The sequence below is a fragment of the Methylorubrum extorquens genome (assembly GCF_024169925.1).
Lineage (GTDB): Bacteria > Pseudomonadota > Alphaproteobacteria > Rhizobiales > Beijerinckiaceae > Methylobacterium > Methylobacterium extorquens_A.
The window spans coordinates 4862655-4975393 of sequence record NZ_JALJXF010000001.1 but is presented as its reverse complement, the minus strand read 5'-3'; the positions used below and the strand labels follow the sequence as shown (position 1 = coordinate 4975393).

Annotated in this window: 101 protein-coding genes, 1 tRNA gene, 2 pseudogenes and 1 riboswitch (2 of these 105 cut by a window edge); of the genes and pseudogenes, 48 read left to right on the top strand and 56 right to left on the bottom strand. The window is 68.3% G+C overall.

Annotation, left to right across the window (positions count from 1 at the left end):
- Positions 1 to 1790, top strand: partial view of a DNA topoisomerase IV subunit A gene (gene parC / locus J2W78_RS23165; protein ID WP_253373900.1) — the 3' portion only. 457 nt of this gene lie to the left of the window's left edge; 1790 of the gene's 2247 nt are visible here — the last part of the coding sequence; the start codon falls outside the window, past its left edge; it ends in the stop codon at positions 1788 to 1790.
- Between the two features lie 64 nt (positions 1791 to 1854).
- On the opposite strand, the gene infA is transcribed toward parC, so the two are convergent.
- Both infA and J2W78_RS23155 read right to left on the bottom strand, forming a co-directional pair.
- Positions 1855 to 2130, bottom strand: coding sequence for a translation initiation factor IF-1 (gene infA / locus J2W78_RS23160; protein WP_003600463.1), 276 nt, complete (start codon positions 2128 to 2130; stop codon positions 1855 to 1857).
- 327 nt (positions 2131 to 2457) lie between these two features.
- Positions 2458 to 3570 (bottom strand): branched-chain amino acid ABC transporter substrate-binding protein, encoded by a 1113-nt coding sequence (locus J2W78_RS23155; protein WP_253373899.1) that lies wholly within the window; start codon positions 3568 to 3570, stop codon positions 2458 to 2460.
- Between the two features lie 168 nt (positions 3571 to 3738).
- Between J2W78_RS23155 and J2W78_RS23150 the strand changes: the two genes are divergently transcribed.
- The 4 genes from J2W78_RS23150 to J2W78_RS23135 all read left to right on the top strand — a co-directional run bounded on the left by J2W78_RS23150 (position 3739) and on the right by J2W78_RS23135 (position 6441).
- Entirely contained in the window at positions 3739 to 4062 is a 324-nt protein-coding gene (locus tag J2W78_RS23150) for an XdhC family protein (protein ID WP_253373898.1), read from the top strand.
- 67 nt (positions 4063 to 4129) lie between these two features.
- A complete protein-coding gene (locus J2W78_RS23145; RefSeq protein WP_253373897.1) occupies positions 4130 to 4846 on the top strand; it encodes an XdhC family protein in 717 nt (238 codons plus the stop codon).
- A 4-nt stretch (positions 4847 to 4850) separates the two neighbouring features.
- Entirely contained in the window at positions 4851 to 5861 is a 1011-nt protein-coding gene (locus J2W78_RS23140; RefSeq protein ID WP_253373896.1) for a molybdopterin-binding protein, read from the top strand.
- Entirely contained in the window at positions 5848 to 6441 is a 594-nt protein-coding gene (locus J2W78_RS23135) for a nucleotidyltransferase family protein (RefSeq protein ID WP_253373895.1), read from the top strand. Before J2W78_RS23140 ends, J2W78_RS23135 begins: the two co-directional genes overlap by 14 nt.
- Here J2W78_RS23135 and J2W78_RS23130 read toward each other — a convergent pair.
- Positions 6438 to 6608, bottom strand: a complete 171-nt coding sequence (locus J2W78_RS23130) for a DUF2256 domain-containing protein (protein WP_253373894.1) — start codon at positions 6606 to 6608, stop codon at positions 6438 to 6440. The two genes, J2W78_RS23135 and J2W78_RS23130, sit on opposite strands and share 4 nt — an antisense overlap.
- Positions 6609 to 6820: 212 nt before the next feature.
- Between J2W78_RS23130 and J2W78_RS23125 the strand changes: the two genes are divergently transcribed.
- Positions 6821 to 8257 carry an IS1182 family transposase gene (locus J2W78_RS23125; protein ID WP_253370468.1) on the top strand — a complete coding sequence of 479 codons (1437 nt, stop codon included), beginning with the start codon at positions 6821 to 6823 and terminating at the stop codon, positions 8255 to 8257.
- A 501-nt stretch (positions 8258 to 8758) separates the two neighbouring features.
- Here the strand turns inward: J2W78_RS23125 and J2W78_RS23120 are convergent.
- On the bottom strand, positions 8759 to 10111 hold the full coding sequence (locus J2W78_RS23120) for a transposase (RefSeq protein WP_253368010.1): 1353 nt from the start codon (positions 10109 to 10111) through the stop codon (positions 8759 to 8761).
- Between the two features lie 125 nt (positions 10112 to 10236).
- The gene (locus tag J2W78_RS23115; RefSeq protein ID WP_253373893.1) at positions 10237 to 11103 is read right to left on the bottom strand and encodes a methionyl-tRNA formyltransferase; all 867 of its coding nucleotides are present in this window, start codon (positions 11101 to 11103) and stop codon (positions 10237 to 10239) included.
- 166 nt (positions 11104 to 11269) lie between these two features.
- Between J2W78_RS23115 and J2W78_RS23110 the strand changes: the two genes are divergently transcribed.
- Positions 11270 to 12004, top strand: coding sequence for an SDR family NAD(P)-dependent oxidoreductase (locus J2W78_RS23110; RefSeq protein WP_253374123.1), 735 nt, complete (start codon positions 11270 to 11272; stop codon positions 12002 to 12004).
- Between the two features lie 53 nt (positions 12005 to 12057).
- Here J2W78_RS23110 and bcsS read toward each other — a convergent pair whose 3' ends face one another.
- Positions 12058 to 12819, bottom strand: a complete 762-nt coding sequence (gene bcsS / locus J2W78_RS23105) for a cellulose biosynthesis protein BcsS (protein WP_301290546.1) — start codon at positions 12817 to 12819, stop codon at positions 12058 to 12060.
- A gap of 251 nt (positions 12820 to 13070) precedes the next feature.
- Between bcsS and J2W78_RS23100 the strand changes: the two genes are divergently transcribed.
- Entirely contained in the window at positions 13071 to 13703 is a 633-nt protein-coding gene (locus J2W78_RS23100) for an exopolysaccharide biosynthesis protein (RefSeq protein WP_301288639.1), read from the top strand.
- A gap of 209 nt (positions 13704 to 13912) precedes the next feature.
- On the opposite strand, the gene J2W78_RS23095 is transcribed toward J2W78_RS23100, so the two are convergent.
- From J2W78_RS23095 to J2W78_RS22995, 21 genes are all read right to left on the bottom strand, one after another.
- A complete protein-coding gene (locus J2W78_RS23095; protein ID WP_253373890.1) occupies positions 13913 to 14623 on the bottom strand; it encodes an ABC transporter ATP-binding protein in 711 nt (236 codons plus the stop codon).
- A 15-nt stretch (positions 14624 to 14638) separates the two neighbouring features.
- Positions 14639 to 15958 (bottom strand): lipoprotein-releasing ABC transporter permease subunit, encoded by a 1320-nt coding sequence (locus J2W78_RS23090; RefSeq protein ID WP_253373889.1) that lies wholly within the window; start codon positions 15956 to 15958, stop codon positions 14639 to 14641.
- A gap of 12 nt (positions 15959 to 15970) precedes the next feature.
- Positions 15971 to 17296: a proline--tRNA ligase gene (proS, locus tag J2W78_RS23085; RefSeq protein WP_253373888.1), complete on the bottom strand. Its 1326-nt coding sequence runs from the start codon at positions 17294 to 17296 to the stop codon at positions 15971 to 15973.
- A gap of 475 nt (positions 17297 to 17771) precedes the next feature.
- Positions 17772 to 18113: a DUF1467 family protein gene (locus J2W78_RS23080; protein WP_015821650.1), complete on the bottom strand. Its 342-nt coding sequence runs from the start codon at positions 18111 to 18113 to the stop codon at positions 17772 to 17774.
- Positions 18114 to 18175: 62 nt separating this feature from the next.
- Positions 18176 to 18580, bottom strand: coding sequence for a methylmalonyl-CoA epimerase (gene mce / locus J2W78_RS23075; protein ID WP_003598176.1), 405 nt, complete (start codon positions 18578 to 18580; stop codon positions 18176 to 18178).
- 146 nt (positions 18581 to 18726) lie between these two features.
- Positions 18727 to 20400, bottom strand: a complete 1674-nt coding sequence (locus J2W78_RS23070; protein WP_253373887.1) for a ribonuclease J — start codon at positions 20398 to 20400, stop codon at positions 18727 to 18729.
- A gap of 19 nt (positions 20401 to 20419) precedes the next feature.
- Positions 20420 to 21310: a biotin--[acetyl-CoA-carboxylase] ligase gene (locus J2W78_RS23065; protein ID WP_253373886.1), complete on the bottom strand. Its 891-nt coding sequence runs from the start codon at positions 21308 to 21310 to the stop codon at positions 20420 to 20422.
- A gap of 19 nt (positions 21311 to 21329) precedes the next feature.
- The gene (gene nuoN / locus J2W78_RS23060; protein ID WP_253373885.1) at positions 21330 to 22769 is read right to left on the bottom strand and encodes an NADH-quinone oxidoreductase subunit NuoN; all 1440 of its coding nucleotides are present in this window, start codon (positions 22767 to 22769) and stop codon (positions 21330 to 21332) included.
- Positions 22766 to 24349, bottom strand: coding sequence for an NADH-quinone oxidoreductase subunit M (locus tag J2W78_RS23055; RefSeq protein WP_253373884.1), 1584 nt, complete (start codon positions 24347 to 24349; stop codon positions 22766 to 22768). The genes nuoN and J2W78_RS23055 overlap by 4 nt, the downstream gene beginning before the upstream one ends.
- On the bottom strand, positions 24349 to 26424 hold the full coding sequence (gene nuoL / locus J2W78_RS23050; RefSeq protein WP_253373883.1) for an NADH-quinone oxidoreductase subunit L: 2076 nt from the start codon (positions 26422 to 26424) through the stop codon (positions 24349 to 24351). The genes J2W78_RS23055 and nuoL overlap by 1 nt, the downstream gene beginning before the upstream one ends.
- 62 nt (positions 26425 to 26486) lie before the next feature.
- Positions 26487 to 26792 carry an NADH-quinone oxidoreductase subunit NuoK gene (nuoK, locus tag J2W78_RS23045; RefSeq protein WP_003598182.1) on the bottom strand — a complete coding sequence of 102 codons (306 nt, stop codon included), beginning with the start codon at positions 26790 to 26792 and terminating at the stop codon, positions 26487 to 26489.
- 5 nt (positions 26793 to 26797) lie between these two features.
- A complete protein-coding gene (locus J2W78_RS23040; protein WP_003598184.1) occupies positions 26798 to 27418 on the bottom strand; it encodes an NADH-quinone oxidoreductase subunit J in 621 nt (206 codons plus the stop codon).
- Positions 27419 to 27627: 209 nt separating this feature from the next.
- The gene (gene nuoI / locus J2W78_RS23035; protein WP_056205043.1) at positions 27628 to 28116 is read right to left on the bottom strand and encodes an NADH-quinone oxidoreductase subunit NuoI; all 489 of its coding nucleotides are present in this window, start codon (positions 28114 to 28116) and stop codon (positions 27628 to 27630) included.
- Between the two features lie 25 nt (positions 28117 to 28141).
- Entirely contained in the window at positions 28142 to 29164 is a 1023-nt protein-coding gene (nuoH, locus tag J2W78_RS23030; RefSeq protein ID WP_253373882.1) for an NADH-quinone oxidoreductase subunit NuoH, read from the bottom strand.
- A 13-nt stretch (positions 29165 to 29177) separates the two neighbouring features.
- Positions 29178 to 31244, bottom strand: a complete 2067-nt coding sequence (gene nuoG, locus J2W78_RS23025; RefSeq protein ID WP_253373881.1) for an NADH-quinone oxidoreductase subunit NuoG — start codon at positions 31242 to 31244, stop codon at positions 29178 to 29180.
- Between the two features lie 34 nt (positions 31245 to 31278).
- On the bottom strand, positions 31279 to 32580 hold the full coding sequence (gene nuoF, locus J2W78_RS23020) for an NADH-quinone oxidoreductase subunit NuoF (protein ID WP_060768783.1): 1302 nt from the start codon (positions 32578 to 32580) through the stop codon (positions 31279 to 31281).
- 10 nt (positions 32581 to 32590) lie between these two features.
- On the bottom strand, positions 32591 to 33823 hold the full coding sequence (nuoE, locus tag J2W78_RS23015; RefSeq protein WP_253373880.1) for an NADH-quinone oxidoreductase subunit NuoE: 1233 nt from the start codon (positions 33821 to 33823) through the stop codon (positions 32591 to 32593).
- Positions 33824 to 33841: 18 nt separating this feature from the next.
- Complete coding sequence (locus J2W78_RS23010; protein ID WP_253373879.1) at positions 33842 to 35032, bottom strand: NADH-quinone oxidoreductase subunit D; 1191 nt, start codon at positions 35030 to 35032, stop codon at positions 33842 to 33844.
- Between the two features lie 11 nt (positions 35033 to 35043).
- Positions 35044 to 35703, bottom strand: a complete 660-nt coding sequence (locus J2W78_RS23005) for an NADH-quinone oxidoreductase subunit C (protein WP_253373878.1) — start codon at positions 35701 to 35703, stop codon at positions 35044 to 35046.
- An 11-nt stretch (positions 35704 to 35714) separates the two neighbouring features.
- A complete protein-coding gene (locus J2W78_RS23000; protein ID WP_003598199.1) occupies positions 35715 to 36302 on the bottom strand; it encodes a NuoB/complex I 20 kDa subunit family protein in 588 nt (195 codons plus the stop codon).
- Positions 36303 to 36354: 52 nt separating this feature from the next.
- Positions 36355 to 36720: an NADH-quinone oxidoreductase subunit A gene (locus J2W78_RS22995; RefSeq protein ID WP_015821657.1), complete on the bottom strand. Its 366-nt coding sequence runs from the start codon at positions 36718 to 36720 to the stop codon at positions 36355 to 36357.
- Between the two features lie 606 nt (positions 36721 to 37326).
- Between J2W78_RS22995 and J2W78_RS22990 the strand changes: the two genes are divergently transcribed.
- Both J2W78_RS22990 and J2W78_RS22985 read left to right on the top strand, forming a co-directional pair.
- Positions 37327 to 37403, top strand: a tRNA-Asp gene (locus J2W78_RS22990).
- Positions 37404 to 37628: 225 nt separating this feature from the next.
- Complete coding sequence (locus tag J2W78_RS22985) at positions 37629 to 38132, top strand: CAP domain-containing protein (RefSeq protein ID WP_253373877.1); 504 nt, start codon at positions 37629 to 37631, stop codon at positions 38130 to 38132.
- Positions 38133 to 38176: 44 nt separating this feature from the next.
- Here the strand turns inward: J2W78_RS22985 and J2W78_RS22980 are convergent, their stop codons facing one another.
- The gene (locus J2W78_RS22980) at positions 38177 to 38611 is read right to left on the bottom strand and encodes a pseudoazurin (protein WP_253373876.1); all 435 of its coding nucleotides are present in this window, start codon (positions 38609 to 38611) and stop codon (positions 38177 to 38179) included.
- A gap of 294 nt (positions 38612 to 38905) precedes the next feature.
- Here J2W78_RS22980 and carB point away from each other — a divergent pair, with 294 nt between their 5' ends.
- The 10 genes from carB to aat all read left to right on the top strand — a co-directional run bounded on the left by carB (position 38906) and on the right by aat (position 50404).
- Positions 38906 to 42379 carry a carbamoyl-phosphate synthase large subunit gene (gene carB / locus J2W78_RS22975; RefSeq protein WP_253373875.1) on the top strand — a complete coding sequence of 1158 codons (3474 nt, stop codon included), beginning with the start codon at positions 38906 to 38908 and terminating at the stop codon, positions 42377 to 42379.
- A 137-nt stretch (positions 42380 to 42516) separates the two neighbouring features.
- Positions 42517 to 42993 carry a transcription elongation factor GreA gene (greA, locus tag J2W78_RS22970; RefSeq protein WP_253374122.1) on the top strand — a complete coding sequence of 159 codons (477 nt, stop codon included), beginning with the start codon at positions 42517 to 42519 and terminating at the stop codon, positions 42991 to 42993.
- Positions 42994 to 42998: 5 nt separating this feature from the next.
- On the top strand, positions 42999 to 43523 hold the full coding sequence (locus J2W78_RS22965) for a hypothetical protein (protein ID WP_253373874.1): 525 nt from the start codon (positions 42999 to 43001) through the stop codon (positions 43521 to 43523).
- Between the two features lie 70 nt (positions 43524 to 43593).
- Positions 43594 to 44646 carry a mitochondrial fission ELM1 family protein gene (locus J2W78_RS22960; protein WP_253374121.1) on the top strand — a complete coding sequence of 351 codons (1053 nt, stop codon included), beginning with the start codon at positions 43594 to 43596 and terminating at the stop codon, positions 44644 to 44646.
- Between the two features lie 153 nt (positions 44647 to 44799).
- The gene (trxB, locus tag J2W78_RS22955; protein ID WP_253373873.1) at positions 44800 to 45774 is read left to right on the top strand and encodes a thioredoxin-disulfide reductase; all 975 of its coding nucleotides are present in this window, start codon (positions 44800 to 44802) and stop codon (positions 45772 to 45774) included.
- A 341-nt stretch (positions 45775 to 46115) separates the two neighbouring features.
- Positions 46116 to 47006 carry a LysR family transcriptional regulator gene (locus J2W78_RS22950; RefSeq protein ID WP_003598214.1) on the top strand — a complete coding sequence of 297 codons (891 nt, stop codon included), beginning with the start codon at positions 46116 to 46118 and terminating at the stop codon, positions 47004 to 47006.
- A gap of 116 nt (positions 47007 to 47122) precedes the next feature.
- Complete coding sequence (aroQ, locus tag J2W78_RS22945; RefSeq protein WP_056205087.1) at positions 47123 to 47578, top strand: type II 3-dehydroquinate dehydratase; 456 nt, start codon at positions 47123 to 47125, stop codon at positions 47576 to 47578.
- A gap of 18 nt (positions 47579 to 47596) precedes the next feature.
- Entirely contained in the window at positions 47597 to 48067 is a 471-nt protein-coding gene (gene accB, locus J2W78_RS22940; protein WP_253373872.1) for an acetyl-CoA carboxylase biotin carboxyl carrier protein, read from the top strand.
- A gap of 10 nt (positions 48068 to 48077) precedes the next feature.
- Positions 48078 to 49445: an acetyl-CoA carboxylase biotin carboxylase subunit gene (gene accC / locus J2W78_RS22935; protein WP_253373871.1), complete on the top strand. Its 1368-nt coding sequence runs from the start codon at positions 48078 to 48080 to the stop codon at positions 49443 to 49445.
- Between the two features lie 284 nt (positions 49446 to 49729).
- The gene (aat, locus tag J2W78_RS22930; RefSeq protein ID WP_253374120.1) at positions 49730 to 50404 is read left to right on the top strand and encodes a leucyl/phenylalanyl-tRNA--protein transferase; all 675 of its coding nucleotides are present in this window, start codon (positions 49730 to 49732) and stop codon (positions 50402 to 50404) included.
- Between the two features lie 115 nt (positions 50405 to 50519).
- On the opposite strand, the gene J2W78_RS22925 is transcribed toward aat, so the two are convergent.
- Entirely contained in the window at positions 50520 to 51140 is a 621-nt protein-coding gene (locus J2W78_RS22925) for a TetR/AcrR family transcriptional regulator (RefSeq protein WP_253373870.1), read from the bottom strand.
- Positions 51141 to 51186: 46 nt separating this feature from the next.
- Between J2W78_RS22925 and J2W78_RS22920 the strand changes: the two genes are divergently transcribed.
- A complete protein-coding gene (locus J2W78_RS22920; RefSeq protein ID WP_253373869.1) occupies positions 51187 to 51666 on the top strand; it encodes a DUF4188 domain-containing protein in 480 nt (159 codons plus the stop codon).
- Between the two features lie 6 nt (positions 51667 to 51672).
- Here the strand turns inward: J2W78_RS22920 and J2W78_RS22915 are convergent, their stop codons facing one another.
- Both J2W78_RS22915 and J2W78_RS22910 read right to left on the bottom strand, forming a co-directional pair.
- Positions 51673 to 52332 (bottom strand): DUF2155 domain-containing protein, encoded by a 660-nt coding sequence (locus tag J2W78_RS22915; protein WP_253373868.1) that lies wholly within the window; start codon positions 52330 to 52332, stop codon positions 51673 to 51675.
- Positions 52333 to 52506: 174 nt separating this feature from the next.
- A complete protein-coding gene (locus tag J2W78_RS22910) occupies positions 52507 to 52923 on the bottom strand; it encodes an NADH:ubiquinone oxidoreductase subunit NDUFA12 (protein ID WP_253373867.1) in 417 nt (138 codons plus the stop codon).
- A gap of 519 nt (positions 52924 to 53442) precedes the next feature.
- Between J2W78_RS22910 and J2W78_RS22905 the strand changes: the two genes are divergently transcribed.
- Positions 53443 to 57174: a vitamin B12-dependent ribonucleotide reductase gene (locus J2W78_RS22905; protein WP_253373866.1), complete on the top strand. Its 3732-nt coding sequence runs from the start codon at positions 53443 to 53445 to the stop codon at positions 57172 to 57174.
- Positions 57175 to 57362: 188 nt separating this feature from the next.
- Here J2W78_RS22905 and rsgA read toward each other — a convergent pair whose 3' ends face one another.
- The 4 genes from rsgA to J2W78_RS22885 all read right to left on the bottom strand — a co-directional run bounded on the left by rsgA (position 57363) and on the right by J2W78_RS22885 (position 61890).
- Positions 57363 to 58397 (bottom strand): ribosome small subunit-dependent GTPase A, encoded by a 1035-nt coding sequence (rsgA, locus tag J2W78_RS22900; protein ID WP_253373865.1) that lies wholly within the window; start codon positions 58395 to 58397, stop codon positions 57363 to 57365.
- 510 nt (positions 58398 to 58907) lie between these two features.
- On the bottom strand, positions 58908 to 60167 hold the full coding sequence (locus J2W78_RS22895; RefSeq protein WP_253373864.1) for an extracellular catalytic domain type 1 short-chain-length polyhydroxyalkanoate depolymerase: 1260 nt from the start codon (positions 60165 to 60167) through the stop codon (positions 58908 to 58910).
- 74 nt (positions 60168 to 60241) lie between these two features.
- Positions 60242 to 60661, bottom strand: coding sequence for a CopG family transcriptional regulator (locus J2W78_RS22890; RefSeq protein ID WP_253373863.1), 420 nt, complete (start codon positions 60659 to 60661; stop codon positions 60242 to 60244).
- A gap of 497 nt (positions 60662 to 61158) precedes the next feature.
- Positions 61159 to 61890, bottom strand: coding sequence for a DUF4198 domain-containing protein (locus J2W78_RS22885; protein WP_253373862.1), 732 nt, complete (start codon positions 61888 to 61890; stop codon positions 61159 to 61161).
- Positions 61891 to 61924: 34 nt separating this feature from the next.
- Between J2W78_RS22885 and J2W78_RS22880 the strand changes: the two genes are divergently transcribed.
- A complete protein-coding gene (locus J2W78_RS22880) occupies positions 61925 to 62089 on the top strand; it encodes a hypothetical protein (RefSeq protein ID WP_253373861.1) in 165 nt (54 codons plus the stop codon).
- 305 nt (positions 62090 to 62394) lie between these two features.
- Here J2W78_RS22880 and J2W78_RS22875 read toward each other — a convergent pair whose 3' ends face one another.
- Entirely contained in the window at positions 62395 to 65391 is a 2997-nt protein-coding gene (locus tag J2W78_RS22875) for a PAS domain-containing protein (RefSeq protein WP_253373860.1), read from the bottom strand.
- 293 nt (positions 65392 to 65684) lie between these two features.
- A pseudogene (locus tag J2W78_RS22870) lies at positions 65685 to 65915 on the bottom strand (DUF1269 domain-containing protein); the annotation flags it as partial.
- 3 nt (positions 65916 to 65918) lie between these two features.
- On the opposite strand from J2W78_RS22870, the pseudogene J2W78_RS22865 reads away from it, so the two are divergent.
- The 9 genes and pseudogenes from J2W78_RS22865 to urtA all read left to right on the top strand — a co-directional run.
- Positions 65919 to 66277, top strand: a pseudogene (locus J2W78_RS22865) (oleate hydratase); the annotation flags it as partial.
- 376 nt (positions 66278 to 66653) lie between these two features.
- Entirely contained in the window at positions 66654 to 67721 is a 1068-nt protein-coding gene (locus J2W78_RS22860; RefSeq protein WP_253373859.1) for a DUF2778 domain-containing protein, read from the top strand.
- A 183-nt stretch (positions 67722 to 67904) separates the two neighbouring features.
- On the top strand, positions 67905 to 68369 hold the full coding sequence (gene ureE / locus J2W78_RS22855; RefSeq protein ID WP_253373858.1) for an urease accessory protein UreE: 465 nt from the start codon (positions 67905 to 67907) through the stop codon (positions 68367 to 68369).
- A gap of 4 nt (positions 68370 to 68373) precedes the next feature.
- A complete protein-coding gene (locus tag J2W78_RS22850) occupies positions 68374 to 69054 on the top strand; it encodes an urease accessory protein UreF (protein ID WP_253373857.1) in 681 nt (226 codons plus the stop codon).
- 13 nt (positions 69055 to 69067) lie between these two features.
- Complete coding sequence (locus J2W78_RS22845) at positions 69068 to 69763, top strand: urease subunit beta (RefSeq protein WP_253373856.1); 696 nt, start codon at positions 69068 to 69070, stop codon at positions 69761 to 69763.
- 14 nt (positions 69764 to 69777) lie between these two features.
- A complete protein-coding gene (ureC, locus tag J2W78_RS22840) occupies positions 69778 to 71490 on the top strand; it encodes an urease subunit alpha (protein ID WP_253373855.1) in 1713 nt (570 codons plus the stop codon).
- Complete coding sequence (gene ureG / locus J2W78_RS22835; protein ID WP_253373854.1) at positions 71487 to 72137, top strand: urease accessory protein UreG; 651 nt, start codon at positions 71487 to 71489, stop codon at positions 72135 to 72137. The genes ureC and ureG overlap by 4 nt, the downstream gene beginning before the upstream one ends.
- The gene (locus J2W78_RS22830; protein WP_253373853.1) at positions 72137 to 73021 is read left to right on the top strand and encodes an urease accessory protein UreD; all 885 of its coding nucleotides are present in this window, start codon (positions 72137 to 72139) and stop codon (positions 73019 to 73021) included. Before ureG ends, J2W78_RS22830 begins: the two co-directional genes overlap by 1 nt.
- A 189-nt stretch (positions 73022 to 73210) precedes the next feature.
- The gene (gene urtA, locus J2W78_RS22825) at positions 73211 to 74452 is read left to right on the top strand and encodes an urea ABC transporter substrate-binding protein (RefSeq protein WP_253373852.1); all 1242 of its coding nucleotides are present in this window, start codon (positions 73211 to 73213) and stop codon (positions 74450 to 74452) included.
- Positions 74453 to 74468: 16 nt separating this feature from the next.
- Here the strand turns inward: urtA and J2W78_RS22820 are convergent, their stop codons facing one another.
- Both J2W78_RS22820 and J2W78_RS22815 read right to left on the bottom strand, forming a co-directional pair.
- Complete coding sequence (locus tag J2W78_RS22820; protein ID WP_253373851.1) at positions 74469 to 75656, bottom strand: DUF1624 domain-containing protein; 1188 nt, start codon at positions 75654 to 75656, stop codon at positions 74469 to 74471.
- A complete protein-coding gene (locus tag J2W78_RS22815) occupies positions 75656 to 77803 on the bottom strand; it encodes a TonB-dependent siderophore receptor (protein ID WP_301288948.1) in 2148 nt (715 codons plus the stop codon). Before J2W78_RS22815 ends, J2W78_RS22820 begins: the two co-directional genes overlap by 1 nt.
- A 161-nt stretch (positions 77804 to 77964) precedes the next feature.
- Positions 77965 to 78173, bottom strand: a riboswitch (cobalamin riboswitch).
- A gap of 444 nt (positions 78174 to 78617) precedes the next feature.
- Between J2W78_RS22815 and J2W78_RS22810 the strand changes: the two genes are divergently transcribed.
- The gene (locus J2W78_RS22810; protein ID WP_253373849.1) at positions 78618 to 79799 is read left to right on the top strand and encodes a tlde1 domain-containing protein; all 1182 of its coding nucleotides are present in this window, start codon (positions 78618 to 78620) and stop codon (positions 79797 to 79799) included.
- Between the two features lie 136 nt (positions 79800 to 79935).
- On the opposite strand, the gene J2W78_RS22805 is transcribed toward J2W78_RS22810, so the two are convergent.
- Complete coding sequence (locus J2W78_RS22805) at positions 79936 to 80319, bottom strand: YybH family protein (RefSeq protein WP_253373848.1); 384 nt, start codon at positions 80317 to 80319, stop codon at positions 79936 to 79938.
- 32 nt (positions 80320 to 80351) lie between these two features.
- The gene (locus J2W78_RS22800; protein WP_253373847.1) at positions 80352 to 80795 is read right to left on the bottom strand and encodes an OsmC family protein; all 444 of its coding nucleotides are present in this window, start codon (positions 80793 to 80795) and stop codon (positions 80352 to 80354) included.
- Between the two features lie 265 nt (positions 80796 to 81060).
- Here J2W78_RS22800 and J2W78_RS22795 point away from each other — a divergent pair, with 265 nt between their 5' ends.
- Complete coding sequence (locus J2W78_RS22795) at positions 81061 to 81510, top strand: PAS domain-containing protein (protein ID WP_056197308.1); 450 nt, start codon at positions 81061 to 81063, stop codon at positions 81508 to 81510.
- Between the two features lie 99 nt (positions 81511 to 81609).
- Positions 81610 to 82860, top strand: coding sequence for a formyl-CoA transferase (gene frc, locus J2W78_RS22790; protein WP_253373846.1), 1251 nt, complete (start codon positions 81610 to 81612; stop codon positions 82858 to 82860).
- A 192-nt stretch (positions 82861 to 83052) separates the two neighbouring features.
- On the opposite strand, the gene J2W78_RS22785 is transcribed toward frc (J2W78_RS22790), so the two are convergent.
- The 4 genes from J2W78_RS22785 to oxlT (J2W78_RS22770) form a co-directional block, all read right to left on the bottom strand.
- Entirely contained in the window at positions 83053 to 83772 is a 720-nt protein-coding gene (locus J2W78_RS22785) for an alpha/beta hydrolase (RefSeq protein ID WP_253373845.1), read from the bottom strand.
- Positions 83773 to 84061: 289 nt separating this feature from the next.
- Entirely contained in the window at positions 84062 to 85819 is a 1758-nt protein-coding gene (gene oxc / locus J2W78_RS22780) for an oxalyl-CoA decarboxylase (protein ID WP_253373844.1), read from the bottom strand.
- A gap of 434 nt (positions 85820 to 86253) precedes the next feature.
- Positions 86254 to 87564, bottom strand: coding sequence for an oxalate/formate MFS antiporter (gene oxlT, locus J2W78_RS22775; protein ID WP_253373843.1), 1311 nt, complete (start codon positions 87562 to 87564; stop codon positions 86254 to 86256).
- 257 nt (positions 87565 to 87821) lie between these two features.
- Positions 87822 to 89117 carry an oxalate/formate MFS antiporter gene (gene oxlT / locus J2W78_RS22770; protein WP_253373842.1) on the bottom strand — a complete coding sequence of 432 codons (1296 nt, stop codon included), beginning with the start codon at positions 89115 to 89117 and terminating at the stop codon, positions 87822 to 87824.
- A 413-nt stretch (positions 89118 to 89530) separates the two neighbouring features.
- Between oxlT (J2W78_RS22770) and J2W78_RS22765 the strand changes: the two genes are divergently transcribed.
- The 4 genes from J2W78_RS22765 (at position 89531) to J2W78_RS22750 (ending at position 92664) form a co-directional block, all read left to right on the top strand.
- Positions 89531 to 89950 carry a CBS domain-containing protein gene (locus J2W78_RS22765; RefSeq protein WP_253373841.1) on the top strand — a complete coding sequence of 140 codons (420 nt, stop codon included), beginning with the start codon at positions 89531 to 89533 and terminating at the stop codon, positions 89948 to 89950.
- A 154-nt stretch (positions 89951 to 90104) separates the two neighbouring features.
- A complete protein-coding gene (locus J2W78_RS22760) occupies positions 90105 to 90398 on the top strand; it encodes a hypothetical protein (protein ID WP_253373840.1) in 294 nt (97 codons plus the stop codon).
- A gap of 22 nt (positions 90399 to 90420) precedes the next feature.
- Positions 90421 to 92277, top strand: coding sequence for a zeta toxin family protein (locus J2W78_RS22755; protein WP_253373839.1), 1857 nt, complete (start codon positions 90421 to 90423; stop codon positions 92275 to 92277).
- Positions 92278 to 92496: 219 nt separating this feature from the next.
- On the top strand, positions 92497 to 92664 hold the full coding sequence (locus J2W78_RS22750) for a hypothetical protein (RefSeq protein ID WP_253373838.1): 168 nt from the start codon (positions 92497 to 92499) through the stop codon (positions 92662 to 92664).
- A gap of 351 nt (positions 92665 to 93015) precedes the next feature.
- Here the strand turns inward: J2W78_RS22750 and frc (J2W78_RS22745) are convergent, their stop codons facing one another.
- Positions 93016 to 94305, bottom strand: a complete 1290-nt coding sequence (gene frc / locus J2W78_RS22745; RefSeq protein WP_253373837.1) for a formyl-CoA transferase — start codon at positions 94303 to 94305, stop codon at positions 93016 to 93018.
- 403 nt (positions 94306 to 94708) lie between these two features.
- On the opposite strand from frc (J2W78_RS22745), the gene J2W78_RS22740 reads away from it, so the two are divergent.
- Positions 94709 to 95392, top strand: a complete 684-nt coding sequence (locus J2W78_RS22740) for a GntR family transcriptional regulator (protein WP_060768881.1) — start codon at positions 94709 to 94711, stop codon at positions 95390 to 95392.
- A 191-nt stretch (positions 95393 to 95583) separates the two neighbouring features.
- Here the strand turns inward: J2W78_RS22740 and J2W78_RS22735 are convergent, their stop codons facing one another.
- Positions 95584 to 96684, bottom strand: coding sequence for a CobW family GTP-binding protein (locus J2W78_RS22735; protein WP_253373836.1), 1101 nt, complete (start codon positions 96682 to 96684; stop codon positions 95584 to 95586).
- Between the two features lie 129 nt (positions 96685 to 96813).
- The gene (locus tag J2W78_RS22730) at positions 96814 to 98313 is read right to left on the bottom strand and encodes a D-alanyl-D-alanine carboxypeptidase family protein (protein ID WP_253373835.1); all 1500 of its coding nucleotides are present in this window, start codon (positions 98311 to 98313) and stop codon (positions 96814 to 96816) included.
- Positions 98314 to 98583: 270 nt separating this feature from the next.
- On the opposite strand from J2W78_RS22730, the gene queE reads away from it, so the two are divergent.
- The 6 genes from queE to J2W78_RS22700 all read left to right on the top strand — a co-directional run bounded on the left by queE (position 98584) and on the right by J2W78_RS22700 (position 102949).
- The gene (queE, locus tag J2W78_RS22725; RefSeq protein WP_253373834.1) at positions 98584 to 99222 is read left to right on the top strand and encodes a 7-carboxy-7-deazaguanine synthase; all 639 of its coding nucleotides are present in this window, start codon (positions 98584 to 98586) and stop codon (positions 99220 to 99222) included.
- A 156-nt stretch (positions 99223 to 99378) separates the two neighbouring features.
- A complete protein-coding gene (locus tag J2W78_RS22720; protein ID WP_253373833.1) occupies positions 99379 to 99807 on the top strand; it encodes an ABC transporter ATP-binding protein in 429 nt (142 codons plus the stop codon).
- Positions 99808 to 100083: 276 nt separating this feature from the next.
- Positions 100084 to 100440: a 6-carboxytetrahydropterin synthase QueD gene (gene queD / locus J2W78_RS22715; protein WP_253373832.1), complete on the top strand. Its 357-nt coding sequence runs from the start codon at positions 100084 to 100086 to the stop codon at positions 100438 to 100440.
- A 2-nt stretch (positions 100441 to 100442) separates the two neighbouring features.
- Complete coding sequence (gene queC, locus J2W78_RS22710) at positions 100443 to 101171, top strand: 7-cyano-7-deazaguanine synthase QueC (RefSeq protein ID WP_253373831.1); 729 nt, start codon at positions 100443 to 100445, stop codon at positions 101169 to 101171.
- 112 nt (positions 101172 to 101283) lie between these two features.
- A complete protein-coding gene (locus J2W78_RS22705; RefSeq protein ID WP_253373830.1) occupies positions 101284 to 102021 on the top strand; it encodes a PIG-L deacetylase family protein in 738 nt (245 codons plus the stop codon).
- A gap of 76 nt (positions 102022 to 102097) precedes the next feature.
- Positions 102098 to 102949, top strand: coding sequence for a glycosyltransferase family 2 protein (locus J2W78_RS22700; protein ID WP_253373829.1), 852 nt, complete (start codon positions 102098 to 102100; stop codon positions 102947 to 102949).
- A 179-nt stretch (positions 102950 to 103128) separates the two neighbouring features.
- Here the strand turns inward: J2W78_RS22700 and J2W78_RS22695 are convergent, their stop codons facing one another.
- The 8 genes from J2W78_RS22695 to J2W78_RS22660 form a co-directional block, all read right to left on the bottom strand.
- Positions 103129 to 104178: a glycosyltransferase gene (locus J2W78_RS22695; protein WP_253373828.1), complete on the bottom strand. Its 1050-nt coding sequence runs from the start codon at positions 104176 to 104178 to the stop codon at positions 103129 to 103131.
- 53 nt (positions 104179 to 104231) lie between these two features.
- Positions 104232 to 105320: a glycosyltransferase gene (locus tag J2W78_RS22690; RefSeq protein WP_253373827.1), complete on the bottom strand. Its 1089-nt coding sequence runs from the start codon at positions 105318 to 105320 to the stop codon at positions 104232 to 104234.
- Positions 105321 to 105324: 4 nt separating this feature from the next.
- Complete coding sequence (locus J2W78_RS22685) at positions 105325 to 106419, bottom strand: glycosyltransferase family 4 protein (RefSeq protein ID WP_367399381.1); 1095 nt, start codon at positions 106417 to 106419, stop codon at positions 105325 to 105327.
- 608 nt (positions 106420 to 107027) lie between these two features.
- Complete coding sequence (locus J2W78_RS22680) at positions 107028 to 107351, bottom strand: HPr family phosphocarrier protein (protein WP_253373825.1); 324 nt, start codon at positions 107349 to 107351, stop codon at positions 107028 to 107030.
- Between the two features lie 149 nt (positions 107352 to 107500).
- The gene (locus tag J2W78_RS22675; RefSeq protein ID WP_003606016.1) at positions 107501 to 107902 is read right to left on the bottom strand and encodes a PTS sugar transporter subunit IIA; all 402 of its coding nucleotides are present in this window, start codon (positions 107900 to 107902) and stop codon (positions 107501 to 107503) included.
- Between the two features lie 125 nt (positions 107903 to 108027).
- The gene (locus tag J2W78_RS22670; protein WP_253373824.1) at positions 108028 to 108543 is read right to left on the bottom strand and encodes an HPr kinase/phosphorylase; all 516 of its coding nucleotides are present in this window, start codon (positions 108541 to 108543) and stop codon (positions 108028 to 108030) included.
- Positions 108540 to 110390 (bottom strand): stimulus-sensing domain-containing protein, encoded by a 1851-nt coding sequence (locus J2W78_RS22665; protein ID WP_253373823.1) that lies wholly within the window; start codon positions 110388 to 110390, stop codon positions 108540 to 108542. The genes J2W78_RS22670 and J2W78_RS22665 overlap by 4 nt, the downstream gene beginning before the upstream one ends.
- 28 nt (positions 110391 to 110418) lie before the next feature.
- Positions 110419 to 111132 carry a response regulator transcription factor gene (locus J2W78_RS22660; protein ID WP_003606011.1) on the bottom strand — a complete coding sequence of 238 codons (714 nt, stop codon included), beginning with the start codon at positions 111130 to 111132 and terminating at the stop codon, positions 110419 to 110421.
- A 307-nt stretch (positions 111133 to 111439) separates the two neighbouring features.
- Here J2W78_RS22660 and J2W78_RS22655 point away from each other — a divergent pair, with 307 nt between their 5' ends.
- On the top strand, positions 111440 to 112243 hold the full coding sequence (locus J2W78_RS22655) for a HugZ family protein (protein ID WP_253373822.1): 804 nt from the start codon (positions 111440 to 111442) through the stop codon (positions 112241 to 112243).
- Between the two features lie 161 nt (positions 112244 to 112404).
- On the top strand, positions 112405 to 112739 hold the 5' portion of the coding sequence (gene lepA, locus J2W78_RS22650; protein ID WP_253373821.1) for a translation elongation factor 4. Its footprint extends 1471 nt past the window's final position; 335 of the gene's 1806 nt are visible here — the first part of the coding sequence; its start codon is at positions 112405 to 112407; its stop codon lies beyond the right edge, outside the window.

Below are 112739 nucleotides of genomic sequence, written 5' to 3'. Positions count from 1 at the left end.
CCTACAACGGCGAGAAGGAGGAGCCGATCGTCCTGCCGGCGGCCTTCCCGAACCTGCTCGCCAACGGCAGCCAGGGCATCGCGGTCGGCATGGCGACCTCGATCCCGCCGCACAACGCCGCCGAACTCTGCGACGCGGCGCTCTACCTGATCCAGAACCGCGAGGCGACCTCCGAGCAGCTCTGCACCTTCGTGCAGGGGCCGGACTTCCCCACCGGCGGCATCCTGATCGATACGCCTGAGACCATCCGCGAGGCCTACCGCACCGGTCGCGGGGGTTTTCGCGTGCGGGCCCGCTGGGCCAAGGAGGATCTCGGCCGCGGCACTTGGAACATCGTCGTCACCGAGATTCCCTACGGCGTGCCGAAGGCGCGGCTGATCGAAAAGCTCGCCGACCTGCTTCAGGAGAAGAAACTGCCGCTGCTCGCCGACGTGCGCGACGAATCGGCGGAGGATGTGCGCGTGGTGCTGGAGCCGCGCTCGCGCTCGGTCGATCCGGTGATGCTGATGGAGTCGCTGTTCCGGCTCTCCGAGCTGGAATCGCGGATTCCCCTGAACCTCAACGTGCTCGTCGGCGGCGTCGTGCCCCGCGTCATCGGTCTCGCCGAGTGCCTGCGCGAGTGGGTCGATCACCGCCGCGTCGTGCTCCAGCGCCGTTCGAGCTACCGCCTCGGCCAGATCGAGCGCCGCCTCGAAATCCTCGGCGGCCTGCTCATCGTCTATCTCGACCTCGACGAGGTGATCCGCATCATCCGCGAGGAGGATGAGCCGAAGGCCGCGCTGATGGCGCGGTTTGAACTCACCGAGGTCCAGGCCAACGCGATCCTCGACACCCGCCTGCGCTCCCTGCGCAAGCTCGAAGAGATGGAGCTGAAGCGCGAGTTCGAGGCGCTGACCGCGGAGAAGGAGGGAATCGAGGGATTGCTGGCCTCCGAGAAGCTCCAGTGGACGGAGATCACCAAGCAGATCCGCGCGGTGAAGAAGACGTTCGGGCCCGAGACCAAGCTGGGCCGCCGCCGCACCACCCTGGAAAATCCGCCCGATACCGCCGGGATCGACTTCACCGCCGCCATGGTCGAGCGCGAGCCGATCACGGTGATCCTGTCCGAGAAGGGCTGGATCCGCGCGCTGAAGGGGCACGTTGCCGACCTGTCGGCAGTGACCTTCAAAGGCGACGACAGCCTGAAGGTCTCTTTCCTCAGTGAGACCACAGCGAAAATCCTGCTGCTCGCCTCGAACGGCAAGGTCTTCACCCTGGAAGCCTCGAAGCTGCCCGGCGGGCGCGGCTTCGGCGATCCGGTGCGGCTGATGGTCGATCTCGACGACGGCACCGAGATCGTCGCGGCCTTGCCCTACAAGCCGGAGAGCAAGCTGCTCGTCGCCGGCTCGGACGGGCGCGGCTTCATCGCCCCCTCCGACGCGCTGGTCGCCAACACCCGCAAGGGCAAGGCGATCCTCGGCCTCGACGAGGGGACGCGCGCGGTGCTGCTGGTGCCGGCCGAGGGCGACCACATCGCCGTCTGCTCGTCCGACAAGCTGATGTTGGTTTTCCCGGCCTCCGAAGTGACGGAACTCGGCCGCGGCAAAGGCGTGCGCCTGCAGCGCTGCCGCCAGAGCCAGCTCGCGGATGCCTGCGTCTTCACCCTGGCGGAAGGCCTGCCCTGGCGCGACGGCTCGGGACAAGCGCGGATCGCTCAAAGCGCGATGCTGGAGAAGTGGATGGGCCACCGGTCCGATGCCGGCACGCTGATGACCCGCAGCTTCCCGAAATTCGAGCGGTTCGGGAAGTAGGTTTTCGGGACTCTCGGGCGGTGCCCTGTGGGGCGCCGCTCGGCAGCTTGGTGGTCCGGCGCCTTTAACGGCGACGGAACTGCTGGCCGCCGCGCTGGGGCGGACGCGGACCGGAGCGCTCGTCCTTGTGACGGAACACGAGGCGGCCCTTCTCCAGATCATAGGGGGACATCTCGACGGTGACGCGGTCGCCGGCCAGAGTCTTGATGCGGTTCTTCTTCATCTTGCCGGCCGTGTAGGCGACGATCTCGTGCCCCTGGTCGAGCTGCACGCGGTAGCGCGCGTCCGGCAGGATCTCGACGACCAAGCCGTCGAACTGCATCAATTCCTCTTTTGCCATACATCTATCTCCAGCCGGGCTGCCTGCACGGGGCGCTCCGGCAAAATCAAAAATCGGTCTGTCGTGCGAAACGCGCGGCGCTGCGGGTCCGATCCGCTCGGGACGAGAGGCGTCAGCGCTGCCGGGCGTCGGGTGCCTTTCGCGAAACTCCCGGATCGGGGAGTCCTCCCTCCGGCCGGACGAGCGGCACGACGGGTGTTTCGCGAAGGGCACCAATCCTGCGACTTAAGCGTCGGAGGCGCTTTGTGCAAGAATATCCGCCACGCGATGAGCGCTGAACCTCGACGCCGGGCGGAATTTCGTAGCCTCCGCCGCCTCGTGACGGTCTCACGGCGAGACTTCGTTGCCGGCGAAGTCGAGCCGCCCGTCGGGAAGCCGGCGCCACACGGTGACCGAGAACGGCGGCTTCACGAGATCGCCGCCCGCGTCGAACGCCACCTCGCCGAGCACCGTGCGCAGAGAGGCGCCGCCATGGAGGTGAGCCGCGACCTTGGCCGGCTCGACCGAGCGCGCACCCTCGATCCCCTGCCGCACGACCTCGACCGCTGCGTAGGCCGGGCCGGCGAACATCTCGGCCTCCGGATTTCGCGGCGATCTCGTGCCCCTCGGCTCGGGCAGGCGGGGCGGGGCGGACGCCACCGTCATCAGCGTGCCTTCGGCGCCGGGGACCTGCGAAAAGTCCCGGTCGAGCAGCCCGTCGCTGCCGATCACGGTGGTCGTGAGACCGGCCTCGCGCATCGCCCGGATCAGCGCTCCGGCCGGCGCAGACAGGCCGCCGAAATAGATCGCCTCGATCCCGAGTGCCCGCAGCTTGGCCACGAGCGCCGCGATCTCGCGGTCGTCGCGGGAGACGCCCTCGAACAGGCGCTCCCCCCCGCCGCGGGTCTTGAGGGCGCGAACAGCCTCGTCGGCGAGCCCGCGGCCGAAGCTGGTCTTGTCGTGGACGATGGCGACCGGCTTGCCGCGGAACCGCTCGGCCAGCAGCGTGCCGCCGAGCGCACCCTGCTGCGCGTCGCTGCCCGAAAGCCGGAACAGCAGGCTGGCGCCCCGGCGCGTCAGCGGAGCCCAGGTCGCGCCGGGCGTGACCGTGACGATGCCGGCCTCCTCGTAGACCGAACTCGCCGCGGCGGCCGCGCCCGAGGTGAGCGGGCCGATGACGAAGCGCACGCCGCTGCCGGCGAACTTGCGGGCGACCGCCACCGCCTGTTTCGGATCGGCGGCGTCGTCCTGCACCACGAGCTGGAGCTTGCGCCCCAGCACCCCGCCGGCGCGGTTGATCTCGGCGACCGCCTGCTCGGCGCCGAGCCGCGCCCCCTGGCCGAAGCCGGCATCCGGCCCACTCAACGGCGCGGCGAGCCCGATCTTCAGCGGCTCGGCGGCGCTGGCGGGACCTGCGAGGATGAGGGCGAGAAGGGTTGCCAACGCGCTCCGCTTCGTCACACCAAGCTCCCGTCCGGCCGCCGGAAAATCCGCCGACCTTGATGAAGTCCGCCCGATGGCGTTGCAAGCGCCACCGTTGGCCGCATTGCGGAACGGGCCGGCACGCCTACCTCTCTCGTGACGGGACGGTCGGGGGCGGCGGAACCGGCATATCAGGACGTGAACCCCATGCTCTCCACCGAGGACGACATCCTGCGCGCCGCCGAGGGCTGGCGGCGCGAGGGGCGCGCGGTCGCGCTCGCCACCGTGATCCAGACCTGGGGCTCGGCGCCCCGCCCGGTCGGCAGCCATCTCGTCATCGACGGCGACAGCCGCTTCCTCGGCTCGGTCTCCGGCGGCTGTGTCGAGGGCGAGGTCATCACCGAGGCCCTCGATGTGATCGAGGACGGGCGCGCCCGCACCCTGGAATTCGGCGTCGCCGACGAGACCGCGTGGCGGGCCGGCCTCTCCTGCGGCGGCCGCATCCGCGTCTTCGTCGAACGCATCGACTGATTTTTTGTCAAACCTCCGCCGCTCCCATCGCGGGCGGCGGCCCGTCTCGCATCGAGCGACCCATTCCATGCGCCTCGACACCCTGTCGGCCCTCAACGCGGAGCGCGCGGCGCGCCGCCCGGTCCTGATCGTCACCGATCCCGAGGACGGCGGCCAGCGCCTCGTGCGCGCCGCCGAGATCGACGCCGACCCGCTTGGGCCCCTCCTGCGCGAACGCCTGCGCAGCGGGCGCAGCGGCCTCGGCGAGGGGCCGGACGGGCGCCCGGTCTTCGTCGCCGTCCACGCGCCGCCGGTGCGCTTCGTCGTCGTCGGCGCCGTGCACATCTCCCAGGCGCTGGTACCGCTTGCGAGCCAGCTCGGCCTCGATCTCACGGTGATTGATCCGCGCACGGCCTTCGCCAGCCCGGAGCGGTTTCCCGGCGTGCGGCTGATCGCCGAATGGCCGGACAAGGCACTCGAAGAGATCGGGCCGCTCGACGCCTACACGGCGTTGGCCGCGCTGACCCACGATCCCAAGATCGACGATCCCGCCCTCGTCGCGGCCCTGCGGGCGGACTGCGCCTATATCGGCGCGCTGGGCTCGCGAAAGACCCATGCCCGGCGCATCGAGAGGTTGAAGGAAGCGGGGTTCGACGCGGCGGTAATCGGCCGGATCCACGCGCCGATCGGGCTCGACATCGGCGCCGTCTCGCCCGCCGAGATCGCGCTGTCGATCCTCGCCCAGGTCGTCGCGACCCTGCGCCAGGATCGCATCAAAGCCCCCGACGCGGCGGCGGGACGCTGAACCCATGCAGTTCGGACCCGTCGCGACCCGCGACAGCGCGGGGCTCATCGCCGCCCATACCGTGCGCGCCGAGGGCGCCAGCCTGAAGAAGGGCCGGCCGATCCTCGCCGAGGAGGCCCTGCGCCTTGCCGAATCCGGAATCCCCGAGATTCTGGCGGTCCGGCTCGATCCCGGCGATGTCGGCGAGGATGCTGCGGCGGCCCGCCTCGCCGGGCATCTCGCCGGGGAGGGCCTGCGCGCCGAGCCGCCGTTCACCGGGCGCTGCAACCTGTTCGCGCAAGCCGCAGGCCTGTTCGTGGTCGAGCCGGCCGGGATCGACGCCGTCAACGCCGTGGACGAGGCGATTACGGTGGCCACCCTGCCGGCCTTCCGGCCGGTCGCCGCAGGCGAGATGGTCGCCACGGTGAAGATCATCCCCTACGCCGTCGCCGCCGCCCCGCTGGAGCGTGCGCTCGCCGCCGCCGCTGCGCCGCCGATGCGGCTCGCGCCCTATCGTCTCGCGCGGGTCGGGGTCGTTTCGACGCTGCTGCCCGGCCTGAAGGCGGCAACCGTCGCCAAGACCTTGCGCGTGCTGGCCGAGCGACTGGCCCCGACGGGTGCGCGAATCGTCGCCGAGGCCCGCGTGCGGCATGAGGCCGGCGCGGTCGCGGGCGCCATCGCCGGGGCGGTGGCGGAGGGAGCGGAGTTGGTCGTGGTGTTCGGTGCCTCGGCCATCGCCGACCGGCGCGACGTGATCCCCGCCGGGCTGGAGGCGGCGGGCGGCCGGGTCGAGCAGTTCGGCATGCCGGTCGATCCCGGCAACCTGCTGCTGCTCGGCGCTCTCGGCGCCGTGCCGGTGATCGGTGCGCCGGGCTGCGCCCGCTCGCCGAAGGAGAACGGCTTCGACTTCGTCCTGCACCGCCTGCTCGCGGGCCTCGCGGTGACGCGGGCCGACATCGTGCGCCTCGGCGTCGGCGGCCTGCTCACCGAGATACCGCTGCGCGGCCAGCCGAGGTCGGGCGGTGACGGGGTTTGAGCCGCGCATCGGCGCGGTGATCCTCGCCGCCGGCCTCGGCTCCCGCTTCGGGGGGGGCGCAAAGATGCTCGCGCCCTATGCCGGCCGCCCGATGGTGCGCCGCGCCGCCGAAGCCGCCCTGGCCTCGCGCGCCGGCCCCGTCGTCGCGGTGCTCGGCGCGCATGCCGCGGCGGTGAGGGCTGCGCTCGCCGGCCTGGACCTGAGGCTCATCGAGAACCCTGCCCCCGCCGCCGGCCTCTCGACCTCGCTGCGGCTCGGGCTGGCCGCCCTGCCGCCGGACACCGAGGCGGCGGTGGTGGTGCTCGGCGACATGCCGCGGATCGGGCCGGCGCATATCGATGCGCTGATCGCGGCCTATGCCGGCGCGACGCCGCGTCCCTCCGCCGTGGTGCCGGTGAGCGAGGGGCGCCGGGGCAACCCGGTTCTGCTCGACCTTGACCGCCTCGGTGCCGACCTCGCCGCACTGACCGGCGACAACGGTGCCGGGCCGATCCTGAAGCGGCGCAGCGACGTGCTGGAACTGCCGGCCGATCCGGCGGTGATCTTCGACGTCGACACCCCGGAGGCCCTGGGGGACTAAGTCTTCGGCTCTTTGCGCGCCTCGCGCTTCGCCTCCGTCCGGCAGCGGTCGGAGCAGTAGCGCACCTCGTCCCAGACCCGCTCCCACTTCTTGCGCCACGCGAAGGGGCGGCCGCACTGGGCGCAGATCTTTTGAGGGAGATCGCCCTTACGGCGCATCGGCGGCATTGGCTGGAGCATCGTCCCGAAAGGTGGCCACCGGCTTTCTGAAGAAGATGATGCAAAAACAAAAGGCGAGAGCATCGTCCTGGATCCGATATCTAGGACGATGCTCTCGGGGCAAAACCCAATCAGGTTGACCGTGGGAAGGGCAGCTGAGGGTGGAGGCTGTGTGAAAACGCTGCTGTTCTGATAGTCTCTGCGGGACGGCGGAGGCGGCTATGGCGCGTTTTGTTTGTGGTGCTGATCGCCATCAAGTCACGCTTCTGCCGAACCGGCTGGACGATTACGTATCCGAGGACAATCCGGTGCGCGTCGTCGATGCATTCGTCGACGAACTCGATCTCGCGGCTCTGGGTTTTGACGGCGTGGTGCCGGCCACGACGGGCCGGCCCGGCTACCATCCCGCGACACTGCTGAAGATCTACCTCTACGGCTATCTCCACCAAGTCGCCTCCAGCCGCCGCCTGGAGCGCGAGGCCGGCCGCAACGTCGAGCTGATGTGGCTGACCGGCCGCCTCGCCCCAGACTTCAAGACCATCGCCGACTTCCGGCGCGACAACGGTCCTGCGATCCAAGCCGCCTGCCGCCAGTTCGTGGTGCTGTGTCGCCAACTCGGCCTCCTGGCCGGTGGTGTCGTGGCGCTGGACGGCAGCCGCTTCAAAGCGGTGAACGCCCGTGATCGCAACTTCACCCCAGCCGCGGTCCGGCGCCGCATCGAGCAGGTCGAGGCGAGCATCGCACGCTATCTCGCCGCCCTCGACACCGCCGACCGCCAGGAAGACGAGGTCGCGCGCGTGCGCAAGGTGCGCATCGCCGAGCGTCTGGACGCCCTGCGGACGCGAATGCGCGAGTTGCAGGCGATGGAGACGCTCGTCGAGGCTGCCCCCGACCGGCAGATCTCGCTGACAGACCCGGACGCGCGGGCGATGGCCACGAGCGGTAAGGGCACGGGGATGGTCGGCTATAACGTGCAGGCGGTCGTCGACACCGAGCATCATCTGATCGTCGCGCATGAGGTGACCAACGTCGGGCACGACCGCACCCAGCTGGCGCACATGAGCCGCCAGGGCCAGGTGGCGACCGGGCATGAAGGGCTCAGCGTGCTGGCCGACCGGGGCTACTTCTCGGGCGAGGAGATCCTGGCCTGCGAGCAGGCCGGCATCGCGGTGACGCTGCCCAAGCCGCTGACCTCGGGCGCCAAGGCGGAGGGGCGCTTCGGCAAACAAGACTTCGTCTACGAGCCAGAGGCGGACGCCTACCGGTGTCCGGCCGGCGAGCGGCTCTCGTACCGTTACACGAACGTGGAGGGCGGACTGACGCTACGCCGCTACTGGACGACGGCCTGCCACGACTGCGCGATCAAGGCACGCTGCACGCCGGCCAAGGAGCGGCGGGTGACGCGGTGGGAGCACGAGGCTGTCTTGGAAGCCGTACAGCGCCGGCTCGACGCGGATCCTCATGCGATGCGCACGCGGCGCCAGACGGTCGAGCACGTGTTCGGGACGCTCAAAGGCTGGATGGGGGCGACGCACTTCCGGATGCGACGGTTGAGAAACGTGGCCACCGAGATGAGCCTGCAGGTCCTGGCCTACAATCTGAAGCGGGTCATGGCGATCCTCGGAACCGGGCCTCTCCTCACCGCCCTGCGGGCGTGAGGGCACGCGGCACCTCGCACCCCGTCACCAATCCGCGCCGACACACCCAACCGCGTTCTCACACAGCCTCGGTGGAAAGCAGACCCTGAAAAGTAGCATCAATCGCGAGTTCGGTGGGCCGCCCATGAAATCTGGGCTTCACGTTCTGCGTCTTGAGCATTGGAAAATAGTCCGGACTCAAAGTTGCATTGCCAAAAGCCGTTCGGCCAGAAACCATCATCTTCACTTGCTGGAACATAATACTGTTCTAGCGAATATCTAAAAATCTTCGGTTCCTCCCTCGTCTCGATAAGCAAGCGAGATTGAGAGGCTTCGTCGTGTATGGTTTTTATGATAGTCCAGACATTGCTATCGTCAATCCGTGGTGCCTCTGACATCTGATCGTCTCTGGGTGCTTGCATGTCTGTAAAGGGTCGATTTCGTTGAAAAACTCGGTGGCGGCCGAGATCGGCGACGGACAGGGGCGGTCTTTTCTCCTCGGCCCTGAGGCCTCCTTCCCAGTCAAGCCGGGCTCGGCTGCGGGACCGGGATGATCTTGGCGAGCTTCCTCAGGTTCTGGGCGGCGGCTGCGAGGTGGAACTCGTCCTTCGCTCCGTTCGGTCCTCGTAGCCGGAGGCGGTCCAGCTTCAGGATGCGCTTGAGGTGGGCAAACAGCATCTCGACCTTCTTCCGCTCGCGGCGTGAGGTTTTGCCTTCTTCAGATCGTGCGATGTCGCGAGCCATGTCTCGCGCTCCCTCGTAGATCGAGCGCGGGACTTTGCGCACCGGATCGTTCGGGCAACAGCGCGCCTTCAGTGGGCATGGCGTGCAGTCGAACTTGCTCGCTCGATACATCAACGTCGCCCCGTCGTTGACCAAGGTGCCGGTCGTCGTCAGCATCCGGCCCGCCGGGCAGCGATAGACGTCATTGGGCTGGTCGTAGGTGAAGTCAGCGCGTGAGAAGGTGCCGTCGGTGCGGGTCGACTTATCGAAGACGCTGATATGCGGCTCGATGCCCTGCTCGTAGACGAGCCAGCCCAGCATCTCGGCCGAGCCGTAGCCGCTGTCGCCCGCCAGCCGGGCCGGATAGAGATCGAAGCGCTCGCGTGAGCGCTCGATCATGCGTTTGGCCGCCGTGACCTCGGCCTGCCGGATGGCGGTGGTCGCCTCGACATCGACGATGACCGCGTGGTCGAGGTCGATCAAGTAGTTGGCCGTGTAGGCGAAGAACGCTTGCCCGCCGTGTGCTCCGGTCCAGCGAGCGGCCGGATCGGCGGGCGAGATGAACTTGGGTGGGACGGGCGTGGCGGCTCCGAAGGCGGCCTCGTCGAGGACGGCTAGATACTCCTGAGCGGCCCGGCTCACGGCCTCGGGCGGGAGACCGGCAGAGCCTTCGACCCCTTTCTGTCGGTTGGCGTCGGCCTTGATCAGGCTGCCGTCGACGGCAAAGCCCTCGCCACCGACCAGCCCTTCGGCGATGCAGCGGGCGAGCACACGCTCGAACAAGCGGCGTAGCAGATCGCTGTCGCGGAAGCGGCCGTGCCGGTTCTTCGAGAAGGTCGAGTGGTCCGGTACGCGGCCCTCCAGGCCCAGGCGGCAGAACCAGCGGTAGGCGAGATTGAGGTGAACCTCGTCGCAGAGCCGGCGCTCCGAGCGGATGCCGAGGCAGTAGCCGATGATCAGCATACGGATCATCAGCTCGGGATCGACCGAGGGGCGGCCCGTGGAGGCGTAGAACGGGGCCAACTCCTGGCGCAGGCTGGTGAGATCGACGAAGCGGTCGATAGAGCGCAGCAGATGGTCGGCGGGAACGTGGGTGTCGAGCGAGAACTCGTAGAACAGAGCACCCTGCTCGACTTGCCGAGGTCCCATCATCTGCGTCGATCCCTGCCTCACAACAGCAGTGAATCACCTCGCAAATGCCGCTGCAACAGCCGAGTTTTTCAACAGAATCGGTCGCAAGCAGCCCTTCGCACGGTCAAGCTGATTGGGTTTTGACCCTAGCGCCCGATCTGTCCGGCCTCGTTGAGCGGCACCGGGCTCCAGCGGGTGAGCTGCACATAGCCATCGCGGGCGGACACCACGATCTGGCGGCGGTAGCGGTGCACCACGGTGCCGGGGGCATGACGGTGGGCCTCCTGCCAGCCATCGGCGGCGGCGACGAAGATGCGGGCGTCGCCGAGACGGGCGATGGTCTCGATCGCGCCGAAGGCGCGCACGCGACGCAGCACCTCGGCGACGTCCTTGCGGAAGTCGAGGGTGCGGTCGGCGTCGTTCACCCGCGGCCAGTATGAGCCGTCGCCCTGCGGTTCCGCCTTGCGCCAGTGCTCGGCAAGATCCTTCCCGATCGGCCCGACGGCGAGGCGGCGGGCCGCCATCTGGCACTTGGCGAGCAGCGTCTCGTGGGTCTCGTGGCGATCGACGGGGAAGATGTCCTGGGCGAGGATGTCGCCGGTGTCGAAGCCCTGCTCGGCGAGGACGTGGGCGGTGACGCCCCAGCTCTCGTAGCCATCGAGAACCGCCTTGAAGAGCGGGTAGGGCCCCCGCCCCGTCGGCAGCGGCGAGGGATGGAGGTTCAGGGCGTAGCGCACCCGCCCGTGCCAGCCCCGCACGAGCCAGGGATAGCCGGAGACGACGAGGACCACGTCGCGGCCGTCCTCGTGCGCGAGCCGCTCGATGTCGTCGGGCAGCAACCGCGAGAGCTGGATCGGGATGCGGTGGCGCCGGGCCTGGGCCACCACGACCTCGTTGTGATCGTAGATGCCGTCGCAAGGGCGGGTGAACAGCTTCACCGGCGTCCAACCGGCCTCAATCAGCCCGTCGAACACGCCGCCGAGGAAGTCGATGCCGGCAAAGGCGAATTTCATGGGCAGAGACGTCCCGTGGCTGGCGACCCTGCGACGTTCGGCGCAGGGCGGCGGCGGCTTTGATCGGCTCCACGCCGATCAACTCCGCCTTAGCTAGTGGATTTCAGGCATGGGTGAAATCTTTGCGCGGAATCGTTGGGTGGACGCCGCCCGACAGGGGGGCTTCATGGAACGGGTGGTGATCTACGGCGGAACCGGCGGCATCGGCCTTGCCACGGCGCGAGCCCTGCGCGAACGGGGCACGGCCCTCCACCTCGTCGGCCGCGATCCGGAGCGCCTGGAACGGGCGGCCTCCGAACTCGGCGAGACCGGCTTCACCGCGGGCGACGTCACCGACCCGGCCCTGTACCCGCGCGTCGCCTCGGAGGCGGGCCCGCGCCTCGGCGGCCTCGTCTACGCGGTCGGCACGATTCAGCTCGCGCCTTTGGCCAAGCTCGACCCGGCACGCATCGAGGCGGATTTCCGCATCAACGCGCTCGGCGCCTTTCTGGCGGTGCAAGCGGCGGCCCCCGCGCTCAAGGCCGGCGCGGGAGAGGCAAGCGCGGGCGTGGTGCTGTTCTCCACCGTCGCCGTCGCGCAGGGGTTCTCGCACCATGCCTCGGTCGCCATGGCCAAGGGGGCGGTCGAGGGCTTGGCCCTCTCGATGGCCGCGGAACTCGCGCCCGCGATCCGGGTGAACGTCGTCGCCCCCTCGCTCACGCGAACGCCGCTCGCCGAATCCATCACCCGCAACGCGACGCTGGCCTCCGGCATCGCGTCGATGCACGCGCTCCAGCGCCTCGGCGAGCCCGAGGATGTCGCGGCACTCGCCGCGTTCCTCGTCGGCCCGGAGGCGGGCTACGTCACGGGGCAGGTCATCGGCGTCGATGGCGGGCGCTCCTCGCTGCGCACCAAGGGGTAAGCCGCCCTCACGCGTCGTCCCGGAAGGTGGCCGCCGGCTTTTGGAACGACGCCTTAAAGCGTGCTCCAGACGGCAAGGGAAACGTAGGGGCTCCACTGGTTGAGCGGCGTCTCGAGCTGGCCTCCGGCGGAGAGGCGGAAGCGGTAGCCGCCCATCGCGTAGTCGGTGACATGCAGCCCGACGCTCCATTTCCGGTAATCGGTCCGGTCGCCGTAGACCGCTGCCTCCGGGCCGAGATACGCGCCGAACAAGGCGGCGCCCCAGGACAGCCGGGCATAGGCGTCGCCGCGGGCGGAGCCGAGGATCACCGTCGCGGTCGCCAGCGTCGACTCGGTGGGTCGCGCCCAGACCTCGCCGTGCAGGCGCAGGCCCGCCCGCAGGGGGAGCGCCTGCACGAAGCCGGGGCCGGACAGCGCCTCCCACGAGGCTTCCGGGCCGGCGAACAGCGTCGCCGCTCCCCATTCGCGGATGAACTGGTAGCCGCCGAGCGCCGCCCCGAGCGCGGTGAAGCGCATCAGGACCGGCGCGCGGCCTCCGCCTTCCGGGCGAACGCCGCCCCCGGCCGTCACCAGCGCGACGGGGCCATCGCGGTCGAACCGATCGAAGACGAGCTTCGCTCCGGCTGCGGAAAAGGTGGAAGCGCCGGCTTCCATGCTGCCGAACAGCACGGTCCGAAGGGTGGCATCGTCACTGCGGGCCGGATCACAGGCGAAGAAAGCGGCCAGGACGAGGACAACGAGCGCGCGACGGCTTACGGCCCGCCGGGACGGAGCCGGGTGGCGCAAGCGATTAGGGGAGAATGCGCGTGTCGACATTGGAGGTCGCGCAGAAGTCGGCGGAACGACCAATGGTTGTCACAGCAAAAGGCTGTGGTTAAGAGAAATTTACAACTCACGTTAAGTTGTCGGTGAAGACATACTTGAAATAAGCATTACGGCGACTGAAGCAACCTGAGCGCGGGTCGCTTCCGTGTGGCACGGCACGCGCGCATGGGTCGGAGCGCTTGGCGGATGAGCCGGGTTGGGCTAGAGCCGCGCTCACCGAAAAATCCAACGGCCGAGCCGGTTTGTCCTCCGCTGCGCGCACTTCCGACGTTCTCACCATGCTTGCGAGCCAGGAGAGCGAGCGTCTGACCGTCGGCGACATCGTCGCCGTGCTGCGGGACCGCGCCTTCGCGCTGCTCGTGGTCCTGCTCGGCCTGCCCAATTGCCTGCCGATGCCGCCGCCGATCCCGCTGGTTTGCGGTCTGATCCTGCTCGTCATCGCCATCCAGATCGTGGCCGGGATGTCATCCCCGTGGCTGCCTCGGCGTCTGCTCGACCAGTCGATCGCCCGCGCGACGGTGGAGAAGGCGGTGAACCGGGCGGTGCCCTTGCTGCGTCGGCTGGAGCGCTGGTCGCGCCCGCGCCTGACCGTGTTCGACGGGGCCGTCGGAATGCGCGGCATGGGCGTGCTGATCCTGGCGCTGGCGCTGGCGCTCATCGTCGCCCCGCCCTTCTTCGGCCAGATCCCGCTCGGGCTCGCGGTCTCGCTGATCGGCCTCGGGCTGGTGGAGCGCGACGGATTCGTGGTGCTGATCGGCCTGTTGATCGGCGGCGTCGGCGTCGGGATCTCGATCGGCTTCGTCTACACCCTGTTCGCCAGCATCATGGGCGCCTTTGCCTGGCTCTCGCAGGCGATACCCAGCCTTGGGCTGTAGCGCGCCTCTCCAACCAGCGGCCGGCCCCTTTCCTGAATAAATCCGCTTTGCCGGCCGGTTCTGCGCGCCTTCGATCGGGACGGCGCCGCTTGCCGTAATCCGCGAGCGTCAACGAGGCGATGATTGCGGCGGCCCGGGGTGGATCGTCGGATACGGGATCACACCTGCCGACGCGGCCGCTGCACTGAAATCTCCGACGATCTACCTCTTTATGCCATCTGCTCGATCATCCCGTCGCGGATCGTCACGCGGCGGTCCATGCGGGCGGCCAGTTCCATGTTGTGGGTCGCGATCAGCGCCGCGAGGCCGGAGGCGCGCACGAGCTGGAGCAGGATGCTGAAGACCCGGCCGGCGGTCTGGGGGTCGAGGTTGCCGGTCGGCTCATCGGCGAGAAGCAGCCGGGGCCCGTTGGCGACCGCGCGGGCGATGGCGACGCGCTGCTGCTCGCCGCCCGACAATTCGGCCGGACGATGCGGCAGCCGCTCCTTCAGGCCGAGGAATCCGAGCAGTTCGGCCGCGCGCGCCTCCGCCTCCTTGCGGGCCAGCCCGCGGATGAGTTGGGGCAGCACCACGTTCTCCAGCGCCGAGAACTCCGGCAGCAGGTGGTGGAACTGGTAGACGAAGCCCATCTCTTCGCGCCGCAGGCGGGTGCGCTCGCCATCCGACATGCCGGCCGTCGGCTGGCCGCCGATATAGACCTCGCCGCCGTCCGGCCGCTCCAGGAGGCCGGCGACGTGGAGCAGGGTCGATTTGCCCGCGCCCGAGGGCGCGACCAGAGCGACCAACTCGCCGGGCCAGATCGCGAGATCGGTGCCGCGCAGGATTTCGAGCGTCCCCTCGCCCTGATGGTAGCGGCGCTGGACGCCGGCGAAGAACAGGGCCGGCACGGGCTGGGTGCCGCCGGCATTCGTCTGAGCCATATCGAGGGCGTTCCGTCAGCCGTAGCGCAGGGCCTGCACCGGATCGAGCCGGGCGGCGCGCCAGGAGGGATAGAGGGTCGCCGCCAGCGACAGCAGCACCGAGGTGATCACGATGATGACGACCTCGCTCGTGTTCATCTCGGCCGGGATCTCGGCGAGGAAGCGCACCGTCGGATCCCACGCGGTGGGAAACAGGGTGCGCTGGATCGGCTTGATGTTGAGGGTGAACAGCACGCCGCCGATCAGCCCGATCGCCGTGCCGACGAGGCCGATCAGCGCTCCGTTGATGAGGAAGACCCGCATGATCGTGCCCGGCGTCGCCCCCATCGTGCGCAGGATCGCGATGTCCGAGGACTTGTCGCGCACGAGCAGGATCAGCCCGGAGATGATGTTCAGGGTCGCCACGATCACGATGAGGTTGAGGATCAGGAACATCACGTTCCGCTCCACCTCCAAGGCACCGAAGAAGGTGCGGTTGGTCTGGCGCCAGTCGGTGAGCAACACCGGGCGCTCGGCCGCCATCTCGAGGGGCTCGCGCATCTCGCCCACCGCATCGGCGTTGTCGAGATAGATCTCGATCACGCTGACATCGCCGTCGCGGTTGAAGAAGGCTTGCGCCTCGGCCAGCGGCATGAACGCCATGGTGGTATCGAAATCGGTCACGCCGATCTCGAAAATCGCTTTCACGGTGTAGGTCTTGGTGCGCGGCGCGGTGCCGAACGGCGTGCTCGCGCCCTTCGGCGTCGAGAGCGTCACCTGATCGCCGGCCTGGAGACCGAGGGCGTCGGCGAGCCGCTTGCCGAGCGCCACCCCCTGGCCGTCGTCGAAGTTCTCCAGCGTCCCGCCCTTGATCGCGCCGGAGACGGCGGGGATCTTCGGCAGGTCGGCCTCGCGTACGCCGCGCACGAGCACCCCGGAGCCGCCATAGGGCGAGGAGGCGAAGGCCTGCCCCTGCACCATCGGCACCACGGCGCGCACGCCCGCGACCTTTTCCAGCCGGTCGGAGAGATCGACGTAGTCGGTGAACAGCCGGTCGATCGGCGCAGCGAAGACGTGGCCGTTGAGCCCGATGATCTTGGAGCGCAACTCGGAGCGGAAACCGTTCATCACCGAAAGCACGATGATTAGGGTCGCCACACCCACCGCGATGCCGAGCACCGAGAACAGGGCCACCACCGAGACGCCGCCGCCCCGGCGGCGCGCCCGCAGGTAACGGCCGGCGATAATCCACTCGAACCCCGCGAAGGGCGGCGTGGAGGCGCTCGCGCGGGCGTTCTTCAGCCGTCCGAGGATGCCCTTCAAGGAGACACCGGCCTTACCCAACGCAAGCGCCATCGCGGCCGGTCCTCAGAGGCGCCGGATGCGGGCGGGGAGATCGACGGGATCGAGGGTCTCGCGCTCCCCGCTGGCGCGGCGCTTCAGCTCGATCTTGCCCTCGGCGAGTCCCTTCGGGCCGACGATCACCTGCCAGGGCAGGCCGATCAGGTCCGCGGTGGCGAACTTGGCGCCCGGCCGCTCGTCGCGGTCGTCGTAGAGGACCGACAGGCCCGCCGTCTCCAGCGCCGCCTGGATCTCGGCGCAGGCGGTGTCGCAGGCACCATCCCCGACCTTGAGGTTGATCAGCGCCACGTCGAAGGGGGCGACCGCGTCCGGCCAGATGATGCCGGCTTCGTCGTGGCTCGCCTCGATGGTCGCGGCCACGAGCCGGCTCGGGCCGATGCCGTAGGAGCCCATATGGACCGGGCGCTCGCTTCCATCGGGGCCGGTGACGACCGCCTTCATCGGGGTCGAGTACTTGGTGCCGAAATAGAAGATATGGCCGACCTCGATCCCGCGGGCCGAGAGACGCGAGGCCTCCGGCACCTCGGCGAAGACCGCCTCGTCGTGCATCTCGTCGGTGGCGGCGTAGTGCGAAGTCCAGGCATCGACCACGCCCTGCAGCCCGGCCACGTCGTCGAAATCGACGGACGGGGGCGGCACCGGCATGTCGAGATAGGCTTGGTCGCAGAAGACTTCGCTCTCACCGGTCTTGGCAAGGATGATGAACTCGTGGCTGAGATCGCCGCCGATGGGGCCGGTGTCGGCGCGCATCGGGATCGCCCTGAGGCCCAGCCTTTCGAAGGTGCGGAGGTAGGAGACGAAAACCTTGTTGTAGGAGTGGCGCGCCGCGGCCTGATCGAGATCGAACGAGTAGCCGTCCTTCATCAGGAACTCGCGCGAGCGCATGGTGCCGAAACGCGGGCGCACCTCGTCGCGGAACTTCCACGAGATCTGGTAGAGGTTCTTCGGCAGATCCTTGTAGGAACGGGTGCTGGCCCGGAAGATTTCGGTGACGACCTCTTCCGCCGTCGGGCCGTAGAGCAAGTCGCGCTCGTGGCGGTCCTTCAGACGCAGCATCTCCTTGCCGTAGGCCTCGTAGCGGCCGGATTCGCGCCAGAGGTCGGCCGCCTGGATCGTCGGCATCAGGATCTCGATGGCGCCCGCGCGGTCCTGCTCGGCGCGGATGACGTCGCAGACCTTGTTGAGGACGCGCAGTCCCAACGGCAGCCACGCATAGATGCCGGCCGCCTCCTGGCGGATCATGCCGGCCCGCAGCATCAGGCGGTGCGAAACGATCTCCGCTTCCTTCGGCGTCTCGCGCAGGATCGGCAGGAAGTAGCGGGAGAGACGCATCGTTCGACCTTGGAAGCGGGCAGGCGCAGCCGGAGAGGAGCTAAGGCCAGCGTGCGAGGGCACACAACACATTGCCCCCGCAAAACACAAGCGCCCTGCGAACACAGGGTCGGCTGGCAATGCGGCGGAACGAAGCCGGCGAAGCAGCGGCGCGCAGCGTTCTCGATGATCGGCGGAGGCTGCTTGACGCGCCGCTTGCAAAAAAGCGCCGCGAACCGTCTCTCCCCTGATGACAAAGGGAAATGTTCTTCCTATAAGCAGCGCCGTGATGGTCGCAGCCCACGAGGCAGCGCACGGTCCGGGTCTTGGGAGGAACAATCAGCCAACGCGCCGCAAGCAATGCGCGACATAAATCAGGCTGAAAAACACTTCGGTTATCCAAAGCAAGGCCTCGTGCCTTGCTTTTTGTTTTTGGACTAAGCCTCTTCTTGGGCTCGGTAGCCCTCTACGCCAGAGTCGGAGCGCCCCGTTGCCCTTACAGGCGGGCGAGCGGGAAGATCAGCAGCGCCGCGAAGAACGCGATGGCGGCCAGGAGCGTCGTCAGCAACGCCTTCTCACGCAGGCGCGGGCTCGCGGGCGCCCCCGGATCCTGGCCCGGCACCAGCCGCTGCGGATCGGCCTCGGCGGCATTGCCCAGCGGCAGGATCGCGAACAGGAAGGTCCACCACAGCACGAAGTAGAGTGCCAGCGCACCGAACACCGTCAGTTCGAACCCCTTCACGGCGACCGTCGCGAACAACGCGGTCAGTGCTGCCACCGTCAGAAGGGTCAGCGGGGTCGAGGCGGTCAGGGTGCGAAGGGACAAGCGGGTCATCATTTTCAAAACGGCATGAAGCGGCCGGGCCAGCGCCCGACCGATCGAGATCGGAGGACTGTCCCTCAGACCTGCTCCAGCTCCACCAGCGTCCCCAGGAAGTCCTTGGGGTGGAGGAAGATCACCGGCTTGCCGTGGGCACCGATCCTCGGCTCGCCGGTGCCGAGCACACGGGCGCCGGCCGCCTTCATCTGGTCGCGGGCGGCGATGATGTCCTCGACCTCGTAGCAGACATGGTGGATGCCGCCGGCCGGGTTCTTGTCGACGAAGCCCTGGATCGTCGAGTTCTCGCCGAGCGGCGACATCAACTCGACCTTGCTGTTGGGCAATTCGACGAACACCACCGTCACGCCGTGCTCCGGCTGCGGCAGCGGCTCGGTCACCTTGGCGCCGAGCGTGTCGCGGTAGACCGCCGTCGCCGCGTCGAGATCCTTCACCGCGATGGCGACGTGGTTGAGCCGTCCGATCATTGCTGCCTCCCTCCCTGTCTTCTCGAACCCCAGGCCCGGCCATCCTTGCCGGGCCTGATGACTGGATCCTGCGCCTCTCTCTGCGGAGCGGTCGCGCCTTCAGGCGCCCCGCGCCCGCTCGCCGTAGCGATGCGGGCGCGGGGTGATCAAACCTCCACCACCTGCACGTGGCAGGCGGGCTTCTTGCCCCATGCCTCGTTGACGGCGGAGCGCACGGCGCGGTCGACCGCGTTCTCGACGGCTTCCGAGTCCTTCATCTTGCCGCGCGACAGACCGTTGAGGGTGCGGTTGACCGTATCGACCACGGTGTCGAGCAGCGGCTCGCCGCTCCGGCCGCGATTGGGCAGGCCCATGATGTCGACCGCCGGATCGCCGATCACCTCGCCGCGCTCGTCGATGGCGATAGCCACCGAGACGATGCCGGTCTGCGACAGCTTGCGCCGCTCGGGGATGGCCCGGTCCTTGGAATCGATGAGGACGTTGCCGTCCTTGTAGAGCCGCCCGGCGCGGACATGCTCGACGATCTCCGGCTTACCCGGCGCGAGGCGGACCACCGCACCGTTGCGGGCCTTCACCACCGACTCGACGCCCTGCGAACGGGCAAAGCGCGCATGCTCGTCGAGATGCAACGCCTCGCCGTGCACCGGCACGACGGCCTTCGGCCGCGTCCAGGAATACATCGCCACCATCTCCTCGCGGCGGGGATGGCCGGAGACGTGAACGAGTTCGGTGCGGTCGGTGATGACCTCGATGCCATCCACGATCAGGTCGTTGATGATGGCGCCGACATCACGCTCGTTGCCGGGGATGGCGCGCGACGAGAAGATCACCCGGTCGCCGGCCGTGAGCGAGATCGCCGGATGGTCGTGGCGCGAGACCCGCGACATCGCCGCCCGCGGCTCGCCCTGCGAACCGGTGAGCAGGCAGACCACCTTGTCGCGCGGGATGTGCGAGTAGGACTCGGCCGAGAGGAAGTCCGGCAAGCCGTCGAGGTATCCGCATTCGCGGGCGACATCGATCACGCGGTCCATGGCGCGCCCGACGGCGATCACCTGACGCCCGCAGGCCTGCGCCGCCTCCGCCACGGCACGGATACGCGCGACGTTGGAGGCGAAGGTCGTCACCGCGACGCGGTGGGGCGCGTTCTCGATCAGCTTGCGCAGGGTCGCGGAAACCTCGGACTCGCTCGGCGAGCGGCCCTCGCGCAGAACGTTCGTGGAGTCACAGATAAGCGCGAGGATGCCCTCGTCGCCCATTGCCGTGAACGCCTCGGGCGAGGTCGAGTCGCCGGCCACCGGGGTGTCGTCGAGCTTCCAGTCGCCGGTATGGAGCACGAGGCCGTGCTCGGTGCGGATCGCCACCGCGTTCGACTCGGGGATCGAGTGGGCCACCGGCACGAACTCGATCTCGAACGGGCCGACGGTGACGCGCCGGCCCGGCTTGATCTCGCGCAGATCCACCTTCGGCGCGCCGGGCTCGGAGAGGCGGCGGGTCTCCAGAAGCTGCTTGGCGAACCGCGTGGCGTAGACCGGCGCCTTGATGCGCGGCCACAGCTCGGAGATCGCGCCGATATGGTCCTCGTGCGCGTGGGTGATGAAGATGCCCAGAAGGTCCTTCTTGCGCTCCTCGATGAAGGTGAGGTCGGGGAACATCAGGTCGATGCCGGGCAATCCCTCTTCGCCGGCAAAACCCATTCCGCAATCGACCATGATCCATTTGCGCTGCTTCTCGGGTCCGATCCCGTAGAGGCCCGCATTCATGCCGATCTCGCCCACGCCGCCGAGCGGCACGAAGACGAGTTCGTCCTGCCGTGTCGTCATCTTGTTCGTCTATCCAGTCTCAGGCCGCCGTCGCGGCACGTCCGAAATGCACCTCGCCCGCCGTCACGGTTCGTCGGGTTCCGTCCGGGGCGAGGATCACGAGCCGCCCCCCCTCGTCGATCGTTTCAAAGATGCCCGTCAGCGTAGCCTCGGCCATGCGAACCGAAACGGGGGCCCCTACCCCCGCCGCGCGCTCCAGCCACCGCCGCCGGATATTCGAGAATCCGCGCCCCTTGTTCCAGATCCGGACGGCTTCGACAAACCGTTCCGACAGGAATTCGAGCAGCATCGGCGCATCCGCCGCGGAAAAAGTCGCAAGCGCCGCCGCTGGATAGGGCAAACCGTCGGGCGCTGCCGCGACGTTGACGCCGAAACCGACGACGACGGCCCGTCGCCCGCCCGGCAGTGTCTCGGCTTCCAACAGGATGCCGGCGAGCTTTTTGCCGTCGGCAAGAACGTCGTTGGGCCATTTTAGATGGATGGAGGATGAGGCAGGAGCAAGACCTTGCGGCGCCAATGCATCCCCTCTCCCCGCACGCGGGGAGAGGGCTTCGGCGACCTTGTCGTCGCGCCCCTCTCCCTGCGTGCGGGGAGTGGGGCGCGCATGGCAAGCGTCGTGCAAAGCGTCCACCAGCGCGCAACCGGCAACGAAACCAAGCGTCGCGACCATCTCCGGCGCCACACCAGCCACCGGCATCAGCAGACTCGCGGCAAGGTTGCCTTCCGGCGAGGTCCAGGCGTTGCCGCGTCGGCCGCGGCCCGCCTCCTGGCGATGGGTCGCGACCCAGAGCGGACCGGCCTCCCCGCCATGGGCGAGGCGCATGGCCTCGCTGTTGGTCGAGTCGAGCCGGTCGTGGCTGTGCAGCCGGTATCCCTCGGACCGGGCCGCCGGACTCAGCCGGAATGGCATCCGCCTCAGAACAGCGACCTCAGAACAGCGACTTGGCAGCGTCGCCGGCCGCCGAGACCAGCGGGGCTGGGATGAGGAAGAACAGAACCACGACCGCGCTCGACACGCCGAGCACGATGGCCGAGCCCGGCGGGATCCGCTCGTAGGGGGCCTTGGCCTCGTCGAAGTACATCACCTTGACGAGGCGCAGGTAGTAGAACGCACCGACGACCGAGGTCACCACGCCGACGACCGCGAGCGTCACCAGACCCGCCTTGATGGCGGCGGCGAAGACATAGAACTTGGCGAAGAACCCGGCGAGCGGCGGGATGCCGGCGAGCGAGAACATCATCGCGGCAAGGCAGAAGGCCAGCCACGGATGGGTGCGCGAAAGGCCCGAGAGATCGTCGATGGTCTCGAACATCTGGTTCTTGCGGCGCATGGAGAGCAGCACCGCGAAGGCGCCGAGCGTCATCGCGAGATAGATGATCATGTAGATCACCACGCCGCGGATGCCCTCTTCCGAGCCCGCCGCGAGGCCGATCAGGGCGTAGCCGACATTGCCGATGGAGGAATAGGCCATCAGGCGCTTGATGTTGCGCTGGCCGATCGCAGCGAACGAGCCGAGCGCCATCGAGGCGATCGAGACGAACACGATGATCTGCTGCCAAACCGCCATGACGTCGGGGAAGGCGCCGATGAAGACGCGCACCGTCATCGCCATGGCGGCGATCTTCGGCGCGGAGCCGAAGAAGGCGGTGACTGGCGTCGGCGAGCCTTCGTAGACGTCCGGCGTCCACATGTGGAACGGCACGGCCGCAAGCTTGAAGGCGACGCCGGCGGCCACGAACACGATGCCGAGCACGATGCCGAAGCTGGATGGGCCGTCGAGCGCGGTGACGATGCCGGGGAAGGAGACCGTGCCGGTGAAGCCGTAGACCAGCGAGGCGCCGTAGAGCAGCATGCCGGAGGAGAGCGCGCCGAGCACGAAGTACTTCAGGCCGGCTTCGGTCGACTTCACGTCGTCGCGGTGGAAGGCAGCGATGACGTAGGCCGCAAGCGATTGCAGCTCCAGCCCGAGATAGAGCGAGATCAGGTCGTTGGCCGAGGCCATCACCAGCATGCCGATGGTGCAGAGCACGATCAGGATCGGGTACTCGAACCGGTCGATGCGCTCGCGCTGGAAGTAGTCGCGCGAGAGCAGGATGGTCGCCGCCGAGCCGATGAGGATCAGCGCCTTCATGATCCGCGCGAACGGATCGGCGATGAAGGCGCCGTTCAGGGTCGTCACGTTGCCCGTCTGCGAAACGACGAGGAAGAAGGTGAAGATCAGCAGGATCAGCGCGCCGATGTTGACGCCCTCGGACGAACGCTCGCCGCGCCACGCCCCGTAGAGCACGAGCAGCAGAGCGCCGACGCTCAGGACGATCTCCGGCAGGACCGGCGTGATCGCCGGCAGGACGGACTGGATCGGGGTCATCGCGCGGCGGCCTCGACGGTTTTCTGGGACTCGAGGACGGCCGTCTTCTCCGCAGCGGCGGATTTCGCGGCTTTGGCGGCGGCCTCTGCGGTCTGCGTGTTGGCGAGCGCGCCGCGCATGTTCTGCACCAGTGCCTCGGTGGAGGGCGCGAAGGTGTCGAGCACGGGGGCCGGATGGACGCCGTACCAGATCGTCAGTGCGACGAGCGGCGCAATGATGATCTTTTCGCGGGTATCGAGATCCAAGATCCCCTGAAGGTTGGGCTTGTCGAGCTTCCCGTAGATCACCCGGGCGTAGAGCCACAGGGCGTAGCCGGCCGAGAGGATGATGCCGAAGACCGAGAAGAAGGCGACCGTCGGGTTGGCCTTGAAGGCCCCCATCATCGCCAAGAACTCGCCGACGAAGCCCGACGTGCCGGGCAGGCCGACATTGGCCATGGTGAAGACCATCATCGCGGCGGCGTAGAGCGGCATCCGCCGCACGAGGCCGCCATAGGCCGCGATCTCGCGGGTGTGCATCCGATCGTAGACGACGCCGACGCAGAGGAAGAGCGCGCCCGAGACGATGCCGTGCGAGATCATGAGGAACAGCGCGCCCTGGATGCCCTGCTCGTTGAGGGTGAACAGGCCGAGCGTGACAAAGCCCATGTGCGCCACCGACGAGTAGGCGATCAGCTTCTTGATGTCGGTCTGCATCATCGCGGTGAGCGAGGTGAAAATGATCGCGATCACAGAGAGCGCGAAGACCAGCGGCGCGAACTCGGCCGACGCATCCGGCAGCATCGGCAGCGAGATCCGGATGAAGCCGTAGCCGCCCATCTTCAGCAAGATGCCCGCCAGGATCACCGAGCCCGCGGTCGGCGCCTCGACGTGGGCGTCGGGGAGCCAGGTATGGACCGGCCACATCGGCATCTTCACCGCGAAGGACGCGAAGAAGGCGAGCCAGAGCCAGGTCTGCATGTGCACGGGGAAGCGGTGCGCCAGCAGCGTCGGGATATCGGTGGTGCCGGCCTCCCAGTACATCGCCATGATGGCGAGCAGCATCAGCACCGAGCCGAGCAGGGTGTAGAGGAAGAACTTGAAGCTGGCGTAGATGCGCCGCTTGCCGCCCCAGATGCCGATGATGAGAAACATCGGGATCAGGCCTGCCTCGAAGAACAGGTAGAACAGCACGAGATCGAGGGCGCAGAACACGCCGATCATCGTCGTCTCGAGGACGAGGAAGGCGACGAAGTACTCCTTCACCCGGTCTTCGACCGAAAGCCACGACGCCCCGATGCAGAACGGCATCAGGAAGGTGGTCAGCAGGATCAGCGGCATCGAGAAGCCGTCGACGCCGAGCTTGAACCGGATCGTCTCGGCAAGCCACGCATGGCTCTCGACGAGCTGGAAGCTCGGGGACGCGATGTCGTAGCGGGCCCAGGCGGCCAGCGAGAGCAGGAAGGTGACGATCGTCGTGATCAGCGCCGCCCAGCGGGCGTTGCGCTTCACGGCCGCCGTCTCCTCACCCAGGGTCAGGATGAAGGCGGCGCCCGCGAGCGGGACGATCAGAAGCCCGGAGAGAATGCCGAGGCCGAGCATCAGTGGGTCCCCCCAGGCACGCCGGAGACGAGGTACCACGTGATCAGGCCGGCAACCCCGACGAGCATCACGAAGGCGTAGTGGTAGACGTAGCCGGTCTGGAGGCGGACCACGCCGCGGGTGATGTCCACCACCCGGGCCGAGATGCCGTCGGGGCCGAGGCCGTCGATGACGCGCCCGTCACCCTCCTTCCAGAGGAACAGGCCGAAGTTCTTGGCCGGCCGGACGAAGATCCGGTCGTAGATCTCGTCGAAGTACCACTTGTTGAGCAGGAAGCGGTACAGGATCGGCTGCGACTCTGCGAGGCGATGCGGAAGATCAGGCCGGCGCAGGTACATCCAGAAGGCCAAGAGGAAGCCCGCGACCAGCATCACGAAGGGCGAGGCGGCGACCCAGCCCGGCGCATCGTGGATCTTGTGCATGATGTCGTTGCCGGACCCGTGTGGGAGCGCGTTGCCCCAGAACTTGTCCATGTCGTGCCCGATGAAGCGCTCCTTGAAGATCAGGCCGGCGAACAGCGCGCCGAAGGCCAGGATCGCGAGCGGGATCGTCATCACGAGCGGGCTCTCGTGCGGCTTATGAGGCGCGTGGTCGTGGTGCTCGACCGCGCTGTGCGAGGCCGGCTCGACATCGTGGCCGTGGTCGTCGTGGGCGACGCCCTCGTGGTGCCCCAGCGCGCCGTCCGCCTGATGGGCATGGTCGTCGTGGCCGTGGGCGCCGTGCGCGACCCAGCGCTGCGGTCCCTCGAAGGTGAGGAAGAACAGGCGCCAGGAGTAGAACGAGGTCATCAGCGCGGCGATCACGGTGGCGAGGAACGCCAGCACGTGGCCGGGACGGTCCGACATGTAGGCCGCCTCGATGATCGCGTCCTTGGAGTAGTAGCCCGAGGTGAAGGGGAAGCCGATCAGCGCGATCGTGCCGATCGTCATCATCGCCGTGGTGAAGGGGATGTAGCGGCGTAGCCCCCCCATGTTCCGCATGTCCTGCTCGTGGTGCATCGCGTGGATGACCGAGCCGGCGCCGAGGAACAGCAGCGCCTTGAAGAAGGCGTGGGTGAAGAGGTGAAACACGCCGGTGGCGTAGGCGCCGACGCCGAGGCCGACGAACATGTAGCCGAGCTGCGAGCAGGTCGAGTAGGCGATGACCCGCTTGATGTCGTTCTGCACGAGGCCGACGGTCGCCGCGAAGAAGGCGGTGATGCCACCGATGACGGTGACGACGGTGAGCGCGGTCGGGGCCAGCTCGAACAGCGGCGACAGGCGCGCGACCATGAACACGCCGGCGGTGACCATGGTGGCGGCGTGGATGAGCGCCGAGACCGGGGTCGGACCCTCCATCGCGTCGGGGAGCCAGGTGTGCAGCAGGAACTGCGCCGACTTGCCCATGGCACCCATGAACAGGAGCAGGCAGGCGAGCGTCAGGGCGTGCCAGTCGTGGCCGAGGAAGTGGAAGGTCGCGTCCTTCAGCTCCGGGGCCTTGGCGAAGATCGCGTCGAAGCCGACGGAGCCCGTCAGGACGAAGACGAGGAAGATGCCGAGCGAGAAGCCGAAATCGCCGACGCGGTTGACGATGAAGGCCTTCATCGCCGCGGCATTCGCCGAGGGCTTCTCGTACCAGAAGCCGATCAGCAGGTAGGAGGCGAGGCCGACGCCCTCCCAGCCGAAGAACATCTGCACGAGGTTGTCGGCGGTCACCAGCATCAGCATGGCGAAGGTGAACAGCGACAGGTAGGCGAAGAAGCGCGGCCTGTGCGGATCCTCGTGCATGTAGCCGATGGAGTAGAGGTGCACGAGGGTCGAGACCGAGGTCACGACCACCAGCATCACCGCGGTCAGCGTGTCGACCTTGAAGGCCCAATCGACGGTGAGGTCGCCGGCGGTGAACCACTGGGCGACGGGCACGGTCTCGGCGCGGCCGTCACTGGTGACGAGGAAGAACGCGCCCCAGGAGAGCAGCGCCGCGAAGGCGAGGCAGCCCGTCGTCACGAGCTCGCTCATCCGCGCGCCGATGAACCGGCCGAACAGGCCGGCGATCAGGGCGCCGATGAGCGGGAAGAAGACGATCGCGTGATACATGGGTCGGTCGTGCCTCGCAGCAGGCGGACGAAGGGGACGGGGCTCTCTTCAGGGAGGCGGCGTCAGCCCTTCATCATGCTCACGTCCTCGACGGCGATGGAGCCGCGGTTGCGGAAGAACACCACCAGGATCGCCAGACCGATCGCAGCCTCGGCCGCGGCGACCGTCAGCACGAACAGGGCGAAGACCTGTCCGGTGATGTCGTTGAGGTGGGTCGAGAAGGCGACGAGGTTGATGTTCACGGCGAGCAGGATCAGCTCGACCGACATCAGGATGACGATGACGTTCTTGCGGTTGATGAAGATGCCGAGCACGCCGAGCGTGAACAGGATCGCGGCAACCGTCAGGTAGTGGCTCAATCCGATCATCGGCCTCAGACCTCCACGCCCTGCCGCGAGGGCACCTTGATGGTATCGACCGCCATGCCCTGCGTGCGGGCGTTCTGCACGGCGATGTTCTGACGCTTGACGCCGGTGCGCTCACGCAGGGTCAGCACGATGGCGCCGATCATCGCCACCAGCAGGATCAGGCCGGCGATTTGGAAGGCGTAGACATAGTCCGTGTAGAGCACCCGGCCGAGCGCCTCGGTGTTGGTGGCGGTCTCGCCGTGGGCAGCACGTCCCAGCGGCGCCTGCACGAGGCCCGGATCGATGGTCCAGGTACCGACGACCAGCACGAGTTCGATCAGGAAGATCGCGCCGATCAGGCCGCCGATGGGCAGGTAGCGCTGGAAGCCCTGGCGGAGGGCGGCGAAGTCCACGTCGAGCATCATCACGACGAAGAGGAACAGCACCGCGACGGCGCCGACATAGACGACGACGAGGATCATCGCCAGGAACTCGGCGCCCATCAGCACGAACAGCCCGGCGGCGTTCACGAAGGCGAGGATCAGGAACAGCACCGAGGTGACGGGGTTCCTGGCAGCGATCACCATGAAGCCCGAGGCCACGGCGAAGCCCGCGAAGAGATAGAAGAAGGCGGCGGCTGCGGTCATGCGATTTTCAGCATCGGCCGCCCAAGCGAGCGGCTCCCTTCTGCCTCGGTGGACCCTCGGCCGCATTCGGCGGCCGGTCTAGCGCATCGACAGCGAGGCGCTAGGTTCCTGTTTCCGCATCGTCTTTTTCCGAAGGCCGGAAGCCGCCGTTCGGGACGATGCTCTATAGAACTGGGCTGTGCGACGCACAACCGATGCCGGCGGCCGAACTAGCGGTACGGCGCATCGACCGCGATGTTGCGGGCGATCTCGCGTTCCCAGCGATCGCCGTTCTCAAGCAGCTTCTGCTTGTCGTAGAGCAGCTCCTCGCGGGTCTCGACCGAGAACTCGAAATTCGGACCCTCGACGATGGCATCGACCGGGCAGGCCTCCTGGCACATGCCGCAATAGATGCACTTCACCATGTCGATGTCGTAGCGCGTCGTGCGCCGCGTGCCATCGTTGCGGCGGGGCCCCGCCTCGATGGTGATGGCCTGAGCCGGGCAGATCGCCTCGCAAAGCTTGCAGGCAATGCAGCGCTCCTCGCCGTTGGGGTAACGGCGCAGGGCGTGCTCACCGCGGAACCGCGGCCCGCGATGGCCCATCTCGAAGGGGTAGTTGATCGTAGCCTTCGGCTTGAAGAAGTATTTCATGGCGAGGAAGAACCCCGATACGAACTCCTTCAGGAGAAGGCTTCTGGCGACCTGATCGAGCTTCACGGCGCGATCTCCAATTCCGTTGGGTTCAGGCGCCCGGCGCGAGGCCGGTGAGCTTGAGGACGAAGGCGACGACGATGACCGAGATCAGCGAGAGCGGAAGGAAGACCTTCCAGCCGAGCCGCATGAGCTGGTCGTAGCGGTAGCGGGGCACCATGGCCTTCACCATGGCGATCATGAAGAACAGGAAGCTCGCTTTCAGCGCGAACCAGATCACGCCGGGCACCCAGGTGAAGGGCACGAACGGGATCGGCGAGAGCCAGCCGCCGAGGAAGAGGACCGTGCCGAGCGCGCACATGGTCATGATCGCCACGTACTCGCCGAGCATGAACAGCAGGTACGGCGTCGAGGAATACTCGACCATGTAGCCCGCCACGAGCTCCGACTCGGCCTCCGGCAGGTCGAAGGGCGGGCGGTTGGTCTCGGCCAGGGCCGAGACGAAGAACACGCCGAACATCGGGAACAGCCAGAGCCAATACCAGCCGAACAGGCCGAGCGCGGTGTCCTGCGCCATGACGATGCGCGAGAGGTTGAGCGAGCCGGCGCACAGCAGCACGCAGATGATGACGAAGCCGAGCGAGACCTCGTAGGAGATCATCTGCGCCGCCGAGCGAAGCGCGCCGAGGAAGGCGTATTTCGAGTTCGAGGCCCAGCCGCCCATGATGACGCCGTAGACGCCGAGCGAGGAGATCGCGAAGATGTAGGTGATGCCGACATTGATGTCGGCGATCGCCCAGCCGTCGGCGAGCGGGATCACCGCCCAGGACGCCAGCGCCAGCATCGCGAAGACCAGCGGCGCCAGCAGGAAGATCGCCTTATTGGCGCCCGCCGGGATCACCGGCTCCTTCAGCACGAACTTCAGCAGGTCGGCGAAGGACTGGAACAGGCCCCAGGGCCCGACCACGTTCGGGCCGCGGCGCAACTGCACCGCCGCCCAGATCTTGCGGTCGGCCAGCAGCGCGTAGGCGATGAAGACGAGGAGCGCGGCGAGGAGCACGAAGCTCTTCAGCGCGATCAGCAGGACGGTGCCGAGCACTTCCCAGAAGGTCATCGGTTAGCGTCCCCTATTCGGCCGCTTCGAGGGCTCGGCCTCGGGCGAGGCCGGAACACTCGGCGAGCACCCGCGAGGCGCGGGCGATCGGGTTGGTGAGGTAGAAGTCGGCGACCGGCGAGGAGAAGGTGGCCTTCTCCGTCGCGGCCGGAACCGCGGCAAGCCGATCGAGCGTGGCCGCCGCGTCGGCGGTCTCGACCTGCCCGACCGCCGCGAGATGCGGATGGGCCGCGTACATCGCCTTGCGGAGCGCGACGAGCGAATCGTAGGGCAGGCGCTTGCCGAGCACGTCCGAGAGCGCGCGCAGGATCGCCCAATCCTCGCGGGCATCGCCCGGCGGGAAGCCGGCGCGGTTGGCCATCTGCACCCGGCCTTCGAGGTTGACGTAGGTCGCGCTCTTCTCGGTGTAGGCGGCGCCCGGCAGGATCACGTCGGCGCGGCTCGCGCCCGCATCGCCGTGGGTACCCTGGTAGATCACGAAGGCGCCCGGCCCGATGACGCGCTCGTCGGCGCAGAGGTTGAACACGACGTCGAGGGCACCCGGCTCGATCATCTGCGAGAAGGACAGCCCCCCCTCCCCCGGCACGAAGCCGAGATCGAGGGCCCCGACGCGGGCGGCCGCCGTATTGAGCACGCCGAAGCCGTTCCAGCCGTCGGTCACCGCACCGACATCCTTGGCCAGCGCCGCGGCGGCGGCGAGCGAACCGAGGCCGCCCTCGCCGACGATGACGAGCGGACGCTCGGCCTTCTTCAGAACGTCGAGGAAGCTGTGCTCGCCTTTGGCGATGGAGCCGAGCGTGTCGGTGCCGGCGCCGAGATAGGTGTAGGGGTAGGTCAGGTCCGGCTGCTCGTCGAGGATCAGCCCGATCGAGACCGGGGCCATGCGCCAGCGCTTGCGGATGCGCACGTTGAGCAGCGACGCCTCGGTGCGCGGGTTGGCGCCGACGATGAGGATCGCGTCCGCCTGCTCGATGCCGGGGATGGTCGCACCGAGCGTATAGGCGGCCCGGCCCCAGGCGGGATCGATCGCCTCGCCGGTCTGGCGGGCGTCGAGGTTGGTGACGCCGAGCGAGCCCATCAGCGCCTTGAGCGCGAAGATCTCCTCCGCGCCCGCGAGATCGCCGACGAGCGCGCCGACGCGTTTGGGATTGGCTCCCTTCACCTTGGCGGCGATCGCCGAGAACGCTTCCCCCCAGGAGGCGGGGCGCAGGCGGCCGTTCTCACGAAGGAACGGGCGGTCGAGGCGCTGGAGGCGCAGGCCATCGACCACGTGACGGGTCTTGTCGGAGATCCACTCCTCGTTGATCTCCTCGCTGATGCGCGGCTCGATCTGCATCACCTCGCGGCCGCGGGCGTCGATGCGGATCGCCGAGCCGACCGCATCCATCACGTCGACGGACTCGGTCTTGTGCAGCTCCCACGGGCGCACGTTGTAGCTCTGCGGCTTGTGCACCAGCGCGCCAACGGGGCAGAGATCGGCGACGTTGCCCTGAAGCTCCGAGCCCATCGCCTCTTCGAGGTAGCTCGTGATTTCCATGTCCTCGCCGCGGCCGATGGCGCCGAGATCCGGCACGCCGGCCACTTCCGCGAGGAAGCGGACGCATCGGGTGCAGTGGATGCAGCGGTTCATCGCCGTGCGCACCAGTGGGCCGATGTACTTTTCCTCGACCGCCCGCTTGTTCTCGCTGTAGCGGGTCGAGTCGACGCCGTAGGCCATCGCCTGGTCCTGCAGGTCGCAATGGCCGCCCTGGTCGCAGATCGGGCAATCAAGCGGGTGGTTGATGAGGAGGAACTCCATCACCCCCTCACGCGCCTTCTTCGTCGTGCCCGAGCGGGTGAGAACCTCCGGCGGCTCGCCGTTCGGTCCCGGCCGGCAATCCTTCACCGCGTAGGCGCACGACGCCACGGGTTTGGGCGCGCCCTTCAGCTCGACGAGGCACATGCGGCAATTGCCGGCGATCGACAGCCGCTCGTGAAAGCAGAAGCGCGGGATCTCCGCGCCCGCGATCTCGCAGGCCTGCAGCAAGGTGTAGTCGGCCGGAACATCGACCTCGGTGCCGTCGATGAGGATTTTGGTCATCGGGTCATCTCGAAGGTGAGCATCGGGGCGGCACTCACTCCGCCGCCATCGGCACCGCATCCATGTGCGGGTTGGCGCTGTACTGGTCGATCCGCTTCTCGATCTCGGGCCGGAAGTGCCGGATCAGGCCCTGGATCGGCCATGCCGCGGCATCGCCCAGCGCGCAGATCGTGTGGCCCTCGACCTGCTTGGTGACTTCCAGGAGCATGTCGATTTCGCGCTTCTGCGCGCGGCCGGCGGCCATGCGGGTGAGCACGCGCCACATCCAGCCGGTGCCCTCGCGGCAGGGCGTGCACTGGCCGCAGCTCTCGTGCTTGTAGAAGTACGAGATGCGGGCGATCGCGCCGACGATGTCAGTCGATTTGTCGAGCACGATCACCGCCGCGGTGCCCAGGCCCGAGCCGAGGTTGCGCAGGGTGTCGAAGTCCATCTTGGCGTCGATGATCTGCTCGGCCGGCACCAGCGGCACCGAGGAGCCGCCGGGGATCGAGCAGAGCAGGTTGTCCCAGCCGCCGCGCATGCCGCCGCAATGCTTGTCGATCAGCTCGCGGAAGGTGATGCCGAGCTCTTCCTCGACGTTGCAGGGCTTGTTGACGTGACCCGACACGCAGAACAGCTTGGTGCCGGTGTTGTTCTTGCCGCCCAGCCCCGCGAACCACGCGCCGCCGCGGCGCAGGATCGTGCCGGCCACCGCGATCGACTCGACGTTGTTGACGGTCGTGGGGCAGCCATAGAGACCCATATTGGCCGGGAATGGCGGCTTCAGCCGCGGCATCCCCTTCTTGCCTTCGAGGCTCTCGATGAGCGCCGTCTCCTCGCCGCAGATGTAAGCACCGGCGCCGTGGTGGACGTAGATGTCGAACGGGTAGTCGTGGACGTTCGAGGGACCGACGAGGCGCGCCTCGTAAGCCTCGTCCACCGCGCGCTGGAGCGCGAACTTCTCCGCTACGTACTCGCCGCGGATGTAGATGTAGCAGGCATGCGCGCCCATGGCGAAGGACGCCAGCATGCAGCCCTCGATCAGGAGATGCGGATCGTGCCGCATGATCTCCCGGTCCTTGCAGGTGCCCGGCTCCGATTCGTCGGCGTTGACGACGAGGTAGTGCGGGCGCCCGTCGGACTTCTTGGGCATGAACGACCATTTGAGGCCGGTCGGGAAGCCGGCGCCGCCGCGGCCGCGCAGGCCGGAGCCCTTCATCTCGTCGATGATCCAGTCCCGGCCCATGTCGAGCAGGAATTTGGTGCCGTCCCACGCGCCGCGCTTCTTCGCGGCGTCGAGCCCCGGCGAGTGCAGGCCGTAGAGATTGGTGAAGATGCGATCCTGATCGGCGAGCATGATCCGCTCCTCAGCCCCTGCTGCCGGCGAGGTCGGACGCCTGTCCGACCCAGTTCTCCCGGTCGATCCGGCCCGGGAAGGCGAGGTAAGCGCTCACCCAGGCGACCTCCGGCGGCGACCACGCGGCGACCTGATCGTAGTGCCAGATGCCGAGATCGTTGAGACGGCGCTGGTTGATCGGGCCGACGCCCTTGATCTTGGTCAGGTCGTCCGGACGGTCGTCGCGGGGGGCGTCGAGCCCTTTCGGCCGTGTGCCCGCAGCATCGGCGCGAGCCTCCGGGTTCTCGCCCTCGGGCACGTCGTCGCCAGCACCGACGGTTGCTGGATGCTGCGGCGGCTCCGTGCGCAGGATCTCGTCTTCCTCGACGGCCGGATCTTGGGCGGGCGGCGCCTTCGCGTCGCGCGCGTCGTCCCGATCCTCGGCCTTCACAGGCACTTCGCCGGCGCTCGCCCGCTCGGCGGGCGCATCGACGGCGTTCGTCTCGTTGGCGCGCCCGGAGGAGGGATGGGCAGGCTTGGTCTCGTTCTTGACGCGGGCTTCGGTCGAGGCGGCCTCGTCCTTCTTCACGCCTTCCTCGGCGGCGCCCTCGGTCTGCTCGAAGCGCTTGCGCCACGCGCCGACGCGGGAGCCGTCGAACAGGCTCTCGTCGGTCAGGGTGTTGACCGCATCCTTTGGCTCCGAGGAGACCCGGCCGATCTGCGAACCGACCTTCACGGGGCGGCCGGCGGCAAGATCGTCCATGAGCTTGTTGAGGCTCTCAGGGTTGAGGTCCTCGTAGTAGTCTTGATTGATCTGGACCATCGGCGCGTTGCAGCAGGCGCCAAGGCATTCCACTTCGAGCCAGGAGAAGTTGCCGTCCGCCGAGACGTGTCCGGCGGGGCCGAGGCGCTCGTGGAGCGCCGCCTTCAGTTCCTTTGCTCCGCAGCAATCGCAGGGCACGGTGCCGCAGAGCTGGATCCAGAACCGGCCGACCGGCTCCAGAGCGAACATCGTGTAGAAGGTCGCGACCTCCAGCACGCGGATATGCGGCATGCCGAGTTCGTCGGCGACCGCCTCGATCGCGGCTCGAGGCAGCCAGCCTCCATTCTGCTCCTGTGCCTTCCACAGCAGCGGGATGACGGCCGAGGCCTGCCGGCCCTCCGGATATTTCGCGATCTGGCCGCGAGCCCAGTCAGCGTTCTCGGACGTGAACGCGAAGTCCTGGGGCTGCTCGGCGGCGGGGGCTAGCCTGCGGTTGGCCATGACGTTCGACCCGTCTCCTCAGCGGTCCACTTCGCCGAACACGATGTCGAGCGTGCCGAGCACGCAGGACACGTCGGCGAGCAGGTGGCCGCGGCACATCCAATCCATCGCTTGAAGATGGGCGAAGCCCGGAGCGCGGATCTTGCAGCGGTAGGGTTTGTTGGTGCCGTCGGAGACGAGGTAGACGCCGAACTCGCCCTTGGGCGCTTCGACCGCGGCGTAGACCTCGCCCTCGGGCACGTGGAAGCCCTCGGTGTAGAGCTTGAAGTGGTGGATGAGCGCTTCCATCGAGCGCTTCATCTCCCGGCGCGGCGGCGGCGCGAACTTGCCGTCGATCGAGGCGATCGGGCCTTGGCCGGCGGGCTCGCGCAGCTTGGCCACGCATTGCCGCATGATCTTCACGGATTCCCGCATCTCTTCCATGCGGATCACCTGACGGTCGTAGGTGTCGCCGTTCTTCCCCACGGGGATGTCGAACTCCATCTCCTCGTAGAGTTCGTAGGGCTGCGACTTGCGCAGATCCCACGGGATGCCCGAGCCGCGCACCATCACGCCGGAGAAGCCCCAGGCCATGGCCTCGTCCACCGAGACGATCCCGATGTCGACGTTGCGCTGCTTGAAGATGCGGTTGGCCATGACGAGGTTGTCGAGGTCGTCGACCACCTTCAGGAACGGATCGCAGAACGCGTCGATGTCGTCGATCAGCGCGGGCGGCAGGTCCTGGTGGACGCCGCCGGGGCGGAAATAGTTGGCGTGGAGCCGAGCGCCCGATGCGCGCTCGTAGAAGATCATCAGCTTCTCGCGCTCCTCGAAGCCCCACAGGGGCGGCGTCAGCGCGCCGACGTCCATCGCCTGCGTGGTGACGTTGAGGAGGTGGGAGAGCAGCCGCCCGATCTCGCAGAACAGGGTGCGGATGAGCTGGGCCCGGCGCGGCACCTCGATGCCCGCGAGGCGCTCGATCGCGAGGCAGAAGGCATGCTCCTGATTCATCGGCGCGACGTAGTCGAGCCGGTCGAAATAGGGCGTCGCCTGGAGGTAGGTCTTGTGCTCGATCAGCTTCTCGGTACCCCGATGCAGGAGTCCGATATGCGGATCGACGCGCTCGACCACCTCGCCGTCGAGTTCGAGCACGAGGCGCAGCACGCCGTGCGCCGCCGGGTGTTGCGGCCCGAAATTGATCGAGAAGTTGCGGATATTGTGTTCGGTCATCGCCGCAGCCCTCAGCTCGACGTCTTCTCGTCGCCCGGCAGCACGTAGTCCGTGCCCTCCCATGGCGACAGGAAGTCGAAGTTGCGGAACTCCTGGGTGAGCTTGACCGGCTCGTAGACCACCCGCGCCTCGTCCTGATCGTAGCGAACCTCGACGAAGCCGGTCAGCGGGAAGTCCTTGCGCAGCGGATGACCCTCGAACCCGTAATCGGTGAGCAGCCGGCGCAGGTCGGGATGGCCCGAGAACAGGATCCCGTAGAGGTCGTAGGTCTCGCGCTCGTACCAGTTGGCCGCCGGGAAGACGGGGATCGCCGAGGGCACCGGCGTCGCGGCATCCGTCTGCACCTTCACCCGCACGCGCGTGTTATGGCGCAGGGACAGCAGGTGGTAGACGACGTCGAAGCGGCGCGCGCGCTGGGGGTAATCGACGCCGCAGATGTCGATGAAACAGCGGAAGGCGCACGCCGGATCGTCGCGCAGGTAGGTCAGCGCGTAGACGATGTCGCTGCCCTGGACGACGAGCGTCAGCTCGCCATGGGCGATGGCCCATTCGGTGACTGCCGGACCGAGCGCCCCGGCGATCCGCTCGCCCATGGTCCGCAGGGCGTCCTCGCCCTGAGCGGCCGCGACGGTCCGGCGAAGCGTGATGCCGTTGGTGGTGATGGCCTCCATCGCGCCCTCCCTCACCGCTCGATCGTGCCGATGCGGCGGATCTTCCGCTGCAGCAGCAGGACGCCGTAGAGCAGGGCTTCGGCGCTCGGCGGGCAGCCCGGCACGTAGATATCCACCGGCACCACCCGGTCGCAGCCGCGCACCACCGAATAGGAGTAGTGGTAGTAGCCGCCGCCATTGGCGCAGGAGCCCATGGAGATGACGTAGCGCGGCTCCGGCATCTGGTCGTAGACCTTGCGCAGGGCCGGGGCCATCTTGTTGGTCAGCGTGCCGGCGACGATCATCACGTCGGACTGCCGCGGAGAGCCGCGCGGCGCGAAGCCGAAGCGCTCGCAATCGTAGCGCGGCATCGACATCTGCATCATCTCGACCGCGCAGCAGGCGAGACCGAAGGTCATCCACATCAGCGAGCCGGTACGAGCCCAGTTGATGAGTTCGTCGGCGCTGGTGACGAGGAAGCCGCGGTCGGCCAACTCGTCGTTGATCGACAGGAAGGTCGGATCGTTCGCGCCGATCGGACGGCCGGTTGCGGGATCGATGATCCCTTTGGGCGCCGGCGCGATGTCGGGCGCGCGGGAGAAGGTCGGAGTCAGGGCCATCTCTGCCTCTGAGCGAGAGCGGGAGGGAAACGACGTGGGCGAACCCTTGCCGCTAGTCCCATTCGAGGGCGCCCTTGCGCCACTCGTAAACGAAGCCGACGGTGAGGACGCCGAGGAAGATCATCATCGACCAGAAGCCGAACCAGCCGAGTTCCCCGAAGGTGATCGCCCAGGGAAACAGGAAGGCGACTTCGAGGTCGAAGATGATGAACAGGATCGCCACGAGGTAGAAGCGCACGTCGAACTTCATGCGCGCGTCATCGAAGGCGTTGAAACCACACTCGTAGGCCGAAAGCTTCTCCGGATCGGGGCTCGAATAGGCCACGATGAAGGGAGCAATCAGCAGCGCCGCCGCGATGAACAGCGACACGCCAAGGAAGATGATGAGCGGCAGGTAATCCGCCAATAGGCCGGTCATGCCGCACCTCTCATGTGGTTGCGCGTGAGGATCATGAACGACGGCCCTCGCGACGGCTTTACGGCCCGTGGAATCCCTCGGATGGAATTCCTCCAATGCCAGACTGAGCGCGGGCGAGGCTTAGACGAGCCCCCCCGGCGAAACAAGGGCATTGCGCGTCGCACAATCACCTCATTGGCTGACAGATGGGCACTTTCGTGCACCCGCCCACGGGGCGGATCGGCGCAGTCCTATCGGAACCGGCGGGGGAAGATTTTCATCCATGCCGTGGGGATGGGGCCGCACCGCTGTGAGCGCGGGCGTGCGCCGTTCTGACATCACGAGATGCATCGTCTGGAGGGAGAGAGAGCCCGCGAACCCATCCGGACCGGACGCGACAGCACCTCGATACCCCGCAAGGGCCAAGTGGTGCGCGCCGAGCCGCGCATGCAGAGCGATCAGAGGCGGCGCCGTCCGAGGGGTCGCAGCCGGCCGCCATCGAGGCCTGTTTCGCTTACCGTCGCCGGACCGTCGCATTTCGCGAATCCGCTGCTTGACAGCCCGAGGCGCCCCACCTAAACCCCGCCTCGTCGCCGACACGAGCCCAGCCGGCCGGCGACACAGAACGCGGGCGTAGCTCAGTTGGTTAGAGTGCCGGCCTGTCACGCCGGAGGTCGCGGGTTCGAGCCCCGTCGCCCGCGCCATGTTCCCGATGTCGATTTGACCGGGACACCAAAAATTCCTTCCGCATATATACAATCGATCAGATCGCTGCCTGAGGCACGCTGATGCCGCGCGCTTGGCTCGGCGTGACCGACGCGCCACAAGCCGCGCAATGTGGCGCGTCGGAATGACGGGCGCCCCGGTTTCGCCGCAACGGGCAGGGAAGTGGGCGCATCCGACTCACGCTGCAGCCCTCACCCTCTCCGATGCCGAACCTGCGCCTGTCCGCCGCCGCGACTCTCGTCACCCTGACGTTCGTGAGCCTGACACTTGCCGGATGCGGAGGATCACCCGTTCTCGATGCGGGCGTGCCGGCCGTGCCGATCATTCTCGACGAGCAGGCCGCCGCCGCTGCGATCTCCCGCTACAGGGCGCAGCACGGGCTGAGTTCCGTCGTCATCGATTCCCGCCTGATCACCGCGGCTTCGTTCCAGGCACAAGCCAATGCGCGGGCCGGGCGGCTCAGCCACGAGATCGCCGGAAGCTTCGACAGCCGCATGGCAGGCGTCGGCTTCGGCAAGCGCTACGCCTCTGAGAACCTGAGCGCCGGCTCCGAGACCTTCGATCAGGTGCTCGCCCGCTGGAAGGCCTCGCCGGAGCATAACCGCAACATGCTGATGCCGCAGCTCCGCCGCGTCGGCATCGCCCGGTTCGACGCTCCGGCGACGCGCTACAAGCGCTTCTGGGCGCTGGTGATGGCCGGCGATTGAGGCGAAGCGGCCCGAGCCCCACGCGGCCGGGCCGCCCGTCACCGCTACTGAACCTGCGCGAAGAGCGGATCCAGGCGCTTCTGCGTCAGCTTGTTGTGCTGGACGCTCTTGGCGGCCTCCAGGTTGTCGCGCTTGTCGCCGACCACCACGAGGGCGACCATACCCATCATGTAATGCGGCGCGCATTTGAAGCCGTAGACGCCTTCCTTGTCGAACTTGACCACGGCCTCCTGACCGACGGTCGTCTTGACGGTTTCGGCGCCATCGGGCGCCATGCCTTTGATCGTCTCGACGTTGTGCCCCTTGTCGGTTGGCAGGAACTTGATGCTGTCCCCGGGCTTCAGCCGGATGAGCGCGGGATCGAACACCATCATCCCGCCCGGCCCGCTGTTGAGCATCTTGACCGGCACCTCGTCGGCCGCTGCCGGCAGGGCGACGGCGAGCGTGGCCGCAGCGATCAGCACTCTAAAGATCATCATTCGTTTCCTCGGAATAATTCTTAAGATTGTCGATGAATTCATCGACAATCACGAGATACCGAGTCTTTGACTAAGCATCAAATCATTCATTACTTGCGAAATTGAATTATTATATTTTCAAGTACGCTTCACGCAAAGCATCGCGAGGCCGGACGAGCCGGGCCTTTCAAACCTGCGCGGCTGCGTGTAAACGCGGGGCTTGACGATCATCCCAGCGCCTGCGCCCCCTTGGCGCCGCCTTCGAAACGGCGGTGCGCGAGGGCGAGCGCGCGCGAACTCGATTCAAGGCGCTCAATGCCGAAACGCACCGACATCTCCTCCATTCTCATCATCGGTGCGGGTCCCATCATCATCGGGCAGGCCTGCGAGTTCGATTATTCCGGCACCCAGGCCTGCAAGGCCCTGCGGGAAGAGGGCTACCGGATCGTTCTGGTGAACTCGAACCCGGCGACGATCATGACCGACCCGGACATGGCCGACGCGACCTATGTCGAGCCGATCACCCCGGAGATCGTCGCCAAGATCATCGAGAAGGAGCGGCCCGACGCGCTGCTGCCGACCATGGGCGGCCAGACCGCGCTGAACTGCGCGCTGTCGCTGAAGCGCATGGGCGTGCTGGAAAAGTTCGGCGTGCAGATGATCGGTGCGACCGCCGAGGCCATCGACAAGGCGGAGGACCGCAACCTCTTCCGCGACGCGATGACCAAGATCGGCCTGGAGACCCCGAAATCGGAACTCGCCAACGCCTCGGCCGCCAAGAAGGCCGACCGCGACCGCTATCTCGCCGAGAAGGCGCGCATCGAGGCGGCGCAGTCGGATCCGGCCGTCCGCGCGGCGGCGCTCGCCGAGTTCGATCGGCAATGGAGCGGGGCTGAGGGCGACCGGCGGCGGCGCTACATCGAGCACGCGCTCGGCCAGGCGCTGATCGCGCTCGCCGAAGTCGGCCTGCCGGCGATCATCCGCCCCTCCTTCACCATGGGCGGCACCGGCGGCGGCATCGCCTACAACCGCGAGGAGTTCCTCGAGATCGTCGAGCGCGGCATCGACGCCTCGCCGACCAACGAGGTGCTGATCGAGGAGAGCGTGCTCGGCTGGAAGGAGTACGAGATGGAGGTCGTCCGCGATAAGGCGGACAACTGCATCATCGTCTGCTCGATCGAGAACGTCGATCCGATGGGCGTGCATACCGGCGACTCGATCACCGTCGCCCCGGCGCTGACGCTCACCGACAAAGAATATCAGGTGATGCGCGACGCCTCGCTGGCGGTGCTCCGCGAGATCGGCGTCGAGACCGGCGGCTCGAACGTGCAGTTCGCGATCGACCCGAAGACGGGCCGGATGATCGTGATCGAGATGAACCCGCGCGTGTCGCGCTCCTCGGCGCTGGCCTCGAAGGCGACCGGCTTCCCCATCGCCAAGGTCGCGGCCAAGCTCGCCGTTGGCTACACGCTCGACGAGATCGCCAACGACATCACCGGCGGCGCGACCCCGGCCTCGTTCGAGCCGACGATCGACTACGTCGTCACCAAGATCCCGCGCTTCGCCTTCGAAAAGTTCCCCGGCGCCGAGCCGACGCTGACCACCGCGATGAAGTCGGTGGGCGAGGCCATGGCGATCGGCCGCTGCTTCGCGGAATCCCTTCAGAAGGCCCTGCGCTCGCTCGAGACGGGGCTGACCGGCCTCGACGAGATCGAGATCGAGGGTCTCGGCAAGGGCGACGACCACAACGCGATCAAGGCCGCGCTCGGCACGCCGACGCCGGATCGCCTCCTCAAGGTCGCGCAGGCGATGCGCCTCGGGATCAGCCACGAGGAGATCTACGCCTCCTGCGCGATCGATCCGTGGTTCCTCGAGCAGCTTCAGGCCATCGTCGATCTGGAGAACCGGGTGAAGGCGCATGGCCTGCCGGGGACGCCGGGCGCCTTCCGCCAACTCAAGGCCGCCGGCTTCTCCGACGCGCGGCTGGCCGTGTTGACCGACGCCGACGAGGACGCCGTGCGCGCCGCCCGCCGGGCTCTCGGCGTGCGGCCGGTCTTCAAGCGGATCGACACCTGCGCCGCCGAGTTCAAGGCGCCGACCGCCTACATGTACTCGACCTACGTCGCCCCCTTCGCCGGCCAGACCGCGGACGAGGCGTACCCGTCGGACAAGAAGAAGGTCATCATCCTCGGCGGTGGCCCGAACCGGATCGGCCAGGGCATCGAGTTCGATTATTGCTGCTGCCACGCCTGCTTCGCGCTGACGGAGGCCGGCTACGAGACCATTATGGTCAACTGCAACCCGGAGACGGTCTCGACCGACTACGACACCTCCGACCGGCTCTACTTCGAGCCGCTGACGGCGGAGGACGTACTCGAGATCATCGAGACCGAGCGGCAGGCGGGCCAGCTTCACGGCGTGATCGTGCAGTTCGGCGGCCAGACCCCGCTCAAGCTCGCCCGCGCCCTGGAGGCTGCCGGCGTGCCGATCCTCGGCACCTCGCCGGACGCGATCGACCTCGCCGAGGACCGCGACCAGTTCAAGCGGCTCCTCGACAAGCTCGGCCTCAAGCAGCCCAAGAACGGCATCGCCTACTCGGTCGAGCAGAGCCGGCTGGTCGCGGCCGAACTCGGCCTGCCCTTCGTCGTGCGCCCGAGCTACGTGCTCGGCGGGCGGGCCATGGCGATCATCCGCGACGAGACCCAGTTCGCCGAGTACCTGCTCGGCACGCTGCCGAGCCTGATCCCCTCCGACATCAAGGCGCGCTACCCCAACGACAAGACGGGGCAGATCAACACGGTGCTGGGCAAGAACCCGCTCCTGTTCGACCGCTACCTTTCGGACGCGACCGAGGTCGATGTCGATGCGGTCTGCGACGGTGAGAGCGTGTTCATCGCCGGCATCATGGAGCACATCGAGGAGGCGGGTATTCACTCAGGCGATTCCGCCTGCTCGCTGCCGCCGCGCACGCTCTCGCCCGAGATCATCACCGAGCTGGAGCGCCAGACCAAGGCGATGGCGCTGGCCCTCAAGGTCGGCGGCCTGATGAACGTGCAGTACGCGATCAAGGACGGCGCGATCTACGTGCTGGAAGTAAACCCGCGCGCCTCGCGCACGGTGCCTTTCGTCGCCAAGGTGATCGGCGAGCCGATCGCAAAGATCGCCGCGCGGGTCATGGCCGGCGAGCGCCTCGACAGCTTTGGTCTCAGACGTAAGCAACTCGACCACATCGCGGTGAAGGAGGCGGTGTTCCCCTTTGCCCGCTTCCCCGGCGTCGACGTGCTGCTCGGGCCGGAGATGCGCTCGACCGGCGAAGTGATCGGGCTCGATGCCGGGTTCGGCGTGGCTTTCGCCAAGAGCCAGCTCGGTTCGGGCACGGCGGTGCCGCGCACCGGCACGGTGTTCGTCTCCGTGCGTGACGATGACAAGCCCCGCGTGCTGCCGGCGATCCGACAGCTCTCCAGCCTCGGCTTCACCATCCTCGCGACCGGCGGCACGCAGCGCTACCTCGCGGACGAGGGCATCCCGACCCAGCGCATCAACAAGGTGCTCGAGGGCCGTCCCCACATCGTCGATTCGATTAAGAACGGCGACATCGCGCTGGTCATCAACACCACCGAGGGGGCCGGCGCGCTCTCCGACTCACGCTCGCTCCGGCGGGCGGCCCTCTTGCATAAAGTGCCGTACTACACCACTCTCGCCGGCGCGATGGCGGCGGCCGAGGGGATCAAGGCCTACCTCGAAGGCGATCTTCAGGTCCGCGCCTTGCAGGAATACTTCGCGGCCTAAATAGACGTTCGTGTGCCGGGCGGCCCGCCGAGCGGAAGCGGGCGGCCCGAGAGCACACAATCGAGAGCCGTTATCCCGGCCCGGAAGGAGCGTTTCGCTCCGGCCGGGCCTCTTCATTGTGGCGCGAGACCATGAGCATCGACAAGCTTCCCATCACGGCACGCGGCTACGCAGCCCTCGAGGAGGAGCTGAAGCGTCGCCAGCAGGTGGAGCGGCAGCGCATCATCCAGGCAATCTCCGAGGCGCGCGCGCTGGGCGATTTGTCCGAGAATGCCGAGTACCATGCCGCCAAGGAGGCCCAGTCCCACAACGAGGGCAGGGTGCTCGAACTGGAAAGCATGATCGCGCGGGCCGAGATCATCGATACCTCGAAGCTGTCCGGCTCCAAGATCAAGTTCGGCGCCCGCGTGAAGCTGTTGGACGAGGACACCGAGGAGGAGAAGACCTACCAGCTCGTCGGCGAGCCGGAGGCGGATGTGCGCGAGGGCCGCGTCTCGATCTCCTCGCCCATCGCCCGCGCCCTGATCGGCAAGGCCGTCGGCGACACGGTGGAAGTCACGACGCCCGGTGGCGGCAAGTCCTATGAGGTCGTCGCCGTCGAGTGGGGAGCCTGATCCCCGTGCGCGTCCCCGGCCTCGCGGCCGTGCTCGGCCTCCTGGCCGGGGTTTTGGCCGCGCTCGCGCTCAGCGTCCCGGCCGGGGCGCAGGATTTCGACCAGGCCTTCGACCGGGTCGGCGGGATCACCGTCGATGTGCGCCCCCTGCAGGTCTACGCCCGCGGCCCGCAGACGGAGGTTCTGCGCGCCGATCTGACCGAGGCGATGCGGCGCAGCTTCCGAGACCGCATCGTCCGCGGCGCGCCGACGCTGGTGGTGCGCGTGAGCGGCCTCTCGCTCGCCGCCTATGGCGGTTCGCAAGGCGGTGACCGCAGCAGCTTCGGCGGCAGCGGCACGACGGATTACCTCGACGGCGAGGCGCTGCTGGTCGGCCGTGGGGGCGAGATCCTCGCGCGCCATCCCCAGCTCTCGGCCCTGCCCGCGAGTTCCGGCGGGGCGTGGTACGATCCGGCCTCCGAGCGGCGGCGGGTCGCGGCCCTGGCCGAGCACTACGCGCAGTGGCTGCGGCGCAGGCTCCCGTCCCAGTAAGGCCGGGTTTGGTGGGATCGAAGGTTTGCGTCGCGTGAACGAACAGGGGCTGGTGCAAGGGCTGGTGAAGATGGACGGTAGCGTCCCGCCGCAACTCGCGCGGGCCCGCGCCTGGATCCTCACCGATGGCAAGGCCGGCGACGAGAACCAGTGCATCGGCATCGCCGAGGCGCTCGGCGTCCCCTACGAGACGCGGCGGATTCCGGACGGACGGCCGCTGACCTGGATGGCCCCATGGGGGCCGATCGACCCGCGGGACGCACCGGGCCGGGCCGGCGGCCTGCTGCAAGGCCCGCTCCCCGATCTCCTGATCGCGTCGGGGCGGCGCGCCGTGCCCTATCTGCGCGCCGTGCGCCGCGCCTCGGGCGAGACAACCTTCACGGCCTTCCTCAAGGATCCGCGCACCGGCCACGACACCGCGGATTTCATCTGGGTTCCCGACTACGACGACCTGCGCGGTCCCAACGTCTTCACCACGCTCACTGCGCCGCATCCCGTCTCCCGCGCCCGGCTCGACACCGCCCGCACGACGCCTGATCCGCGTCTCGCGCGCCTGCCCTGGCCGCGCATCGCCGTGCTGATCGGCGGGGACAGCCGGCATCTGCGCTACCGCAAAGCCGACATGCAACGGCTCGTGCGCGATCTCACCAAGCTGGCCGATGGCGGCTGCTCGCTAATGCTGACGGTGTCCCGGCGCACGCCGCCGAACCTGCGCATCGCCCTCGAAAACTTGGTGAAGGACAAGGGCGGTTTCTTCTGGGACGGCAGCGGCGAGAACCCTTACGTCGGCATGCTGGCGATCGCCGACCACATCGTCGTCACCTCCGACTCAGCCAACATGGTGGGCGAGGCCGCGAGCACCGGCGTGCCCCTCCTGCTGTTCGATCTGCCGCGTACCTATATCCGGCATCGGCGGATGTTCGCGGGCCTCGCTATGGCCGGTGCGCTGAAGCCGTTCATCGGCCGCCTGGAGGCGCTGCGCTACGCTCCCATCGACGCGACGCCGGAGATCGCCGCGGCCCTGGCGGAGGCTTATGGGCGGCACCGTGCGCGCTTGGCGGGGGACACGGCGACGGTGCCGCGCCCGGCCGAACGGACGTCGGACCCGCGCGGACCGTTCTGAGCCGGCATCGGGACAGAACGGGCCGTTTGCCCGCGTCGCCCGCTTTGGGAAGAAATTTTTGCCTTCCTCGTGTCAGACTGCGCGCGAGGCTACACAAACAACGGACGGCCGGCGCCCAAGGATCGGGACGCCCGCCGACAGGAGACGGCACAGATGGCCCATACCCATGCGAGGCTCGTCATCATCGGCTCGGGACCGGCCGGCTACACCGCCGCGATCTACGCTGCCCGCGCCATGGTCGAGCCCCTGCTGATCTCGGGCTTCCAGCCGGGCGGCCAACTGATGATCACGACCGATGTCGAAAATTATCCGGGCTTCGCCGACGCGATCCAGGGCCCCTGGCTGATGGAGCAGATGCGGCTCCAGGCCGAGCATGTCGGCACGAAGATTGTCTCGGAATACATCACGAGCGTCGATCTCAACGTGCGCCCGTTCCGGCTGGAGGCTGATTCCGGCGAGACCTACACCTGCGACGCGCTCATCATCGCCACCGGTGCCCAGGCGAAGTGGCTCGGCCTGCCCTCGGAGGCGAAGTTCCAGGGCTTCGGCGTCTCGGCCTGCGCCACCTGCGACGGCTTCTTCTTCCGCGGCAAGGACGTGACCGTGGTCGGCGGCGGCAACACCGCGGTCGAGGAGGCGCTGTATCTGGCCAACCTCGCCAAGTCGGTCACCGTGATCCACCGCCGCGGCGAGTTCCGGGCCGAGCGCATCCTGCAGGAGCGCCTGTTCAAGCACGCCAACGTCACGGTGAAGTGGCACCACGCGGTGGAGGAAATCTGCGGCTCCGACACGCCACCCTCCGTCACGCATCTGCGCCTGAAGGATCTGCGCTCCGGAGCGATCGTCGAGCAGCCCACCGACGGCCTGTTCGTGGCGATCGGCCACCAGCCGGCCACGGGGATCTTCGAGGGCCAACTGCCGATGCGGCACGGCGGCTACATCACCGTGACGCCGGGCACCACCGAGACCGAGATCCCGGGCGTGTTCGCGGCCGGCGACGTCACCGACGACGTCTACCGTCAGGCGATCACCGCGGCCGGCATGGGCTGCATGGCCGCGCTGGAGGCGGAAAAGTTCCTGGCCAATCTCGACGTCGGCGAGAGCCCGGCCAAGGCGGCGGCCGAGTAGGCGGCCGGCTTTCGGGCGTTTTGCGGACGTTTTAAGTACTGTTCAAAAGAACGCCCGCTTCGCCATCGTGTCGGACATCGAGACCGACCGGGAACAGACGCAGTCAAAGCATTCAAGACGTTGTCTGATACGCATTTCCCTGTTGATGGCGGAAATGACGCAACCAAATTGTAAGGTTGTCGTCCTAACCTGAAAGCTGCGGGAGCCGGAAGGTTTCACGAAAGAAGCCTTTCGCCGGGTACGGCAGGGCAACAGACTGGCGTCGTGCAACGCCCGAAGGTCGCGGCCGCCCGTAGGGGCGGACTGCGACGGGCCGACCTCGACGGGCGGGAGTGACGGCCTTGGATTGGGACAAGATCCGGATTTTCCTCAACGTCGCGGAGGCCGGCAGCTTCACGCGGGCGGGCGACGACATCGGCCTCAGCCAATCGGCGGTGAGCCGGCAAATCAGCGCCCTCGAGCGGGAGTTGAAGGCGCCGCTGTTCCACCGGCATGCCCGGGGCCTGATCCTGACCGAGCAGGGCGATCTGCTGTTTCGCGCCGCGCGCGACATGAAGCTGAGGCTGGAGAACACCCGCGCCCGCCTCGTCGAGACCAGCGAGCGCCCCTCCGGTGACCTGCGCGTGACGACGACGGTGGGCCTGGGCACCTCCTGGCTGTCACAGCGCGTCTCGGAATTCCTCGACCTCTATCCGGATGTGCGGATCGAGCTGGTTCTCACCAACGAGGAGTTGGACCTCGCCATGCGCGAGGCCGACATCGCGATCCGCATGCGCCGCCCGGCCCAGCCCGACCTGATCCAGCGGCGGCTTTTCACGGTGCACTATCACGCTTTCGCGAGCCCCGATTACGTCAAGCGCTTCGGCGAGCCCAAGACCATCAGCGACCTCGATGAGCACCGCCTCGTCTCGTTCGGCGGCAACGAGCCGTCCTATCTGCTCGCGACCCACTATCTCGCCAGCATCGGCCGCGAGGGGGACGAGCGCCGTCCGGTCCACTTCACGGTCAACAACATCACCGCCCTCCACAAGGCGATGGAGGCGGGCGTCGGCGTCGGCATCCTGCCGGACTACGCCGTCGACGGGAACGAGAGCCTCGTCCAGGTGCTGCGCGAGAGCGAAATGCCGACGATGGAGAGCTATCTCGTCTATGCCGAGGAGATGCGCTCGGTCGCCCGCGTCCAGGCCTTTCGCGATTTCCTCGTGAACAAGGCACAACGCTGGACTTATTGAAAGCTTGGCCGGACAACCGGCCGGCAACCGCCCTTGTCGCGCACCGACGCACTCGTCTAAGACCGCCCCTCCTGCCGGGCGGTTCGCGAAGCCTCCGGCCGACGCAGCCGGACGGCATGATCGCGATTCACTGCCTCAACGGGCCGAACCTCAATCTCCTGGGCCAGCGCGAGCCGGGCATCTACGGCGCCGCCACGCTTGCCGACATCGAGCAAAACCTGCGGGAGCAGGCGGCTCGCCTCGATATCGCCCTGACCTTCCGTCAGACGAATCACGAGGGCGAACTCGTGACGTTCGTGCAGGAGGCCGGTGCCGCCGGGGCCGGGGTGCTCATCAACGCCGCCGCCTACACGCACACCTCGATCGCGCTCCGTGACGCGATCAAGGGGTCGGGGGTGACGGCGGTGGAGATCCACCTCTCCAACGTCCATGCCCGCGAGGACTTCCGCCACGTCTCGCGGATCGCACCGGTCTGCGCCGGTTTGATTTCGGGCTTCGGTGCCCACAGTTACGTCCTGGGGCTCGACGCCCTCGCCCATCTCCTGCGCGGACGCACCCCGTCCGCCTCCTGACCTCAGAACTACGAGCCGATGGCCAAGAACGAACCCTTCGATCCCGAACTGGTGCGCGAACTCGCCCGGATGGTCGCCGAGACCGATCTGACCGAGATCGAGGTCGAGAAGGGCGATCTGCGCATCCGCGTCGCCCGCAAGATCGAGACGGTCTCGGTTCAGGTCGCGCCCGCCGCCCCGGCCGCTGCGGCGGCACCGGTCGCGGCGCCGCCTGCTGCCCTGGCGCCGGCCCCCGCCAAATCCGGCGCGGGCCATCCCGGCGCCGTGCCGTCGCCCATGGTCGGCACCGCCTACCTGCGCCCCTCGCCGGACGCCAAGCCGTTCATCGAGATCGGCACGAAGGTCCAGGCCGGCGACAAGCTTCTGCTGGTCGAGGCCATGAAGACCTTCAACGAAATCGTCGCGCCCCGCGCCGGTACGGTGACCGCGATCTTCATCGAGGATGGGATGCCGGTCGAGTACGGCGAAGCCCTCCTCGTTCTCGAGTAGCCTCCCCGCGATGTTCGACAAGATCCTGATCGCCAACCGCGGCGAGATCGCACTCCGCATCCTGCGGGCGGCGAAGGAGCTCGGTATCGCCACCGTCGCGGTCCACTCGACGGCGGATGCCGACGCCATGCATGTGCGGCTGGCCGACGAGAGCGTCTGTATCGGCCCGCCGGCCGCCCGCGACAGCTACCTCAACATCCCCTCGATCATCGCCGCCTGCGAGATCACCGGGGCGGACGCCGTGCATCCCGGCTACGGCTTCCTGTCGGAGAACGCCCGGTTCGCCGAGGTTCTGGCGCATCACAACATCGGCTTCATCGGCCCCAAGGCCGAGCATATCCGCATCATGGGCGACAAGATCGAGGCCAAGCGCACCGCCAAGCGCCTCGGCATTCCCTGCGTTCCGGGCTCGGAGGGCGGCGTCACCGATCCGGACGAGGCCAAGCGCGTGGCCGCCGAGATCGGCTATCCCGTGCTGGTGAAGGCGGCCTCCGGCGGCGGCGGACGTGGCATGAAGGTCGCCCGCTCGGAGAGCGAGCTGGAGCAGGCCCTCGATATGGCCCGCACCGAGGCCAAGGCCGCCTTCGGCGACGATGCGGTCTACCTCGAAAAGTACCTGACCAAGCCCCGCCACATCGAGGTGCAGATCCTCGGCGACGGCAAGGGCCACGCCGTGCACCTGGCCGAGCGCGACTGCTCGCTCCAGCGCCGTCACCAGAAGGTCTGGGAGGAAGGCGGTTCGCCGGCCCTCAACGAGGCGATGCGCGCCGAGATCGGCGGCATCTGCGCCAACGCCATGCGCGAACTCGGCTATCTCGGCGCCGGCACCATCGAGTTCCTCTACGAGGACGGGCGGTTCTACTTCATCGAGATGAACACCCGGATTCAGGTGGAGCACCCCGTCACAGAGATGATCACCGGGATCGATCTCGTGAACGAGCAGATCCGGGTCGCCGCCGGCGGCGGCTTGTCGGTGGTTCAGGAGGACATCAAGGTCGAGGGCCACGCCATCGAGTGCCGGATCAACGCCGAGCACCCTTCGACCTTCCGGCCCTCGCCGGGGCTGATCACCTACTTCCACCCGCCGGGCGGTCTCGGCGTCCGGGTCGATTCGGCCGCCTTCCAGGGCTACCGGATTCCCTCAAACTACGACTCGCTGATCGGCAAGCTGATCGTGCACGGGCGCACCCGCAACGAGTGCCTGATGCGCCTGCGCCGGGCGCTGGACGAGTTCGTGGTCGACGGCATCGACACCACGCTGCCGCTGTTCCGCACGCTGGTGCGCAATGCCGACGTGCAGAACGGCCTCTACGACATCCACTGGCTCGAAGGCTTCCTGGCCCGCGAGGAATTATCCGAGACCGACCAGAGACGCTGAACGGCGGCGACACGTTCCTCGTCGATCGACTGCCGGTCCCGTTGCGGGCCGGCTGTTTCTGACCATCGACCGTCATTCCGGGGCCGCGCAACGGAACCTGGGATCCATCCGTGATGCGTCGCCGAAGCTGGGCGTAGAGCTCAATCGTGGATTCCGGGTGCGCCTTCGGCGCCCCGGAATGACAGCGGAGAATGCTTTTCGAGACGGTCAGGGACCGCGCTCCGATGCCCGTCCGCGACGTGATGGGTCTGGCGTTCCGCCTCCGCCGGAGCGACAACGCTTCGATGCACGACAGGCCGCCCGTGGACATCACGCCCGACATCCTGCTCAAGGCCTATGCCGCCGGGATCTTCCCGATGGCCGAGGATGCGGACGATCCGACGATCTACTGGGTCGAGCCCCGCGCCCGCGGGGTGCTGCCCCTCGACCGCTTCCACGTGCCCAAGCGCCTCGCCCGCACCGTGCGCTCCGACGGGTTCGAGGTCGTCAGCGACCGGGATTTCGATGCGGTGATCGACGGCTGCGCTGCCCCGCGCCGGGATACGGCCCGCACTTGGATCAACGCCCGTATCCGCGACCTCTACGGCGCGCTGTTCGATCTCGGCCATTGCCACACGATCGAGGTCTACCAAGAGGGGCGCCTCGCGGGCGGGCTCTACGGCGTCTCGCTGGGGGCGGCCTTCTTCGGCGAGAGCATGTTCCACGAGGTGCGCGACGCCTCGAAGGTCGCCCTGGTCCACCTCGTCGCGCGGCTGCGCTCCGGCGGTTATCGCCTCGCCGACACGCAGTTCCTGACCGATCATCTGAGCCAGTTCGGCGTCGAGGAAATGCCGCGCCACATCTACAAGCGCCAGCTCGCCGCCGCGATCACCGAGCGGGCCGAATGGGGTCCGTCGGACCAGGTCTTTCGCGGCGCCGAAGCCCTGGCCGCCCTCGGGATCGGTAGCGCCGAGGCGTAGTTGAAGTTTCGAAAGGGCAAGTCCTTTCGCGCTTCCACTGCAGAGCCCTGGAGGACAGCCGGGGTTACACCCCGGCACCCCGCCAAAGGGATGATCCCTTTGGGATCCCCTTCTCTCATCCAGGAATGGCCTCCAGCCGCAGAAGGCGTCCTACGAGAAAGGCGGCCGCCTGCGGATCGGTCCGCACAGCGTCCCCGAGCAAGCCGTCGATGACGAGCGAGGCGATCCCGTGGACGAGCGCCCAGGACCGCAGGGCCTCGTCGGCGGCGTTTGCGCCCGGCACCAACGCGGCGACCCGCTCAGCCAGCACCGCGTAGGCGGCGGCGGAGGCTTCGCACAGCGCCTGGGGCCGTGATCCGCCGGAGCGCATCCCGCCGAACATCAGGCGGAACAATCCGGGCTGCGCAGAGGCGAAAGCGACATAGGCCGCCCCTTGCGCGTAGAGGGCCTCGCGACCCGCCCCCTCCCCTCCCCGATCCGCCTCCTCCAGCGCCGCGCGCAGCCGCTCGAAGCCGACGATGGCCACCGCCGCAAGCAGGGCATCCTTGTCGGGGAAGTGCCGGTAGGGCGCCATCGCCGAGACGCCCGCCCGGCGCGCGGTCTCGCGCAGGCCGAGCGAGGCCAGATCGCCCCCCTCCTCCAGGATCGACAGACCCGCCGCGACCAGCGCCTCGCGCAGATCGCCGTGATGGTAGCCGCCCTTGGTCGCGTTCGGTTCGCCCTTCGATGTTGACACTGTAAGCAACGCACCTATGATTACACCGTAAACATGGAGGGGTGCCATGCAGACATCGGATAGGCAAGCGGCCGCGAACGCCCGGCCTACGCGGGACTCGGTCGATCTCTCGGCCTATCCGGGTCTTGTCGTGGTCTATCTCGGCTTTCGCGTCGGACGGATGCGGGGCCTGAAGGCGCTGCTCGGCATCGGGCGCGGGCTGGCTCAGATGCAGCGCGAGCGGCCGGATGGGCTGCTGGCGCACGAGAACCTCGTCTACGGCCTCAACCATATCGGCATGCGGCAGTACTGGCGCGATCTGGAAAGCCTGGAGGCTTTCACCCGCTCGGACCCGCACAAGACGTGGTGGCGGGATTTCGGCCGCGATCCGGCCGGCAACGGCTTCTGGCACGAGGCCTACCGGCTCTCGGGCGGGATGGAGGCGATCTATGTCGGCATGCCACGCCCGATCGGGCTCGCGTCCTTCGCCGCCGCCCGCCAGCCGCTCGGGCCGTTCATGACCTCACGGCAGCGGCTGGCGTCGTAGGAATGGCTACCGGAAGATCGCGTCGAAGATCGATTGCGGCTCGCGCGGGGGCGGCGGGGCCGCTGCCGGCCCCTCGTTGTTCGGGAAGAACTTGCGCGAGGGCTTCTGCTTGGGCTGGACCGGCACGCCCCGCGGCCCCTCGACGTCGACCTGACCGTTCTGGTTGACTTGCGAGGCCGTCTTGGTCGGGTCCGCGCCCTTCTTCTTCGGCTTGTCCTGGCGCGAGGCGAGCGCGGGCACGTCCTCCTGCTCCTTCGCCTCGGCGATCACATCGGAGCCGCCCTTACAATCGGTCAGCCACACATCGTAGATCGGGTGCTCGATGGCGTGCAGGCCGGGACTCGACGCGAACATCCAGCCGGTGAAGATGCGCCGGTATTTGCTGTCGAGCGTCACCTCATCGACTTCGAGGAAGGCCGTGGTCTTCGGCGTCTCGGTCGGCGGGCGCGAGTAGCAGACCCGCGGCGTCATCTGCAGCGCGCCGAACTGCACCGTCTCGTCGATGGCGACCTCGAAGGTCACGATCCGGCCGGTGATCTTGTCGAGGCCGGAGAACACCGCGGTCGGGTTCTTGATCTTGTCGGCCGAGGCCGGCAGCGCACAGAGCGCCAGGGCGAGCGTGCCGAGTGCGGTCCGGCGCAGGATCGTTGCAGGGATGCGGCTCAAGGCGCCCTCTTGAGTCTGGCGCCGGCCCTCGCGGCCGGCAAAAGGTGCCGCCGTTCCAACACCCCAAGGGTGGTGGAAAAAGGGCGGCAGGGCCGTGAGCCTCTCAGTTCCGGCCGGGTTACGCGCCGGCCACGACGCGGCCGGTCGTGGTCGGCCCTTGCGCCGCGGCGGGATCTACTCGCCCGGCGCCCACGGCACATAGTCGCCGGTCGCGGCCGGGCGCTGGCCCCAGGAGAGCTGCGAGCCCTTCGGCCGATAGGCCGCCGCCGTGCCGGTGAGGTTCTCCTCATGGGCCTTCTGCCACTCGCGGGGGCGATAATCCTCCTCGCTCGGGGCGACGTCGCCGTTGTGGCACAGCCACGCCCGCCAGCCCGGCGGCACACGGGAGGCGTCGGCATAGCCGTTATAGACCACCCAGCGCCGCTCCGGGCCGACCGAGCGGTCGATCAACGGGCCCAGCGCCTTGTAGTACTTGTTGCCCAGCTCGTCCGAGCCGACGAACTGGCCGCTGCGCGCGGTATAGAGCGCGAGCGACATCGTCTGCCCGTTCCACCAAGTGAAGATGCGCAGCAGCGTGTCCTTGAGGGCCATGATTCCTCCGGCAAGCGACGGACCCGCGGTGCCGTCGCCGCGGTCGTTATGGTCGCCGCGCGCGTATGAGTCCAGCACTCCGGGTCGCTGTCGCATTTACGGCACGCCTCCCCTGTCTCGCGCCGCCGTTAACCCTGTCCGACCCTGCCGCGGGCGGCCAAACGCGCAGCGCTCCCTGTGGACCGAAAAAATTTCCCGGCGGATTCGATCAAGCCGAAAGGCCACTTAGCGAAGCGCCTCGAATATCCACAGATTTATCACGCAGAACACAACATCTAGCGCGGAACACGGGTAGCCGGCACTAGTTATTGACGCAGATGGCCACTCGGACGTAAGGTCCGGGCATCGCTTCGAACGGTTCGGCGGGGTTTGGGAAGAACCCCGTTTTCGCATGGCGGACAGGTCCCCACGTCGTCTGTTGCGGGGCTCCGAATCGGCCGAGGCACATCCGGCTTTTCATCCATGATCCGCGGCCTGCGCCGCGGCACGGGGTCGCTTGGCTCCGAGGGAGAGGGATTCATGCGGTTCGAGCGGCGCTACACCACGGCAGGCCAATCGCCCTACGCAGCCATCGCCTTCCGCAAGGCGGTGAGCGAGATTCGCAACCCGGACGGTTCGATCGTCTTCCGGCTCGACGGCATCTCCGTGCCGGAGAGTTGGAGCCAAGTCGCCGCCGACGTGCTGGCGCAGAAGTATTTCCGCAAGGCCGGCGTCCCGGCCCGCCTGAAGAAGGTGGAAGAGAACAGCGTCCCCTCCTTCCTCTGGCGCGCCGTGCCGGATGAGGCCGCGCTCGCCGAACTGCCGGAGGAAGAGCGCTTCGTTTCCGAGATCTCCTCCACCCAGGTGTTCGACCGGCTCGCCGGCTGCTGGACCTATTGGGGCTGGAAGGGCGGCTACTTCTCCTCGGAGGAGGACGCTTCGGCGTTCCAGGACGAGCTGCGCTTCATGCTCGCCCGCCAGATGGTGGCGCCGAACTCGCCGCAATGGTTCAACACCGGCCTGCACTGGGCCTACGGCATCGACGGGCCGAGCCAGGGCCATTTCTACTGCGACCCGAAGACCGGTGTGCTGACGAAGTCGGCCACAGCCTACGAGCACCCGCAGCCGCATGCCTGCTTCATCCAGTCCGTGCAGGACGACCTCGTCAACGAGGGCGGCATCATGGACCTGTGGGTGCGCGAGGCGCGCCTGTTCAAGTACGGCTCGGGCACCGGCTCGAACTTCTCCATGCTGCGCGGCGAGAACGAAAAGCTCGGCGGCGGCGGCAAGTCGTCCGGCCTGATGTCGTTCCTCAAGATCGGCGATCGGGCGGCGGGTGCGATCAAGTCCGGCGGCACCACACGGCGCGCTGCCAAGATGGTGATCGTCGATATCGACCATCCCGATGTCGAGAACTTCATCGACTGGAAGGTGAAGGAGGAGCAGAAGGTTGCCGCGCTGGTGACCGGCTCCAAGGTCGTCTCCAAGCACCTCACCGCGGTGATGAAGGCCTGCACCCAGTGCGAGGCCGAGGGCGACGCCTGCTTCGACCCCGAGCGCAACCCGGCGCTCAAGCGTGAGATCAAGGCCGCCCGCAAGGCGATGGTGCCGGACGCCTACATCAAGCGCGTCGTGCAGTTCGCTAAGCAAGGCTTCACCAAGATCGACTTCCCCGTCTACGACACCGATTGGGATTCGGAGGCCTACCTCACGGTCGCCGGCCAGAACTCCAACAACTCGGTCTCGCTGACCGACGAGTTCTTGCGCGCGGTGGAAGCGGACGGGCCGTGGAGCTTGACCTCCCGCACCACGGGCAAGGTCGTGAAGACGCCCCAGGCGCGCGACCTGTGGGAAAAGATCGGTGAGGCCGCCTGGGCCTCGGCCGATCCGGGCCTTCACTTCAACACCACGATGAACGACTGGCACACCTGCCCGGAGGGCGGGCGGATCCGGGCCTCGAACCCGTGCTCCGAGTACATGTTCCTCGACGACACCGCCTGCAACCTCGCCAGCGCCAACCTGCTGACGATGTACGATCGTGGGGCCAAGCACTTCGACACGCACGCCTTCGAGCACCTCAACCGGCTCTGGACGGTGGTGCTCGAAATCTCGGTGATGATGGCGCAGTTTCCCTCGAAGGAGATCGCCGAGCTTTCCTACAAGTACCGCACCCTGGGCCTCGGCTACGCCAATATCGGCGGCCTGCTGATGACCATGGGCCTGCCCTACGATTCCGATAAGGGCCGGGCGCTCGCCGGTGCGCTCACCGCGATCATGACGGGCGTGGCCTATGCCACCTCCGCCGAGATGGCGGCCGAACTCGGCACCTTCGAGGCGTATCCGGACAACGCCGGGCACATGCTGCGGGTGATCCGCAACCATCGCCGCGCGGCGCATGGCGAGGCCGCCGGCTACGAAGGCCTGAACGTCGCCCCCGTGCCCCTCGACCACGCCAACATCCCGCAGGCCGATATCGGCGCCCATGCTCGCGCGGCCTGGGACCGGGCGCTGTCGCTCGGCGAGCAGCACGGCTACCGCAACGCGCAGGCCACCGTGATCGCGCCGACCGGCACGATCGGCCTCGTGATGGATTGCGACACCACCGGCATCGAGCCCGACTTCGCCCTGGTGAAGTTCAAGAAGCTCGCCGGCGGCGGCTACTTCAAGATCATCAACCAAGCCGCCCCCGACGCCCTGCGGGCGCTGGGCTACCGCGAGGCCGAGATCGCCGAGATCGAGGCTTACGCCGTCGGCCACGGCTCCATGGGCCAGGCCCCCGCGATCAACCCAGGGTCGCTCCGCGCCAAGGGCTTCACCGACGACAAGATCGCGGCGGTGGAAGCCGGGCTGAAGTCGGCCTTCGACATCAAGTTCGTGTTCAACCGCTGGAACCTCGGCGACGACTTCCTCAAGGACACCCTCAAGGTGCCCGCCGAGAAGCTGGCCGACCCGACCTTCGAGTTGCTCCCCTTCCTCGGCTTCTCGAAGCGCGAGATCGAGGCCGCCAACACCCATGTCTGCGGAGCGATGACGCTGGAGGGCGCGCCCTTCCTCAAGCTCGAGCACTACGCGGTGTTCGATTGCGCCAACCCCTGCGGGCGCACCGGCAAGCGCTACCTCTCGGTCGAGAGCCACATCCAGATGATGGCCGCGGCGCAGCCCTTCATCTCGGGGGCGATCTCCAAGACCATCAACATGCCCAACGACGCCACGGTGGAGGATTGCAAGGCGGCGTACCTGCTGTCCTGGCGCCTCGCGCTGAAGGCGAACGCCCTCTACCGTGACGGCTCCAAGCTATCGCAGCCGCTCAACTCGGCGCTGATCGCCGATGACGAGGAGGAGGCCGACGAGGCTCTTGAGGCGATCATCCAGGCCCCGGCCGCCGCCAAGGCGACGGCGGCGGCGGAAAAGATCGTCGAGCGGGTGATCGAGCGCATCGAGCGGATCCGCTCGCGCGAGAAGATGCCGGATCGCCGCAAGGGCTACACCCAGAAGGCGGTCGTCGGCGGGCACAAGGTCTACCTGCGCACCGGCGAGTACGACGACGGGCGGCTCGGCGAGATCTTCATCGACATGCACAAGGAGGGCGCGACCTTCCGGAGCTTGATGAACAACTTCGCCATCGCGATCTCGCTCGGCCTCCAATACGGCGTGCCGCTGGAGGAATACGTCGAGGCCTTCACCTTCACCCGCTTCGAGCCGGCGGGCTTCGTGCAGGGCAACGACGCGATCAAGAACGCGACCTCGCTGCTCGACTACGTGTTCCGCGAACTGGCCGTCTCGTATCTCGGACGGACCGACCTTGCCCACGTCAACCCGGCCGAGATCGGCGGCACGGTGCTCGGCGGCGGCGAGGGCGACACCACCCGCGAGACGGGTAAGCCGGCCCCGGCCGCCTCGGCGGTGGTCTCCCGCGGCCTGCTGCGCGGCTCGGCCGATCGGCTCACCCTGATCCAGGGCGGCCCGTCGGGCGCGACGATGGGTGTCGCCGCGGCTGCCACGGGCCAGACGGCCCCGGCCGGCGGCACGGTCCACGCTGTGCTGGGTGCGACCGCCCTGAAGGCGGAGCCTCAGGGCCTCGGCAGCATCGAGGCGCTGCCCTTCGCCAAGCCGGAGCCGAAGGCGGAGCGCAGCGTCGCCGACCGCAGGGCCGAAGCGAAGATGAAGGGCTATGTCGGCGAGGCCTGCCCCGAATGCGCGAACTTCACGCTGGTCCGCAACGGCACCTGCCTGAAGTGCGACACCTGCGGAAGCACAACAGGGTGCTCCTGAGGCACCGGCACGCGTTCGGTTTCAACGGGTATAGGCGGAAGCATAGAATGACCCAACGGAGCCGAAGCGCAGGTTGGTTCAAACCATAAGATTGAATTGCACGAAGGGCGCGCAGTGATCACTGCGCGCCCTTCGTGATGTGAAACTGCCTGCACGATCGTCCGATGCCTCATCGAGGCGGCATGGATCTACCCGCCGGCACTCCGCCGGCCGCGCGGGCCCGTGGGGGTTGGCGTGTTGTCGCGGTTTTCGGTGAGAAGCTTTCGCCAACGCGTCAGCCGCTCCGGGTCGAGCCTGCCGTCCGCGACCGCGGCCTGCGCGGCGCAGCCGGGCTCGTGCGCGTGCGTACAGTCGCGGAACCGGCACGAGGGCGCGAGTTCGGTGATCTCGGCGAACAGGGTCGCGATCCCGTCCGCAGCGCCGCTGACATGCAGTGTCCGCATCCCCGGCGTGTCGATCACCCAGCCGCCCCCCGCAATGGCGTGCAGGGAACGCGACGTCGTGGTATGACGGCCCTTGGCGTCGTGCTCGCGAATGCCTCCGGTCTCTTGAGGAAGCTCCTGCCCTGGACCGGCCAGCGTGTTCACCAGCGTTGATTTGCCGACACCGGAAGAGCCGACCAGCGCCACGGTCTGTCCCACCCCGCACCACGCGGCCAAGGTGCTTGCCGCCGTCGGTAGGCGGGGATTGACGGTTATGACGTCGAGCCCGCGCTGCAACGCGGCCGCCTGGTTGCGATAGGCGTCAACATCGGCTGCCATGTCGGCTTTGGTGAGCAAGATCACCGGATTCGTGCCGCCCTGATTGGCCAGTGCCAGGTAGCGCTCCAGTCGAGCCTGATTGAAATCGGCATTGCAGGAGGTGACGATGAACAGCGTATCGACATTGGCTGCCGCGGGCTGCAGGGTTCTGCTGCCTTCGACGCGTCGCTCCAGCACCGTCCGACGGTTCAAACGGCGGTGGAGCATCCGGGTCTGGGGGTGAACCAGCACCCAATCGCCCACGGCGAAATCCCCGGTGTTGGTATGAACAGGAAGGTCCAGCTTGACCGATCCGGTCTCCGACAGGGCGGTCAGGCGTGAGCGGTGAACCGTGGCGATCCGCATCGGGGCGAGATCCGTCTCGTGCGGTTCACGCTGCTCCTCGAAGAAGGCGAGCCAACCCAGGCTCGCAAGCGGCACAGGCGGGAGAAGTTCGGGATGATCGGTCACCGGCCTGCACATGACATGGCGTCGGTCTCGTGACCAGCGCCCCTCACCATGGCACGCTTCCCACAGGCGATCAGCTCATGCCGAATCCGTTTGATCCCTTAGGGATGGCGGATTTGGGCTTCGGCGTGATGGGATCCCTCCTCAGGCGCCGCGCGGGCTTGCTGATACGGCCCCCGCTTGGATCAAGCGGAAGCCGTATCAGTCGGCATCCCGTGTCTCGTACCTCGGCCCGCGACAGGTAGGGCTCGGTCGCTTGGCCGACTTGCAACCTGCAGATCTTGCATCGAGAAAGGCCCGCCCGCCGATCACAACCGAGAGACCGCAGCTGGTGCTGATGGTCTACGTATTGCGCGGCCGCCGGCACGTTCGGGCTGGCAGCCGCGCAGCATCGCGGCCTTCTCAGGCAGATCGGTATTCCATGCCTAGACTATCATCCTTGATATCGAATCCAGGGCGATAATCTAAATTATTGTCTTTGCATCATTTTTCCGAAAGCCGGCAACCACATTTCGGAATGATGCTTTAGAGTTGTGCCGTATCACTTGCGCCTGTGTGCGCCATGAAGAAGCGCATCATCTCGCGGCTGGCGTCGGGACCGCGCGGATCCGTGTAGGTGCCATTCGCGCTTCCGCCGGACCAGGCATGGCCCGCTCCATGCAGAACCCACTGCTCCAACACCTCGCGTCCGGATTGATCGGACTGGACGCTCCGGGTGTAGGCCATGCCACCCGGACTTTCCCCGCGGGTGACGACCTTCTTCAAGGCTCCGTCCGGCTTGGCCTGGGCGATGATACGGTCGCCGTTGGATGCGTTGACGGTGCGATCCGCATCGCCGTGGAAGACGATGGTGGGGACCGACGCGCGCATTCCCAGCGGCTGGGCCGTCCCGCCGCCGTTCATAGCAGCAAAGGCGGAGGGCATATCCTTGGCCGCACCATAGGGCAGACCGGAGTGGACGCCGATCGCCGCGAACAGATCGGGGTAGGTCGCCGCCATGATCGCGGCGGCCGCTCCACCGGCGGACAGTCCCGCGATGTAGACCCGTCCGGAATCGGCCGAGAACTCGCGGACGACTTCTTGAGCAATTCCCGCGATCAGCGAAGGCTCGCCCGCGCCGCGCTGCTGATCGGCCGCGTTGAACCAGTTCCAGCACTTCTGCATGTTGGCCGATTGAGGCTGGCCGGGATAGGCCACCAAGAAGGTCTGCTCTTCGGCAAGCTCGTTCATCCGCGTCCCGGACGCGAAGTCATCGGGCGACTGGGTACAGCCGTGCAGCATGACGACGAGCGGAAGCGCTTGGCCGGTATAGCCGCTCGGGACATAGACCTTGTACGTCCGGCTGCCCGCCGCATTGGAGAAGGTCCGCTCCTCGTATCGAGCCCCATCCGGTACCGGGATGGGGGATCGCTGAGGCGATCCGAGGCCATCCCCGAGGCCGGGGATCGCGCCCATCTTGGGAAAGCGCTCGCGCAAGGACCGCAGGGTCTCCGCAAGCCCCTGTCGGTCCGAGGCATCGGTCCGGCCAGAGGGGGCTTCGCTGTCGGTCCCTTTTCCGAAGCCCGGCGCGGTCCACGCTTCACCCGCGGTCCGAGGCGCGACCATGTCGATCGTCGGCCATGATCGCGCGGTGCGGCCGTTCTTGCCGGGCCCACCCTCTGGCGCGTTCGCTTGCGGCTTGGCGTTGGCCGAGCGCCCCTGAAGGAGGGCCATGGCTTCGGTGAGCTGGCCGGCGCGGGTGAGACGGGTCACCTCACCCATGTCGATGCCGGAGAATGCGTTCATGATCACGATCCTGAATGAGGTCGGCGGGCCGGGGCGAGGGTTCGGATACGCCCCGAAGGCGTTGAGAGGAGAGATCAGGCCGTACGGTCGGCCAGGGCTGCCTTGACCGCCGGCTTGGCGTGGAAAGCGCCGAGCACTTGCACGGAGGCGATGGCGGCGCGGGCGAGTTCCGGCGTCACATCGGGAGCGATGCTGGCGAGGCCGAGAACCTGGATGTGCAGCGGAGTGCCGGCGTCTCTTGCCGCTTCGAGATCCTGCCGGGTGTAGTGCGAGAGACCCAGGCTGAGCCTCTTGCGGGCCAACGACTGCGTGACGGCATCGCCCTGACGGTCGAGCTGATTGCGCACGGCCGTTCGGATGAAATCGGCGCGATTGGCATAGAAGCCGTCTCGAACCAGCAGATCGACTCGGCCGAGATCGACAAAGCCGAGGTTGATCGTCAGCTTCTCGCTGTCCGGCGCTCTTGGCCGGAGGCCCGGAACGTCATCTACCATCCCACTACCATCCTCAAGCCATCCCGTTGGATGGTCTGAAGATGGTGAGCCCTTGCTGGTATGCAAGGACGGTCCTTCGCCAAATGTCTGGTCACGGGTGTGATGGTGCGGTCTCCCCACCTGCGTGGAGGGAAGCGCTATGGGCCAAACTCTCTGCAGGAGCACACACCGTACGAGACCGTCTGCGAAGCCTGGGCCGCCGGGCCCGATCGGATCGAAGTCATCCCGCGCCAACAATTTCGGAACCAGGCGAATATAGATAAATACTGATAACTACATAAATTTATGAGGCATCGACGGAAGCTCTTCGGTTTGCGCACATCGCCGATCGCAAGCGCCGCAGAACCGCGACGAAAAAAGGGGCGCACCGGGAAACCGGTGCGCCCCTGCTTCATGTCTTGTCGAAGACGATACGGTACCGGCGGGCACCGCGGCCCAGCCCTTTCCCGGTGACGCGGGCCATCGAAGCCGGCGCCACCGATTGCCGCCCCTTGCGCTCAGTTGGTCTTCGGGTCGGTGACCGTGAAGGCGAGCGTGGCGCCGTAGCTGTCCGCATCGGCCAGCGTCGGCGTCTGCGAAGGGTTCACGCGGTGCGCCACACCGAGCACCTGCGGGCCGGCACTGCGCAGCGGCACCACCGCCACGCCCTGCGCATCCGTCGTGGCGCGGGTCTGATCCGCCTCGCTCTTGAAGTTCACGCCGTCGGTGGCGACCACGCTGGCGCCTCCGAGCGGACGGCCCTCGAACAGCACCCGTACCTTGATCCGGCCCGAGGCCGCGGCCGGCTCCTCCAGCGGGACGATCTCAAGCGGCTGGCCGATGACCTTGTCCCACGGGGCCGTCGGGCCGGAGACAGCCTTGGCGAACTTCACCGACCACAGGCTCTTGTCGGCTTGCGGCAGCATCCGTTTGCTGGCGTTGCGGTAGCTGCCGTCGGGCAGGCGGACCCAGTAGCCGTTGTCGTAGGCTGCGGCGTACAGCGCGTCACCCTGATGCGCGGCTTTGAGCGTGGACGTGGGGCCGGTCTGCAGCTTGGCGTTCAGGGCCACCGCGCCCGAAGGCTCGTAGGCGGTCAGGCTCATCAGCTTGCCGGCACTCGGCAGTTCCGGCTCGTGGGGATGCCCGTAGAGGATCTGCACGCCGTTGCCCGCCGGGTCGAGCCAGAGGTCGTGGGCCGAAGCCGGTGCGGCAAGAGCGAGGAACGCGGCGAGGAGGGCGGTATGTCTCATCGAAGAGGTGCTTCCCGTTACGGAATGTCGAGCGATGCCGGCTGCCCGCGGCGGATCGGTGAGGATCACGGCCGCCACAGCCGGTGGCGAGATCGTGGCCTGCGGGTTCGGCGCCGACCCCGAGACGGTCGTTGCCGACGTGATAGAACCGCTCGGCGCAATGACCCGGATCTCCAACGACTCCACGGCAGCCGGATAGCTGGCAACGCCTGCAAGAGGTGTTCGCCCCGAAAGGCACCGGCCGATGCGAGCCGGCGTGTCAGGAGCGGCGACATCGTGCGAGCCGGTGCTCAAGCCTCGGATCGACACGGGATCGCAGCGGTCCAGTATGCACAAGCTGCGCCATTTTACACCCATGCACGCCCCGCGCAGATCCCGGAGGCTTGCCGTGGAACGGGCATATGGGCAGGCTCAGGGGGGGCACCGCCCTCAACCCCGTGGCTCGACGGCGCCTCCGGTCGGCTCGCTTGATTCTCGGGACCGGACTTTGCGCCGCATGGCCCCTCAGGCGGCGACCTCGTCGCGCGGCTCCTGCATCGATGCGAGGGGGGCTTCCAGGCGGCAGACGAGGCCGGTCGGCGCGTAGGTGAGCTTGACCTCTCCGCCGACCTCGGCGGCGAAGCTGCGCTCGATCAGGCGCGAGCCGAAGCCGCGGCGCGAGGGCTGGCTCAGGATCGGCGGACCGCCCTGCTCGGACCATGTCAGGCAGAAGCGGGGCGCCTCACCCTCGTGCACCACGTGCCAGCGCAGTTCGACACATCCCGCCTCGTTGGCGAGGGCGCCGTACTTGGTCGCGTTGGTCGCAAGCTCGTGCAGGGCCAGCGCGAGCGAGAGCGCTGCCTTGGCGCCGAGAAGCACGCCCGGCCCGGTCGCGCGGATGCGCGCCGTGGCAGCACCGCGATGGACCGCCAGAGCCCCCTCCACGACCTCCGCGATGGGCGCCTCGGTCCAGCTCGACCGGGTCAGGATGTCGTGGGCGCGGCCGAGCGAGATCAGGCGCGCGGCGAAGGCCTCACGGGCGGCATCGAGATCCGGGGCGTTGCGGAAGGTCTGGCTGGCGATCGCCTGGACGAGGGTGAGCGTGTTCTTGACCCGGTGCTGCAACTCGCCCGTGAGCAGGCGCTGGTGCTCCTCGGCCCGCTTGCGCTCGCTGATGTCGAACATCGCCCCGATCATCCGCACCGCCGTCCCGTGCCCGTCACGGATGACGTAGCCCCGGTCGAGGATGTCGGCATAGCTGCCGTTCGCGCGCAGGAAGCGGTACTCGTCGCTCCAGGCGGTGCCGGTCCCGTCGATGACGGCGTGGATGGACGCGTCGATCCGCGCCCGGTCGTCGGGATGGATCTGCGCGATCCACCAATCGCCGGTCGGATCGACCGCCTCCGGCGGATGGCCGTAGGCGACCGTGAGCGCCTCGTTCCAGAGCACTTGGTTCGTCGCGAGGTTCCAATCCCAGATCGCGTCTTTGGTGGCGCGCGCCGCGAGGCGGTAACGCTCCTCGGTCTCGCGCAGGATCTGCTCGGCCTGCCGGCTCTGCGTGACGTCGCGCACGGTGCCGATGAAGCGCACGGTGCGGCCGCCGACGACGAAGGCCTGTCCCGTGGCGGCGACCCAGCGCTCGACGCCGTCCTCCAGCCCGATGGTCCGGTAGGCGATGTCGTAGGTGCCGCTGCCGGCCGGATCGAGTGCGGCCCCGACCGCCCCATCGACCCAGGCCCGGTCGTCCGGATGCAGACCGGCGAGGAACACATCGTAGCCGACCGGCGCTTCCGGTCCCAGGCCGAACAGCGTGCGGGTGCGCGCATCCCATTCCAGCGTGTCCGTGACGAGGTCGTAGTCGAAGATGCCGGTTCCGGTCGCCTCGACGGCGAGATGCAACTGCTCCCGCGCCCGGCGCAGATCCTCGTCCGCCTGCCGACGGTCGTGTATGTCGCTGTTGCTGCCGAGCCAGCCGACCACCGCGCCGCTCGCATCCCGGCGCGGCTCGGCACGGATCAGGAACCAGCGGTAGGTCCCGTCGCGGCGGCGCAGCCGCGCCTCGGTGTCGTAGACGGTCTCGCGGGCGCGGGCCGCCTCCCAGACCGCGAGCAGACCGGCCAGGTCGTCGGGGTGGATCGCCTCGCCCCAGCCGAAGGGCAGCGCCTGTTCCGGCGTCTGGCCGGAATAGGCGTACCAGCGGTCGTTGAGGTAACTGAGGCTGCCGTCCGGATTCCCGAACCAGATGATGGCCGGTGCCAGTTCGGTGAGTGCTGCGAAGCGCTCCTCGGCCACCTTGCGCTCGTGGATGTCGAGGGTGGTCCCGATCCAGCTCCTGAGGTGACCCGACTCGTCGCGCACGGGCTGCGCCCGCGACAGGAACCAGCGATACGGCCCGTCAGCGCGACGGATGGGGAACTCGATCTCGTAAGGGCCCTTGCTCCGCGCCGCCGCGAGCCACGTGTCGCGAACGCGCTCGCGGTGATCGGGGTGGATCACCCCCATCCAGCTCGCCTCGCCGGTCTCACCGGGGGGCAGCCCCGTGTAATCGTACCAGTAAGCGTTGCAGTAGGTGATGTTGCCGGCCTCGTCGCCGAACCACACCACCTGAGGGCTGACCTCGACGAGGGAGCGGTAGCGCAACTCGCTCGCCTGCAGCGCCGCCTCCGAGGCGCGCTGCCCGGTGCGGTCGCGCAGAATCTTGAGGAAGCCGATGAGCCCGCCGTCCTCGGCCGTCAACGGCATCATTTCGCCCGAGGACCAGAAGCGGGTTCCGTCCTTGCGCATGTGCCAGCGCTCGTCCGGGGCGCTGCCGGCCTCTGCGGCGAGACGCTTCTCGACCGCGGGCCGGCCGGCCGCCCGATCCTCCGGCGTGAAGAACGCATCGACCGTCCGGCCCAGCATCTCGGCCTCGGTCCAGCCAAGGATGCGCTCGGCGCCGGTGTTCCAGCGCGTGACGCGACCCTGGGGGTCCATGGCCATGATCGCGTAGTCGGTGGCGCTGTCGAGGATGCGCTCGTGCAGCAGGCGCTGCTCCGCCTGTTCACGCAGCGAGCGGCGCAGTTCCATCTGCGCCATGGCTTGGCGGGCGAGCCGCATCAGGCCGCGGCGCTGCCGCTCCGAGAGTTCGCGCGGCCGGGTATCGAGGACGCAGACGGTCCCGATCGGCTGCCCCTCGTCGGTTCTCAGCAGGGCGCCGGCGTAGAAGCGCAGTCCGGGATCGCCGCCGACGAGCGGGTTGCCTTCGAAGCGCGGATCGCACGCGGTGTCGGGCACGTAGAGGAAGTCGCCGTGCAAGATGGCCTGCCGGCAGAAGGAGGTTTCGAGCGGCGTCTCGCGCACACCGAGACCGACCTCCGCCTTGAAGAACTGCCGCCCGTCGCCGACGAGGTTCACCACCGCGATCGGCGCCTCGCACAGCTCGGCGGCAGCCTCCGCGATCTCGTCGAAATCCTGCTCGCGCGGCGTGTCGAGCAACCGATAGCGGTCCAAGGCGCGAAGGCGCGCAGCCTCTTGCTCGCTCATCGGGGCGGGGTTCATCGTTCGGACAGGCTTGGGCTCGACGCAGTGTGCCACCATGGCGGTCCGGCGGAGGCGAAAGTGAGGCCGGACCCCGTTTTGTTCAGGTCACGGCGCCTCGGCTGTCGACCGCGTGGAAAGCCGCCTTCAGTCTGATCCCGGCCGGGCCGCCTACGGCCGGATGCGACGGCCCACGAGCCTTCGAGAAATGGCCCGCCGAATGTCCGCCCGCGACGGACCGGCAGCCTTCATCGGCCTGCAGGATCGGCGGCCACGGCCGCTCGTTGCGAGCGCCGCGATCAAGAACCGTCGGCGTTGCCGGAGCCCCCGGGATGCGGCGTGGCGCCGACATCCGACGCACCCGCGCTTCCGGGCATCGACACGTCAGGCTCCGATAGGGCGGCCTGCAGGCGGCCCTCCTGCTCCGGCGAGAGCGAGGAGCGGATGACGCGCCCCCGGAACCGTGACATCTCCGCGAGCACCTTCTCCGACTGTGCCGTGCGCACGAGGATGAACAGCGCCGAGGTGTTCAGCTGACCGAGGGCACGGCCTATGGCGACATGGATCGGGCACCGATCCTCGAACGCGGCCGCACGATCCGGGCCAGGACAGCGACTGGGCTCTGTGGGCGAATCTGGCCAAGAAATCACCGGTCTTCGGCAATCCCGCGAAGTTCTACGGCGACATCGACAAGTCGATGGGGGAATCGGTGACGCTGACCTGCAAACCCTTGCCCCTCGTCGAGCGACTGAAAGAGTGGGCGGTCAACGATCCCTATTCGGGCAAGGCGGTGACGGGTGGCATCATCACCTTCACGGATTCGAATTGGGTTTCAAGCGTCACCTGCAACCGTCAGCCGCACTTCCCGGAACAGCCCAAGGACGTGCTGGTGCGCTGAGCCTATGGAACTGCGACATCCGCTGGGGAGGCGTCGCCACGCCTTGAGCGCGATCGACGAGTCTTTCGAACACATTCGAGGCTCTCTCGAATCGCAGAAATGAGTGCAGCGCTGGGGTCCGTAATTCGGCGCCGAATCCACGGCAGGCTCGCCCCACTGCATCGTCCGGTCGTTAGGCGTCCGGCCCAAAGTCCGCTCCGGTTTTACCCCCGCCCGACCATGATCTCGCCCCAGAATCGCCGAGTGCGACGACGCACTTGGTTAACGGGACATTGACCGGCCGAGGGATGCGCTTCGCAGGGCGCATGCGTCGGCGGGGCGGTCCAGGACCGGGGCGGAGGCCGCCCCCGGACGGGAACTCGGGCGGCGCATGGCACATCCTCTTCTCTCGTGGGCCCTCCCCTCGACCGCCTATCTGAGCGCGGCCCTGATCCTGGCCTCCTCCGCGCCGTTCGGACCCGTCGATCTGCCGCCGCTTCAAGGGGCTGCGATGCCTTTCGCGGACGACCCGGTGCCGGGCGCCCCCGAAGTGACGGTGGCCGAGATCGTGGACCAAGCGCCGGAGGCCGCACCGTCCGCCGCGGAGGCACCGGCCGAAGCCTTGACCGAACCGTTGGCCGAACCGCTTGCGGAAACCTTGGCCGAGTGGATGCCCCAGCCGTTGCCCGCTGCCGCCGAGGCGCGGTTCGGCACGGCTTCCCTGTTCTGGCTTCCCGATGCAGCACCGGCGACGGCCCTCGCGCAGGTGGTGCCCCTGCCCGTGCGCCGCCCGGCCGAGCTGACGCGCCTCGGAGCGGCGGACGCCCTGCGCCGGGCCGAGCGGATGGTCGCGCGCCGGTCCACGGCCGCGGTGGCGCCAGCCCAGGTCGAGGACACCCGCACCTTCTTCGAGAAGCTGCTCGGCGTCGAGAAACCTGCGGCGCCGGCTCCCGCCCTCGCCTACGCGGCCCTGGAGAACGGCGCCGCCGAGTCGGCGGCCCGCCGGGTCCTGACCACGCCCCTGCCCGCCGCGCCGCCCCTCGGCGAAGGCGGCACCGCGGTTTACGACATCAGCGCCCAGAGCGTGGTCCTGCCGAGCGGCGAACGGCTGGAAGCGCATTCCGGGCTCGGCGAGAGCATGGACGATCCGCGCTACGTCCATCTCAAGATGCGCGGCGCCACCCCGCCCGGCACCTATGACCTGACCGAGCGTGAGGCGCCGTTCCACGGCGTGCGGGCGCTGCGCCTCACGCCCGTCGGCGGCAGCGAGGCGATCCACGGCCGCGTCGGCCTGCTCACCCACACTTACCTGCTCGGGCCCAACGGCGCCTCGAACGGATGCATCTCGTTCAAGGATTACGACCGGTTCCTACAGGCCTATCTGCGCGGCGAGATCCGCCGGGTCGTGGTCGTTCCGGGTCGCAGCCGCGACGCGAACCCTTTGGTTGCATCGCGCTGAGGTCCCGCCAAACCGCTCATTGTTTTCTTTCTGAGAAAATTTAATTCTCAGTATGCTCGATTCCGGCCTGATCTTCGCTTAAGCTCCTGGGAGCTGCCAGAAACCGCCGCGCGGTTTCGGCCCCCCGAGGACAGCTCCGTCTCAGCAAGGGGCGGAGCGGCGTGTGTATCGGAGTCGCGGCGTATGCGTGTGATCCAACGCGTTCTGGGCAGCCGGTCGGAGGCTGGTCTGGCCGAGCGCCTGCATCACCTCGAACATCACGGCGCGGTGGACATCCTGCGGGTGCCGAGCGCCGACGTGGCCCGGCGCCGCCTGCGGGCGACGACGATGGCCGGCGAGGAAATCGCGCTCGCCCTGCCGCGGGATCAGGTCCTGTTCGACGGGGCCGTGCTCGTCCTCGAAGACCATCACGCTCTCGTCGCCCGCGTCGGGGCCGAAAGCTGGCTGCGGCTGATGCCAGCGAGCGCCGCCGACGCGCTCGAACTCGGCTACCATGCCGGCAACCTCCACTGGCGGGTCCGCTTCGACGGCGCGGCGATCCTCGTCGCGCTGGAAGGGCCGGCCGAGGATTACCTCGTGCGTCTCGGCGCCCTGGTGGCGGAGGGGCGCGTCGTCCACTCCATCGATGCGGCGACCGAGGGGGCCTGAGACCTTGCTCGCCGCCCTCACCGCGCTCCAGCAGGCCGACACCGCCTTCCCGAGCGGTAGCTTCGCCTTTTCCAACGGCCTCGAAGGTTTGGTCGCCGAAAACCCGGCCTTCGACGAGGCGGCGCTCGCCCGCACCGTGGCGGCGGCCCTGCGCTTCCGCTGGGCCGAGACCGACCGGGTCGCGCTGATCCTCGCCCACCGCGCCGGCGGCTCGATCAAGCACCTCGCGGCCATCGACGCGGCGGTCGAGGCCGCCTCGCTGGCCGAGCCGATGCGGGTCGGCAGCCGCCGCAACGGCGCCTCGCTGCTGGCCTCGCATACCCGCCTCGGCACGCCGGGCGCCGCCGAGCTCCGCGCGGCCGTACGGGCGGGCCGGCTGCTAGGGCACCTTCCCACGGTCCAGGGCGCTTTGTGGCCGGCTCTCGGCCTCGACGAGCGCACGGCGGCGTCCGTCTCCGGCTATCTCTTCGCCAGCGGGCTCACCTCGGCGGCCGTGCGGCTCGGTGCCATCGGGGCGATCGAGGCGCAGCGGGTTTTGGGCGGCGCGCTGCCGCTGATCGCCGAACTGCTGGAGCGCCCCATGCCGGAGCCGGCGGGCGCCATCGAACTCACCGGCTTCACCCCCCTGATCGAGATCGCCGCCATGCGCCAAGCCCAGGCCGAACTCCGCCTGTTCGCGAATTGAAGGAGCCGCGCCGATGCTGCTGACGCCGACCGAACTCGAACGGCTCACGATCTTCACTGCCGCCGAACTCGCCCGCAAACGGCGGGCACGGGGGCTCAAGCTCAACTACCCGGAAGCGGTGGCGATCATCACCGACGAGATCCTGGAAGGCGCACGCGACGGGCGTTCCGTCGCCGACCTGATCGGCTGGGGCTCGACCATCATGACCACCGGCGACGTGATGCCCGGCGTCGCCTCCATGATGCCGATCCTGCAGGTCGAGTGCGTCTTCCCCGACGGCACCAAGCTCGTCACCGTGCACGAGCCGATCCGGCCGGCGGAAGGCGCGGAGCCCGACACGCTGGAGCCCGGCGCGATCCTGCCGGCGGAGGGCGAGATCGAACTGGCCGCCGGGCGCCCGCGGGTGAGCCTCGATGTCGTCAACACCGGCGACCGGCCGGTGCAGATCGGCTCGCACTACCACTTCTTCGAGGTCAACCGGGCGCTCGACTTCGACCGGGCGAAGGCGCTGGGCTTCCGCCTCGACATCCCGGCGGGCACGGCGGTGCGGTTCGAGCCGGGCCAGCGCAAGAGCGTGACGCTCGTCGGGTTCGGTGGAGCGCGCGAACTCACCGGCCTCAACAACCTGACGCAGGGCAAGCTCGACTCTGATGCCGCCCGCGCCGCGGCGCTGGCGCGCGCCAGGGCCGGTGGCTTCAAGGGCGCCTGAGGGAGAGACGCGAGATGGTGACGATCCCAAGGCGCGACTACGCCGCCCTCTACGGCCCCACCACCGGCGACGGCGTGCGGCTCGCCGATACCTCCCTCGTGGCCGTCGTCGAGCACGACCATGCGGTCTATGGCGACGAGTGCCTGCACGGCGGCGGCAAGACGCTGCGCGACGGAATCGGCATGGCGCCGGGCATCACGGCGGCGCAGGGCGCCCTCGATTTCCTGCTCTGCAACGTCCTCGTGATCGATCCGGTGCTGGGCATCGTGAAGGGCGATCTCGGCATCAAGGACGGGCGCATCGTGGGCTTAGGCAAGGCCGGCAACCCGGCGATCATGGACGGCGTCGATCCGCGCCTGATCGTGTCGGCCGGCACCACGGTGCGCGACTGCGAGGGGCTGATCGCGACGCCCGGCGCCATCGACGTCCACGTCCATTTCGATTCCGCGGGCCTGCCCGAGCACGCCATCGCCTCGGGCATCACCACGCTGCTCGGCGGCTCGCTCGGGCCGATCACGGTGGGCATCGATTCCGGTGGGCCGTTCAACACCGGTAAGATGCTCCAGGCGGCGGAAGCCTGGCCGGTCAATTTCGGGTTTCTGGGCCGGGGCAACACCCACAAGCCGGCGGCCTTGAAGGAACAGCTCGAGACCGGCGTGCTCGGCCTGAAGATCCACGAGGATTGGGGGGCGATGCCGGCGGCGATCGATGCCTGCCTCGGCTTTGCCGACGAGTACGACTTCCAAGTCCAGCTCCACACCGACACGCTCAACGAATCCGGCTTCGTGGAAGACACGCTGGCGGCGATCGGCGGACGCACCATCCACATGTACCACACGGAGGGTGCGGGCGGCGGGCACGCGCCGGACATCATCCGCGTGGCGGGGCTGCCCCACTGCCTGCCCTCCTCGACGAACCCGACCAATCCCTACACGGTCAACACGTTCGACGAGCACCTCGACATGACGATGGTGTGCCATCATCTCAACCCGGCGCTGCCCGAGGATGTGGCCTTCGCCGAGAGCCGCATCCGCGCACAGACCATCGCGGCCGAGGACGTGCTGCACGATATCGGCGCGATCTCGATGCTCGGCTCCGACAGCCAGGGCATGGGCCGCATCCACGAGGTGATCTGCCGGACATGGCAACTCGCCTCCAAGATGAAGGACCAGCGCGGAATCCTTCCAGAGGAGCGGCCGGGCTTCGGCGACAACGCCCGGATCAAGCGCTACATCGCGAAATACACCATCAATGCCGCGCGCACCTTCGGCATCGACGCACATATCGGCTCGCTGGAGCCCGGCAAGATGGCCGACATCGTGATCTGGCGCCCGGCCTTCTTCGGCATCAAGCCGGAACTCGTGATCAAGGGCGGCTTCATCGCCTGGGGCGCCATGGGCGATTCCGCGGCCTCGCTGATGACCTGCGAGCCGATGCTGATGCGCCCGCAATGGGGCGCCTTCGGGCTCGCCAAGCAGGGCCTGTCCGCCTGCTTCGTCCACCCGCTCGCCATCGAAGGCGGCCTTCGCGAGAGCCTGGGCCTGCGAAAGAGCCTGCTGCCGGCCCGCGGCACCCGCCGGCTCACCAAGGCCGACATGCTGTGGAACGACACCTGCCCGAACATCCGGGTCGATCCGCAGACCTTCGAGGTCTTCGTCGATGGGGAACTCGCCACCTGCGAGCCCGCGACCGTCCTGCCGCTCACCCAACGCTACATGCTGCGATGACCGTGTCCGCTCTCCCCTCCCCCACCCTCTCCGAGCCCGTCACCGCCGCTCGCATCGGCATCGGCGGGCCGGTCGGCTCCGGCAAGACCGCGCTGATCGAGCAGCTGATCCCGGCGCTCCAGGCCCGCGGCGTCGATCTCGCCGTCGTCACCAACGACCTCGTCACCAAGGAGGATGCCGAGCGCCTGCGCCGCTCCGGGCTGATCGATCCGGCTCGGGTCGAGGCGGTGGAGGCCGGCGCCTGCCCCCACACCGTCATCCGCGAGGATCCGACGCTCAACATCGCCGCGGGCGACGATCTCGAGGCGAAGTTTCCGGGGCTCCAGCTCCTGATCTTCGAATCGGGGGGCGACAACCTCGCCTCGACCTTCTCCCTCGATCTGGTCGATTGGTGGATCTTCGTGATCGACGTGGCGGGCGGCGACGACATTCCGCGAAAGCGCGGCCCCGGCGTGCTGCGCTGCGACCTCCTCGTCATCAACAAGACCGATCTCGCGCCCCATGTCGGCGTCGATCTGCCCGGCATGCTGGCCGAGGCCGCACGGGTGCGGGGCGACAAGCCTGTTGCCGCCACCAACGCCCGTTCCGGCGAGGGTGTGGAGGCGGTGGCCGACGCGATCTGCCGCGCCGTGCTGTTCGCGTCCTGATGGCCCTGTCGCTGGACGATCTTCCCAAAAAACCCGCCCCGGCCGAGGCGGCCTCCGCACCGGTCGGGCGCCGCGTGCAAGCCTCCCTCGTCTTCGCTCGCGGCGGGGGCACCACCGTGCTGTCGCGGCAGGTCGTGCCCTACCCGTTCCACATCACCCGCGCCTTCCGGATGCATCCGGAGAGCCCCGACCTCGCGACGCTCTACCTGCAATCGGCCTCGGGCGGCCTCTACGCCGCCGACCACCTCACCCTGGCGATCGAGGCAAGACCCGGCGCGCGGGCGCATGTCACGACCCAGGCCGGCACGGTCGTGCATCGCGGCGGGCCCGAACCCTCGCGCCAGGAGACGCGGCTCACCATCGCCCCGGATGCCTTCCTCGCGCTCAATCCCGATCCGCTCATCCTGTTTCCGGAAGCGCATCTCGCCGTCTCCACCGAGATCACCGCCGACCCCGGCGCCCGCGCCATCGTCACCGAGAGCGTCGCCTGTCACGACCCCGCGGGCGAGGGCCGGCCGTTCGACCGGCTCGACCTCGGGCTGACGATCCGTACCCCTGAGGGACGCACCCTGGTGCGGGAGCGCAGCCGCATCGACGGGCTGGCGTTCACGGCACCGGACTCGCCGATGGGACTTCACCGCGCTTACGGCACGATGGTCGTCCTCGGTGCCCCCGACGACGCGCGCCTGGCCGGCCTCCGCCTGAGGCAGGCGGCCGACGCAGTCGGCTGTCTGACCGGCGTGAGCCCGCTGCCCAACGGCGCGGGCCTCGGCCTGCGCCTGCTCGCGCCGGACGGCGGTGCGCTGTCGGCGGGCATGGATGCGGTGTTCCGGATCGTGTTCGAGGTCTTGAGCGGATGCGTGCCCGGCCGGCGCCGGAAGTAGAGATCATCCCGAAACGACCAGTCGGGCGGCACATCGCGAGAAATATGGGCAGGCCGCCCAGCAATTCCCCTTGATGCCCACCGGTTTCCTGAGAAGAAATACGAGCAGGGGCATCGGCCTCGTCTGGCGGCCTCATGGCCTTCATTCGGGCCGATCGGCTGGATGACGTTCGAAGGATTTCGAAGAGACATGCGCTCGCGTGACCGAAACGACGCCCACTTCCATCTCCGCCGCCGGCTTCTCCTCGGCCTGGCCGCCTCCCCGCTGCTGAGTGCCCTGCCCGGACGCGCGCTCGCGCAGGCCGGCGCGGGCGCGCTCGCCGTCACCGACAAGGAGGTGACCGTCGGCATCCTGCACTCGATCAGCGGCACCATGGCGATGTCCGAGACCGGGGCGACCCAGGGCGAGAGGCTTGCCATCGAACAGATCAATGCGAGCGGCGGCATCCTCGGCCGCCAGGTCAAGGTGATCCAAGAGGACGGCGCCTCCGATTGGCCGACCTTCGCCGAGAAGGCGCGCAAGCTCGTCGTCAACGACCATTGCGCGGCGGTGTTCGGCTGCGTGACCTCGGCCTCGCGCAAGGCCGTGCTGCCGGTCTTCGAGCAGTATAACGGGCTCCTGTACTACCCGACCTATTACGAGGGCCTGGAGCAATCCAAGAACGTCATCTACACCGGCCAGGAGGCAACCCAGCAGACGCTCGCCGCCCTCGATTGGGTAACGAAGGAGAAGGGCGCTAAATCCTTCTTCATGGTCGGTTCGGACTATATCTGGCCGCGCACCACCAACAAGATCGCCACCAGGCACATCACCAATGTGACCAAGGGCACCATCGTCGGCGAAGAATACTTCCCCCTCGGCCACACGCAGTTCAATTCGGTCATCAACAAGATCAAGCTCAAGAAGCCGGACGTGATCTTCGCCACCATCGTCGGCGGCTCGAACGTGGCGTTCTACAAGCAGATCAAGGCCGCCGGCATCGACCTCAAGAAGCAGACTCTGGTCACGGTCTCCGTCACCGAGGACGACGTCGACGGCATCGGCGGCGAGAACATCGCCGACGCCTATTCCTGCATGAAGTACTTCCAGTCACTGAAGAACCCGGCCAACGAGGCTTTCGTCGCCGCCTTCAAGAAGCGCTGGGGCGACAAGACCGTCATCGGCGACGTGACCCAGGCGGCCTATCTCAGCCCGCTCCTGTGGAAGATGGCGGTCGAGAAGGCCGGCACCTTCGAGGTCGACAAGGTGATCGCCGCCTCACCCGGTATCGAGATGAAGGATGCGCCGGAGGGCTCCGTGAAGATCCACGAGAACCATCACCTCTGGGCCAAGACCCGCGTCGCCAAGGCCCTGCCGAGCGGCCAGTTCGACGTGGTCTACGAGAGCCCCGAACTGATCGAGCCGAACCCGTTCCCGAAGGGGTATCAGTAGGACGAGGCGGGCGGGGTCAGAGGTAACTCAAACCCCGCCACCGGCTGTGCCGCTTCAGCCGCACCATCCAGCGGCAGGCCGGGTAGAGAGCCAGCGCGAGCGCCGCCGTGATCAGCCAGATCTGCCAGGGCGCGCCGGCCTCGACCCGGCCCGAGGACCCGGCAAGCCCGAGGGCGGCGAGGCCGTCGTGGATCCCGCGAAGGGCCCACAAGTGCAGCAGGTAGAAGAACAGGGGCGCCCCGCCAAAGACGGTCAGCCAGCGTAGACGCGGTTCCGGCAGGCGCTCGAACAGCGCGAGCAGCAGCAGGCCGAGGCCGAGGGTCGCGAGCAGGAAGTCGGCCGAGGGTGGATATTTGGTGAGGTTGATGAAGGACAGGGCATCCGCGCCCCAATCCTTGCCCGGCTGCCAGGAATGTGGATCACCGTAACCGTTGAGACCGCGCAGGACGAGAAAAGCGGCGAGGCTCGCGAGCCCGAGGGCGGCGAGGCATCGGCGGCGGATGGCCGGATCGGAACCGGGCGCGTAGAGCGGCCCCAGCGCGTAGCCCGCGGTGATGACGCCGATCCAGGGTAGCACCGGGTAGGAGGTGCGCGCCGCGCCCCAGGGCAGCGGGATCATCCCGCGTTGGTGCAGCACCGCCCACAGCGCGTAGCCCGGCTGATCGGGCGCGAGCACGATTCCGTCGAGCGCGTTGTGCCCGAGCATGATCGCCAGAGCCACGCCGATCAGTGCCGGGCGCGGCAGCCAGAGCAGGGCGGCGAGCGCCAGCATGCTGAGCCCGATCGCCCAGATCACCTGCAGGTAAAGGATCGGCGGCAGCAGGGTACGGGTCCAGGCGAGGTTCACGAGCGTCACTTCGAGGACGATCAGGAACAGCCCGCGCTTGACGAGGAAGGCGGAGGTCTCGGCGCGGCTGCCGTGCTTTTGCCCGTAGAGGCTCGCCGAAAGCCCCGTCAGCAGCAGGAAGACCGGCGCGCAGAGATGCGAGGCGGCCCGCGTCAGGAACAGGCCCGGCGGCGTGGCCGCGAGGTTCACCGGGTCGCTCACTTGGGCGTGCAGGTAGAAGAACTCGCGCACGTGATCGACCAGCATCAGCAGCATCACGAGCCCGCGCAGGGCATCGATGGCGCCGATCCGGCGGCGCGGAACCACAGCCTCCGGTGCCGCGGCCTCCGGTGCCGCGGCCTCCTGCCGAGCCGGCATCAGAACCGCACCGTCATCGTTCCGGTGAAGCGCCGGGGCGCGCCGGGATAGACCCGGAAGCGGTTCAGGGAACTCTCGTAATACTCGGTGTCGAACACGTTCTCGATGTTCAACCCGAAGCGGAAATTCTCGTAGCGGTAATAGGCGAGCGCATCGACCGCGATGTAGGCCGGCAGGGAGAAGCTGTTGACGGCGTCCGCCGCCCGCTCGCCGACGCCGCGCACGCCGCCGCCGAGCCCGAGCCCCTTCCACGGGCCGGCCTGCACCTCGTGGACCGCGAGCAGGCTGCCCGAATGGCGCGGGACGTTGATGAGCGGCGTGCCGACCCGCAGGGTCGGATCTTCGGTGACCACGGCCTCCGCATAGACGTAGCCCGCCAGCAGCTTGATCTCCGGCGTGATCTGGCCGGCAGCGGTCAGCTCGAAGCCCTGGCTGCGCACTCCGCCGACCGCCACGGAGGAGCCGCTTCCGTTGGCTTCCGGCGTCAACACGTTCTCCCGGTCGATCCGGAAGGCCGTGCCGGTGAGCGCCAGAGCACCGCCATAGAGGTCGAGCTTGGCCCCGACCTCGTAGCCGATGCCGGTCTCCGGCGCGAACGGCCCGGAGGCGGCGACGGCGGCGGCATCGGGACCGATATTGGGCCGGAAGCTCGTGCCGACATTGGCGTAGAGGGAGAGTTCGGGCAGCGGCTGGTAGACGAGGCCGGCCCGCGGGGTTGCCGCGAAATAGGTCTGATCGACCTGGGAGCGCGGAATGCGCTCGCGGAACGACTGCTCGAAGAAGTCGAAGCGTACGCCGAGCAGCGCCTTCCATTCGGGCGTGAGGACGATCTGGTCCTGCGCGTAGAGGGCGGTGTTGGTGATCCGTTCGAGGTTGTTGCGTGGGATGGTGATCGGCGGCAGCGGCTGGCCGTAGCGCGGATCGTAGATGTCGATGGCGTAGGGGCTCGTGCGGAAGTTCGAGCGCAGGTAGAGCACGCGGCTATCGGTGCTCTCGCGCTCGAAGCCGAGCAGCATGGTGTGGCCGATGCCGGCGGTGTCGAAGCGCCCGACCACCTCGGCTTGGCCGATCGCCGTGTCCCAGCGGTAATCGCGCACGTTGCGGTCGCGCGAGACGGTGCGGTTGTCGGCCGCGATCGCGCGGATCTCGGCGGATTCGCCCTCCAGCGTGCCGGTGTTGAAGTGGGTGGCGAGCCGCATCTGCCAATCGGCGTTGAAGCGGTGATCGACGCGGACCTGCATCGTGTTGTTGGTCTGATAGGTGCTCTGGCCCGGCTCGCCGAGGAACCGCGAGATCGGCAAGAGCCCAAGCCGCCCGTTGAGGGCGATGACGCCGCGGTCGAACACGATGCGGTTGCGCAGAAACTCCGTCTCGACGGTGATCCGCGTGTCCGGGGTGATCTGCCAGCTCAGGACGGGCGCGACGAGCAGCCGGTCGCTGTCGACGAAATCGCGGAAGCTGCCCTGGCGGCCGGCGGCGAGGTTGAAGCGGTAGGCGAGCGTGCCCTCCTCGTTCAGCGCGCCGCCGGTATCGACCGTGCCGCGGAACTGCCCGAACGAGTCCCACAACCCGCCCATCTCGACGAAGCGCTCGACGGTTGGCTGCTTGGTGATGATGTTGACGAGCCCGCCCGGATCGCTGCGCCCGAACAGCCCGCCGCCGGGGCCTTTGAGCACCTCGACGCGCTCGACGTTCTGGGCGTCGGGCGGGGGCGGCGTGCCGCGGTTGAGCGGAAAGCCGTTCTTGTAGATCTCGGAGGTGGTGACGCCGCGGATGGCGTAGCTGAACACGGACAGGCCGCCGAAATTGTTCTGCTGCGCCACGCCCGGCGTATAGTTGAAGACCCGATCGACACGGGTGGCGGCGAGATCCGTGATGACCTCGCGCGGGGCGACCGTGACGATTTGGGGCACGTCGCGCTGGGGCGTATCGGTCTTGGTGCTGCTCACCGCGCGGTCGACGCGGTAGCCCGGCGTCGGCCCGATCAGGCCGATCGTGCCGGCCGCCGCCGTCCGCCCATCGGGCGCGCCGTTGCCGACGCCCCGGCTCCGGCTTTCGCCTTCGACCGCAAGCTCCTCCAGGGTGACCGATTCCTGCGCCCGCGCCTCCGGGACGGTCAGGCCGGCGCAGAGCAGCGCGGCGAGCATCCAATGCGGGCGCCGGATCGGGACGTCGATGGCGTTGAGGCTCGTCCGAACTGTCACAAGGCGCGCTCTGGCTGTTCGGACGCGCGCCCGAGCGGGTGCCCGCCGGGAGCGCAGGGAACGCTCCCACCGATCAGGCACGCCGCCGGAGCACCCCGCCCGGGGGACATCGTCGCGCCAAGGCAGGTCTCCTGGCTCACGGGTCAGCGCCCCCATCTCGGCCTTCCCGGTGCAGGGCACCAGTGACCGTCGGCGACGGAGGCTCGCCGCTCACAGTTGCGGGGGCAGCTTCGGCCTCGCCCGGACGGGCTTACCGAATTCCCTCTTAGCCCTCGGACATGCATCCGGGGGAACCTTGGCCGCAGCAACTTCGCTGCGATGCGGCGCAGGGTCAACATGCCGAACAATGAAATGTAACAACATCACACAGTCTGTGGCCCGCAGAGCACAAGGGTCCAGCAGCAAGTCGCGTGGCGGGTGCGCTTTCTTCATCGGCTCGAACGCGAGGACACGAGCCAATAGCGACGGTCCGATCGGCCTCGTTGTCGGCTGTCGATCGCGAATTAGCGGTGGGTCGAGAGGCCGGCCCCTCACCGCCTCGTGGCGCGCACCAGCCATCGAGAAGATGCATCGAACGATTTTCGAAGGACGGGACCGAGCTTTAGGCAAGATTAACCAAGATCCCGTTCAATGACGAAGGCTTAAGGTTGATCCTTCCCTAATCGGCGAAGCCATCTCGTTTGTCATTCTGGCACAGATAGGCCGGGGATGACGGCGCGAGGCCGTGTGGGATCCGCGTTGTCGAGTACCGCCCGCAATGGACATCGCTGAGCTCGTCCAGAGCCGCTCCGCCCGGCCCGTCATCCGCCGCCGCCGGCGCCCGCCTGTCGCGGCGCTCGCGTTGACCGCCCTCGGCGGTCTCGCGGTCGCCGGGATGCTGCAACCGCAGGATCGGGCCGCGCCTGCCCCCGTGGAAACCGCGCAGGTCTCGGGCGAGACCGAAGGGGCGGAGACCGTGCAGGCCGCGCCCGGCGCGCTGGCCTGGATGCTCGATCCCACCCCCGTTCTCGACACCGCGTCACGCGGCTTCGTCCCGCGGACCCCGCAGGCTTCCGCCTTCCGGGCGCCGCCCGCCTCGGAGCCTTCCGCGCCGGAGCCGGCCCCGACCCTGGCCGCCCTCCCCGCGGACCAAGCCGCCGACGCCGCGCCCGCAGTCACGCCGCGCCCGGCTGCGCCGACGGCCCGCCTCGCCCTCACGGTGCCACTGCCGGTGCGGCGGCCCGACGAATTCCGCTACGAGCCGCGCATGCAGACCGCCCGGGCGGCGACGCCTCGGATCGCCACGGCATCCGCGGCGCGCGCCTCCACCGAGCCGACCCGCAGCGTGTTCAGCGCCGCCGTTACCGACAACCGCAACTTCCTCGAGAAGATGTTCGATCTGCCGGGCTCGGCGCCCGCGCCTGCCTCTGCCTCGGACAAGGCGATGGCCTATGCCGGGCTCGACAGCGGAGCGGTCGATTCGGCGGCGCGGCGGCGCGTCGTGCCCGGCCCGGTCTCCGAGCCGGGGGTCGCCGTCTACGATATCAGCGCCGCCACCGTAACGCTGCCGAGCGGCGAGGTGCTGGAGGCCCATTCCGGCCTCGGCGTCGCCCAGGACAACCCGGACCACGTCCATGTCCGGATGCGCGGCGCCACCCCGCCCGGCGTCTACGATCTGCGGGAGCGCGAGGCCCTGTTCCACGGGGTGCGGGCGATCCGCCTCAACCCGGTCGGCGGCTCGGCCGCCATCCACGGGCGCGACGGCATCCTCGCCCACACCTACATGCTGGGCCCGAGCGGCGCCTCGAACGGCTGCGTCGTGTTCCGGAACTACACCCGCTTCCTCCAGGCGTATCTCAGCGGGCAGGTCCGGCGTCTGGTCGTGGTGCCCGGCACCGCCCCCGGCGTCTTCGCGGGCCGGCGCACCGCCACGCCGCGCCGCTCGGCCTCCGCGGACTAGCGGGTTTCCAAAAGGGATCATCCCTTTGGCGGGATACCGGGGCTGAGCCCCGGCTTCCCATCAACCAGGGCTCTGTCCTGGACCCGCGAAAGGCCTCGTCCTTTCGAAACCTCTGACTTGGGGCTCGGTGAGCCCGTCAGCCTTTGGCGACGGGCTTGAGCTTGAGTTGGTCGATGGCCCAGCGCCACGTTCCGTCCGATTGCCGGCGGGCCGACTCGACCGAAAGCGCTCCGTTCGGCAGCCGCGCGAAGGTCAGCGCGAGGTCGCCGTTGCGGATCGCCGGCAGGGTCTCGGGTTCGGGAAAGTCCGACTTGCGCGCGAGCAGATCCGTGTAGAAGCGGCGGATCTCGTCGTGGCCGGTGGCCACGATGTCGCCCGCGGCCACCACGGCCTGCGGCTCGTACAGGGCGACCAGCCCCTCCGCATCGCCGGCATTGGCCCGCTCGTGGAAGAGCCGGGCCAGATCCTCCGGCTCGCGTGCCACCTCCATCTGCGTCACGTCCCGCTGCGTCTCGCTCATCGGTCGTTCCTCCCTGTCTGTTTCAGGCCTATCTATTTCAGGCGGTTGCCCTGCCCGTCGCGCACCGCGACCGCCACCGGAACACCGGCCTTGACGCTCTCGGACACGGTGCAGAACTGCTCGAACTGAGCGAGCACCCGGTCGAGCCGATCCATCGACGCGGCGGGCGCGCCGAGCGCGATATCGACCTCGATCCCGACGAGGCGCAGGCGGCCTTCCGCGTTGCGGGCCACGCGCCCGATCGCCTCGGCACTCACGCCGCCGCCCTCCTGCCGGTACTTGCCCAGCGCGAAGGCGAGGCTCGCGCAAAGGCAGTTGCTCACGGCGGCGATCAGCACCTGCTCCGGTGAGGGGCCGGTGCCGCCACCGATCGGTTCCGGCTCGTCCGTCAGCAGTGGAACGAAGCTCTCGCCGAAATCGATCCGGAAGGCATAAGCCTCGATCTGCCGGATCCGAATGCTGTGCTTGCCCGACATCGCAGCCTCCTCACCTGCCTATCAACCCGCCGCTGCACGATCTCGTTCGAGCGCCGCAGTGTGCCTTGACCTAAGATTCGTATCTGGTATACCAAATGCCAATAGCGAGCTACCGGAAAGAGCGACCTCGATCCGGAAGGCCCGAGACCCGGGAAGCCAAGGAGGCAACGCCTGCCATGACCGAACGCGGCATACTCGACAGACATCGCGGCTCTCTGCTCACGGCGCGGCCTCACGGCTAGCCGGCAGCGGAAGGGGGCAACGGATGGCCCAATCGCAGACCTTCGACACGTCCGGGCTCGTCGCGGCAATCGGCGACGCGGTGGTGATCTCCGACGCGGACGGGCGGATCGTCATCTGGAATCCGGCCGCGGAGCGGATCTTCGGCTTCTCGGAAGCCGAGGCGCTCGGGCAGAGCCTCGACCTCATCACCCCGGAGCGTCACCGCCGACGCCACTGGGACGGTTACGCCAAGACGATGCGCACGGGCGAGACCCGCTACGGCACGTCGCTGCTCAAGGTGCCGGCCCTGCACAAGGACGGGCGGGCCCTGTCCATCGCCTTCACCGTCGCGCTGTTGCACGGCGCGGCGGGCGAGGTCACCGGCATCGCCGCGGTCATCCGCGACGAGACCGAGCGCTTTCAGGAAGAGCGCTCCCTGCGCCGCCGCGTGGCGGAGCTGGAAGAGGCTTTGGGCACCCTCGTCTGCGCCTGAAGCGAGGCGCCTAAGCCATTCAGCAATATTACCGACGACAATATTTTTCGATTTTCCAACGACGACCCACAACGAAGTCGAAATAGGGAGAAAACCAAGATGACCCAGCCGCTCGACGGAATCAAAATCATCGATTTCACCCACGTCCAGGCAGGCCCGGCCTGCACCCAGCTTCTCGCGTGGTTCGGGGCGGACGTGATCAAGGTCGAACGTCCGGGCTCGGGCGACGTGACGCGCAACCAGCTTCGCCACGTCGAGGATGCGGATGCGCTCTACTTCACGATGCTCAACTCCAATAAGCGTTCGCTGACGCTGGACACCAAGAACCCGCAGGGCAAGGAAGTCCTGGAAAAGCTGATCCGCGAATCCGACGTAATGGTCGAGAATTTCGGCCCCGGCGCACTCGACCGCATGGGCTTCACCTGGGCCCGCATCCAGGAGCTCAACCCGGGCATGATCCTCGCCTCGGTGAAGGGCTTCTCCGACGGGCACCATTACGAGGACCTGAAGGTCTACGAGAACGTGGCCCAGTGCGCGGGCGGCGCCGCCTCGACCACCGGCTTCTGGGACGGCCCGCCCACCGTGTCGGCCGCCGCGCTCGGCGACTCGAACACCGGCATGCATCTGGCCATCGGCATCCTCACGGCGCTGCACCAGAAGACCAAGACCGGCAAGGGCCAGAAGGTCGCCGTGTCGATGCAGGATTCGGTGATCAACCTCTGCCGCGTGAAGCTGCGCGACCAGCAGCGCCTCGACGCCATCGGCTACCTCGAAGAATACCCGCAATACCCGCACGGCGAGTTCACGGACGTGGTGCCGCGTGGCGGCAACGCGGGCGGCGGCGGCCAGCCGGGCTGGGTGCTCAAGTGCAAGGGCTGGCAGACCGACCCGAACGCCTACATCTACTTCACGATCCAGGGTCACGCCTGGGCCCCGATTTGCAAGGCGCTCGGCCGTGAGGAGTGGATCGACGATCCGGCCTACAACACGCCCCGCGCCCGCCAGGACAAGATTTTCGAGATCTTCGCGATCATCGAGGATTGGCTGGCCGACAAGACCAAGTTCGAGGCGGTCGATGTCCTGCGCAAGTTCGACATCCCCTGCTCGCCGGTGCTGTCGATGAAGGAGATCGCCGACGATCCGTCGCTGCGCGCCAGCGGCACCATCGTCGAGGTGCCGCACCCCAAGCTCGGCTCGTATCTGACTGTCGGCTCCCCGATCAAGTTCTCGGACCTGAAGGTCGACATCAAGGCTTCGCCGCTTCTGGGCGAGCACACCGACGAGGTCCTCGCGGGCCTCGGCTACTCGCCCGAGCAGATCGCCGCGATGCACGAGTCGCGCGCGGTCTGAGTGGGGCGCGGCGGCCCCGGTCTCGGGGCTGCCTGCACAGGATGGCCAGCCTCTTTCGGCCATGATCCTCCCGGGACGAGGCATCGCCCCGGGAGCGCATGACCGGGCGTGACGCCCGGGTTTCTTCCTCCTCCGATGACTTTCCCGGGCCGACTCCGTCGGTCCGGTTTTTCGTTGTCCGGCTTGCGTCGCCTAAACGAAGAAATCGCCTAGGAAGAAGTCCACCGCTTGGCGCACCACCTCCGGATCGTAGGCGTGCGGACCGTCGTACTCGATGTAGGTGAGGTCGTACCCCGCCGCCCGGAGCAGCCGGGCATGGTTGCGGGCGCTGCGGTCGATCGGGATCTGCTCGTCGCGGGTGCCGTGCGATAGGAAGACTTTCGGCGCACCCGCCTGCACCTGCACCGACATGAACCCGGCGGACGACACGATCAAGTGGCTGACCCGGTCGCCGTTGGTAAGTCCGAGGGACAGCGCGTAGCTGCCGCCGTCGGAATGGCCCGCGAAGGCGAGATGGCCCGGATCGACCAGGAAACGGTCGGCGACCTCGGCCAGCGCCCGGTCGAGCCGCTCCCGGTCCGGCCCGTTGCCGGCGATCACGAGATCCCAGGTCGGGTGCAGCGATTGCGGCGCGAGCAGCAGGAAGCCGCGCTTGTCCGCATGCGCCTCCAGCATCGGCAGAATCTTCTCGGCGCTGCCGCCGCCGCCGTGGAACAGGACGACCAGCGGTGTCGGCAGGCGCGGATCGATGTGCTCGGGCACGCGGAGCATCGCGTCGCGGGTCTCGAACAGGCCCAGCGCGTGGCGGCCCGGCGGCAGCGGCGGCTTGCCCGGCAGCCGCGGCAGGAAGGCGAGCCGGCCGGCCAGCCGGGGATCGAGGGCGACCGTCGGATCGAAGGCGAAGGAGGACATGGAAGATTCCTTTGATGGAACCCGACCCGAACCCCTCATGCTGAGGTGCCCGCGGCAGCGGGCCTCGAAGCATACCGGAACCGATCAGGCGCCCTTGGCCGGGACGCTTCGGGCCCTCGTCCGTGCGTGCTTCGAGGCTCCGCTTCGCTCCGCACCTCGGCATGTGGAAGGTGGGTGATGGCCGGAGCCGTGGAACCGATCAGCAGCCCCGGCCGTGAAACGACGAAAGGACCGCGGCGCCTTTCGGCACCGCGGTCCGGCTGAGTCGCGGGAAGAGGCTAGAACGGCCTCAGGCCCCCTTCTTCTTCAAGGTGCTCTGCGGGTTGAGGCTGCCGATGTTGCCGCTTTCGCTGCCCGCGGCCGGGTCGATCTCCGCGTTGATGAGGGTCGGCTTGCCGGAATCCATCGCCGCGTCCACGGCCCGCTTCAGCTCGTCCGGCGTGGTGACGTTCACGCCGACGCCGCCGAAGGCCTCCATCATCTTGTCGTAGCGGGAGTTCTTGACGAAGACGGTGGTGCCGGGATCACGGCCGGTCGGGTCGGTGTCGGTACCGCGATAGATGCCGTTGTTGTTGAAGATCACGATGCAGACCGGCAGCGCGTAGCGGCAGATGGTTTCCACCTCCATGCCGGAGAAGCCGAAGGCCGAGTCGCCCTCCACCGCCAGCACCGGCTTGCCGGTCTCGACGGCGGCCGCGACGGCGAAGCCCATGCCGATGCCCATCACGCCCCAGGTGCCGACATCCAGGCGCTTGCGCGGCTGGTACATATCGATGATGCCGCGGGCGAGATCGAGGGTGTTCGCGCCCTCGTTGACGAGGATCGCGTCGGGCCGCTCCTTGATGACGGTCCGCAAGGCGCCCAGCGCCGAGTGGAAGTCCATCGGCGCGGTGTTCTTCATCAGCTTCGGAGCCATCTTGGCGATGTTCGCCTCACGCTTGCTCCGCAGCGTCTCGAGCCAGCCGGCGGGGGCGCCCTTCCAGTCCTGACGGATACCCGCGAGCAGCGCCTCGACGCAGGAGCCGATGTCGCCGACCATGGGTGCTGCGATCTCGACGTTCGAGTCCATCTCGCGCGGCTCGATGTCGATCTGGATGAAGCGCTTCGAGCCGGGTTCGCCCCAAGTCTTGCCCTTGCCGTGGGAGAGCAGCCAGTTCAGACGGGCGCCGATCAGCACCACGACATCGGAATCCTTGAGCGCGGTGGAGCGCGCCGCGCCGGCCGAGAGCGGGTGGGTGTCGGGCAGGAGGCCCTTGGCCATGCTCATCGGCACGTAGGGGATGCCGCTCTCCTCGACGAGCGCGCGCACCGCCTCGTCGGCCTGGGCGTAGGCCGCGCCCTTGCCGAGGATGATGAGCGGACGCTCGGCCGACTTCAGCAGATCCAGCGCCCGGGCGACGGAGGCCGGGGCCGGAAGCTGGGCCGGAGCCGCATCGATCACCTTCACCAGCGACTTCGCGCCGAGCGCGCCGTCGATGACCTGCGAGAACAGCTTGGCGGGCAGATCGAGATAGACGCCGCCGGGCCGGCCGGAGACCGCCGCGCGGATGGCGCGCGCCACGCCGATGCCGATATCGGCGGCGTGCAGAACGCGGAAGGCGGCCTTGCACAGCGGCTTGGCGATGGCGAGTTGGTCCATCTCCTCGTAATCGCCCTGCTGCAGATCGACGATCTCGCGCTCGGAGGAGCCGGAGATCAGGATCATCGGGAAGCAGTTGGTGGTGGCATTGGCCAGCGCAGTGAGGCCATTGAGGAAGCCCGGCGCGGAGACGGTGAGGCAGATGCCCGGCTTCTTGGTGAGGAAGCCGGCGATCGCGGCGGCGTTGCCTGCGTTCTGCTCGTGGCGGAAGGAGATGACGCGCAGGCCCTCGGCCTGGGCGAGCCGGCCGAGATCGGTGATCGGGATGCCGGGCACGTTGTAGATCGTCTCGATGCCGTTGAGCTTGAGCGCGTCGATGACGAGGTGGAAGCCGTCCGTCAGGGCGGGCTCCTCATGGGGCACGGCGCCCGCGGTGATCGCGTCGATGTTCTGGGCCTGGACGGTCATGCGGCGTTCTCCCTTGTGGTGCGGATGCTCTTGTCCGGCGCGGGGCCCGATGGCGTCGGGCCGGGCTCGTTTCGCGCGTGCTGCTGCGCCGCGCGGCGTACGGGCCGCGCTCGGGCGGCCGGTCTTGTTACGACACATCTGGCATACCAAATACCAAAAGCCTGGTCAAACGAAACACGTGGCTTCAGGCCCGCCCACGGGAGCCGGTGGTAGAGCGGTCGAAACAGGGGTCGCGGGCCTCTCGAAACAGAGGCTGCTCGTTACATCCGAGACGGGAAATCCTGACGCCGCACCGGCGAGCGCGTCGCGAGAGCGATGCATCTGCGTCACAAAAAAACGCGCGCCGGGCCTCATCCGCCACGGCGCGCGTCTTGTCAGTCGGAGCTTCAGCAGCCGGATCGAAGCCCGGTCGCCCCACGGGCCGACGCTTTGTTTCAGGCCAGTTTCACCGCGCGATCCTCCGCGTCGGCGATCTCGGCCTCCGCCGCGAGGTAGCGCCGCCGCATCGGCTTCAGCACGAAGACCGCCAGCGCCGCGGCCAGAATATTCAGCCCGATGATGAGGCCGAACACCGCCGACCAGCCGTAGGAGGCCGACAGCACGCTGGCGAAGGGAACGAGAAAGGCCGCCGTACCCTTGGCGGTGTAGAGGAGGCCGGCGTTGCTGGCGGCGTATTTCGAGCCGAACGTGTCGCCGCAGGTGGCCGGGAACAGCGAATAGATCTCCCCGAACACGCCGAAATACATCGCCGTGCACAGGACGAAGACGACCGGGTTGCGCCCGTAGCCGAGCAACAGGATGCAGGCTGCCGCGGCAATCACGAAGGCGATGAACATCGTGTTCTCACGGCCGATATTGTCGGACACCCAGCCGAAGAACGGCCGGCCGAACCCGTCGAAGATGCGGTCGAGCGAGATCGCCAGGGTGAGGGCCGCCATCTGCAGGCCGAACAGGCTCATCGGCACGTCGGCGACCTTGAAGTCATGGGCGATCGGGGCGATCTGCGCCGCCGCCATCAGGCCGCCGGAGGCGACCATCACGAACATCGCGTACATCGTCCAGAACACGGGCGTGCGCACCGCCTCCTTCGGGCTGCGGTCGACCTTGGTCTGGGGCAGGCGCAGGTTCTTGCGCGTGATCGGCACGGCGACCGACGGCTTGCGCAGCAGGAAGGACAGCAGGACGACGACGAACCCCTGGCCGAGCCCGAAGACGAGGAAGGCCTTTTGATAGCCGCTCGCGGCGATCATATTGGCGATCGGGATCACGGTGACCGCCGCGCCCGCGCCGAAGCCCGCTGCGGTCGCGCCCGCCGCCAGCCCGCGCCGGTCGGGGAACCATTTCAGGGCGTTGCCGACGCAGGTGCCGTAGACCGAGCCCGCGCCGATGCCGCCGATCACCGCTGCGGCGTAGAGCAGAAAGAGCGAGTCGGCATAGGCGTTCAAGGTCCAGGACAGGGCGATCATCACCCCGCCGAAGAAGACCACGACCCGCGGGCCGTAGCGATCGACGAACCAGGTCTCGATCGGCACGAGCCAAGTCTCGGTGGCGACGAAGATCGTGAAGGCGAACTGGATCGCCGTGCGCCCCCAATGGTGCTGCGCGTCGATCGGATCGACAAAGAGGGTCCAGCCGTATTGAAGGTTGGCGATCATCGCCATGCAGAGCACGCCGAAGGCGAGTTGCCACCATTTGGCGGAAGGCGCATCGCTGCGGGCGTGTAGCTCTGCCGGTTGGTTGACCATCCGGTCTCTCCCTGAACGTTTCCGGTGCTCCCCTAGCGTGGTTTCAAGCACAATGATGCCAGGCATACAATATACCAGAGAGATAAAGATCCGGCCGTTAGCCTGCGGCAACCCGGCACACCCGGGCAGACGGACGGATCGGTGCGGAGAGCCCGCTCAGGGAAACGGTCGCGCCAAAGCGCGCCGGGCGTGTCACCGCCCGGCGCGCCGCGTCGATCATCGGAACCCCGGCCGAGCGGTGGCCCGGCCGGCGCGCGTCAGTGGGCGATGACAGTCGCCGGCTTGGCCTCCGCGGCGGACATGTCCCTCGTATAGGCCTGCCGCATCGGCTTGAGGACGAAGATTGCCATCAGCGCCGCGAGGATGTTGAGCACGGCGGCCGCCAGGAACACCGCGTGCCAGCTTCCCGTCATCGTCGTGAGGATGCTGGTATAGGGCACGATCAGCGCAGCCGTGCCCTTGGCCGTGTAGAGCAGGCCGGCATTGGTGGCGGCGTATTTCGAGCCGAAGGTGTCGCCGCAGGTCGCCGGGAACAGCGAGTAGATCTCGCCCCAGGCGAAGAACACGAGCCCTGTCAGGATCACGAACAGGATCGGGTCCTGGCCGAACTGGCTCAGCATGTAGATGCCGACGCCCTCGATGCCGAAGGAGAGGAACATCGTGTTCTCGCGGCCGATATGGTCGGAGATCCAGCCGAAGAGCGGGCGCGTCACGCCATTGAGCACCCGGTCGATCGTGGCGGCGAAGGTCAGGGCCGGCAGGGTGATGCCGAGCAGGCTCACCGGCACGTCGGCGATGTGGAAGTCCTTGGCGATGGGGCCGAGCTGGGCGGTGGCCATCAGGCCGCCGGCCGCCATCATCACGAACATCGCGTACATCACCCAGAAGATCGGGGTGCGTACCATCTCGCCGGGTGTGAAGTCGCGCCGGCTCTGGCTGACGCGGGCGATCTCGGGCACCTGCCCCTTCTTGGGCGCGACCAGGAACAAGGCGATCAGCATCACGATCAGGCCCTGGCCAATGCCGAACCAGAAGAAGGCGGCCTCGTAGCCGTAATGGTGGATCACCGCCTGGATCGGGATGACGGTGAGCGCCGAGCCCGCGCCGAAGCCCATGGCGGTGAGGCCGGCGGCCAGCCCGCGCCGGTCGGGGAACCACTTCAGCGAGTTGCCGACGCAGGTGCCGTAGACCGCGCCCGCGCCGGTACCGCCGACGGCCGCCCCGACATAAAGCAGCCAGAGCGTGTCGGCGTAGGCGTTGATCACCCAGGCCAGGCCGCACAACAGGCCACCGATGAGCGTCACGACCCGCGGGCCGTACTTGTCGACGAACCAGCCCTCGATCGGCACCAGCCAAGTCTCGGTGAGGACGAACAGGGTGAAGGCGACCTGGATCGCGGCGCGGTCCCAGCCGTGCCGCTCCTGCATCGGGTTGACGAAGAACGTCCAGCCGTACTGCATGTTAGCGATCATGCACATGCAGATGATGCCGAACAGCAATTGCAGCCACCGGCTCGTCGGTGGTGGAACGTGTGATGTCGTGGATGGGGCCATGGACGTATCTCCAGTGTACGCTCGATTTTTCGAGCTTTTTGGCCGTCCGACTTCTTTGATTATTTCTTGAATAGCGCTCTAAATATTCATCGCCGCAGAATGATTAGGTAATCAAGCAAACGCTGTGATCCGACCGGCGGATCGAAGTCGCTCAAAGCCTCTGCGGCTCGGCTCTGCCGAGTGCAGGAATGACTTTCATGCGAGAACAACGGCGAGGCTCTTGAGGCGGCCCGGATCGAGAGCGGATCGTGCCGCACCGGCTCATCGCTGGAAGGCCAAGCGGCTCAATTTTGCCAATCCCGCCCGGACGGCGGCACCATAATTCAAAACGCAGGATTGACAATAGGTATTCTGTATACCAGCCTGCGTTCCAAGGCGGCCCCGTTCGAGAGGCATGCCGATGGAGGAGCGCCGTGTTTGGAACGATGCGCCGTGAGCCGGACGCTGCGGGCGTCCGCACCATCCACCGGGACCGATCCGTGGCCGAGGCCGCGCAACTCCTCGCTCAGCCGGGAACGGGCGCGCTCGTCGTCGTCGAGGGCGATGCCGACGCAACGGTGACGGGCCTGCTCACCCAGCGCGACATCTTCCGCGCAGTGGCGGCCGAGGGCCCCGAGATCTACAGCCGCAGCGTCTGGCTCATCACCGATCACGACTTTCCCGCCGTCGATGTCGGCGCTTCGGCGCAAGAGCGGCTGAAGACCTTCTGCGAACGCAAGGTCGATCACATCGCCCTGATGGAATCCTGCCGCATCAGCGCGATCCTGAGCATCTGGGATTGCGCCGGCGAGGCGCGGGCAGCGACGAACCCGCCGGCATTACCGCATACGTGAAGGCGCACGGCTCATCGTGAATGCAAACGTAGCGCCGGACACGACGCATCCAGTCACGGACCCTTGCCTGCCGGGAGCAGGCACCGCTCACCGAGCGTTGTACGAGAACGATCCGGAACAGGTCGGAAGACGAGTCCGAGAAAAGGCCTCCGCCATGGAAACCCCGATGAAACATCTGACCGTCGTCGAATGCCCGATCGTCTTCCCGGGCGAAAACGAATTCGGTGCGTCGAGCATCGACATGTTACCCCGTCTTGGTATCGCCGGCGGGCTGGAGAGCCGCCACATCCGTGTTCTGGACGAGCGCATCATCGCGGTGTGCATCTGGCGCAGCTCGTTCTGCGCCAAACTGTTCTTCGACACCGCTTGGCACGAGCGGGCGGCGACGCTGTGGGGCGAGGCCTACCAGATCCGGTTCGACGCGATCGAGAACGCCTCCGCCGCCTGATCGAAACCGGGAGGGGCGAGCGATGACCGACGCCGCGCCGCCCCTCGCCGACAGGTTTCCGGCCGCGGCCAGTGGCACCGCCCCCGCGGACGAGCCGGCCTTCCACGCCTGGAATCCCGGTCTCGAACCCGGCCTGCCGCGGGCGATGCGCCCGCTCGCGACGGTATTCCGGCCCGAGAACGTTCGCCTGCCCTTCTCCGAAATCCTCGAACTGTCCGATTTCAGCGGCCTGCCCGCGACACAGCTCGCCCCCTTCCGGCCTGAGCGCCTCGCGGTCCACGAGGTGCTGATCCGGGTCATGGCCGACATCTCGGTCCCCGTCGGCGAAGTCTATGCCGATCTCGGTCTGAACTTCCGGCGCATCGTCGGCACGTTGCTGCGCGAGGGCGTGATGCACCGCCTCGACGCGGTCGCGGCCACCCTCGACGCGGTCCGCGCCGAGGCCGAGGCGGCGCTGGAGCGCGAGCTGTCGGCCCTGTTCGACGAGGCGCCCGCGCCGCCGCCCGAACCGGCCTCCGGCTGGGCCGGGTGGCTCCGCCGCCTCGGCCCGCGCGCGCCGCCCTCCCCTTCTCCTTCGCTGACCGGCGACGGGCAGGCACGCATCCTCGCCCGCCTCGACGAACGATGCGCGGCAGCGAGCGAAGCCGAGAGCATGGAGAGCGCCGCCCGCGAGGCTCTGCGCACGGTGTTCGGCCACGTTATCGCCCGCCAGGGCATGCTGATCCGCGACCGCGCGCTGCTGCGGCGGCTCGCCGGCATCCTCGTCACCAACCGCTGCGGCAGCGACCGGATCGGTGCGCTGATCGCGCCCTGGATCGAGGCGGTCGCTGCGGCGCAGGGCTATCATCGGCCCGCGCCGCAAGCGCAGCCGGTCGTGATGAACGTCAAGGGCGCCTCGGCCTCGGGCAAGAGCACGATCCGGCCCTATCAGCGCGACCTCGCCGGACGGATCGGCGCACAATGGCAGGACTTTGCCGTCATCACGCCCGACGTCTGGCGCAAGTTCCTGCTGGATTACGACAGCTTGGGTGAAGCGCGCCGCTATGCCGGCCCGCTGACCGGCCACGAGGTCGAGATCGTCGATGCCAAGCTCGACCGCTACATCACCCGCAAGGCGGCCGGTGGCCGCCTCTCGCACCTGCTGATCGACCGCTTCCGCTTCGACAGCTTCTCGACGGAGGCCGGCAGCGACGGCGCCGGGCAGCTCCTCACCCGGTTCGGCCAGCGCGTCTACCTGCAATTCATGGTCACCCCGCCCGAGGAAACCGTGGAGCGGGCCTGGAAGCGAGGGGAGGAATTCGGACGCTACAAGGCGGTCGAGGATCTGCTGGCGCACAATGTCGAGGCCTTCACCGGCATGCCGCGGCTGTTCTTCACCTGGGCGCTGCGCCGGGACCGGCCGGTGTTCTTCGAATTCCTCGACAACAGCGTGCCCAAGGGCGCGCGTCCGCTCACCATCGCGTTCGGCACGAACGACGCGATGACGATCCTCGACGCCAAAGCCCTGCTGGCGATCGAGCGTTATCGGCGGATCGACATTCGCGCCCGCGCGGCGGCCGAAGTCTATCGCGGCGTTGCCGACGCACCGGAGGCCGAGGCGCGCTTTCTACGGGAGGCACTGCGGCAGGTGTCCGTGGTGCGCTTTGTCGATCGGGAATCGGGGCGGGTCTTCGCGCGCTTCGAGAGCGGTCGTCTCGTCGGCCTCGACCCGGGGGGTCTGGCCGCCGCGCGCCGGGAAGCCGAGACGGCGCGGGCGCTCGCGGCAACGGGCCTGACGGACGAGACCGAGGGCGTCGCGCCGCTCGACGAGGTTCTGTGCCCGGCCGAAACCTCGACCCTCGGCGCATGGGGTCCGGAGGCCGACCGGGGAGACCCTTAACCCCCACCATGCTGCACCGCGACATCGAAAAGCGTCTGTCACACCTTCGCCGGCCGCAGGGATTGTGGCCGAATTCCCATGCCATCAGATCATTGCACGCCCTTCACATGCGCGTGACGCATGTGCACGTTTGGTATTTTGTACTTCATATTCCAAAAAGGGCGGCTTATCTCCGGATGCGTTCGCACCGCACCATAGCCAAAACCGTCGGAGACCCTCATGCTCGCCACTTGGCTCGCCGCGCTCGTTTTCCTTGTCGCCGTCCAGGCACTGCTTGTCGTCAAGCTGGCCGACCGTCTGACCGTCTCGAACGCTGCCCAGGATGTCCCGACGGGTCGCCGCACCGAGGCGCTGGAGACGACCGACCGCTACGCTCGCGCCGCCTGAACCGCGACCGGAACCTCGCGTCGAGCGAAGTCTGCGGCTGCCAGCCATGCGGGCCCGGCCGGCTTGGCGGATGAGACTCCGAAGCGCGTCTCGGCCGTGAACGGCGTGGCGTCGAGAAACGCCTGCATCTCAGCATCGGAATAATGTCCGAACGCGTCCACAAGATCGGCGAGAGCACGGTCCGAGGCGTGGTCTGAGACGGTTCTGTCCATCACCGTATCCTCCGGTCGCCGGCCCGAACGGTGCAGAACGCAGCCGTATCAGGCCTCATCAACCTATTGGTATCTGGCATACCAGAGAAGGGAAATCAAGTTCTAGCCGCCCTGGAACTCGGCAGAATAATGCCGCACGCTACTCCGCGGCGATGCGATGGACGCCGCCCACCGCGCCCGAACCGAGGATGTCGCCGATCTCGGCATCGGTGCAGCCCAGTACCTCGCGCAGGATCTCGTCGGTATGCTCGCCCAGCAGCGGCGCGCGGGTGATCTCGGTGGGGCTCGCTGACAGCTTGATCGGGTTGCCCACCGTCAGGTAGGCGCCGCGGGTTGGGTGCTCGACCTCGACCACCGTGCCGTTCGCCCGCAGCATCGGATCCTCGGCGATCTCCTTCATCGACAGGATCGGTCCGCACGGGATCTCGTAGGCGTTGAGGATCTCCATCGCCTCAAGCTTGTCGTGCTTCATCGTCCACGCTTCGATACGCGTGAAGATCTCATTGAGATGCGGCAGGCGGGCCTTCGGCGTCGCGTAGGCCGGATCGGTCTTCCAGTCCGGCTCACCGATGATGTCGCAGATCGGCCCCCAGACCGCGCCCTGCGTGATGAAGTAGATGTAGGCGTTGGGATCCTGCTCCCAGCCCTTGCACTTGAGGATGCGGCCGGGCTGCCCGCCGCCGGAATCGTTGCCGGCCCGCGGCACCGCCTCGCCGAAGGGGACGCCCTCACCGTACTGGCTGTATTCCATCAGCGGGCCGTGGGCGAGGCGCTGCTGGTCGCGCAGCTTCACCCGGCAGAGATTGAGCACCCCGTCCTGCATGGCGCAATCGACGCGCTGGCCCTGCCCCGTCTGCGTCCGCTGGTAGAGAGCGGTCACGATGCCGAGCGCGAGGTGCAGGCCGGTGCCGGAATCGCCGATCTGCGCGCCCGAGACCATCGGCACGCCGTCGCGCCATCCGGTGGTAGAGGCCGCGCCGCCGACGCACTGGGCAACGTTCTCGTAAACCTTGCAATCCTGGTAGCGGCCGGGCCCGAAGCCCTTGACCGAGGCCAGGATCAGGCCCGGATTGGCGGCCTGCAGCTTCTCCCAGGTCAGCCCCATGCGGTCGAGGGCGCCGGGGGCGAAGTTCTCGACCAGCACGTCGCACTCGGCGATGAGCCGCCACAGGATGGCGTTGCCTTTGGGGTTCTTGCCGTCGAGCGTGATCGAGCGCTTGTTGTGGTTCAGCATCGTGAAATAGAGGCTGTCCACACCGGGAAGGTCCTGAAGCTGCTGGCGCGTCGCATCGCCCGCGCCCGGCCGCTCGACCTTGATCACGTCGGCCCCGAACCACGCGAGCAGTTGCGTGCAGGTCGGCCCCGATTGAACATGGGTGAAGTCGAGGATGCGGACGCCCTCGAGTGCCTTGCCCGGTGCCTTGCTCATCGCAGGTCTCCTCCCCAGGAGAATGGCATGTTGCCGGGCGCTGATCGGCCGATGGCGTCGGCCGGGTGCGCCCGCGGGGATCCGTGCCGGTCGTGGGCTCCGGTACGGCTGGCGTGCGCGACTTGAGCGCAGCTCAGGGCATCATCATCGAGGCTGCCCTGCACCCGGCGAATGCCGCCGGCATCGACTCCCCGATTTTCTTCTGGCATACCAGATGCCAGAGGTCAACATTTCGGGTCGGATACCGGAAATCCGAACGTTCTCGTGCGGATTCCGCTGGAAGAGCCGGGATACCGGAGTGCGGGCTGCCTTGTCTTCCGAAGGATGAGACGCCATGCTCCCGCGGCTCGATGTTTCCACTCCGGACCCGCAACCCCATCGGCATCAAGGTCGATCCGAAGTGATGGAAAATCTCTCGATCAAGCCGATCGTTCCGGCGACGAGCCTGCGAACGCTGGCCTACGAGGCGCTGAAATCCGCCATCACCAACATGGACATCTACGGCCAGACCGGGGATGTGCGACTCGATGAGCGCGGCCTGTCGCAGACGCTGGGCGTGAGCCGCACGCCGATCCGCGAGGCGCTGACGGTGCTGGAGCAGGAAGGCTTCGTGCGTAACGAGCCCCGGCGCGGCGTGTTCGTCGTCAAGAAAACGAAGCGCGAGATCGTCGGCATGATCCAGGCCTGGGCGGCGCTAGAGAGCATGGCGGCACGGCTCGCCTGCACCGCGGCCTCGGACGAGGATCTGGCCTGCCTGCGCCGCTCCTTCCCCGAGTTCTTCGACGGGCAGCCCTACGAGCATCTCGACGAGTACTCGGAAGCCAACATCCGCTTCCATCAGAAAATCATCGCCCTCGGCCACAGCGCGGTGATCACGGATCTGACCAGCAATCTACTCATGCACGTGCGCGGCATCCGCAACACGGCGCTCCGCCAGGGTGACCGCGCCTCGAAGTCGATCGAGGAGCACGTGCGGATCATCGAGGCGCTGGAAGCCCGCGACGCGGAGCGCGCCGAGCGCCTCGTGCGCGACCACGGCCTCGGCCTTGCCGATCACGTGCAGCGCTACGGCGACCACCTCGACTGATCGCTCCGCGACAAAACGGCGCCGAAACCGTCTCCGAGCGAGCCATGAGGGTGCCGCGCGGCCTCACGCGACGTGGCGCGGCTTCGGCCTAAGCAATCCGGACGGCAAGATGAGCCGGAAAAAGCTGTCGCGTCCCGACGAGCCGTCCGCGTGAACGGCGGACACTTCGCCGGGACGAGGGACGTCGCCGCCTATCCCCCCGGGATCGCCAGCGGATTGTCGGTGAGCGCGGCCCGGTCCGGCGTGTCCAGGGCGGGCTTGCCGAGGAAGGCGTCCCAGATCCGGCGGACGAAGGCCGGGTCGAGGTCGCGCACGATCAGCACGAGCCGCGAGCGGCGATCCGCATCGGGCCAGGCCGGCAGCGTCACCGGCGCGTGGACGACGTGCTGCACCCCGTGCACCACGACCGGCCGCCCGGGATCGTCGGCGAGCGCCACGAGGCCCTTGAGGCGCAGGAGCTTCGGCCCGTGCGCCGAACGCATGAGATCCAGGAACATCTCGAAGGCCGGGCGCGGCACCGGCTCGTCGCTGGTGAGGTGAAAGGCGCGGATCGCCGCGTCGTGCCGGTTCACGTCGTGATGGTGATGGCCATGATCGTGGTGATGGCCGTGCGCGCGGTCTTCCGCGCCGAGCCACGCGCGCACGTCGTCCCCCTTGCCTTCGAGGCCGAACAGGCCGCCGAGCAGGCGCTCGGCCGGCACGTCGGGCCCGTGGATCCGGGCGCCCGGATTGAGGGAAGCGAGCCGGCGGGTCAGTGCCTCCGCCGCGGCGCCGGGTAGGTCCGCCTTGGTCACCACGAGATGGTCGGCGACCGCCGCCTGCCGCAGCGCCTCGCCGTGCGCGTCGAGGGTGCCGGCGCCGTTGACCGCATCGATCACGGTCACCACGCCCTGCAATTGGAAGCGGATCGCGAGATAGGGGTGGTAGATCAGCGCGTGGAGGATCGGCGCCGGGTCGGCGAGGCCAGTGGTCTCGATCACCACCCGGCGGAACGGGTTGATGCGGCCGTTGTCGCGGCGGCGCAGGAGGTCTTCGAGCGTCGAGATCAGGTCGCCGCGCACGGTGCAGCACAGGCAGCCGGCGCCGAGCAGAATCATCCCTTCGTCAACGGTCTCGATCAGCAGGTGATCGAGCCCGATCTCGCCGAACTCGTTGACGATCACCACCGTGTCGGCGAGCGCCGGATCACCGAGGAGACGGTTCAGCAGCGTGGTCTTGCCCGCGCCGAGGAAACCCGTGAGCACGGTGAGCGGGATCGGCGCGGGGCGGCCGGGTTGTTCGGTCTGGAGCATCGTGAAGCGGCTTTCGAAGTCCGAGCCGCTCGGGATCTCCCCCTCTCCCCGGCAGGGGCGAGGGGATCAGCCGTCACCGCAGCGCGTCTCGGTGACGATATGACGATGCCGGGGGCTTTCGAAAACCCCTTACGACTCGTCGTTCTTCGCCTTGGCGGGCTTCTTGTCCGCCTTCTTGGCGGCGGGCTTGGCTGCTTCAGGCTTGGCCGCCTCGGGCTTCTTGGCGGCCGGCTTGTGCGCCGGCTTCGCGGCTGCCTTCGAAGCGGGCTCCACCGCCGTATAGGCACTGGTCGTGGCCGGTACGTTCTTGGGGCCGGCGATCTTCGTGGCCGGCTTGGGCGCGGTCACGGCGGCGGCGCGGGCCTTGGCGGCCTTCTCCGAGGCGGCCTGCTTGGCGGCCTCTCGGGCCGCGTCCTTGGTGGCCTTGGCTTCCGCACGCTTGCGCTGGGCGGCCTCCTGCGCGGCTTGGCGAGCCGCCTGCTTGGAAGCCTGCGCCTCCTGTTCCTCGCGGGCCAAAGCCATCGCGCCTTCCGTGGGGCTGCTGCCGATCCAGACCGGGATCGGCTGAAGCGGCGCCCGCGGCGGCAGGGTGCGCCCGCGGACGTTGGCGCTGCTGAGCGCGGCGAAGGCGAGGTTGGTGGCGTCCGGGGTCGCCGAGCCGAGGAGCTGCGTGGCGGCGCTGTTGGCGCCGGGACCGCTCGCGGTCAGGGCGCCGGGGCCTTCGTCCACCGGCATCGGCTTGCGCTTGTCGCAGATGTAGGGCCGCATGTCCGGCGGGGTGGCGACGTTGGAGGGCGGCAGCGATTCGAGGGTCGGCGCGGTCCAGCCCGCCGACTGGCCGAAGCCGTAATCGAACAGGTCGGCGGCCTTGATGTCGCGCTCGCGCGCGCTCGGCTGGCCCATCACCACGGTGATGATGCGCCGGCCCCCGCGGGTCGCGGTCGCCACCACGTTGAAGCCGCCCGAGCAGATGAAGCCGGTCTTCATGCCGTCGGCCCCGGGGTAGCGCCCGAGCAGGCCGTTATGGTTGGCCATGACCGACTTGCCGAACTGGATCGCCGAGATCGAGAACAGGGCCTGCTGGTTGGGGAAGTCGCGCATCAGCGCGCGGGCCAGGATCGCCATGTCGCGGGCGCTGGTCCATTGCCGCGGCTCGGGCAGGCCGTTGGGGTTGTACCAGCGGCTCTCGCGCATGCCGATCCGGTGCGCGGTCTCGTTCATCATGTCGGCGAACCCCTCGACGGAGCCGCCGAGCCCCTCGCCGATGACCCAGGACACGTCGTTGGCCGACTTGACCATGATGATCTTGAGGGCGTTGTCGAGGGTGATCTGCGTGCCCGGCTTGAAGCCCATCTTCGAGGGCGGCTCGGCGGCCGCCGCCGGCGAGACCGTCAGCAGCGTGTCGAGCGAGACCTTGCCTTGGCGCACCATGTCGAGGGCGACGTAGGTGGTCATCAGCTTGGTGATCGAGGCCGGATACCAGGGGTCGGTCGCGCCCTGGCTGTAGATCACCTTGCCGGACTCGGCATCGACGACGAGGATCGGTGCCGTCACCGCCGAGGCCGCCCCCGCCATCAGGCCGAGGGCGGCGAGCGAGCCGATCAGCCGTCCCCAAACACGGTTCACCATCGGGCCAATCTCGAAAGGGTGGGAGGGCGCGGGACGCCGGGGAGCAGGAATTCCGTTGCCGGCTCCGGGCGTTCGCGAGGGACGCACCCGGACAGGGTCGGATCGAGGAGACCCGTTCATCAACGTGCCCTCCGTGGCGAGAGCATGGCAGAGCGGGGCGTTTGCCCACGGATACGCTTCCGATCAGGGTTGCGTTCCGCGAAATCCTGCACCGCTTGGTCTTCCGCACCTCACAGGGGTAAGGGCAAGTCCTGGCAGAAAAGCGCGACGATGTCCTACGCGGTCAAGGAACTCTTCCACACACTTCAGGGTGAGGGCGCCCAGGCCGGGCGCGCGGCGGTGTTCTGCCGGTTTTCCGGCTGCAATCTCTGGTCCGGCCGCGAGGAGGACCGGGCAGGCGCCGCCTGCCGCTTCTGCGACACCGATTTCGTCGGGATGGACGGAGAGGGTGGCGGGCGCTTCGCCTCGGCCGAGATCCTGGCCGACGCCATCGCCGCGACCTGGGCCGGGGGCGGAGCCAACCGCTACGTCGTGTTCACCGGCGGCGAGCCGCTGCTGCAACTCGACGAGGCCTTAATCGCCGCCGTCCATGCCCGCGGCTTCGAGGTCGCGGTGGAGACCAACGGGACGCTTCCCGCGCCGGCCGGCATCGACTGGATCTGCGTGAGCCCCAAGGCCGGCAACCCGCTGGTCCAGACCTCGGGCGACGAGTTGAAGCTCGTCTTCCCGCAGGCAGAGGCCGAGGCCGCGCCGGAGTGCTTTTCGGATCTGCCCTTTCGGCATCACTTCCTGCAGCCGATGGATGGGCCGGAGGCCGCCGCCCACACCGCGGCGGCGGTGGCCTATTGCCGGGCGAACGCCCGCTGGCGGCTCTCCCTTCAGACGCATAAGATCATCGGAATTCCGTGACGGCACCGTCCCGAAGGCGGCTTCCGGTCGTCGGAGGAGATGCGTGGGCCGACCGAACCGATGCGGCCGGCGGTTGCATCTCCCATCCGCCTCGACCACCTTCGCACGCAAGCGCGGCCGGCTCCGGCCGGCTCCCATACGGCAGAAGGACGCTCGATGCTGCCTGATTCCACGACGCCCGACTCCCTGGCGCTCAGGCTCGATCACTCCTCCGTCGAGGAACTCAACCGCGCCCTGCGCCACTACCGGCGCCTGATGATCCGCCTGCCCCTGATCCTCGTTCTCGGCTTCGCGGCGGCGATCGGCCTGTCGTATCTTGGGACCGCGCTGTCGCCGCCCTACGGCGTCTACATCCTCGGCTGGGATCTCATGACCTGGGGGCTGCTCGGGCTCCTCGCCGTTCTCTTCGCCGAGCTGTGGTGGGAGGGGCGGCAGATCGGGCACGCCCTCAACAGCGTCGAGATGCAATCCGCGCCGATCGCCTCCCTGCTCGGCGGACAAGCCCTGATCGCGGAGCGCGCCCGCGAACACGGCATGAAGCCGGGCCCCTTCAACGGCCCGCTGCGGCCGATCCGTAAAGGCTGAGTCGGGCCGTCCGTCTGGTCCCGTTTCGGCTCTCCGGCCGTGATCGGCCTGGCTTCGTTCCGGTGGGAAGAGCATCGGACGGTTTCCCGCTGCATAGCCTTCTGGATCTTGCGGCGCTCGCTCTGCGATGACCCGGGACAGGCCGCGGCCTCCGGATAGAGGGTGCATTTCGGCCGATGTGGTGACATATCCACGATCTCGGTGTGCCCGCCGGCCACCGTCAACCCGCTGCGCCCTCCGCGGCGGGACCGTTCCGGACCTCGTGAAGATCCCGCGATGAAGATCACCCAGGCCTTCACCTTCGAGGCGGCCCACCGCCTGCCGAACGTGCCCGAGACCCACCGCTGCCACCGCATGCACGGGCATTCCTACCGCGTGGAGCTGACGGTGGCGGGCGCGGTCGATCCGACGAGCGGTTGGGTGGTCGATTTCTACGATATCGAGAGCGCCTTCGCCCCGCTCCTGGAGCGGCTCGACCACCATTGCCTCAACGAGATCGAGGGGCTGGAGAACCCCACCGCCGAGCATATCGCGGCCTGGATCTGGCAGCGGGCCAAGCCGGCGATTCCGGGGCTTTCCAGCGTGCGGATCTTCGAGACGCCTTATTCCTGGGCCGAGTACGAGGGCGAGTGACGGTGCCGGAGGACGCCGTGGCGGGCGGTGAGGCCGGTGCGCTGGTGCTGTTCTCCGGCGGCCAGGATTCGGCGACCTGCCTCGCCTGGGCGCTCGACCGCTTCCCCCATGTGGAGACGCTCGGCTTCGATTACGGCCAGCGTCACCGGGTCGAACTCGATCGGCGCGAGGCCCTGCGGCAGGGCCTGACCGCCCTCGATCCGACCTGGGGAGGCCGGCTCGGGCCGGATCACACGCTGGCGCTGGCCGCACTCGGCGAGATCTCCGACACGGCGCTGACCCGCGACAGCGCGATCGCGCTGGCAAAAGACGGTCTGCCCAACACCTTCGTGCCCGGCCGCAACCTCGCCTTCCTCACCTTCGCCGCCGCGCTCGCCTACCGCCGGGGCCTGCGCCACATCGTCGGCGGCATGTGCGAGACCGATTACTCGGGCTATCCCGATTGCCGCGACGACACGATCAAGGCGCTGCAGGTCGCGCTCAACCTCGGCATGGAGCGCCGCTTCGTGCTGCACACGCCCCTGATGTGGATCGACAAGGCGCAGACCTGGGCGCTGGCTGAGGCTCTGGGCGGGCGGGCGCTCGTGGAGCTCGTCGTCGAGGAGAGCCATACCTGCTATCTCGGCGAGCGCGGGGCGCGCCACGAATGGGGCTACGGCTGCGGCACCTGCCCGGCCTGCGATCTGCGCACCAAAGGATTTGCGCGCTACCTCTCCGCGCGAGCGGACTGAAGCATGGTCCCGTATATCGGATCCAGGACGATGCTTCAGTGTCTTGTTTTCATCCTCGTCTTTTTCCGAAAGCGATGACCACCTTTCGGGACGATGTTCTAGGAGGCTTCCCATGCGTGCCGACGCCTTCCTCGAGGCCGTGAAGGCCCTGCCCGTCGCCCCGCTTGCCACCCTGGTGCCGGATGGGGGCGGCCTCGTCGTGGTCGCGCCCCACCCCGATGACGAGAGCCTCGGCTGCGGCGGGCTGATCGCGCAGGCCGTGCGAGAGGGCCGCCCTGTCCGCGTCGTCATCGTCAGCAACGGCTGCGGCTCGCACCCGAACTCCAAGGCCTATCCGCACGACCGCCTGCGGGATCTTCGCGAGACCGAGACCGTGGCGGCGATGGCCGAACTCGGGCTGGCGGCCGAGCATGTCCGCTTCCTGCGCCTGCCCGATGGCGGCGTGCCGAGCGAGGGCGCGGGCGCCGAGGCGGCGGCGGACCGGATCGCCGACATCGCCCGAGACGCCGGGGCGAGCGCCCTGTTCGTGACGTGGCGGCACGATCCCCATTGCGACCATACCGCCTCGGCCGCCATCGTCGGCCTCGCCCAGGCCCGTCTTCCCGGTATCACGGCCTATGCCTACCCGGTCTGGGGTTGGACTCTGCCGCCGGAGCGCGAGGTCGGGCCGGCGCCCGACGGCTACCGCCTCGCAGTGGAGGACGAGCGCGCGGCCAAGCGGCGGGCGGTGGAGGCGCACGCCTCGCAGGTCTCCGGGCTGATCGCGGACGATCCGTCCGGCTTCCAGTTGCAGCCGGCGATGATCGACCGGCTCTGCGGCCCGCACGAGTGGTACATCGCGCTGCGCTGATCCTCTTCATCCGGGTTTCAGGTTGAGGCTGGCAGGACGGGTACGCCCGTAAAGCTTGGCCCGGACCGGAATCCCCGTGAGCACCATCAGCGTCGTCACGCTCAACAAGGGGCGCGACGCCCATCTTGCCCGACTGATCGAGGGGCTCGCCCGCGGGCCTGCTCCCGCCGAATGCGTCGTCGTCCAGATGGCCCCCGCCCCCGAGCCGCTGCCGGCGACGCCGTTCCCGCTGCGGCAAGTTAATTTCCCGAGTGCCGGCCTGCCGCTCGCCGCCGCGCGCAATGCAGGCCGGGCGGCGGCCTCCGGCGACATCCTCGTCTTCCTGGATGTCGATTGCATCCCCTCCGCCGGCCTCGTTCCGGCGCTAGCTGCGGCCGCACGCGCCCATGACGGCCTCGTCTGCGGGCCGATCCGCTACCTGCCCGCGGGTGCGGTGCAGGACGGTTGGCGGGAAGCCGACCTCCTGCAGGCCGGCCTCCTCCACCCGGCCCGGACCTTCCCGGCCAGCGGCGTGGCGGAGACGAAGAATCCCGGCCTGTTCTGGTCGCTCGCCTTCGCCGTGCGCGCCTCGACCTACGACCGCCTCGGCGGGTTCGACGAGGGCTATGACGGCTACGGCGCCGAGGATACCGATCTCGCCTTCCGCGCGGCTGAGATCGGCGTGCCGGTGCTGCTGGCGGGCGCCCCCCCGGCCTTCCACCAACACCACCTCTCCTGCGACCCGCCGCTCCAGCATTTCGCCGACATCGTCCGCAACGCCCGCCGCTTCCGCGCCCGGCACGGGCTCTGGCCGATGGACGGCTGGCTCGACGCCTTCGCCCGGCTCGGCCTGATCGGCGCGAGCCGCGAGCCCGACATCACCCTCCTGCGCGGCCCGAGCCCGGAGGAGATCGCCGCCGCGCGCGTGCCGCCGGAGCGGCCGTTCTAAGCGGTCTTTTGGGGGCGCGGATCCCGTCGATCCCCTTCGTGGCTGCATCCTAAAGCATCGTCCCGAAAGCCGGCGGCCACCTTTCGGGACGATGCTCTAAGGTTTGAAGGGTCACGCCCCAGCGCCGACCGGCTCGGCTCGAACGGGCGCCGGCCGTCGGGGCCGATGCGGGACGCCGGTCAGCCCGCGTTCCGGCATAGGGCCTCGATCGCGGTGGCCGTGCGTGCGAGCGCATCGGGCGCGGCAAGGCGCCGAACGATGCCCGGATCGAGGGCGAGGCCGCGAGCGACGAGGCCGGCCCAGGCGGCGGTGTCCGGCCAGCCGCGATGGACGACGGCCGCGCCGAGCCGCTCCAGCGCCGCCGCCTTGGCCTCCTGCTCGCCGTAGGCGCGGGGCTCGGGCAGGCATAGGAAGCGCTTGCCGAGACCTGCCACCGCGGTGACGAGCCCGTCGCCCGCGCCCCCGACCACGAGGGCGGCGGAGGCGAGGTGCGGGTGCACATCCGTGACCCAGCCGTGCAGGTGCAGGTTTTTCGGAACCGCGCCCGTGCCGGTCACCGGGCCGAGCACGTGCCAAGCTCTATCCGGCACGGCGTCGGCGGCCTGAGCGAGTACATCCATCCGCCCACCCTCGCCGCCGCGCCCGAACACCACGACGATGCGCCCATCCTCCTCGGGCACCGGCATCGCGGGCATTCCCCCGAGGAAGCCGCCGTAGAGCGTCTTCTCGCGCACCCAGGCCGGCACGTCGCCGCCATCGAGCGCTTCGGGGAAGGGCGCGAGCAGGCGCGAGGCAGCGCGGAACGCTTCCAGATGCGGCCGGTCCGTGCGGGTGCCGGACAGGCGCACGACGAGGCTCGGCACCGAAAGGAGACGGGCCAGTAGAGCCACCTCGGCCGAGACATCAACAACGATCAGCGCCGGGTCGTTCTCCGCCGCCCAGGCGGCGATCCGTCCCATCCGCGCGCGGATGCCGGGATGGTTCAGCGGCACGTAGTGGAAGCATTCGGGTCGCTGCCCCGCGCCGTCCTGCCCGTCGAAACTCCGGTCGAGGCGGTCGTCGGGCAGGTCGAGGATGGGGCCCGGCGCGCCCGAGACGTCGAGGCCGGCAAAGCTGCCCATCAGCGTGCAGGGCCGCCCGAACGCGTCGAGCGCGCGTGCGAGCGCGATCGCCCGCTGGAGATGCCCGGCGCCCTGATGGTGGACGTAGTAGCCGACCGGACGCGTCATGCGGGCTCCGAGAAAAGTGCGGCGCGAAGCGGGGAGCGTTTCGATAGCCGGCCTCAGGCCGCTCTGTCGTGCTGCGCGCCTGCCGCGAGATCGGCGAGCGCCGCCAGCGCCTCGTCGAGGCCGCATTCCGGCGCGGGGCCGTCCCGCGCGTCCAGGCGGGCATGGGCCCGCTCTACGAAGGCGATATCGTTGGGGCAGGCCGCGACGTCGATGGCGGCGAGGTCGTCCGCGTCGAGCCCGAGCGCGTGAAGGGCGGCCGGCGCGGCGCCCTCGCGATAGGCGCGGCGCAAAGCGGCCCGGCGCAGGATGATCCGCTGCCAGTGGGCGGCCACCGGCAACCGGTAGGCCTCGCTTTCGCGCACGACGCGGGCACGGCGCAGCATCTCGGTCGCCATGCCGCCCTCGGCGCGCCCGGCGGTGCGGGCGGAGACGAGCACCGATACGTCGGGGCAGTGGCGCAGGCGCCCGCCGGCCCGCTGGACGGCGGTGACGAGGGCGTTGTCCTCGCCGCGGGGCAGCGCGGGCAGGCCGCCGACGGCGCGGTAGAGCGAGGCCCGGAGCGCGAGGCTTCCGCCGGTATGGTCGCCGTGGCGCGGCGCCGGATCGTGGGACGGCGGATCGAGGGCGTCTTCCAGTGCGCGCACGCCCGACCAGTAGCGCTCGACCTGGGCGTGGAAGGCGCTGAGCGCGGAGTCCGCGGCGCCCTCGTCGTCGATCACCAGCCGGCCGCCGACGATCTCGGCGTTCTCCAAGGCGCGTAGGTTCGCCGCGACCCAGCCGGGCGCGAGCCGCGCGTCGGCATCGGTGGTGAGCAGCACGCCGTCCGGCGCACCCTCGCTCTCCAGCCAGTCGGCGCCCGCATCGAGCGCGCGGCGGCGGGCGGTGCCGACATGGGCCTCGGACGGGGCGTAGGTCGCCTCGATTAACCGCAGCGCCAGGGTGTCGAGCGACCCCGAATCTTCGAGGGCGCGCACCGCCTCGACCGTGCCGTCGGTGCAGTTGTTGCTGACGATCACGACCTTCAGGGGGGCGCCCGTCGAGAACCCCTCCTGCGCGGCGAGTGTCCGCAGCAGACGCGGCAGACGCTCGGCCTCGTTACGGGCCGGAATGCAGACGACGGCCGGGCCGGAGGGCGCGGGCATCGTGTCAGGCCGCCGGACGTTCGAACAGGACGGCGCGGGCGCGGTTGGCGGGAGCACCCGCCAGCACCTCGCGGAAGAGCTCCTCGTAGCCGTCGGTCATCACCTGGGCGTCGTAGAGCGTCTCGGCCCGGCGGCGGCAGGCGCGGCGGTCGAGGCCGACGGCGCGTTGGATCGCGCGGGCGAGGGCCGCCACGTCGTCGGCGGGCGCGAGCGCGCCGGAGAGGCGATCGACGATGTCGGGGATCGCGCCGCGGGCAAAGGCGGCAACCGGGGTGCCGCAAGCCAGCGCCTCGGCGACAACGAGACCGAACGGCTCCTCCCATCGCGGCGAGACGATGGCCGCCCGCGCGCCGCCGAGCTGGCGCGCCAGTTCCCGGTGGGAGAGATGGCCGACATAGGCCGCATCCGCTCCGAGACGCGGCGCGATCCACTCGTTCCAGTAGCGCGGGTTCGGCTGCGGGCCGGCAAAGCGCAGGGGGATCCCGGCGCGGCGTGCCGCATCGATGGCCAGATGCGTGCCCTTCTCCGGCACGATCCGCCCGCTCCAGAACACATATCCTGCCGGGTCGGCTTCGGGGCTGAAGGCGAAGGTCGAGAGGTCGATGCCGTTGCCGATGACGCGGGCGTCCGGCACGAGCGGCTGCCATTCCTGCGCCAGCGACGGCGAGACGGCCGCGAAGATCATGCCGGGCTTGGCCGCCCGCACACCCTCGGCCAGAGATTCGAAGGGCGGCGTGTGCAGCGCCGTGGTCATCGGCACGGGGAGCGTGTGGCTCGCCCGCAGCGGCAGGTCGTGCAGGCTGTTGTTGTGCACGATGTCGAAGCCGCCGCGGGCGATCGCCTCCATGATCCGCTCGTAGGCCGCGAGTTCGGCGCGCTCGATCCGCTCGCAGGCCACGGGATCGCCCAGGGCGTCGCCGGTCGGCGGGCAGACGGGGCTGGGCACCAGCGCCGGATCGGAGCCTTCCGAAGCGAAGAGCGTGACACGGTGGCCCCTGGCGCGCAGCGCGCCGGCCAAGTGATGCGTGTGCATCTCGAGGCCACCCAGATAGGGCTGTCCGATCGGGAACTTGAGATGGGCGATGACGGCGATCTTCAAGGGCATTGTCCGACGTCGGTGGCGTACAAGGACTCTGGGACGAGTCCAACGGCCAGGCTTCCAGCCACACCATCGCCGTTCGTCTAGGAACGCCCGATGAACGAACCCTTCAGGAAATGGAGAGCTTGGGGAATAAAAGTGCCGCAGGCCGCCAAAGGGTCCCGGATCCATGTGTGACACCGCGACAGCCTCTTTCAGGCAGCGCGGTGCGCGTGAATTGTGCCCGGGAACGGTATGGCCCGAGGCGCGATCGATGCGGCGACCTGTCGTCGACATCATGGACAGTGCCGCGATGGGACGCTCTACATGGGTGTCAGCTCTAAAGCATCGTCCTGGATATCGGATCCAGGACGATGCTTTGGCCTTTCGTTTTTGCATCATCTTTTTCCGAAAGCCGGAAGCCACCTTTCGGGACGATGCTCTAATCTTACGCGCCGCGTCTCAGTGGATCGGGACAGATTGACGAAGGGCTTCACGACCTGCGACGATGCGCGCTGCTGGTCTGGCTCGAAACCGTACAAGGCGATGAGCGACGCCATCGCTCGCGGGCAGGACCGGCGCCGTCGCGCCCAGGATCGCCTTGCCGCGCGAGACAGGGCGGGCGAGGACTACTCGTCCTCTCCGAACTTGTCGGCGAGCAGCGCCGCGATCGCGTCGAGGGCGGCTTGCCCGTCGTCACCGACGGCGACCACGGCGATGGAGGTGCCTTTGGCCGCCCCTAACGTCAGCAGGCCCATGATGGAGCGCCCGCCGACGGTCTCGCCGCCACGGGTCACCGTCACGGCGGCAGAGAAGCGCTCCACCGTCTGCACGAACTTGGCCGAGGCGCGGGCATGCAGGCCGCGGCGGTTGATGATCGGCAAGATCCGGACGAGGCCGCCCTCGGGCACCTCCGGCTGCGGCTCGATCTCGCCGTCCACGCTCTCTCCCATCGCCCCTGGCACTCCCTCCCCCGCCGCTTCAGTGCTGGACCGGCGGCGCGTCGAGGCGCGCCGTTCCGGATGCGGGACGACGTGGTTAAGCCGGGAGCGGGGCGAAGAAAAGGCCGTGCGGGGATGAGACCGGGCGACTTGCCCGCAAATTACTTGCCCGCAAGAACCCGCGAGGCGACGTTGATGTACTTGCGGCCCGCCTCCTGCGCATGAAGCACGGCGTCGCCCAGGCTCTCGGCCTCGCGCACACTGGCGAGCTTGATCAGCATCGGCAGATTGATTCCGGCGACCACCTCGACCTGGCCGCCGTTCATACATGACAGGGCAAGGTTCGACGGCGTGCCGCCGAACATGTCGGTGAGCACCACGACGCCCTGACCGGAGTTGACCCGACCGACGGCGGACATGATGTCGCCGCGTCGCAGCTCCATGTCGTCCTCCGGGCCGATCGTAATCGTCTCGACCTGCTTTTGAGGGCCGACGACATGCTCCAGGGCGGCCTTGAACTCGGTCGCCAACAGCCCGTGAGTAACGAGCACCATTCCAATCATCGAAGCGTGTTCCAACGCCCTGTGAGCGGAGACGCCATCTTGTGCAGCGCAAGGTGAAGCGCAAGCGGCTCGCGTCGTTTTGCGCGACACAACGAGCTTACCATGACACGGGCGCGGCAACCGCGCTACACATCGCGGCCACCACCGGGCACGAGAGCGGCGGGGTGCGTCCGCATTGCCACGCCGGCTCTCAGCGCCTCACGAATCAGGTACTCGCGCGGATGGCGCGGTTCAAGGGTGAGGCGCGGGACTGCGACGCCAAGGAGTTCGGCGGTGTCGGAAGCGTCGGGCAGGCGCTGCGCCTCCGCCACCAGATCCACCACGAGGCGGAGAACCGCGGCCGGTGCATGCGTCGCCAGACGGCGGAGGCCGAGGCCGCGGATCTCGATCAGGCCGGCGAGCGCCGGGTGGGGCCGGGCGACGAGGCGGCTGTGATGCGCCGCCAATCGGATGCGGTCGTCGCCGACGAGGCGGGCATGGCGCCCTTCTAGGAAGAAGCGGTCGAGAAGCGCGAGACAGAGCGCGGACTTTCCTGACCCGGACGGTCCCCGGATCAGCACGCCGGCCTCGTCGAGGAGCACGCAGCTCGCGTGGACCGTTTCCCGTGGCGGCTCGCCGTCCGGCACGACCTCCCCGCTCATGCGGCGAGGTCGTCGTCGCCATAGCGGTCGGCCCGAGGGGCCACGGGCAGGCGGACGGTGAAGCGGGCGCCGCGCACCGTCGGGTACCCCTCCTCGTCGGCCGGGCCAGGACGGTTCTCGGCGCGGATCGAGCCATGATGCGCCTGGATGATCTGCCGCGAGATCGACAGCCCGAGCCCCGAATTCTGGCCGAAGCCCTGTTCCGGCCGGTCGGTATAGAAGCGCTCGAAGATCCGTTCCAGGGCGTGCTCGGGAATGCCCGGCCCCTCGTCCTCGACCACGAACTCGACCTCGGTCTTGAGGCGGCGCAGCGCTACACGCACCTTGGCGCCGGGCGGCGAGAACGAGCGGGCGTTGTCGAGCAGGTTGTTGACGACCTGTCCGAGGCGGCTGTCGTGGCCGATGATGCGGAACGGGTCCTCAATCTCGGCCGCAGGGCGCTCGATGTCGAACTGGATCACCGCCGCCTTGGCGCGGCGACGCTCGTTCGCCACCGAGGTCACGGTGGTCAGGAGCTTGCCGAGATCGACCCTGCGCGCCTCCGCGCGGGCGAGTTCCGCGTCGAGGCGGGAGGCGTCCGAAATGTCGGAGATCAGCCGGTCGAGGCGCTTCACGTCGTGCTGGATGATCTGCAGGAGCCGGCTGCGGGATTCATCGGTCTTGGCCAGCGGCAGGGTCTCGACCGCGCTCCGGAGCGAGGTCAGCGGATTCTTCAGCTCGTGGCTGACATCGGCCGCGAAGCTCTCGATGGCGTCGAGCCGCCGGTAGAGCGCCTGGGTCATGTCGCGCAGGGCACCCGAAAGATGGCCGATCTCGTCGGTGCGGCCGGTGAAATCGGGAATCTCCTGGCGCGACTTGATGCCCCGGCGGACCCGCTCGGCGGCGTCGGCGAGGCGCCGCACCGGACCGGCGATGGCGCCCGCGAGCAGGATCGACAGCACCAGCATCACGGCGGCCGCGACGAGGAACACCTGCAGTAGGCCGAAGCGCTCGGAGGCGATCACCCGGTCGATGTCGCCGCCTTGCGTGGAGACCATCAGCACGCCGCGCACCGAGCCCGCCCGCTGGATCGGCACCGCCACCGAGACGATGGTCTCACCGCGCTCATTGCGCCGGGAGATCGTGCCGCGCGAGCCCTTGAGCGCCGCCTGGACCTCTCGGAAGGCGCGCCCGTCCTGCGGGCCCGCCTCCTCCTGGGCCGAACGCTCGCTGACGACGAGGCCGAGGATGCGGGTGCCGACGAAGTCCCAGATCCGCTCCAGCACATTGGGCTTGGGCGGCTTCACCACGGTGTCGCTGCGGGCGATGTCGCCGCGGGCGTAGAGGGTGCGAGTGTCGAACAGCAGGCTCCCCTCGCTGTCGTAGACCCGGGCGCGGTTGCCCGTCGGGGTGACGAGGCGGCGCAGCAGCGGCGCGACCTTCTCGGGGTTGAGCGAGAAGGCGAGCGAAGCGGGATCGTCGTCGAGGTCGCGGCCCTCGCCGGCCTGCTGCTGCAGGAGCTTGTCGGGATCGACGCGGATCGTGTCGGTGTCGACGGAGGCCTGGGCGGCGATGGCGCCGGCGATGATGTCGCCCTGGATCAGCAGGCTCTGCACGCGCGCCTGGATCAGCCCCTGGCGGAACTGGTTCAGGTAGAGGAAGCCGAACAGGAGGACGATCAGCCCGACGAGGTTGAGCACCACGATGCGGCGCGTCAGGCTCGACGAGGCGCGCTGGCCGACCGCGTTCCAGAGGTCGCGCGGCCAAGTCAGCGGCGGGCGGGTGAGGGAGCCGACGAGCCGCGCGAGGACGCCGCGGCGGGCGTGGCCCTCATCGGAATCGGGCTGGCGGGACAGGGGGGCGAGCATCGACGGACGGGACCGCGGGAAAATCGCCTCAACCCTCCTTGAACCGGTAGCCGACGCCGTAGAGCGTCTCGATCATGTCGAAGCTCTGGTCCGTCACCTTGAACTTCTTGCGCAGCCGCTTGATGTGGCTGTCGATGGTGCGGTCGTCGACATAGACCTGATCGTCGTAGGCCGCATCCATCAGGGCGTTGCGGCTCTTCACGACGCCGGGGCGCTGGGCCAGTGCCTGGAGGATCAGGAACTCGGTGACGGTGAGCGTCACCGGCTCGCCCTTCCAGGTGCAGGTATGGCGCTCGGGGTCCATCATCAGCTGGCCGCGCTCGAGCGAGCGGGCGGCCGCATCCGCCTCGCGGGCGGCGGCACCCGGTGTCGCGTCCTTCGGGGCGAAGCGGCGCAGCACCGCCTTGACCCGCTCGACCAGCAGACGCTGCGAGAACGGCTTATGGATGAAGTCGTCCGCGCCCATCTTGAGCCCGAACAGCTCGTCGATCTCCTCGTCCTTCGAGGTGAGAAAGATCACGGGAAGGTCCGATTTCTGCCGCAGGCGTCTGAGAAGCTCCATTCCGTCCATGCGCGGCATCTTGATGTCGAAGATGGCGAGATCGGGCGGGGAGTGACGCAGACCGTCCAGCGCCGAGGCGCCGTCGGTGTAGGTCTGAATGCGGTAGCCCTCGGTCTCCAGCGCGATCGAGACGGAGGTCAGGATGTTGCGGTCGTCGTCGACGAGGGCGATCGTGGGCATGCAGTTTCCCTGACTTGACGGCGCGCGCGCCGCCCCTGGCGCGTCCTTGGCGGGGCCCGCAACGGCCAGGCTCAGCACCCGCAAATCGGGAGCCGCCAGCCGTGCGGAGGGTCTCGTCCTTTACGACCATCGATCGAAAAAAGCGAGCGGCAGTCTAAGCTTGGCCATATCGGACGGCTCGGATAAGGGCATCCGGATGGGGAAAGAGGGCGGACAACGCGCCGCGCCCAGCCCCGGTCTCGCCCCTCGTGCGGAGCGCTTGCGCCGGGCTATGCTCCCCTCTGGAAATCCGGGGAGGAGTGCTTTCATGGCCAACGACGCGATGCCGCCCGCAGGGGAACGCCGCCGGCCGGCCGAACCGCTGCCCGCTTCGGAAGCCCCGTTCGACGCGATCGGGCTCGCCCGGCATCTTCTACGCAGCGTGCGATCGGGCGCGCTCGCCACGATCGATGCGGCCGACGGCACGCCCTTCGCCTCCCTCGTCACCCTCGCCACCGACAGCGACGGCACGCCGCTGATGCTGCTCTCGCGGCTCTCGGCGCACACGCGCAACCTCGATCACGACCCGCGCGCCTCGCTGCTGTTCTCGGTCGGCGGCAAGGGCGATCCGCTGGCCCATCCGCGCCTGACGGTGACGGGGCGCGCCGCGCGCACGGACGAGCCGCGGGTCCGAGAGCGCTTCCTGGCGCGTCACCCGAAGGCGAAGCTCTACGCCGACTTCCCCGATTTCGGCTTTTTCACCCTGGCGCCGACCGCCGGCCACCTGAACGGCGGCTTTGCCAAGGCGGCAACCCTGACGCCGCAGGAGCTGCTCCTGGACATGGCCGGCGCCGAGGCCGTCGTCGCGGGCGAGCGCGGCGCCGTCGAGCACATGAACGCGGATCACGCCGACGCGCTCGCCCTCTATGCCGCGGGCACGGGCGAGACCGGCAGCGGCTGGCGCCTCACAGGGCTCGACCCGGAGGGGCTCGACCTGATGGCCGGCGAGCGCACGGCGCGGGTGCCCTACCCCGAGCCGGTGCGCGACATGGGCGCCCTGCGCAAGAGCCTCGTGGCGATGGCCGCCGCCGCGCGGGCCGGCGCCGCGGCCGACCCCGAGGGGCAGGCCTGAACCCGTCCGGCCGGCACGCGGCGCGCAGAACGGTCAGCGCGCGGCACGCCCCCCGCCTTGGCGTGCGTGCCCGCCGCTGCTATCTCCGGCCCTGACATTCCCGACAAACCTGCCGTGCGCCGCGTCCGCCCCGCGACGGGACCGCCGTGCCGGAGACCCCGATGACCACCCGCACCTTCGACAACATCCGCAACTTCTCCATCGTCGCGCATATCGACCACGGCAAGTCGACGCTCGCCGACCGGCTGATCCAGACCACCGGCACCGTGGCTTTGCGCGACATGAGCGAGCAGATGCTCGACTCGATGGACATCGAGAAGGAGCGCGGCATCACCATCAAGGCCCAGACCGTGCGGCTGGAATACCGCGCGGAGGACGGCAAGGATTACATCCTCAACCTGATGGACACGCCCGGCCACGTCGATTTCGCCTACGAGGTGTCGCGCTCGCTCGCCGCCTGCGAGGGCTCGCTGCTGGTGGTCGATGCATCCCAAGG

Excerpts from the sequence above, each read along its gene's own strand:
- J2W78_RS22675 (WP_003606016.1), bottom strand. The coding sequence starts at position 107,902 with ATGATTGGAATGGTGCTCGTTACTCACGGGCTGTTGGCGACCGAGTTC.
- J2W78_RS22795 (WP_056197308.1), top strand. The coding sequence starts at position 81,061 with ATGGCCCAATCGCAGACCTTCGACACGTCCGGGCTCGTCGCGGCAATC.
- proS (WP_253373888.1), bottom strand. The coding sequence starts at position 17,296 with ATGCGTCTCTCCCGCTACTTCCTGCCGATCCTGCGCGAGACGCCGAAG.
- J2W78_RS23145 (WP_253373897.1), top strand. The coding sequence starts at position 4,130 with ATGCGCCTCGACACCCTGTCGGCCCTCAACGCGGAGCGCGCGGCGCGC.
- rsgA (WP_253373865.1), bottom strand. The coding sequence starts at position 58,397 with ATGTGCAGGCCGGTGACCGATCATCCCGAACTTCTCCCGCCTGTGCCG.
- J2W78_RS22705 (WP_253373830.1), top strand. The coding sequence starts at position 101,284 with ATGCGTGCCGACGCCTTCCTCGAGGCCGTGAAGGCCCTGCCCGTCGCC.
- frc (WP_253373846.1), top strand. The coding sequence starts at position 81,610 with ATGACCCAGCCGCTCGACGGAATCAAAATCATCGATTTCACCCACGTC.
- J2W78_RS22655 (WP_253373822.1), top strand. The coding sequence starts at position 111,440 with ATGGCCAACGACGCGATGCCGCCCGCAGGGGAACGCCGCCGGCCGGCC.
- J2W78_RS23115 (WP_253373893.1), bottom strand. The coding sequence starts at position 11,103 with ATGAAATTCGCCTTTGCCGGCATCGACTTCCTCGGCGGCGTGTTCGAC.
- J2W78_RS22820 (WP_253373851.1), bottom strand. The coding sequence starts at position 75,656 with ATGCCGGCTCGGCAGGAGGCCGCGGCACCGGAGGCCGCGGCACCGGAG.
- J2W78_RS23040 (WP_003598184.1), bottom strand. The coding sequence starts at position 27,418 with ATGACCGCAGCCGCCGCCTTCTTCTATCTCTTCGCGGGCTTCGCCGTG.
- J2W78_RS22665 (WP_253373823.1), bottom strand. The coding sequence starts at position 110,390 with ATGCTCGCCCCCCTGTCCCGCCAGCCCGATTCCGATGAGGGCCACGCC.
- ureE (WP_253373858.1), top strand. The coding sequence starts at position 67,905 with ATGCGTGTGATCCAACGCGTTCTGGGCAGCCGGTCGGAGGCTGGTCTG.
- mce (WP_003598176.1), bottom strand. The coding sequence starts at position 18,580 with ATGATCGGACGGCTCAACCACGTCGCCATCGCGGTGAAGGATCTCGAC.
- J2W78_RS22760 (WP_253373840.1), top strand. The coding sequence starts at position 90,105 with ATGGAAACCCCGATGAAACATCTGACCGTCGTCGAATGCCCGATCGTC.
- J2W78_RS22695 (WP_253373828.1), bottom strand. The coding sequence starts at position 104,178 with ATGACGCGTCCGGTCGGCTACTACGTCCACCATCAGGGCGCCGGGCAT.
- J2W78_RS23080 (WP_015821650.1), bottom strand. The coding sequence starts at position 18,113 with ATGATGACCCGCTTGTCCCTTCGCACCCTGACCGCCTCGACCCCGCTG.
- nuoF (WP_060768783.1), bottom strand. The coding sequence starts at position 32,580 with ATGCTCGCCGATCAGGATCGCATCTTCACCAATCTCTACGGCCTGCAC.
- J2W78_RS23095 (WP_253373890.1), bottom strand. The coding sequence starts at position 14,623 with ATGGCTCAGACGAATGCCGGCGGCACCCAGCCCGTGCCGGCCCTGTTC.
- infA (WP_003600463.1), bottom strand. The coding sequence starts at position 2,130 with ATGGCAAAAGAGGAATTGATGCAGTTCGACGGCTTGGTCGTCGAGATC.
- J2W78_RS22720 (WP_253373833.1), top strand. The coding sequence starts at position 99,379 with ATGCTGCCTGATTCCACGACGCCCGACTCCCTGGCGCTCAGGCTCGAT.
- urtA (WP_253373852.1), top strand. The coding sequence starts at position 73,211 with ATGCGCTCGCGTGACCGAAACGACGCCCACTTCCATCTCCGCCGCCGG.
- J2W78_RS22750 (WP_253373838.1), top strand. The coding sequence starts at position 92,497 with ATGCTCGCCACTTGGCTCGCCGCGCTCGTTTTCCTTGTCGCCGTCCAG.
- J2W78_RS22905 (WP_253373866.1), top strand. The coding sequence starts at position 53,443 with ATGCGGTTCGAGCGGCGCTACACCACGGCAGGCCAATCGCCCTACGCA.
- nuoK (WP_003598182.1), bottom strand. The coding sequence starts at position 26,792 with ATGATCGGATTGAGCCACTACCTGACGGTTGCCGCGATCCTGTTCACG.
- carB (WP_253373875.1), top strand. The coding sequence starts at position 38,906 with ATGCCGAAACGCACCGACATCTCCTCCATTCTCATCATCGGTGCGGGT.
- oxlT (WP_253373842.1), bottom strand. The coding sequence starts at position 89,117 with ATGGCCCCATCCACGACATCACACGTTCCACCACCGACGAGCCGGTGG.
- J2W78_RS22810 (WP_253373849.1), top strand. The coding sequence starts at position 78,618 with ATGGACATCGCTGAGCTCGTCCAGAGCCGCTCCGCCCGGCCCGTCATC.
- trxB (WP_253373873.1), top strand. The coding sequence starts at position 44,800 with ATGGCCCATACCCATGCGAGGCTCGTCATCATCGGCTCGGGACCGGCC.
- J2W78_RS22985 (WP_253373877.1), top strand. The coding sequence starts at position 37,629 with ATGCCGAACCTGCGCCTGTCCGCCGCCGCGACTCTCGTCACCCTGACG.
- oxc (WP_253373844.1), bottom strand. The coding sequence starts at position 85,819 with ATGACCGTCCAGGCCCAGAACATCGACGCGATCACCGCGGGCGCCGTG.
- J2W78_RS22680 (WP_253373825.1), bottom strand. The coding sequence starts at position 107,351 with ATGGGAGAGAGCGTGGACGGCGAGATCGAGCCGCAGCCGGAGGTGCCC.
- J2W78_RS22730 (WP_253373835.1), bottom strand. The coding sequence starts at position 98,313 with ATGGTGAACCGTGTTTGGGGACGGCTGATCGGCTCGCTCGCCGCCCTC.
- J2W78_RS22895 (WP_253373864.1), bottom strand. The coding sequence starts at position 60,167 with ATGAACGCATTCTCCGGCATCGACATGGGTGAGGTGACCCGTCTCACC.
- J2W78_RS22920 (WP_253373869.1), top strand. The coding sequence starts at position 51,187 with ATGCAGACATCGGATAGGCAAGCGGCCGCGAACGCCCGGCCTACGCGG.
- J2W78_RS22980 (WP_253373876.1), bottom strand. The coding sequence starts at position 38,611 with ATGATGATCTTTAGAGTGCTGATCGCTGCGGCCACGCTCGCCGTCGCC.
- J2W78_RS23120 (WP_253368010.1), bottom strand. The coding sequence starts at position 10,111 with ATGATGGGACCTCGGCAAGTCGAGCAGGGTGCTCTGTTCTACGAGTTC.
- accC (WP_253373871.1), top strand. The coding sequence starts at position 48,078 with ATGTTCGACAAGATCCTGATCGCCAACCGCGGCGAGATCGCACTCCGC.
- ureG (WP_253373854.1), top strand. The coding sequence starts at position 71,487 with ATGACCGTGTCCGCTCTCCCCTCCCCCACCCTCTCCGAGCCCGTCACC.
- frc (WP_253373837.1), bottom strand. The coding sequence starts at position 94,305 with ATGAGCAAGGCACCGGGCAAGGCACTCGAGGGCGTCCGCATCCTCGAC.
- J2W78_RS23110 (WP_253374123.1), top strand. The coding sequence starts at position 11,270 with ATGGAACGGGTGGTGATCTACGGCGGAACCGGCGGCATCGGCCTTGCC.
- J2W78_RS23130 (WP_253373894.1), bottom strand. The coding sequence starts at position 6,608 with ATGCCGCCGATGCGCCGTAAGGGCGATCTCCCTCAAAAGATCTGCGCC.
- aroQ (WP_056205087.1), top strand. The coding sequence starts at position 47,123 with ATGATCGCGATTCACTGCCTCAACGGGCCGAACCTCAATCTCCTGGGC.
- J2W78_RS22690 (WP_253373827.1), bottom strand. The coding sequence starts at position 105,320 with ATGCCCGCGCCCTCCGGCCCGGCCGTCGTCTGCATTCCGGCCCGTAAC.
- J2W78_RS23000 (WP_003598199.1), bottom strand. The coding sequence starts at position 36,302 with ATGGCCCTGACTCCGACCTTCTCCCGCGCGCCCGACATCGCGCCGGCG.
- J2W78_RS23070 (WP_253373887.1), bottom strand. The coding sequence starts at position 20,400 with ATGACGACACGGCAGGACGAACTCGTCTTCGTGCCGCTCGGCGGCGTG.
- J2W78_RS23150 (WP_253373898.1), top strand. The coding sequence starts at position 3,739 with ATGCTCTCCACCGAGGACGACATCCTGCGCGCCGCCGAGGGCTGGCGG.
- J2W78_RS22885 (WP_253373862.1), bottom strand. The coding sequence starts at position 61,890 with ATGAGACATACCGCCCTCCTCGCCGCGTTCCTCGCTCTTGCCGCACCG.
- ureC (WP_253373855.1), top strand. The coding sequence starts at position 69,778 with ATGGTGACGATCCCAAGGCGCGACTACGCCGCCCTCTACGGCCCCACC.
- J2W78_RS23140 (WP_253373896.1), top strand. The coding sequence starts at position 4,851 with ATGCAGTTCGGACCCGTCGCGACCCGCGACAGCGCGGGGCTCATCGCC.
- J2W78_RS23010 (WP_253373879.1), bottom strand. The coding sequence starts at position 35,032 with ATGACCGAACACAATATCCGCAACTTCTCGATCAATTTCGGGCCGCAA.
- J2W78_RS22815 (WP_301288948.1), bottom strand. The coding sequence starts at position 77,803 with ATGCTCGCCGCGCTGCTCTGCGCCGGCCTGACCGTCCCGGAGGCGCGG.
- J2W78_RS22740 (WP_060768881.1), top strand. The coding sequence starts at position 94,709 with ATGGAAAATCTCTCGATCAAGCCGATCGTTCCGGCGACGAGCCTGCGA.
- J2W78_RS22735 (WP_253373836.1), bottom strand. The coding sequence starts at position 96,684 with ATGCTCCAGACCGAACAACCCGGCCGCCCCGCGCCGATCCCGCTCACC.
- J2W78_RS22755 (WP_253373839.1), top strand. The coding sequence starts at position 90,421 with ATGACCGACGCCGCGCCGCCCCTCGCCGACAGGTTTCCGGCCGCGGCC.
- J2W78_RS22995 (WP_015821657.1), bottom strand. The coding sequence starts at position 36,720 with ATGACCGGCCTATTGGCGGATTACCTGCCGCTCATCATCTTCCTTGGC.
- J2W78_RS22910 (WP_253373867.1), bottom strand. The coding sequence starts at position 52,923 with ATGGCCCTCAAGGACACGCTGCTGCGCATCTTCACTTGGTGGAACGGG.
- J2W78_RS23090 (WP_253373889.1), bottom strand. The coding sequence starts at position 15,958 with ATGGCGCTTGCGTTGGGTAAGGCCGGTGTCTCCTTGAAGGGCATCCTC.
- J2W78_RS22890 (WP_253373863.1), bottom strand. The coding sequence starts at position 60,661 with ATGGTAGATGACGTTCCGGGCCTCCGGCCAAGAGCGCCGGACAGCGAG.
- J2W78_RS23005 (WP_253373878.1), bottom strand. The coding sequence starts at position 35,703 with ATGGAGGCCATCACCACCAACGGCATCACGCTTCGCCGGACCGTCGCG.
- nuoH (WP_253373882.1), bottom strand. The coding sequence starts at position 29,164 with ATGACCTTCTGGGAAGTGCTCGGCACCGTCCTGCTGATCGCGCTGAAG.
- oxlT (WP_253373843.1), bottom strand. The coding sequence starts at position 87,564 with ATGGTCAACCAACCGGCAGAGCTACACGCCCGCAGCGATGCGCCTTCC.
- J2W78_RS22660 (WP_003606011.1), bottom strand. The coding sequence starts at position 111,132 with ATGCCCACGATCGCCCTCGTCGACGACGACCGCAACATCCTGACCTCC.
- aat (WP_253374120.1), top strand. The coding sequence starts at position 49,730 with ATGCACGACAGGCCGCCCGTGGACATCACGCCCGACATCCTGCTCAAG.
- queD (WP_253373832.1), top strand. The coding sequence starts at position 100,084 with ATGAAGATCACCCAGGCCTTCACCTTCGAGGCGGCCCACCGCCTGCCG.
- J2W78_RS23065 (WP_253373886.1), bottom strand. The coding sequence starts at position 21,310 with ATGCCATTCCGGCTGAGTCCGGCGGCCCGGTCCGAGGGATACCGGCTG.
- J2W78_RS23125 (WP_253370468.1), top strand. The coding sequence starts at position 6,821 with ATGGCGCGTTTTGTTTGTGGTGCTGATCGCCATCAAGTCACGCTTCTG.
- J2W78_RS23055 (WP_253373884.1), bottom strand. The coding sequence starts at position 24,349 with ATGCTCGGCCTCGGCATTCTCTCCGGGCTTCTGATCGTCCCGCTCGCG.
- J2W78_RS22785 (WP_253373845.1), bottom strand. The coding sequence starts at position 83,772 with ATGTCCTCCTTCGCCTTCGATCCGACGGTCGCCCTCGATCCCCGGCTG.
- nuoE (WP_253373880.1), bottom strand. The coding sequence starts at position 33,823 with ATGGCCAACCGCAGGCTAGCCCCCGCCGCCGAGCAGCCCCAGGACTTC.
- J2W78_RS22860 (WP_253373859.1), top strand. The coding sequence starts at position 66,654 with ATGGCACATCCTCTTCTCTCGTGGGCCCTCCCCTCGACCGCCTATCTG.
- J2W78_RS22845 (WP_253373856.1), top strand. The coding sequence starts at position 69,068 with ATGCTGCTGACGCCGACCGAACTCGAACGGCTCACGATCTTCACTGCC.
- queE (WP_253373834.1), top strand. The coding sequence starts at position 98,584 with ATGTCCTACGCGGTCAAGGAACTCTTCCACACACTTCAGGGTGAGGGC.
- bcsS (WP_301290546.1), bottom strand. The coding sequence starts at position 12,819 with ATGTCGACACGCGCATTCTCCCCTAATCGCTTGCGCCACCCGGCTCCG.
- J2W78_RS22875 (WP_253373860.1), bottom strand. The coding sequence starts at position 65,391 with ATGAGCGAGCAAGAGGCTGCGCGCCTTCGCGCCTTGGACCGCTATCGG.
- accB (WP_253373872.1), top strand. The coding sequence starts at position 47,597 with ATGGCCAAGAACGAACCCTTCGATCCCGAACTGGTGCGCGAACTCGCC.
- J2W78_RS22960 (WP_253374121.1), top strand. The coding sequence starts at position 43,594 with ATGGACGGTAGCGTCCCGCCGCAACTCGCGCGGGCCCGCGCCTGGATC.
- J2W78_RS22800 (WP_253373847.1), bottom strand. The coding sequence starts at position 80,795 with ATGTCGGGCAAGCACAGCATTCGGATCCGGCAGATCGAGGCTTATGCC.
- nuoG (WP_253373881.1), bottom strand. The coding sequence starts at position 31,244 with ATGACCAAAATCCTCATCGACGGCACCGAGGTCGATGTTCCGGCCGAC.
- nuoN (WP_253373885.1), bottom strand. The coding sequence starts at position 22,769 with ATGACCCCGATCCAGTCCGTCCTGCCGGCGATCACGCCGGTCCTGCCG.
- J2W78_RS22880 (WP_253373861.1), top strand. The coding sequence starts at position 61,925 with ATGCCGGCTGCCCGCGGCGGATCGGTGAGGATCACGGCCGCCACAGCC.
- J2W78_RS22670 (WP_253373824.1), bottom strand. The coding sequence starts at position 108,543 with ATGAGCGGGGAGGTCGTGCCGGACGGCGAGCCGCCACGGGAAACGGTC.
- nuoL (WP_253373883.1), bottom strand. The coding sequence starts at position 26,424 with ATGTATCACGCGATCGTCTTCTTCCCGCTCATCGGCGCCCTGATCGCC.
- J2W78_RS22805 (WP_253373848.1), bottom strand. The coding sequence starts at position 80,319 with ATGAGCGAGACGCAGCGGGACGTGACGCAGATGGAGGTGGCACGCGAG.
- J2W78_RS22830 (WP_253373853.1), top strand. The coding sequence starts at position 72,137 with ATGGCCCTGTCGCTGGACGATCTTCCCAAAAAACCCGCCCCGGCCGAG.